Consider the following 111,994-nt stretch of genomic DNA (forward strand, 5'->3'; position numbering starts at 1 on the left):
GAGCAGGTGGATTTCATGGTCATCGCCGGGGATCTTTACGACGGCACCTGGCGCGATCACAACACCGGCATCTTCTTCTGCAAGGAGATGGGCAAGCTGCGCCGCGCGAACATTCCCGTCTACGTGCTCTACGGCAACCACGACGCCGAAAGCGAGATGACGAGCCAGCTTCAATTACCCGACAACGTCCACACGTTTTCGACGAGAAAGCCGCAGACCTATCGCATCGACGCGCTCAAGGTCGCGCTGCACGGTCACAGCTTCAAGGACAAGGCGGTGACGGCAAATCTGGCGAGCGCGTATCCGTCGCCGGTGGACGGGTACTTCAACATCGGCGTGCTGCATACGGCGCTCGAAGGATCGGCGGCGCATGCGAACTACGCGCCGTGTACCGTCGCCGAACTGCATGCGCGCGAGTATCAGTACTGGGCGCTCGGTCACGTGCACGAATTCGCGATGTGGGACGAGTCGTCGACAATCGTATTTCCCGGCAATCTGCAAGGGCGCAACATTCGCGAGACGGGCAGGCGCGGCGCGGTCATCGTAAACGTGTCCGAATCGGAGGAAGTGAGCGTCGAGCGGCTTTTCATCGACGTATTGCGCTGGGAATCCGTCACGATCGATGCATCCGACCTGGCCACGCTCGATGAAGTCGCGCGCGCGGCGGGGCGTGCCCTCGAAGCGCTGATCGAACAGGCCGAGCGGCCGGTGCCGCACGCGGTGCGCGTGACGATCACCGGCGCGACGAAGGCGCACGGCGAACTCTTCGCCAACGCGACGCAACTGCGCGCCGAAGTGCTCGCGCAGATCGCGGCGATCAGCCACGACAGCCTGTGGCTCGAGAAAGTGAAAGTGGCGACGCAGCCGATCGCGCGCGATCTCGGAGCATCGAACGCAGACGGCGCCGCCGATGCGCTCGCCGACCTTCACGGCCTTTTGATCGAAGCCGAATCCGATCCCGAATTCCTCGCGATGCTGAAAGAGCGGCTGATCACGCTGGCGTCGCAGGCGCCGGCCGAATTGCAGAAGTCCGTGCCCGAACTCGAATACGTGCGCGACGGCGATCTCGCAAAGCTCGTGAGCGAAGTGCGCTCCGGTCTCATCGCGCAACTCGCGGACGCGGAGTAACGCATGCGCATCAGTCAGCTCGATCTCATCCGCTACGGCAAGTTCACGGACCATGCCGTCGAGTTTCCATCGGCGGAGCAGGACTTTCATTTCGTCGTCGGCCCGAATGAAGCCGGTAAATCGACAATCAAAACGGCCATTTCCGAACTGCTCTTCGGCATGCCGCATAGCTCGTCGCTTGCGTTTCAGCATCCGCAGAGCGATCTGCGGCTCGGCGCAAAGCTCCAGAAGGACGGAGCGGGCATTGCGTTTCATCGCACGAAGAGCCGCAAGTCGCCGCTCGTCACGCCCAATGGCGACGCGCTCACCGCCGACGCGCTCGCGCCTTTTCTCGGCACCGCCGACAAGAGCTTCTTCGAGCAGATGTATTGCCTCGATCACACCGCGCTGATCCGTGGCGGCCAGAGCATCCTCGATGCGTCGAGCGATGTCGGCCAGGTGCTGTTCCAGTCGGCGGCGGGCATCGCGAGCCTCGGCGAAGTGCGCCAGCGCCTTGCGGACGAAGCCGACAGCCTCTGGGCGAAGCGCAAGTCCGGCGAGCGCGCGTATTACATCGGCCTCAAGCAATACGAAGAAGCGAGCGCCGAATTGAAGACCGCGAGCGTGCGTACCGCGCAGTGGCGTCGCGCGCACGGCGCGGTCGAAGACGTGCAGGAGCGCAGCCGCGAGCAGGAAATGCGTCGCGCCGAACTCGAAGCGAAGCGGGCGCGGCTCGAACGCATCCGTCGCGTTGCGCCGTATCTGAACGTGTGGCGCGAGAAGTCGGCGGAACTCAACGAACTGGGCGATACGGCCGATCTTCCCGCCAACGCCGAAGCCACGTTGCAGAACGCGCTGACACGCCTCGCCTCCGCGCAGACCGCGTTCGATCTGCACGCGAACGACGTCGGGCAATTAAAGAAGGAGTTGGGCGAGATTCGCATCGATGAGACGCTGCTCGCAGTCGAAGCGGACATTCGCGCGCTCGAAGCGACGCGGCATCAGTGCGTGAATCACGCCGACGAGATCGCGCGGCTCGAACAGGAAGTCGCCGCGCGTCTGCGGCAGATCGCGCAAGACTGCGCGCAGCTCGGCTGGCCGCAGGACGAAGCCGGCGCGCGCCGCTCGCTGCCGGGGCCGCTCGCGTTGCAGGCGGTGTCGAGCCTCATGCTCGAACGGGGCGAGCTCGAGCTTGCCGCGCGTCATGCGATGCAGGCGGTGGAAGAAGGGATCGCCGAAATCGCTGCGCTCGAAGCGCGCCTCGCGGCAAGCACAAACACGGACGTGGCGCCCGGCTTGCGCGCGGCCGTGCGTGCCGCCCAGAAATATCGCGATACCGACGTAACGCAGCGCCGCCTCGGCGATGCCCGCCGCGAGGCCGAACACGCGCTGCAAGCGGGGCTGGCATCGCTCGGCAAGTGGACGCGCCCGCTCGCCGAATTGCAGGCGATGACCTTGCCCGCGGCCGAACGCATCGCGGCGATGCGCGATGAGCGGCAATCGCTCGCGTCGCGGGTCGCAGTGGCCGTCGATCGCCTGAAGGAAGCGCAAGACACGCTCGACGACACGCGAACGGAACTCGGCGACTTCGTGGAGACGCATCGCGTCGTGACCGGCGACGAAGTGCGCGATGCACGCGGCGCGCGCGACGCGGCATGGCTCGCGATCCGGTCGGGCGAAGTGACGCTTGCGAGCGGCGCGCCGACGTTCGAAACCGCAATGCGCACGGCGGACGAGTTCGCCGATCGCCAGCTCGGTTCGGTCGGCCAGTCGACGCAATTGGCCGCGCTCAAGCGCCGCGTATCCGCCGACGAACAGGCCGTCGAGCGCCGTCGGCAGTCCCAACGCGACGCGACGGCCGCGCTCGAAGCGTTCGACGCATTGTGGCGCACGCTCGCCGTGCAATCGCAGATCGCGGACATGGCGCTCGACGACGTTCCTTCGTGGCTCGCGCGCCGCGAACAGGCGCTGGCCGCGTCGCAAACACTGGACAGGCACACGGCCGAGCTCGCCCGCGAATCCGCCGATGCCGCCGCGCGTCGCGACGACCTCGCGCGCCACCTTGCGGATGCGAACGTCGCCATCGATACGTCCGCGCGACTCGACACGCTATGCGACATCGCGGAAACGCACATCAGCGCAATCGATGCGGCGGCGCTCACGCGTCGGCATGTCAGCGGGCAACTGGACACGGCGCGCGCCGAGAGCGTCGCCCGCCAGTCCACGGCGAAGGCCGCGCATGAAGCGTTCGCGCGCTGGCAAGGCGAATGGTCGGCGGCGGTCGGGAAGGCGGGCGTCGCCGTTGCGGCGGATTCCCAGTCGGCGGCGGAAACGGCCATCGGCATCGTGAAGAGAATCGGCGAGCAGCTCGCGCAAGTGGATGCGATACGCGCCGGTCAGATCGACGTAATGCGTGCGTCCCTGGCGGCGTTGGCGTCGAACGCGGTGCGACTGGCGGGACAGGTCGACAGCGAGCTCGCCACGCTCGAAGCGCACGGAATCTCGCTCGAATTGTCGACGCGCCTCGACAGCGCCTGCGCCGCGCGCGCGGAAGCCGAGCGCATCGCGAAGGAACTCGCGGCGGCGAACGGGCAGATGAGCGCGGCGAAAGCCGGTGTGGAGGAAGCGCGCGCGAGCCTGCGGCCGCTTTACGCACTCGCGGGCGTCGATACGCCGGATCAACTCGCGGCGCGCATCGCGAGGTCCACGCGCAAGCGCGAACTGACCGCGGCTGTCAACGATGCGCGCGATGCGTTCATCAAGGGCGGCGACGGGCTGACGCTCGACGTGCTCATCGCGGAGGTGGAGGGCGCGGACATCGCGAGCGTCGAGGCGGAGCTTTCGTTGATCGGCGGGGCGCTGAACGAGTCGGTGAACGCATCGACCAAACTCGCCGCCGAGCTGGCCGCCGCGAAGCGCGAACTCGATGCCATTTCCGGCGAAGCGAACGCCGCGCGCGCCGAGGCCAAACGCCAGGAAGCGCTGTCCGCGATGGCCGACGCAGCCGAGCGCTTCGTCAAGGTCGAGACGGCGTCGACGCTGCTGAAATGGGCGATCGACCGATACCGCGAACGCCGGCAAGGCCCGATGCTCTCGCGTGCGAGCGCCATCTTTTCCGAGCTGACGCTGGGCGCGTTCGCGCGGCTCGTCGTCGATTACGATCGCCAGCCGATGGCGCTGGCCGCCGTGAGAGCGGCGAGCGGCGAGCATGTCGAAATCGGCGGCATGAGCGAGGGCACGCGGGATCAGTTGTATCTCGCGCTGCGGCTCGCGGCGCTCGAGGAGCACGGCGAGAAGGCATCGGCGTTGCCGTTCGTCGCGGACGATCTCTTCATCAATTTCGACGATGCCCGCGCCCGCGCCGGTCTGCGCGTGCTCGCGCATCTGGCGAAGCGCACGCAGGTGATCTTCCTGAGCCACCACGATCATCTCGTCGGCATGGTGCGCGACGTGTTCGGGCCGCAGGTCAACGTGCGCTACATGAGCTGATCGAGGCGCAGCAGCGTTTCCTTTGCGCCGCCCGCAATGCCGACGCCCACGCCCGGCGCAATGCCGTGCTCGCGCGGATTGATGCGGATCACGAGCGGGCCGTGGCGCTCGCTGAAGCGTCGGACGGTCGGCAATGCGCGGCCCGCGCCCATCTCGACGACCACGAGCCGCGTCACGCCCTGAAGCCATGCGGCTAGCCTCTGCTCCTGACGGGCGGCGTGCGTGTCGATCCAGTTCCAGTCGCCGAACATCAGGATATTCGGACGCGCGATACGCCCGCAATGCGGACACATCGGCGGCGAGTTGACGAGCTCGCAGCGCGTCTCATCGACGACAGGATGGAAAGCGTCGGCGGGCCAGATATCGCCGGTGCAGGCATCGATGCATTGCATCGCGTGAATCGAGCCGTGGCATTCCGCGACGCGTTCCGGTGCGAAGCCCGCGCGCTGGAACTGGCCGTCCACATTGCTCGTGAACACGAACGCGCCGCGAGGCATTTGCGCGGCCCATCGCCGGAGCACGTGAAAGCCGTCGTGCGGCTGCGTCGCGCGATAGAGCGCGAGCCGATGCCCGTAAAAGCCCCACGTCAGCCGCGGATGCCGCGTGAAACCCGTAGGATTGGCCATTTGTTCGAACGAGAACCCGTGATGCCGCAATGCCGGATAAGCGCGCCAGAAGCCTTCGGGTCCGCGAAAATCCGGCAGGCCGGAATCGACGCCCATGCCCGCGCCTGCGGTGATGAGCAGGCCATCGGCATCGCGCAGCCAGCCTGCGGCTTGCTGGAGCTCGGGTTCGTCGCTCATGCGTAACGCTTCGCGAGCTTCAGATAATCGTCGGCGAACTCGTCGCGCAATGAACGCGGCGCGAGAATCTCGACGCCCGCGCCGAGCGCGCGCAGCCACCATCGCAGCTTGAGACTGGGCGTGACCGTGCCGGTTACTTTCATGCGGCCATCGGGCAGCGTGTCGATATGCTGATCCTTCGACATCGGCGATTCGCGCAACTGATTGCCCGCGCTTCCTTCGAAGGCAAGTTCCAGCCGTACGGGCGGCTCGGGCAGGAAGTCGAATGCCTGTTGCGTCTCGATGTACTTGCGCAGCTTGAAGTCTTCGGGATAGGTGAACGGCTCGCCGGACTCCGTCACCGAACGAATGCGGTCCAGCCGATACAGCGCGCGCGCCGCTTCCGTTTCGCCCTGCTCGATGCGCGGTGCGCGGCCCGGGTCCTGCGCAACCATGTACATGACGCCCGCCGACTCGACGAGCGCGAGCGGCCAAAGACGCCTCGTCTTCTGATCGGCGCTTCCTTCGCCCTTGTAGGCAGGGCGATACTGCACGAGCAGTTCGCGTTCGAAGAACGTCGCGGTGGCGACCGTGTTGAAGATGTCCGGACGCAGCTTCGGGCGGATCAGCGTGAAAGCGCCATCGACGGAATCGATCTTGTCCGCCCACGCGCGATAGATCCGGCTATCCGCTTTCTCCTGCGACAGCCGCGCTTGGGCAGCCTGGAACAGCGGGTCGATGTCTTTGGTCACGGCGTTCGGCAGCTTGTTGCCGGCGAAGCGCTGAAGGATGTGGAACGCGACGGCCTCCGACGCGCTCATCAACCCGACGCCTTCCTGCAGCCCGTGCAGCCACGGCTTGCGCTGCCACAGCAGTTCGCGGCCGTTGATCGTCGAGATGACGCGCGACTCTGCTTCCAGTGCGGTGAGATGGCGCTGCACCTTCTTCGTGTATCCGACGCGATGCCCGCGCTCCTCGAGCCGCCGGCGCACTTCGGGCGTCGACAGCCACGCGACGGCGTCACGTTCCGTCGGCAGCACGCGGAGAATGGCTTCGTCGAGGCTGGAGGTCATGATGATCGAGCGGGAAAGTTATGGCTCGATTATAGGGAGGATCGGGACAGAGAGTGTCCCGAAGCGGCGGCGGGAAATTAATGCGGAGGACTATGCGAATGCGGCAGGAAAGCGGCGCACCAAAAGAAAAAGGGCTGCGCGATTGCGCAGCCCTTTTTGATTCTTTGGTAGGCCGTACTGGATTCGAACCAGTGACCAACGGATTAAAAGTCCGCTGCTCTACCAGCTGAGCTAACGACCCGAAAGAGGCGAAATTATAATCGGCGATTTCCGATGCTGTCAACCGATCTTGCCTATTATCGATAAGAGAAACGCCCGAGGCATGCACGCCTGCGGGCGCCCTCATCGAGAGGCGCGAGAGCCGAAGCTCCGCTTACTTCACTTGCGACATCTTGGTTTGCGCGGACTGCGCGACTTCGGTGCCCGAATACTGCGAGATGATCTGTTGAAGCGTCTGCTTTGCAGCCGCTTTCTGACCCTGCTCGATCTGGTTATTCGCGATTGCAAGCAACGCTTCGGGTGCTCGCGGATGCGTCGGATACGTCTTCACCAGGTTCTGCCAGATCGCGGTCGATCCCTTGTAGTCGCGCTGCGCATACAACGCATTGCCGAGCCAGTACTGCGCGGTCGGCTGATACGGGCTCTGCGGATACTTCGTCACGAACGCCTTGAACGACGCCGCGGCGCTCTTGTAGTCACCGTTACGGAACTGAGTCGACGCGGCGTTGAACGCTTCCGTCTCGCCGGGCTCGACCGAACCGGTCACGCCGTCGATCGTCTGCTGCTGCGGCTCGAACTTCTTCATGCGCGTGTCGAGATCGGCGTAATAGTCCTTCTGCTGCTTTTGCAGCGTCGCGACCTGATTCGCCAGATTCTCGTTCTGGCCGCGAAGCGTGGCGACCTGCTGATTCAACTGGTCGATACGGTTGGACTGATCGAGGATCGTGCGCTGCGCAGCCGACAACTGATTGGCGAGGCCATCGGTCTTCGTGCGCAGATCGAGCACGGCCTTGCGCGCTTCGTTGTCGTCGAAGACGCCGGCGTGCGCGGGCACGCCCGACATCACCGAACCGACGACGCACGCGGCTGCGGCGACCCGCAGCAAGGGAAAGCGATACAACATAGGGCGACTCACCCGTGACTGGTTACGTTACTGAAAGTACTGCGATTACTGCTGGTACACGAGATCCGCGCGGCGGTTCTGCGCGTACGACGACTCGTCGTGGCCCGTCGCCATCGGCTTTTCCTTGCCGAGGCTCACGGCTTCCATCTGCGAATCGGCCACGCCCATCAGCGACATTGCACGACGCACGGCTTCCGCACGCTTCTGGCCCAGCGCGAGGTTGTACTCGCTCGTGCCGCGTTCGTCGGTGTTGCCCTGAATCAGGACGTGACGCTCCGGATGGCTTTTCAGGTACGACGAGTGTTGCTGCAGCAGCGGCTGATAGTCGTCCTTCACGGCGTAGCTGTCGAAGTCGAAATAGATGCTGCGCTTGGCGAGCGGGCTGTTCGGATCGTTCAGCGGGTCGACATTGACCGTCTGGACGTCACGCGGATTTGGCTGCGCCGTGCCCGCACCCTTGTTTGCGCCTTCATCGAGCTTCACCCCCGAGTGACACGCCGCCAATGCGCCGACCATCGCAACTGCCAGGCCGATACGAAGTTTCGACATCATGGTACCTCTCCTTGTGTTGTAGCTGAACGTTGTAGGTGAAACGTTGTTGCTGGACTTATTGCATGAACGGACCCCAGGACGGCTCGCGCACCGCACCGCCCTGTACGGACAAGACTTGCCGCGTACGACCATCGGTCGACACGGCTGCCAACACGCCACGTCCGTTCACTTGGGTGGCGTAGAGGATGTACTGACCATTCGCCGCGAAGCTCGGCGACTCGTCATGCGTCGTGTCGGTGAGGCCCGTCGCCGTGCCGGACGCGAGGTCCTGCAGATACAGCTTGAAGCCGCCGCCAGTGCGCGAAATGTACGCGAGTTGCTTGCCGTCCGGGCTCACGCGCGGGCTCGTGTTGTAGCTCCCCGCAAACGTGACCCGCTGGGCCGCGCCGGCGCTTTCCCCCGCCGCCGGCATCTTGTAGACCTGCGGTTGGCCGCCGCGGTCGCTCGTGAAGTAGATGGAGCTGCCATCGGGCGAGTAGGCCGGCTCGGTATCGATGGAACTGCCTTGTGTGAGACGGCGCAGGCTCGAGCCGTCCGCGTTGACTTCGAAAATCTGCGTATTGCCGGTGCGCGACAGCGCGACCGCGAGCTTGCGGCCGTCCGGCGACCACGCCGGCGCACTGTTGTTGCCCTTTTGATTCGATACGACCACGCGACGTCCCGTCGGCAGATCGTGGATGTAGACCACCGGCTTCTTGCGCTCGAACGACACGTACGCCACCTTCGTGCCGTCAGGCGACCACGCCGGCGAGATGATCGGTTCCGGGCTGGAGAGGGCGATCTTCGCGTCCTGGCCGTCCGAGTCCGAAATCTGCAATTGATAACGTCCGCCCGTCTGGATGACGTACGACAGACGCGTCGCAAACACGCCGCGGCCGCCGAGCAGCTTGGCGTAGATGTAATCCGCGATCTTGTGCGCGCTCATGCGCAGGCCGCTTTCGGCGCTGACGAGCGACAGCCCGCCGAGATTCTGCTGCTTGACCGTGTCGTAGAGACGGAAGCGCACTTCGTATTGTCCGTTCGACAGCCGCGTGACGCTGCCGGACACGAACGCATCCGCGCCCTTGGCTTTCCACGCGCCGAGATCGACGGAATCGGTCTCCGAAACCGGCGTGCCGCCCGCGTCGATGTTCGTGAACTTGCCGCTTCTCTGCAGGTCCTGACGAATGATCGCGCTGACTTGCTGCGGCGAGTTCGCCTCGTTGGCGAAATTGGCCGTCGCGATCGGGAACTGGGTCGAACCGACGCCGGTGACGAGCACGTTCAACTGGGCGTGTGCGGCAGTGCCGGCTGCGATCAGGCAGGATGCGACCAGCGTTCTCAGGCCAAGCTTCGTCATCAAACTCATGCTGTTTAGGTTCCGAAAAAAGCGTTTTCAAGTGTCTGGGGAATGCAGAAACAGACCCCCGGTTGCACGATTCGTTCCCACGCGGCCACGAGCCTCGCGGCCGCCCGATCAGCCTCCGGCCGGACGCAGCGTGATCGTGAAACGGTCGGGCGCCTTGCCGTCGATGTCGACCGGCATCGGGTCCGAACTCTGCACTGCACGCAGCGCCGCGTTGTCCCACTGCTCGTTGCCGCTCGAACGCGTGATCGATGCGGACAGCAAGGTGCCGGAAGGGGAGCAGCGCACGGCCACCACGGTCTCGAGGCCAGCCGTTTCTCCGCCCCAGCGGATGTTCGGCCGCACGCGCCGCTGCACCTTCTCCGCATAGCCCGGCGACGTGGCGTTGCCGCCCGCGCCTCGGCCGGTGCCGCTTTTCGCGAGCCCTTCGCCGCTCGTTCCCGTGCCGCCGCCCAACTGTCCCTGCAACTGCGCGAGGCGAGCCTTGCGTTCCTGATCGACCTTCGCCTTCGCTTCGGCATCGGCCTTTGCCTTCGCGGCGGCCTTCGCCTTTGCTTCGGCATCGGCTTTCGCCTTGGCCTGCGCGTCGGCTTTGGCTTTTGCTTCCTTTGCTTCCTTTTGTTCCTTCAACTGCTCGGCCTTCTGTGCTTCGGCCTGTTGCTCCTGGCGTTCCTTGTCTTGCTGCGCCTTCTGCTGTTGCTTTTGCAGATCGGCCTGACGCTGTTTCTCGATCTGCTTCTGCTTGTCCTGCATCGCCTTTTGCGCGGCCGCAGCGGCAGCGGCCTGAGCGGCCAGTTGCTGCTGACGCTTCGCCTCGGCTTCCTCGCGCGCCTCTTGCTGACGGCGCTGCTCGGCGAGTTGCGCCTCACGCGCGGCGGCTTCCTGCTGCTTGCGCTTCTTTTCCTGCAACGCGATGTCCGCTTCCTCGTCCTTCGCGGGCGGTGGCGCGGGCTGCACCTTGACCGGCGCAGGCGGCGGGGGAGCGGGACGCGGCGTCGGCGCGGCCATGTCCGGGATATCGGTCCAGATTTCCGCTTCTGCACCCGCCGGTGTGTTGTTCTGCCAGTTGATGCCGTGATAAAGCAGCCAGCCGAGCAGCAGATGCATCACCGCGGCGAGCGCGAACGCCTTGCCCGTGCCGCGCTCGCGCGGCGGGCGAACGGGCCTCGCGGAACGGGGACGCGCCGGTTGAGGCTGACTGGTGCGACGATCGATCATTGCGATTTGACGAGCAATCCGACGCGCTTCACGCCGCGCGCCTTCATATCGGACATGACGTTCATGACGGCCTCGTATCTGACCGTCTTATCGGCCGCGATCACGACGGGCTGATCCGGATGCAGCTCCTGCCGGTTGAGCACGAAGCTGTTCAGATCGGCCATCGTCATCTTCTGCTCTTGCGTCGCGCCGCCTTCTTCCTTGTAGCGCACGTTCATGCTGCCGTCGGCCTTGATGTTGATGACGAGCGGCGGCTGCTGTTCTTGCGGCTGCGCGTTGCCGACCGTCGGCAGATTGATGATCGACGGCGACACGAGCGGCGCGGTCACCATGAAGATGACGAGCAGCACGAGCATCACGTCGATGTACGGCACGACGTTGATGTCGGCCATCGCGCGACGTGAGCCGCCGCGCATGCTGGAACGAATCGGGCCTGCCATCGCGGACTCCTGTTAGTGCGCCTGGCGCTGCAAGATGTTCGAGAACTCTTCGATGAAGGTCTCGAAGCGGATCGCCAGGCGATCGATGTCATGCGAATAGCGGTTGTACGCGACGACCGCCGGAATTGCGGCGAAGAGGCCGATCGCGGTGGCGACGAGCGCCTCAGCGATGCCCGGCGCGACGTTCGCGAGCGTCGCCTGCTGCACGTTGGCGAGACCGCGGAACGAATTCATGATGCCCCACACCGTGCCGAACAGACCGATATACGGGCTGACCGAGCCGACCGACGCGAGAAACGCGAGATTGGCTTCGAGCACGTCCATTTCGCGCTGAAACGCGGCGCGCATCGCGCGGCGCGAACCGTCGAGGATCGCGCCCGGATCGGTGATGCGGCGCTCTTTGCCCTTCAGGAATTCGCGCATGCCGGATTCGAAGATACGCTCCAGCGCACCGATGGTGTGGCGATTGTTCGCCGCGCTCTGATACAGCGCCTGCAGATCCCCGCCCGACCAGAAATCGCGTTCGAAACGCTCGGTTTGCGCGCGCGCACGGCGAATGGCGAACCACTTGCGGAAGATGAAGGTCCACGAAAGAAGCGATAAAAGCAGCAACAACGCCATCACGGCCTGAGCGAGGACGCTCGCGTGGACGACGAGTGAAACGATCGACAAGTCTTGTGTATTGTTCATAGAGGTCTGCTGTTGCGTCCCGGAAAAGGCGCCGGGTCAGAAGCGCATCACGCTTTCGTAAATCAGGGGTGAGTAAAACGAAAGCCGCGTGGCGGCCGGCTCGTTTTCGATTGTCTTTACCTGGCTAAGCACGGCTCGATCCGCTTTCGGGCGGCAAGGGGTGTCCGGCGATCGCGATATTCGCATGCGAACCGCGTTTCAATCCGTCGAGCACCGGTTCGGGAATGCCGGCGGGCCGCATCGACGCGCGATTCACCGAAGCCACGCGGATATCACCGGTTGCGAGCAGAACGCCGTCGCGCCACGCTTCCTGATGAAAATCCACCGATGCACGCCCGAGCCGCTCGATGCGGCTGACCACGCGAATCACATCGTCGAGCCGCGCGGGCGCCGAATAATCGACGGACGTCCGCTTCACGACGAACACGACGCCGTCGGAATCCGCGAGACGCTGCTGGTCGATGCCGCACGCGCGCAGCCATTCGGTGCGCGCACGCTCGAAGAACTTCAGGTAGTTCGCATAGAAAACGATGCCGCCGGCGTCGGTGTCCTCGTAATACACGCGAATCGGCCATTCGAAAATCAACGGATTGCTCACAACGGATCGCTCACCTTTGCGCCATCCTGCTCGCGCCGGGGCCGACCGGCCCACTATGGCTTGCTTTTTGACAAATATTCATCGGCGGCATTTTACCGGAACCCGCTGCGCGCCCGCCAAATCCTCAGGCACTTTGCAGCGTCAGCCGCGGTGAATTTGCAACGGTCCGAACGTTTGCGCGACGGGCATCAGTTCGATCGCGTTGATATTCACGTGAGCGGGGCGCGTGGCGATCCAGTAAATGGAATCGGCGATATCTTCGGCTGTGAGCGGCTGCACGTCCTTATAGACGGCTGCTGCTTTTTCGTCGTTGCCCTTGAAGCGCACATTGGAGAACTCCGTGCCGCCGCAGAGGCCGGGCTCGATGTCGGTGACGCGCAGCGCGGTGCCCGCGAGGTCGGCGCGCAGATTCAGGCTGAACTGGCGCACGAACGCCTTGGTCGCGCCGTAGACGTTGCCGCCGGGGTAGGGGTATGTCGCCGCGACCGATCCGATGTTGAAGACGTGTCCGCGACTGCGTTCGACCATGCCCGGCAGGACGGCGTGCGTAACCGCGACGAGACCCGCGCAGTTCGTGTCGATCATGTTCTGCCAGTCTTCGAGGTTCGCGCGCTGCGCAGGTTCGAGACCGAGCGCGAGACCCGCGTTATTCACGAGTACGTCGATCTGTGCGAACGCCTCCGGCAGCGAGGCCACCGCCTTCCTGACGGCATTGCCGTCGCGCACATCGAGTTCGATGGGCAGCAGGGCATCGCCGAGTTCCTGCGATAGCGCGACGAGCCGCTCTTTGCGCCGCGCCGCCGCGATCACGCGATGGCCGCCTTTGACGAAAGTGCGCGCGATAGCAGCGCCGAAGCCGGCGGATGCGCCGGTGACGAAGACGATCATGGTCGAACTCCGGTTCGATAGGAGCGATAGACGGAACCGGGCCGCGTGGGGACACGCGTCCGGCAACGGCGCAAAGGGTACTTCCATTGATGCGCCGCGGCAAGTAACTGCGGGTGCGAACGATCGTGCTCCGGACGGCAGCACGAGAGCTTGGAAGCCGCATGCCCATTGGCCGGGCGGCCGGTTGCCTAAAGCCCGGACGCCCATTAAACTACAACGCTCAAACCCCGCGTGACTGGCGATAGAATCTTCGGATTCAAGGTGGAACGACCCACTAGGAAGCGCGGAGCGTCGTTTTGCCGTTCGCCTGGGCAGCTGAGATCCGCGCGCCGTCGCTGCGTTGCCGGTGGCTGTCCGTTCCGCGAAACCGGAGTCTTCCCCAATCCGTCGCGTCATGGCACAACCGGTGTCCAGCGTCTTCCGCGTTTGCGTGAAGGGCGCTCCTTCATGCGCGGTCCAGTCAACCTGTTCTGATTTCACGGAAAACGTATGTTCGACAGAGCCGAAAGTACCCTTGCCAAGGTCGATCCCGAATTGCTCAAGGCGATCGAGCAGGAAAACCGCCGCCAGGAAGATCACATCGAACTGATCGCGTCGGAAAACTACACCTCGCCCGCCGTGATGGCAGCGCAGGGCTCGCAACTCACGAACAAGTACGCCGAAGGCTATCCGGGCAAGCGCTATTACGGCGGTTGCGAGTACGTGGATATCGTCGAGCAACTGGCGATCGACCGCGTGAAGCAACTGTTCGGCGCGCAAGCCGCGAACGTGCAGCCGAACTCCGGCTCGCAGGCGAACCAGGGCGTGTTCTTCGCGATGCTCAAGCCCGGCGACACCATCATGGGCATGAGCCTCGCCGAAGGCGGTCACCTGACGCACGGATCGCCCGTCAACATGTCGGGCAAGTGGTTCAACGTGGTGAGCTACGGTCTGAATGAAGCCGAAGACATCGACTATGAAAAGACCGAAGCGCTCGCCAGGGAACACAAGCCGAAGCTGATCGTGGCGGGCGCGTCGGCGTTTGCGCTGCGCATCGACTTCGAGCGGCTGTCGCAGATCGCGAAGAGCGTCGGCGCGTACTTCATGGTCGATATGGCGCACTACGCGGGTCTGGTTGCCGCGGGGCTCTATCCGAACCCGGTGCCGCACGCGGACTTCGTCACGACGACCACGCACAAGAGCCTGCGCGGCCCGCGCGGCGGCGTCATCCTGATGAAGGCCGAGTTCGAGAAGCAGATCAATTCGGCGATTTTCCCCGGCATTCAGGGCGGTCCGCTGATGCACGTCATCGCGGCGAAGGCCGTCGCGTTCAAGGAAGCGCTCGCGCCCGAGTTCAAGACGTATCAGCAAGCCGTGATCGACAATGCGCGCGTGCTGGCCGAAACGCTGGTCAAGCGTGGCCTGCGCATCGTGTCGGGCCGCACCGAAAGCCACGTGATGCTCGTCGATCTGCGCGCGAAGAAAATCACCGGCAAGGCAGCGGAAGCGGCGCTCGGCAATGCGCACATCACGGTCAACAAGAACGCGATCCCGAACGACCCGGAAAAGCCCTTCGTCACGAGCGGCGTGCGTCTGGGCTCGCCCGCGATGACCACGCGCGGCTTCGGCACGAAAGAGGCGGAGATCGTCGGCAATCTGATTGCGGATGTGCTCGACAATCCGGAAGACCAGGCAACGCTCGATCGCGTGCGCGCGCAAGTGGGCGAGCTGACCAAGCGCTTCCCGGTCTACCGTTAACTCGCGAGACGTACGCCAATGCGCTGCCCGTTCTGCCGACACGAAGACACTCAGGTCGTGGACTCTCGCGTGTCGGAGGACGGCGCGGCCATTCGGCGGCGGCGGCGCTGTCCCGCGTGCGACAAGCGTTTCACCACGTACGAGCGCGTCGAACTGGCGCTGCCGTCGGTCGTCAAGAAGGACGGCAGCCGCACGGAGTTCGACCGTCGCAAGATCGTCGCGAGCATGAAGCTCGCATTGCGCAAGCGTCCGGTTGCGGCCGACGCCATCGATGCCGCCGTCGCGCGCATCGAATATCAATTGCTGGGTAGCGGCGAGCGCGAAGTGCAGAGCGAGCGGCTCGGCGAACTCGTGATGAACGAGCTTCGCCAACTCGATACCATCGCGTACGTGCGCTTCGCATCCGTGTATAAGCGCTTCGAAGACGTCTCCGAATTCGAAGACGTGCTCGACGAATTCCGCCGCTCCGCGCCCAAGAAGTCTGCTTCGCGCAAGCGCTGATCCTCGTTTCATCCTTCCCCCCGAGCCGTTCCCTGTTTCCCGAATCCCTCGCGTAGTCTGCCGGGGGCAAAGCCGCGCGAACACTAGGCCGTTCGGCTAATGGCGGCGCGTCTTGCTTCCCGATAGATTCGACCTTCGTTCAACTCGATCGATAAGGGATGCAGATGAACCGCAAATCCATCGCGGGGTTCACGCTCGTCGAACTTTGCGTCGTGCTCGCCGTCATGGCGATTCTCGCGACCTTCGCGACGCCCTCGTTTTTCGCCTGGCAAACGCGCGACCAGGTCGATGCCCGCGCGCGCTCGCTGTTCTCGACGCTCTCGCTTGCCCGCGCCGAATCGTTGCGCCGGGGCGCGCGCATCACGCTATGCCGCATCGACGCCGCGCGGCACTGCCTCGCGTCGGGAAAAAGCTGCGATAACGGCGTCACGGACTGGTCGTGCGGCTGGGCGCTCTTGTCGATCGCGACGGCGTGCCCGCGCTGTTGCGCGCCGAACCTGCCGTATCGTCGATTTCGATTGCCGGCGCGGCGACCGATCTCTCGTTCACGCCGCCTGCCGGGCAGGTCATCGGTGGCTTTCGCAGCTTCGATTTCGCTCCGCGCGGCGCGGATGCCGCGTCGAATACGGCGGCTCGGCGCTGCATCCGGCTCGCAGCAGGCGGACGTCCGCGCATGACGGCGGGGAGCTGCGTGGCACCGGCATGAAGACGCATCAAGCTGGCGATTCGTTGCTCGAAGTCATGATTGCGCTGTCGATTACCGCGATTACTGCGCTCGGCTTCATCGCGCTGCAAAGCGCGCTTGCACGCGGCGCGCGGTCGGCGCTGATGCGCGAGCGTGCCGCGCTCATCGCGGATTCAGTTGTCGAAGGCATTCGGAGCGACGCGGATCGCGCGTCGGTCGTGTCGCAGTGGCAGGCGAGGGCGGCGGCGATGCTTCCGGACGCCGATGTCGCCGTGCAAGACCGCGCCGATGGCGTGCGCGTCGCGACCGTGAGCTGGCGCGCGGACGATCGCACCGATCCTTGTCCCGAGCCGCAGGCGAAGCCGCGCGCGTCGTGCATCGTCGTGGCGTTTGCGCGATGAGTAAGCGTCCCTTCACCACGGGCGGCCATACGCTGCTCGAACTCACGATTTCGCTCGCGCTCGGGCTGCTGATCGTGGTGGCGGCGCTATCGTTATATCGCGGGCAGCGGGCTGCTTTCGAGCGTGCCGCCGATACCGCCCGCATCCACGACGGCGCCGTCGCCGCACTCGAACTCATCGCGCAGCATGTGCAGATGTCGGGCTTCGCATCCACCCGCGCCGATGCGCCGCTGTTCGGCTGCGTGCAAGGCCGCGTAGTCGGCGCGGACACGGCGGCGTCGTGCGAATCGCTGGCGAGCCGCTCGGATGGCCTGCAAGTGCGATACGCGGCGGACGCCGTATCCACGTGGCCCGCATCGACGGGCGCGCCGACCGATTGCCTGGGCCAGGCCGTCGCCGACGACTACGTCACCAATCGCTTCTACGCTAAAGGGGGCACGTCGGCCGGCGAGCCGGAACTGTACTGCGAGGGCGGCGGCAAGCAGGCGCAGCCGCTGGTCGAGGGCATCGAACGCATTCGAATCCAGTACTGGCTGACGGACGCGCCCAGCGCCGTCGATGCCTCGGCGATTCCGCGCGACCGATGGCCCGAAGTCCATGCAATCGACCTGTGCGTGCTCGTGCGTGGCTTCGTCACGCTGAGCAGTCCGAGGACGAGCTACGTCGATTGCAGCGGCGCGAGCGTCATTGCCGATGACGGCCGCACGCGACAGGCCTTCTGGCGGCACGTCGCGATACGCAACGCGGCGGCGAGCAGTCGAGGTCCGGCATGAAGCAGCGATCCAAGTCTCGCGGGGCGGTCCTGCCGATCGTGTTGCTGCTGGCCGCGACGATGCTGGTTACGGCAAGCGCATGGCTGCAGACATCGCTCGTCGCGGCGCGCACGACGATGGCCGCCCGCGAACGCATCCAGGCGTTTGATGCGGCGGACAGCGCGCTTTTGCGTTGCAGCCGCATGCTTTCGGCGGCGTTGCCCGGGACGGGATCGCCGAATCAGGAGCCGGCTCGCTGGCGGCTCAGCGCGTCGTTCGAAGGTGCGTCTGCGGTGGCGATTGCGCCGTTCATCGCGTGGCCTTACGCGATGCGCGCGCCGCAATGTCTGATCGAAGCGTGGACGCGCTCGGGTCAATCCTCGTCGGCGTCGTATCTCGTTAGAGCGCGCGGTTTCGGCGCGCAGCCGCAGTCGGAAGCCTGGCTTCAGATGCGAATCGATTCAGCGGACGGCATCGTCACGCAACACTGGCGGCGCGTCGTCGCCAAGCCATTCTGGGGAGCTTTGCAATGAAGAACCGGCATCGGATACACGCGGGTTTCAGCCTTCTCGAACTGATGATCGCGCTCGGCGTGGCGGCGATTATCGCGACGTTCGGGTTTCCGGCATATCGGACGCATGTCGCGAAGACGCACCGGCTCGATGCGGCGGCGGCGCTTCAGCGCGCGGTGCAGTTCATCGAAACGGCGCGGCTTGCGCAAACCGGGACGGACTCGATTGCGCTGAGCGCCGGTCTGGATCAGGCGCCGTCGACCGGAACGCCGGTGTATCGGCTCGCGCTGCTGCCGGAATCGGCGACGAACGGCGGCTACGCAATCGAAGCCGCGCCCGTCGCATCCGGCGTCATGCAGAACGACGCATGCGGCGTCTTCGTCATCGACGCCACCGGGCTTAGGTCTAACCGCCTAGCCGACGCCGCCGCCCCGCTCGATGCGGCGAAGTCGTCGGCGTGCTGGACGGGGAAGGGATGATGCGCCTAGAAAACGGTCGGATCGACAGCGTTCGTCGACGTTTCCGTGTTCGTCGCCTTCATCTGCTGATAGATGCGCCATGCTTCCCACGCGGCGAGCCCGAGACCGCCCCACTTGAGCAACGGCTTCGCGCCGCGCAGCACCGTGTTACGTACCGGGCGCGTCAGCAAGAGCGAAGCGAGCGAGCCGACCACCGGATACTGTTTGAACAGGAACCCGAACTTTCCGCCGGCCGGGCCGCGGCCGCTCATCATCGCATTGAGCGAAGCGAGCAAACTGCCCATGCCGCCTCCCGCTGCGCCGCGCCTCACCGAGCGGCGCCCGGATCGTCTGCCCGACACCATCAGCCCGATGAGAGGCAGATGCGCGACGGACTCGCGCAGATCGTTCGTCGCCTGGCGCAGCTCCATGCGCTCGACATCGGCGCGAGCAAGCAGCAGTTCCTTGCGCAGCGTGCGCATGTGCGGCGTGCGAAGCTGTTGCTGCACTTCGCGCTTCCCTGCCTTGTTGGTGTCGTCGTGTTGGCTCATGGTCGAACGGGCATGTGTGATTCAGCGTGGACGGGAATTCGTGCGCGTTGCGGATCAGTCGAAGATGTCGCGATCCTTGCGGAATTGATCGAGCGTGTCGTCGAACAGATGCGGCGCACTGCGCAGCTTGCCGCGCGCGCTCAGGCCGCAAATGATCGCGATGACCGCATACAGCAAGGTAATGCCGCCGAGCGCCTGCCAGCGATAGGTGTCCCAAAAGAAAATGGCGATGAGCACCGTCAGGGAAATCAGCGCCATCATGGCGAGCAGCATCGCGGCAAGCCCGAGAAAAAGCACGCCGATCAGCCGTTCTTTCTCTTCTTGCAGTTCGATGCCGATCAGCTCGAGTCGCGTTTCGAAGATCGCGAAAACCGAACTCACGATGCGGCGCAAGGGTCCTTGGGAGGAGTCGCGCGGAAGCCGTTCTGTCGTCATGGTTTGGGTGCGGGGGCGCGTTGGTTGCGGCTTTCATGGTCCCGGCCGGTGCACGAGGCAGCCGGCCGGCGCGAGTGTCGAGCCGCGTACCCGGGCAGGGCGTTCGCGGTTCGGCCTGAGGCGATCCGTCCTGGCCAGTCCGGATCGCGTCGGTTACCCCGTTAGCAAGCGACGGGCCATTGGTTCGGAAACACGGCGCCTGCCGAACGGGGTCCGCCTGAAACGCTTAACGGCGATTGATAAGGAGACCGATGACCATGCCGACGCCGGCCGCGATTCCGATGGACGCCCACGGATGCTCGTGCACGTAATCATCGGTGGCGCGCGCAGCCTTCTTGCCGCGTTCGATCACGACGACTTGCGCATCGGCGGCTTTCTCTCTGGCTTGCTTTAGGCGCGACATCGCGGTTTCACGCAACTCGGAGGCGCGTTCACCCGTTGCGGCAGCGGCTTGCTTGAGAAGGTCTTCGGCGTCAGCGAGTACGCTTTTGATGTCCGACATGAATTGCTCCTTATTGATTTCTGACATTAAAGGCTCCAATCGGTAAGGCTACGGGAATCGTAACCAAAGATGCCATCGCTGACGAGGAGGCTTGGTTGCAGCGCCGAACGTCTGCAGGTTTCGTTCCTGCCCCGTTTAACGGAAAGAGGCGATGAACGGCGCCCACGTGGCTCGACCGTCCGACACTGTTGCAACATGGAGACGATCTGACCCGTAAAAGTTTCAGCGGCCTATCGAAAGTTACAAAAGGCTCACCGGGGGAACGTCAGAAAAACGCCTGAATGCCCGTCTGCGCGCGTCCGAGAATGAGCGCGTGGATATCGTGCGTGCCCTCGTAAGTATTCACGACTTCGAGATTGACGAGATGCCGCGCGACGCCGAACTCATCCGAGATGCCGTTGCCGCCGAGCATGTCGCGCGCGAGGCGTGCGATTTCAAGCGCCTTCCCGCATGAGTTGCGCTTCATGATCGATGTGATCTCGACTGCCGCCGTGCCTTCGTCCTTCATCCGGCCGAGCCGCAGCACGCCTTGCAGCCCGAGCGTGATTTCGGTCTGCATATCCGCGAGCTTCTTCTGGATTAACTGGTTCGCGGCGAGCGGACGCCCGAACTGCTTGCGGTCGAGCGTGTATTGCCGCGCGGTGTGCCAGCAGGCCTCCGCTGCGCCGAGCGCGCCCCACGAGATGCCGTAGCGCGCGGAGTTGAGACACGTGAACGGCCCTTTCAACCCGCGCACGTTCGGCAGCAGGTTGTCTTCCGGGACGAAAACATCGTCCATCACGATTTCGCCCGTAATCGACGCTCGCAAGCCGACCTTGCCGTGTATCGCGGGCGCCGATAGCCCCTTCCAGCCCTTCTCCAGGATGAAGCCGCGAATGTCGTCACGGCCGTCTTCCTCCAGCTTTGCCCAGACGACGAACACATCCGCGATCGGCGAATTCGAGATCCACATTTTCGCGCCCGAGAGCGAATAGCCGTCCTGCACCTTCTTCGCGCGCGTGGTCATGCTCGCCGGGTCGGAACCGGCGTTCGGCTCTGTCAGGCCGAAGCAGCCGATCCACTCGCCGCGCGCCAGCTTCGGCAGGTACTTTTCCTTCTGCGAGTCGCTGCCGAACGCATGGATCGGCACCATGACGAGCGACGATTGCACCGACATCATCGACCGGTAGCCAGAATCGACGCGCTCCACTTCCCGCGCGATCAGCCCGTAGCTGACGTAGTTGAGCCCCGGTCCGCCATATCGCTCGGGAATGGTCGGCCCGAGCAGGCCGAGTTCGCCCATCTCGCGGAAGATCGCCGGATCGGTCTTCTCGTCGCGAAACGCCTGCGTCACGCGCGGCTGCAGCTTGTCCTGCGCGTAGGCGCGCGCGGCGTCGCGCACCATGCGCTCGTCTTCGCTCAATTGCTGATCCAGCAGCAGCGGGTCTTCCCAGTTGAATCGGGCGGCGTCGGCCATGCGGGTTCTCCTGTCATGTCATGTCGATGCATCGCAGATCGGCACGCGACGACGCTTGACGCGCGTTCCGCTGTGCGAAACAATGTTCTGCATTCCATTCCGAGTTTAGCATTCGATGAAACCCGCCAACAGTCGCGAGTCGCCCGCGAGTGCGTCGCGCGGGCCCAGGCACGCTGGCATCGACGAGCGCAAGTTCGTCGTCGCGCTCGCACGCGGTCTCGACATATTGCGCGCATTCCGGCCCGGCGAAACGCTGCTCGGCAATCGCGATTTCGTGCAACGCACCGGCTTGCCCAAGGCCACCGTGAACCGCCTCGCCTATACGCTCGCGACGCTCGGCTACTTGCGCTTCGACGAAGCCGCCGGCAAGTACGCGCTCGACACCGGCGTGCTGTCGCTGGGCTTCGCGCTGCTCGCCGGCGCGGACACGCTCGAACTCGCGCGCCCGCACATGCGCGCCCTGGCGCGCGAGATCGGCGCGGCGGTATCGCTCGGATGCCGCGACGGACTCGACATGATCTATCTGGAAACCATCCGCAGCGAGACGGCGCTGACGCTCGGCCTCGCGCCCGGCTCGCGCCTGTCGATGTTGACGAGTTCGATGGGCCGCGCCTATCTCGCCGCGCAGGAACCAGTGGCGCGCAAGGCGTTACTCGAAGAGCTGGGAAAGGAGGAGGGCGCGGAACGGGCCGAGGCGGCGGCGCGCGCCATCGGCGACTACGCGCGGGATGGCTGCTGCTATTCGTTCCGCGAGTGGCACGACGACGTGAACGCCATCGCCGCGCCGTTCCGCGATGTGCGCAATGGCCGATGGCTCGTGTTGAGCAGCAGCGGACCGGCATCGTCGATGGACGAAGCGTATTTCCGCGACATCATCGGCCCGAAGCTGAAGGCGCTGGCCGCGCGCCTGGCATAGGGCAAAGCGACGATCAGAGCACGGTCCGGACGTGCCAAAGCTCCGGAAACAGCACGACATCGAGCATCTTGCGCAGATAGGACGCGCCCGCCGTGCCGCCCGTGCCCTGCTTGAAACCGATGATCCGCTCGACCGTCGTCACATGGCGGAAGCGCCATTGCCGGAACGCGTCTTCGAGATCGACGAGTTCCTCGGCCATCTCGTACAGCTCCCAGTGTTGGGAAGGATTGCGATACACCGCGAGCCACGCCGCTTCGACGGAGGCATCGTGCGTCGTCGGCTGCGTCCAGTCGCGGTCGAGCCGCTCCGGCGCAATGTCGAAACCGCGTCGCGCGAGCAGGCGGATGACTTCGTCGTAAAACGAAGGCGACTCCAGCGTCTCGCGCACCTGTTCGAGAATCTCGGGCCGATGCGCGTGCGGCTTCAGCATCTGCACGTTCTTGTTGCCGAGCAGAAACTCGATCTGCCGATACTGATGCGACTGGAACCCCGACGACGCGCCGAGATAAGGCCGCATCGCGGTGTATTCGGAAGGCGTCATCGTCGCGAGGACGTTCCACGCTTGCACGAGTTGCTCGAAGATTCGCGATACGCGCGCGAGCATCTTGAACGCGGGCGGCAATTCATCGCGATGAACGGAAGCCAGCGCCGCGCGCAATTCGTATAGCGCGAGCTTCATCCAGAGCTCGCTCGTCTGATGTTGCACGATGAACAGCATCTCGTTGTGATCCGGCGAGAGGGGATGCTGTGCCGTGAGGATCGAATCGAGGCCGAGATAATCGCCGTAGCTCATCGTGTCGGAGAAATCGAGCCTGGCGTCGTGCCAGCCTTCCTTCTCTTTTTGGGCCGCTTCCGCTGCTTCCGTCGATACTGCCGCGCCATGCCCGAACGGACAACCTTTGACTTCGCTCATGTTCTCGATCCTCACGTCACCGATGCCCGCTCGGCGAATTCCGGCGCGCGCCAGCTTTCGGTCGCGAGCACATCGCGCAGCACTTCGACGGCGTCCCACACATCGACGAAGCGCGTGTACAGCGGGGTGAAGCCGAAGCGCAGAATGCGCGGCTCCCGATAATCGCCGATCACGCCCCGCGCGATCAGCGCCTGCATCACTTCATAGCCGTGCGGATGCTCGAAGCTCACCTGCGAGCCGCGCTGCGCGTGATCGCGAGGCGTGGCGAGCGTCAGCGGAAAGCCGGCGCAGCGCGATTCGACGAGCGCGATGAACGCATCCGCGAGCGCGAGCGACTTGCGCCGCAGCGTCTGCATGTCGGTCTGAAGGAAGACATCGAGGCCGCATTCGACGAGCGACATCGAGACGATCGGCTGCGTGCCGCAGAGAAAGCGCGCGATGCCGTCGTCCGGGCGATACACCGGGTCCATTTCGAACGGCTTCTTGTGCCCCCACCATCCGGACAGTGGTTGTGAGAACGCGTTCTGATGCCGCTTCGGCACCCACACGAAACCGGGCGAACCGGGGCCGCCGTTCAGATACTTGTACGTGCAGCCGACCGCATAGTCCGCGCCGACGCCATTCAGATCGACCGGCACCGCGCCTGCCGAATGCGCGAGATCCCAGACCGCGAGCGCGCCCGCGCGATGAATCGTCTCGGTGAGCGCGGCCATATCGTGCATGGCGCCGGTGCGGTAATTGACGTGCGTGATCATCGCGATGGCGGTGTGCTCGTCGATGGCGGCGGGCAAGCTGGCGGCGTCATCGACGAGACGCAGTTCATAGCCGCGATCCAGTTGCTCGATCAACCCCTGCGCAATGTAGAGATCGCTCGGAAAGTTCGAACGTTCGGAGACGATCACCCGGCGCTTCGGATCGCGCTCGTTGGCGAGCTTCAGCGCGGCCGACAGCACCTTGAACAGGTTCGATGAAATCGTGTCCGTGACGACCACTTCGTCTTCGCCTGCACCGATCAGCGGCGCGAGCTTGTTGCCGAGGCGCTTGGGCAGCGCGAACCAGCCTGCGGCGTTCCAGCTTCGGATCAGCCCGTCGCCCCATTCCGCGCCGATCACACTGGCGGCGCGCGCGGCCGCTGCCCTCGGCGGCACGCCGAGCGAATTGCCGTCGAGATAAATCATGCCGTCGGCGAGCGCGAACTGCTTGCGCAGCGGGGCGAGGGGCTCGTCGCGGTCGAGCGTGGCGGCATCGTCACGATGTTTCATCGAAAAGTCCATGTGTTGGCGGATCATCAGGAAAGAGTGCGGAGCACGGCGCGCACGGGGCTTGCATCGAGCGTCGTGAACTTGAGCGGCAGCGCGATGAGTTCGTAATCGCCGGGCGCGACGGCATCGAGCACGAGGCCTTCGAGGATCGCCATGCGATTGGCGCGGATGCGGCGATGCGCGTCCATTGTTTTCGACTCCTGCGGATCGAGCGAAGGCGTGTCGATGCCGACGAGGTGCACGCCTTTCGCCGCCAGCAAGCCGATGGTTTCGGGCGCGACCGCGCAGAACGCGTTGTCCCACGCGTCGAGCGGCGCACGGTCATAGGTGCGCAGCAGAACGCGCGGCGGGGTGTCGTCCAGATAAGCGGCGATCATGTCCGGCGTCACGAGCGGCGTCGCGCCGATGCAGTGCACGACGCGGCACGCGCCGATATACGTATCGAGCGCGACCTCGCCGATCGGCGCGCCGTCGGCGGCGTAGTGGAGCGGTGCGTCGGCGTGGGTGCCGGTGTGCGGTGAAAGCGTGAGACGCGCGACGTTGACGGGCGACCCCGCTTCCATCCGCCAGACGCGCTCGATGCCGACCGGCGTATCGCCCGGCCAGACCGGGGCGCCCTTGGCGACCGGCGCGGAGATGTCGAAAAGCGTCATGGGACGGCCTAGCAGAAAGTGTGGATATGCGTCAAATCATAGCCGTCCGAAACGGAATAGTGATTGCGAAATTACCACCCGAAAACGCTCTGACTAGAACATAATTCGATGAAACGGGCTAGGAGACTCAAAAGTGACCGGATTCACGCTCGATGCAACGGATTGCCGAATTCTGGCGGTACTGCAGGAAGATGGACGGATCAGCAACCTGGACCTGGCGGAGCGCATCTCGCTCTCACCGTCGGCCTGCCTGCGCCGGATGCGGCTGCTCGAAGAGGAAGGGGTCATCGCGAGTTATCGGGCGTGCCTCGACCGCGAGCGGCTGGGCATCGAACTGGAGGCGTTCGTCCACGTTTCAATGCGCAACGACCAGGAGAACTGGCACGAGAAGTTCGCGGCGGCCGTGCGCGAATGGCCGGAGGTCGTCGGCGCGTTCGTCGTCACCGGCGACACGCATTACGTGCTGCGCGTGCTCGCGCACAACCTCAAGCACTACTCCGATTTCATCCTGACGAAGCTGTACAAGGCGCCGGGCGTGATCGACATTCGTTCGAACATCGTGCTGCAGACAATGAAGGACGACGCGGGCGTGCCGGTCGCGTTGATCGACCAGCCGGCGCGCAGTACGCCGCACGCCTGAGCTTCGCCGCTGCCGCTTATTCGAGCGGTCCGACCGTGTGGAATCCCCCCGCCTGAAAGACGAGCGGCGCGATCTCCGGCGCGTTCTCGTGCACGCCGCAGCGTTCCACTTCGCCGACGAAAATGACGTGGTCGCCTTCGTCGTAGCGGCTGCGGTTGTGGCATTCGAACCAGGCGAGCGCGCCGTCGAGCACGGGCATGCCGGTGTCGCCCGCGGCGTGCGAGACGCCGGCGAAACGGTCGCCCTTGACCGTCGCGAAGCGCCGGCAAAGGTCGATCTGCGAGGCGGCCAGCACGTTCACCACGTAATGGCTATTCGCGCGGAACACCGGCATCGACGCCGAGCGCGTCGCGAGACTCCACAGCACGAGCGGCGGATCGAGCGAAACCGAATTGAACGAACTCGCGGTGATGCCGATCAGCTGGCCGGAATCCGTGCGCGTCGTGATGACGGTCACGCCGGTCGCGAACTGGCCGAGCGCGGCGCGAAAGGCTGTCGGGTCGAAATTCGGGGCTTTGGCGCGTGTCATTTGGCAACTGGGCGGGCGAATGTACGGTCGAGTATGTCGTGTGCAACCGAGCCGGCCGCGCGTCGCGCATGAGTCGGAACGACTTTTTCTGAAGGCATAAAAAAGCTGTAGATTTGTGTCGATTCTAGCGGAATCGGACGCAGCAAGCCGCCATAAGCCAGTACGGACAGTGTGGGCGACGCCGCTTTGCAATCGCGGTTAAGCTCGTCGTCATTGAATAGCGGCCGCGCGCAACCATATGAGTGGTCCGCGGCCCGGCCGCATGCATTGAGAGGAGCCAAGCATGACTCAGCAAAACGCGCAGGGGAGACTCGAAACCGCGACGCTCGGCGGCGGTTGTTTCTGGTGCACCGAAGCCGTGTTTCTCGCGGTCGAAGGCGTGCATTCCGTGGAATCCGGCTATGCGGGCGGGCAGGTGGTGAATCCGTCGTACGAGCAGGTCTGCGAAGGCGATACGGGCCACGCGGAAGTGGTCAGGGTCGTATTCGATCCGGATGTCATTGGCTATCGCGAGATTCTGGAGATTTTCTTTGCGACGCACGATCCGACGCAGCTCAATCGCCAGGGCAACGATGTCGGCGCGCAGTATCGCTCGGCCGTGTTCACGCATTCGGACGAACAGCGCAAGATTGCGCTCGACGTGATAGACGAGTTGCAGCGCGAGGACGTGTACGGTGGCAAGATCGTCACTGAAGTCACGCCGCTCGCGGACGACTATTATCCCGCCGAGGCGTATCACCAGAACTTCTTCGCGCAGCATCCGAATCAGGGTTATTGCGCGGCGGTCGTCGGGCCAAAGGTGGCGAAGTTCCGCAAGAAGTTCGCGCATCGGCTGAAGGCGTGACAGGCCTGACGCCGCGTTAGTTCGACCGCGCGCGCTCGCATTCTTCGGCGATGCCGCGCGCAAGCTCGAAACACGTGAGCGGCGCGGAGCCTTCCGCCTTGTTGTTCGCGGCGATCACGACCGGCTGGCCCGCGATGGCATATTGCGCGGCCAGTTCAGCGAGCGCCTGCCGCGTGTCGAGGTCTTCGTCGACGATTCTGTCGAACGGCTCGTACTTCGCCTTCGCCTGTTCGTACTTGAAGCCGCTGTGCAGGCTCCAGCGCACCACGAGCGGTCCCGTCTTTTCTTCATCCAGCAGCGCGAGCGCCTTCGCTTGCCGGCGTACATCCGGCATCCGCGCATGCACGCCGATGCAGTACCGCACGTTCGATTCGCGCAACGTGCGAATGAAGCGGGGCGTGAGCATGACCGCGTCGCGAAGTTCGACGGCATGGCAGGCATCGCCTGCGAGCGGAGGCAGCGCGGCGAGGAAGGTCGCGAGCCGATCGGTGAAACGCGACGGCTCGACGATCATCGCGTCCGGCAGCGGCGGAATCTGAAACACGAGCGCGCCGGCCTTCGCACCCAGTCCGCCGATGCACGGCGTCGCGAACTCGTCGATAGCGATGCGCGCGTCGAGAAAGGCGGGATTGTCGGCGCCGGGCGCGCCCCGTTCGCCGCGCACGAAGGCGTCGGTGACGGAGGCGGGCGCCTTCACGATGAAGCGAAAATGCTCCGGCACCTGCGATGCATAGCGCGCATATTCGGCGAGCGACAGCGGCGCGTAGAAGGAGCGGTCGATCGACACGGTCTTCAGCAGCGGATGCGCGGCGTAGGCGGCGAGGCCGTCGCGGGACAGTCTGGTGTTCGAATAGTCATCGCCATAGACGATGCCGCGCCAGCCCGGAAACGACCAAGTCGATGTGCCCAGATGCACGGCTGATGGCAGCCGCCGCGCGAGCGCTTCCAGTTCCGGCCGGGGAGCCGCGGCCTGCACGCCACGCTTCTTCGCGGCGACAACAGGCGCGGGCGCGTCACAACCGAACAGATCGAACTGTTCGTCGTCGTCCGCGCCTGCGTCGATCAGCGTTTCTTCGTGGTTCAGAGCGGCTTCTCGTAGATGTACCGCCGTGACCACGGCAGCGTCTTCGCGCTACGTCCGGCCTTGCGGCAGACGACCTGATAGATCGAGACGTCGTCGTTCTCGAACGCATACGCGCAACCCGCCAGATAGACGCGCCAGATACGGAACTTCTCGTCATCGACGAGCTTTCTCGCTTCTTCCGCATGCGCCTCGAAGTTGTCGGCCCACAGGTCGAGCGTATGGGCGTAATGACGCCGCAGGCTCTCGACATCCACGGCCTCCAGCCCGCCGCGCTGCATGCTTTCGAGTGCGAGGCTGATATGCGGCAGCTCGCCGTCCGGAAACACGTACTTGTCGATGAACTCGCCGCCGCCTAGCGATGTCTCGCCGCTATCGGCATCGGACGAGGTGATGCCGTGATTCATCGCCACGCCGTCATCGACGAGCAGCTCACGAATGCGCGCGAAGTAGTCCGGAAGATTCTTGCGCCCGACATGCTCGAACATGCCGACGCTCGTGATGCGGTCGAACTGTCCCGGCACATCGCGATAATCCTGTATCCGGATCTCGATCTGGTCTTCGAGACCGGCATCCTTCACGCGCTGGGTCGCGAGCTTGTACTGGTTTTCCGACAACGTGACGCCCACGCATTTCGCGCCGAACTTCTGCGCCGCGCGAATGACGAGCGCGCCCCAGCCGCAGCCGATATCGAGCAGGCGGTGGCCCGGCTGCACCTGAATCTTGGTGAGAATGTGGTCGATTTTCTTGAGTTGCGCCGTGGCGAGGTCTTCGTCGCCATTCTCAAAATATGCGCAGGAGTACACCATGTTCTTGTCGAGCCAGAGCTGGTAGAACTCGTTCGACACGTCGTAGTGGTACTGAATGGCTTTCTTGTCGGACGCCTTCGAGTGATTGAAGTAGCGTCGCACGCGGGCGAGCTTCCCGGCGCTGGTGACGGTGCTCTTCGCGAGCGAATAGCCGATGTCGATGATGTCCGAGAGCTTGCCCTCGATATCGATCTTGCCCTTCACGTACGCCTCACCGAGATTGTCGAGGCTCGGCTCCAGCAGGTAGGGCAGTGCGGTCGCGCTTTTCACGTGCAGCGTCACCTGAGGGGCGGCGAAGCTGCCGAAGTCGTGCTGCTGTCCGTCCCACAGCACGAGGCGCGCGGGCAAGTTGGCCCTTTCGCGCACCTCGTCAACCCATTGCGTCAGCTTCTTCTCCCAGAACATGCTTGTTTCTCCGCGCTAAGAAAATCCAAGGTGAAGGCTCGCGCCTCCATGTTCGTTGCCGCGTGTTGCGCCGGCCGGGCCTGCTGCGCAGCCTGCCGGCGTGCTTGTCTTATGGTGCGAGCCGCGTGATGCGCCACGGGCCGCCGGCGCTGTCGCGCGTATAGACGATGCGGTCATGCAGCCGCGACGGCCGGCCCTGCCAGAACTCGATCGTCTCGGGCACGAGCCGGTAGCCGCCCCAGTGCGGCGGTCTCGGCGGCGCGTCGCCGTATCGCGCGGTCATCTCGCGCTCGCGCGCTTCGAGCGTTTCACGGCTGTCGAGCGGCTGGCTCTGGTCCGATGCCCACGCTCCGATGCGCGAGCCGAGCGGACGCGATGCGTAATACGCGTCGCTTTCTTCGTCGCTCGTTTTCACGACCGTGCCCTCGATGCGCACCTGGCGCTCGAGTTCGATCCAGTGAAACAGCAGACTTGCCGCAGGATTTCCGGCGAGCTCGCGGCCCTTGCGGCTATCGTAATTGGTGAAAAAAACGAAGCCGCGCTCGTCGACGCCCTTGATCAGCACGATGCGCGCGGACGGGCGGCCTCGTGCGTCGACGGTGGCGAGCGTCATCGCGTTGGGTTCGGGCAGTCTGGCGTCGAGCGCCTGGGCGAACCAGGTCTCGAACTGGCGCACCGGGTTGGGATCGACGTCGGCGGCGTCCAGCGCGCCGCGCGAATAGTTCTTACGAAGGTCTGCTAAGGTCGTCATTTTTATGCAAACGCTACAGTCGCGTCAGTATAGCCAAGGTGATACGTTCTTGCCCCGATTACGCCGGGCTTGCAATGACCGGCGTCAAGGCATCGAATTCTGAAGACACATTCCTTCGATGACATCGGGCGCGGCTATCACGGCTTCGGTATCGATAAGGCAGAATACGCAATTCGGCCGTACTTTGCATGAACGGACTGCGAACTTTTGTGCATCGACAGCCGCCTGTAAGCCTTGACGGGCGGGCGTTTGCGTCCGTCACCCATTTTCCGCGAACGCCATGACCTCACCTGATCCCGCCGCCATGTTGTCCGTCGAAGACTCCGCCGACCGCGAGCGGCGTTTCGGCGGCATCGCGCGTTTGTATGGCGGCGGTGCGCTCGCCGCATTCGAACGCGCACATGTCGCGGTCATCGGCATCGGCGGCGTCGGGTCGTGGGTGGCCGAGGCGCTGGCCCGCAGCGCGGTCGGCACGCTGACGCTGATCGACCTCGACAACGTCGCCGAAAGCAACACGAATCGGCAGATTCACGCGCTCGACGGCAACTACGGCAAGGCGAAGGTCGGCGCGATGGCCGAGCGCATCGCGCTGATCGATCCCGCGTGCGATGTGCGGCAGGTCGAGGATTTCGTCGAGCCCGGCAACTTCGATGCAACGCTCGGCGGCGGCTTCGACTTCATCGTCGATGCGATCGACAGCGTGCGCACCAAGACCGCGCTGATTGCGTGGTGCGTGGCGCGCAAGCAGCCGCTCATCACGGTCGGCGGCGCGGGCGGACAACTCGATCCGACGCGCATTCGCATCGACGATCTCGCGCTCACCATTCAGGACCCGTTGCTGTCCAAGGTGCGCGGCCAGTTGCGCAAGCAGCACGGCTTCCCGCGAGGGCCGAAGTCGCGCTTCAAGGTGAGCGCGGTGTATTCGGACGAGCCGCTCATTTACCCCGACGCTCCCGCTTGCGATATCAGCGAGGGCGCGGAGCATCTGGAGACGGGCGCGAACTACGCGGGGCCGGTCGGGCTCAACTGCGCGGGGTTCGGATCGAGTGTTTGCGTGACCGCGAGTTTCGGCTTTGCGGCGGCGGCGTTCGTGCTCAGGGAACTGGCGAAGCGCGCGGCGTGATCGCGAACTCGAATGCAAAAACGGCCAGCTTTTTTAGCTGGCCGTTTGCGTTTCACTCGCGCGTCAGTTGATCGCGGCACTCAACCTGCGCCGCCAGTGCGACACGAGATCGGGCTGATTCGACGCCAGTTCGAACACGGACAGCATTGTCTTGCGGCCGACATCGTCCATGAAGGCGCGGTCGCGCTCGACGATCGCCAGCAGATGCTCGAGCGCGCCTGAATAGTCGCGGCCCGCGATCAGCCGGTTCGCGAGCGCAAAGCGTGCGTCGAGATCGTCGGGATTGGCGTTCACCGCGTCGATCAGCGCGTCGGCGGGCGGGAGTTCCGCTGCCGCTTCGGCGGCGTCGATTTCCGTTTTCAGCGCGTTGTAGCGTGCGTCGATGCCTTGCGTCGTCTTCGGCGAAAGCAGCTTGTCCTCGTCCTTCGCTTCGTCGATACGCCGCTCCGCGAGCAGCCATTCGATCAGGTCGAGGCGCGCGTCGTCGTAACCGGGATCGAGCGCGAGCGCCGCCTTGATGCGGTCGATCGCTTCCTTGCGCTGGCCTGTCGCCCACGCATTGTGCGCGGCGCGGCGTTCGGCGTCCGCACCGTCCGGCACGAGCTTGTCGAGGAACGCGCGCAACTGGCCTTCAGGCAGCACGCCGATGAACTGATCGACCGGCCGTCCGTCCGCGAACGCGATCACGTGCGGAATGCTGCGCACCTGGAAGTGCCCGGCAAGCTCCTGATTCTCGTCGACGTTCACCTTGACGAGCTTCCATTTACCGCCGGCTTCCGCCTCGAGCTTTTCCAGCATCGGGCCGAGCGTCTTGCAGGGACCGCACCAGGGGGCCCAGAAATCGACGAGGACCGGCGCGAGCATCGACGCGTTGATGACATCGTTCTCGAATGTGGCAAGGGTTGTGTCCATGCGTTTTCTCCTCATGCTTGCGATTGGTCTCGACATCCTAGTTGGGGACGCGCGGCGGATGTCTCAATGGGGCAAGTCTCAATGGTTCATGCTTCCGGCGCGCGCGCTTCGCGGCGCGGCGGCGGCAACGGGATGAACTCGGTCTCTCCCGGAACCTCGCCCATGCGCTGCTCGCTCCAGGCGAGCTTGGCGGCTTCTATCTTGTCCCGCGAACTGGACACGAAGTTCCATTCGATGAAGCGCGTGCCGTCGAGCGGCGCGCCGCCGAGCAGCATCACGACTGCGCCGCTCGTGCTCGTGAGCTGCACGGCCGCGCCGGACGTCAGCACGGACATCTGCTGCGGCGCAACGGCGACGCCGTCGACCGACAGATCCCCATCGACGAGATAGACGCCGCGTTCCTCGTGCTCCGCGTCGAGCGTGAGCTCGCTGCCCGGCGCAAAGTGCGCGGCGACATAGAGCGTCGGCGAGAAGGTGCGCGTCGGGGCTGTCGCGCCGAACGCGGTGCCCGCGATCACGCGCAAGGTGACGCCGCCGCGCTCGATCTGGGGCAGCGTGGCGGCCGCGTGGTGCTCGAACGACGGCTCGACTTCCTCGCTCGCGACCGGCAGCGCGACCCACGTCTGGATGCCGTGCATCGTCTGGCCGCTCGCGCGCTCTTCGTCGGGCGTGCGTTCCGAATGGACGATGCCGCGCCCCGCGGTCATCCAGTTGACGTCGCCGGGAACGATCTTCTGCACGGAACCGACGCTGTCGCGATGCATGATCGCGCCGTCGAACAGATACGTGACGGTGGCCAGTCCGATATGCGGATGCGGCCGCACGTCGAGGCCCTTGCCGGGCACGAGGGTTGCGGGTCCGATGTGGTCGAAAAAGATGAAAGGTCCGACGGTGCGCGCAGCGAGCGCGGGAAGCACGCGTCTCACCATGAGACCGCCGACGTCGTGTTGATGAGGTTTCAACTGCGCGCGAATCGTCGAGGACATGGCGGTTCACCGAAGAATGGCGGCGCCGGAATGGCGCACCTGAATCGCCGATTCTACCGGTGGCCGGGAAGCCGCGCATTGCCCGGCGTTTCGGGCGCGCGCCACACCTTTCGAAGTTCCGTGCGGTCCTGACCGGCCGCGCTTTTTGAAGCTGCGTGCAGGTCGCGCAATCTTGATAGGAGAGGGAAACAATGAGCAAGAACAAGCTGTTGATCGCCATCACCGCGGGCCTTTTCACTGCAACGGCCGCCACGGGCGCGTTCGCACAGACCTCGTCGGGCAACTCGTCGGCTGCAATGGGCGGCGACACTTCGACGGCCACCCAGGGCGACGCATCGGCGGGAACGGGTTCGACCGGCACCACGACCAAGAAGCACCACAAGGCGCGCAAGCACGGCACGCAGTCGTCGGCGGCGACCAAGAAGACGCCGGAAGCCGAAACGGGCAACAACTCGGCAACCGAGTCCGGCCAGAGCAAGTAAGGGTTTTTCGTCTGAGAAGGCTGCGAGCGCCCGCGCCGTCAGGCGGTGCGGGCGCTTTTCGCATAGGTCTCGCCAATTCCGCACCGACCGCAGGTTTTCACAATCCGTTGCGCGCGCCCTTCGCTACACTCGTCCGATTGCGCATGAGGCGCACCGAACGAGGGGAACGGCGATGTCGCCCAGAGATTTGCTGATTGCAACGGTGGTCATTTTTGCGTGGGGCGTGAACTTCGTCGTCATCAAGCTGGGGCTGCATGGCGTCCCGCCGATGCTGCTCGGCGCGCTTCGTTTTGCGCTCGCGGCATTGCCCGCATTCTTCGTGAAGCGCCCGCAGATTCCGCTGCGATGGCTATTCGCCTACGGTCTCACCATCTCGCTCGGGCAGTTCGCGCTGCTTTTCTATGGCATGTCCGTCGGGATGCCGGCGGGCCTCGCGTCGCTCGTGCTTCAGGCGCAGGCGTTCTTCACGCTGATCTTGGCCGCGATGTTTCTCGGCGAGCGCATCCGCGCGGCGAACGTGATCGGCCTCTTGATCGCGGCGGCGGGGCTCGCGCTGATCGGCATGCACGGCGGCCAGGCGATGACGCTCACCGGCTTTCTCTTCACCCTCGGCGCAGCATCGATGTGGGCGCTCGGCAACGTCGCGACGAAGCGCATGGGCAAGGTGGACTTGCTGTCGCTCGTGGTGTGGGCGAGCCTGATTCCGCCGTTGCCCTTCCTCGTGCTGTCGCTGATCTTCGAAGGCCCGGCGCGCATCGAATCGAGTCTCGCGTCGATTCCGCTCGTGTCGGTGCTGGCGGTCTGTTATCTCGCGTTCATCGCGACGCTCGTCGGCTACAGCCTGTGGGGCAAGCTGCTCGCGCGCTATCCGGCGGGGCACGTCGCGCCGTTCTCACTGCTCGTGCCGGTCATCGGGCTCGCGTCGGCGGCGCTGTTTCTCGACGAAGGAATGACTGCGATGGAAATCGCCGGCGCGGCGCTCGTGATGGCGGGGCTGGCGGTCAACGTGTTCGGCGGGCGGATCGTGCAGCGGTTCGCGTCGGCGGCGCGGTAGTCGTCAGGCGGGCGCACGGATGCGCCCGTCATCGACCGCAACGCACCGCGCGTCAGGTCATGCGGCTCTTTGCGAGCGGCGGATTCGCGGCGAAATACCGCTTGATGCCCTTCATGATCGCGTTGGCCATCTTGTCGCGATAGGCGTCGTCGTTCAGGCGTGCTTCCTCGTCCGGATTGCTGATGAACGCGGTTTCGACGAGGATCGACGGAATATCCGGCGCCTTCAGCACAGCGAATCCTGCCTGCTCGACCGATCCCTTGTGCAGCTTGTTGATGCCGCCGATCTCGTTCAGCACGAAGCTGCCGTAACGCATGGAGTCGCGGATTTGCGCGGTCGTCGACATGTCGAAGAGGGCGCGGCTCACGCTCGCGTCCTGCGTCTTCACGTTGATGCCGCCAACCTGGTCCGACGCGTTCTCCTTGGTCGCCATCCAGCGCGCCGCCGCGCTCGATGCGCCATGCTCCGACAGCGCGAACACCGACGAGCCGCGCGCCGACGGCGTGGTGAACGCGTCCGCGTGAATCGAGACGAACAGGTCCGCGCCTACACGCTGCGCCTTCTGCACGCGCACGTTCAGCGGCACGAAAAAGTCGGCATCGCGGGTCATCATCGCGCGCATGTTCGGCTGGGCGTCGATCTTCGCGCGCAGTTTCTTCGCGATATCGAGCGCGATATGCTTCTCGTACGTGCCGTTGCCGCCGATCGCGCCGGGGTCCTCGCCGCCGTGTCCCGGATCGATGGCCACGGTCAGAAGGCGCGTGGTGCCGGAGCGGTCCTGCTTCGGTGCGGAGAACGCGTACTGGTCGTTGTCGTCGTCGTCCTTCTTCGCGATGACCGGCGGCGCGACGCGCGGCTTCGGCATCGAGGGCGCGGGTTTAGGCGCCGCCGGCGCTTGCGTGTCGTTCGACATATCGCCCTTCGCGTACTTCTGGAAGAACTCGTCGGTCGAATCCTCCGCGAGCGGTTTCTGCGTGGTCGCGGGACCGGAGAGCGTGGCGGGCGGCGGCGTGGACGGATTCGGATTGGCGCGGTCGAACGCTTCCTGCTTGCGCTCGGTCTGGGCGAGCAACTCCATCAGCGGATCGGGCGCGACGGCCGGGTACAGGTCGAACACGAGCCGATACTTGTAACTGCCGATCGGCCCGAGCGTGAACACCTGCGGCTTCACGGAGCCCTTCAGATCGAACACCATCCGCACGACATGCGGCTGATACTGACCGACGCGGACCGCCTGAATCTGCGGATCGTTCGGCGTGATCTTCGAGACGAGCTCGCGCAACGCCTGGTCGAGATCGATGCCGTTCAGATCGACGACGAGCCTGTCCGGACCCTGAAGCAACTGGTTGCTGTTCGTAAGCGGCTGATCCGATTCGATGGTCACGCGCGTGTAATCGCGCGCCGGCCACACCCGCACGCCGAGCACGGAGCTCGCGTGCGCGAGCTTCGGCCCGACCAGCGCGAGCACGAGCGTCGATGCGCCCGCGCGCAGCACCTGGCGCCGGCGCCAGTTGTGCGGCGCGCCTGCGCTCGATTCGATCGATTGGAACGGCTTGATCAGCATCTTTCGAGACATGTCTTTCCTGTTTCGCTAAACGCCCGCGCGGTCAGCACGCGGCCTTCTTCGTTCGCCTGCGTCGTTTCTGCTCGCGCGATGCCGTTGTCCGGCAGCGTCAGCGAGAAAACGAGGTCCGGCACGCCGAGCAAGCCGCCCGCTTGCTGCGGCCATTCGACGAGGCACAACGCGCCCCGGTCGAAGTACTCGCGAAATCCGGCGTCGGCCCATTCGGCCGGATCGGCGAAGCGATAGAGATCGAAGTGATACACGTCGAGCGGGCCGCCTGGCGCATCGAGCGAATACGGCTCGACGAGTGTGTACGTGGGACTCTTCACACGGCCCGCATGACCGAGTGCGCGCAGCGTCGCGCGCACGAGCGTGGTCTTGCCCGCGCCGAGGTCGCCGATCAACTGGACTTGCAAGCCGTGGAATGGTTCAGACGAGGCCGAAGCCCGCGTCTCGCCGATGGCGCGTGCGAAGCGCTCGCCGAACGCGAGCGTCGCGGCTTCGTCGCGCAATTCGAAGCGGCGTTCCATGAGCGCGGCGGGTGAATCGGATGTCGATGGTGCGGGGCTTTCGGGCATTGCTCGTAAAATGTCGTGATGAACCGATTGCCGGAACACTCCGATGAAGTCACGACCGCGGCGAGCGACGCCGCCGTCGTGCCGCGCGCCTTGCATCGCCTGGAAAGCGACGAGGCAGCGCTGGCTGAACTCGCGCAGCGCATCAAGGCGTGGGGGCGCGAGTTGGGATTCGGTGCGGTCGGCATCAGTGATACCGACCTGACGGACGCCGAGGAGGGCCTCGCCAGTTGGCTCGAAGCAGGCTATCACGGCGAGATGGATTATATGGCCAAACATGGGATGAAACGCGCGAGGCCGGCCGACCTTGTGGCCGGCACGCGACGAGTCATCACCGCGCGCATGGCCTATCTGCCCGCCGCGACGCTTGCTTCGACAGGCGATGAAAGTGTCGCGACAGCGGACGGTCAGAAGAACGACTGGCGCGCGATCGAATGGAAACGGCTCGCGCAGCCCGCGCAGGCCAACGTATCCCTCTACGCGCGCGGCCGCGATTATCACAAGGTCATGCGCAACCGGCTGCAGCAGTTGGCCGAGCGCATCGAAGCGGAAATCGGCGCGTTCGGACATCGCGCGTTCACGGATTCGGCGCCGGTGCTCGAAGTCGCGCTTGCGCAGAAGGCGGGCAACGGCTGGCGCGGCAAGCACACGCTGCTGCTCGATCGCGATGCCGGTTCGCTGTTCTTTCTCGGCGAGATTTACGTCGATCTGCCGCTGCCAGTCGATCCCGAACCCGAGCACGACGGCGCGCATTGCGGGCAATGCACGCGCTGCATCGGCGCGTGTCCGACCGGGGCGATCATCGGGCCGTATCGCGTGGATGCGCGGCGCTGCATTTCGTATCTGACGATCGAGCTGCACGGCAGCATCCCGGAAGACATGCGGCCGCTGATCGGCAATCGCGTGTACGGCTGCGACGATTGCCAGCTCGTCTGTCCGTGGAACAAGTTCGCGCAGGCCGCGCCGGTCGCGGACTTCGACGTGCGGCATGGGCTCGATCGCGCGACGCTCGTCGAACTGTTCGCGTGGAGCGCCGATGACTTCGACACGCGCATGCAGGGCAGCGCGATCCGGCGCATCGGTCACGAGCGATGGCTGCGCAATATCGCCGTGGCGATGGGCAACGCGTTGCGCGATGCATCGATCGATGCGCGGGACCGCCAGGCGATCGTCGGGGCGTTGCTTGCACGCGCGGACGATGACTCCGAACTCGTGCGCGAACACGTGCGCTGGGCGCTCGCGCAAGGAGACAAGCATGAATGAAGCGCCATTCGACGCGGTCATCGGCGCGCCGTTCGGCAAGGTCGGCATCCGCGCCGACGATGCCTTCGTGCGCGAGATCGTCTATCTGCCGCACGACATGCCGAACGTCGATCCGGTGAACGCGCTCGCACAGGAAGCCGCGACGCAGAGTCGCCGTTACTTCGATGCATCTGCGATGCGTTTCGATCTTCCGCTCGCCATCGGCGGCACCGCGTTTCAACAGCGCGTGTGGCGCGGCATCGGCGCAATCGCGGCGGGACAGGTCTGGACCTACGGACAGCTCGCTCGCGAAATCGGCAGCGTGCCGCGCGCGGTCGGGCAAGCGTGCGGCTCCAATCCGCTGCCGATCGTGATACCGTGCCACCGGGTCGTGGGCTCGGGCGGAATCGGCGGATTCGCGCATCATCCCGGCGACGGCTTTTATCGCGACGTGAAGCGCTGGCTGCTGGCGCATGAAGGTGTATCGATCGGATGACGAGCGCAATCACTGAAGAACTGCAAACGCCTGAACTGATCGCGAGCAGCGATGCGATCGATCTCTTCTGCGATGCCTTGTGGCTCGAGCACGGGCTCGCGAAAAACTCACTCGATGCCTATCGGCGCGACTTGCGGCTCTTCGCCGAATGGCTCGCGAAGACGCGCGGCGCATCCATCGACGCCGCCAGCGAAGCCGACATGAACGGCTACATGGCCGCGCGCCGCGGCGACAAGGCGACCTCCGCGAACCGGCGGCTTTCGGTGTTCCGCCGCTACTACGCGTGGGCGATGCGTGAACATCGCGCGAGCGCCGACCCCACGCTCAAGCTGCGGTCGGCCAAGCAGCCGCCGCGCTTTCCGTCGACGCTCAACGAAGCGCAAGTGGAAGCGCTGCTTGGCGCGCCCGATATCGACACGCCGCTCGGCCTGCGCGATCGCACGATGCTCGAACTGATGTACGCGAGCGGCCTGCGCGTGACCGAACTCGTCACGCTGAAGACCGTCGAGCTGGGTCTCAACGAGGGTGTCGTCCGCGTGATGGGCAAGGGCTCGAAGGAGCGCCTCGTGCCGTTCGGCGAAGAGGCGCACGGCTGGATCGCGCGATATCTGCGCGAATCGCGTCCGGCGCTGCTCGGCGCGCGCGCCGCCGATGCGCTCTTCGTCACCGCGCGCGGCGAAGGCATGACGCGCCAGCAGTTCTGGAACATCATCAAGCGCCATGCGCTGAACGGCGGCGTGCACGCGCCGCTGTCGCCGCACACGCTGCGTCACGCGTTCGCGACGCATCTGCTCAATCACGGCGCGGATTTGCGCGTGGTCCAACTGCTGCTCGGCCACTCCGATATTTCGACGACGCAGATCTACACGCACGTGGCGCGCGAGCGGCTGCAGAAGCTGCATCGCGAGCATCATCCGCGCGGCTAGGCTCAGATTTCCGCGCCGCGCATGAGCCCCCGCGCGATGATCACCTGCTGAATCTGCGACGTGCCTTCGTAAAGCCGGAAGAGCCGCACGTCGCGATAAAACCGCTCGATGCCGTACTCCGCGATGTACCCCGCGCCGCCATGCACCTGCACCGCGCGGTCCGCGACGCGCCCGCACATTTCCGTGGCGAAGTACTTCGCGCACGACGCCTCGATGGAGACATCGCGGCCCTCGTCGCGGCGGCGCGCGGCATCGAGCACCATGCATTCGGCGGCGTAGAGCTCGGCCTTGCTGTCGGCGAGCATGCCCTGGACGAGCTGGAATTCCGCAATGGGCTGGCCGAACTGGCGGCGCTCCATCGCGTAGGCGAGGGCGTCGCGCAACATGCGCTTCGCTGCGCCCACGGCGATTGCCGCGATGTGGATGCGTCCCTTGTCGAGCGTCTTCATCGCCGTCCTGAAGCCGACGCCTTCCACGCCGCCGATCAGTTGCTTCGCCGGCACGCGGCAGTTCTCGAAGACGACATCGCTCGTGTGCGCGCCGCGCTGGCCCATCTTGCGATCGGGCTTGCCGAGCGCGAGCCCCGGCGTGTCGCGCTCGACGATGAACGCAGAAATGCCGCTCGCGCCCTTCGCATCGCTCGTGCGGGCCATCACCGTGTAGATGCCGGCTTCCGGCGCGTTCGTGATGTAGCGCTTCGTGCCGTTGAGCACGTAGGCGTCGCCGTCCATTCTCGCGGTCGTCCTGAGCGACGCGGCATCCGAGCCAGAATCCGGCTCCGTCAGGCAGAACGAGCCGATCAGTTCTCCGGCCGCGAGCTTCGGCAGATAGTGCGCCTTCTGTTCGTCGGTGCCGTCGAGCAGAATGCCGATCGAGCCGATGCCGTTGTTGGTCCCGATCACCGAGCGAAACGCCGGCGATGTCTGGCCCAGTTCGAACGCAATGCGTACTTCCTCTTCCATCGTGAGACCGAGCCCGCCGTACTCCTCGGGTATCGTGAGCCCGAACATGCCGATGTCCCGCATTGCGTCGATGACATCGGCGGGGATGGCGTCGGTTTCATCGACTTCGCTTTCGCGCGGCACGAGCTTTTCGCGAACGAATCGGCGGATGGAGTCTTCAAGCAGCGTTTGCGTTTCGGTGTCGCGGATCATGGCGATGTCCTCCTGGCGAACGATCGTACGACACCCGCGCGCATTCGACCACCTGGCCGAAAGGCCGATGGTGAGCCGCCGGGCGCGCCGCTACAATGCGTCCATGTCGAAATGCAAACACGTCTCCGAAACGCCCGCGACGCAATTCCTGCGCCGTCACAAGGTGGCGTTCGGCGAGCACCCTTACGATTACGTCGAACACGGCGGCACCGAAGAGTCCGCGCGGCAACTCGGCGTGGACGAGCATTGCGTCGTCAAGACGCTCGTGATGGAAGACGAGCACGCGAAGCCGCTCATCGTGCTGATGCACGGCGACCGCACCGTTTCCACCAAGAACCTGGCGCGCCAGACGGGCGCGAAGCGCATCGAGCCGTGCAAGCCCGACGTGGCGAACCGGCATTCGGGCTATCTCGTCGGCGGGACGTCGCCGTTCGGCACGAAGAAAGCGATGCCCGTGTACGTCGAATCGAGCATCCTCGAACTCGGCACCATCTATCTGAACGGCGGGCGGCGCGGGTATCTCGTGAGCCTCGATCCGGCGGTGCTCACCGCACTGCTCGATGCAAAGCCCGTGCAGTGCGCGAGCGTCGATTAGAATGCTGACCGCGCTTTTCAAGACACAAGAGACAACATGATTTATCTGATCGTCGCCGTCGCGTCCTATCTGATCGGCTCGGTTTCGTTCGCCGTCGTCGTGAGTCGTGCGATGGGCCTCGCCGATCCGCGTTCCTACGGCTCGGGCAATCCCGGCGCGACCAATGTGCTGCGCACCGGCAACAAGCGCGCGGCGATCCTGACGCTTCTCGGCGATGCGTTCAAGGGCTGGCTGCCCGTGTGGCTCGTCGGGCATTTCGGCGCGGGTTACGGCCTCGATGCGACCGGGCTTGCCACGGTCGTCGCGCTCTCGGCGATCGCCGTGTTCCTCGGGCATCTGTACCCGGTGTTCTTCCGGTTCCAGGGCGGCAAGGGCGTCGCGACGGCGGCGGGCGTGCTGCTCGCGGTTCATCCGGTGCTCGGGCTCGCGACGCTGCTGACCTGGTTGATCATCGCGTTCTTCTTCCGCTATTCGTCGCTCGCGGCGCTCGTCGCGGCCGTGTTCGCGCCGCTGTTTCAGGCGTTCCTGTTCGGGCCGAGCCGCGTCTCGCTCGCCGTGCTGGCGATGAGCGTGCTGCTCGTCTGGCGGCATCGCGCGAACATTTCGAAGCTGATCGCGGGCAAGGAAAGCCGGATCGGCGACAAGAAAAAGGCGGCGGCCGCCGAATAAAAAAGCCGTTCCGCATTGCGCGGAACGGCTTTCTTCCTTGATGCGCAGCGAACCCGCTTAGTCGCGGAAGTTGTTGAAGTCGAGCGGCGTGTCCGTCACGTCCTTCTTCAAAAGCGCGATGGTGCTTTGCAAGTCGTCGCGCTTCGCGCCGGTCACGCGCACGGCGTCGCCCTGAATGCTCGCCTGCACCTTGATCTTGCTGTCCTTCACCATCTTGACGATCTTCTTCGCGAGATCGCCCGAGACGCCTTTCTTGATCGTGACGACCTGCTTGAGCTTGTCGCCGCCAATCTTCTCCTGCTTGCCGTAGTCGAGGAACCGCACGTCGACGCCGCGCTTCGCCAGCTTCGACAGCAGCACGTCCTTGACCTGGCCGAGCTTGAAGTCGTCATCGGCGTAGAGCGTCAGTTCGCGCTCCTTCTGCTCGACGCGTGAATCGGAACCCTTGAAGTCGAAGCGCGTCGAGATTTCCTTGTTGGACTGCTCGATGGCGTTCTTCACTTCGATCATGTTTGCTTCGCTGACGACGTCAAACGATGGCATCTGTTTTTCCCCTTGCTTGAGGCGAGCGCCCAGTAGCGGCTCGCGCAATCGCTATAATCACGGACCTGACGTCATTCTACCGACGCGCCTTGGATTTCCCCAAGACTGCGCGCGTTTCCCGGCTTCTCCACGCGGTATCCCATGCCCCACGCTCAACTACTCGCGGATTACTCCCTGCGGCCGCACAACACATTCGGCTTCGACGTGCGTGCGCGTCACGCGATGCGAATCGACAGGGTCGATGCCGCCGCCGCACTGGCGCACGATGCGCGCATCGCCGGCCTGCCGAAGCTCGTGCTGGGCGGCGGCAGCAATATCGTGCTGACGTGCGATTTCGACGGCGTCGCGCTGATCGTCGGCATCATGGGAAAACGCGTGATCGGCGAGGACGGCGACGCGTGGCTCGTCGAAGCGGGCGCAGGTGAGAACTGGCACGAGTTCGTCGCGTGGACGCTCGCACACGGCATGCCGGGCCTCGAAAACCTCGCGCTCATTCCGGGCACGGTCGGCGCGGCGCCCATTCAGAACATCGGCGCGTATGGCCTCGAAATGGGCGAGCGCTTCGAACGCCTTCACGCGATTGAACTGGCGACCGGCGCGCACGCCGATTTCGACCGCGACGCGTGCGCGTTCGGCTATCGCGACAGCTTCTTCAAGCGGGCGGGGCGCGGGCAATTCGTGATTACGTCGGTCGTCTTCCGGCTGCCGAAAGCGTGGACGCCGCGCGCCGATTACGCCGATGTCGCTCGCGCGCTGGAAGGCGCATCGACTTGCGACGCGCAGGCAATCTTCGATGCGGTCATCGCCGTGCGTCGCGCGAAGCTGCCCGACTGGACCGTGCTGGGTAACGCGGGGAGCTTCTTCAAGAACCCGGTCGTCAGCGCGGATGCGTTCGAATCGCTGCAATCGCGCGAGCCGGGCATCGTGTCGTACCGTCAGGCCGATGGTCAGGTGAAGCTCGCCGCCGGATGGCTGATCGACCGTTGCGGGTGGAAAGGGCGCGGCATCGGCGGGGCGGCGGTGCACGAGCGGCAGGCGCTCGTGCTCGTGAATCGCGGCAATGCAACCGGTGCGCAAGTGATCGAACTCGCCGAAGCGATCAAGCGCGATGTGCTCGCGCGCTTCGGCGTGGAACTGGAAATGGAGCCAGTCTGCCTCTGAGCCCGGGGTTCTCGCCGGAGCCTGCGGCTCAGTGGTTCAGCTTGCCGAGCAGCAAATATTCCATGAGCGCCTTCTGCACGTGCAGGCGATTTTCCGCCTCGTCCCAGACCACGCTCTGTGTGCCGTCGATGACGTCCGCGCTCACTTCCTCTCCGCGATGCGCGGGCAGGCAATGCATGAAAAGCGCATCGGGATGGGCGCGCGCCATCATCTCTGCATCGACACAATAGTCGGCGAACGCCTTCATGCGCGCCTCGTTTTCCGCTTCGAAGCCCATGCTGGTCCAGACGTCCGTCGTGACGAGGTCCGCGCCCTGACAGGCTTCGTTCGGGTCGTCGAATTCCTCGTAGAACGGGGCGCTATCCTCCGATACCAGCGCGCGATCCAGCTTGTAGCCTTGCGGCGTCGACAGGCGCAGTTTGAAGCCGAGAATCTGCGCAGCTTCGATCCACGTGTACAGCATGTTGTTGGCGTCGCCGACCCACGCGACGGTCTTGCCGTGAATCGGCCCGCGATGTTCGTAGTACGTGAAGATATCGGCGAGCACCTGGCACGGATGGTACTCGTTGGTCAGCCCATTGATGACCGGCACGCGCGAACTCTCGGCAAAACGCCGGATGATGTCCTGCCCGAACGTGCGGATCATGATGATGTCCACCATGCGCGAGATGACCTGCGCCGAATCCTCGATCGGCTCGCCCCGGCCGAGTTGCGTGTCGCGCGTGTTCATGAACACCGCGTGGCCGCCGAGCTGGAAGATGCCGGCTTCAAACGACAGGCGCGTGCGCGTCGAACTTTTCTCGAAGATCATCGCGAGCGTGCGATCGTGCAGCGGATGGTACGTCTCGTAGTTCTTGAACTTGCGCTTCAGGATGCGGGCGCGTTCGAGCACGTACTCGTAGTCGTCGAGCGAAAAGTCCTTGAACTGAAGATAGTGGCGAATTTTCTTGGCGGTCATGAAAACGCAAGCGGCGGCTTCGAACCGGCTGCGCACCGTGGATAACGAGCGTCGCCAGACCGGGCGGCGCCGCCGTCGGAGTGGGTATCGCGTTTGAGCATAAAGGATTTTGCGAACTTTTACGAGGCTCGCCGAAAGGCGGATGTTCGTGCGACACGTCCGGCGCACGGGGCTTTCCGCCGGGTTTGTGCTGGTTCCCGCACGCGTGTGCGCTGCGGAAAAGAGGGGGCTGCGGTATAATCGCTGCCGCTTGTTTCATCAACTCTGCAACACTCAGTAACGGCTCAGCACCGGCTCAGCACCGGCTCAACACCGTTTCTCGCGCTCAGCCGGCGACACTCGCAAGAGGTCCGCTGCATTCCCTCGGCACATGCGAATCCGCCGTGCTGCCGAGTCCGCCATCGTGCCGCGGGCGTGAACGGTCTTCTTCGGGCTGTATCGCAAAGCATCGCCCGGCGTCATTGCGTGCGGGCCGCGCGGGTCCCGCGTCGAGCGTGTGCATTCGCCGGTGCCGCCACCGGCCGACAAAAGGTATTGCTACATGGCTGAATCATCCCCGACCCAGTACTTCATTCAAGGCATTACCAAGAACGGGCGAAAGTTTCGCCCGAGCGACTGGTCGGAGCGCCTGTGCGGTGTCATGTCGGCGTATGGTCCGAAAGCGAAGGGGCCGAATGCGCGCCTGCAGTATTCCATCTACGTGCGCCCGACGATGATCGGCGACATCAAGGTCGTCATTCTCGATTCGCGCCTGCGCGAGATCGAGCCGATGGCTTTCGACTTCGTGCTGAACTTCGCGAAGGACAACGACCTGCAGGTGACGGAAGCGTGCGAATTGCCGCCGCATCACGGCACGCAGACCGCGACGCCGCCGAAAGGCTGACCGAAAAGGTCGGACGGACGCAAAAAAGCCCGCGAAAGCGGGCTTTTTCGTTACTGCGCAGCGGAAACAGGAAGCCGTTCCGGCGAACGCCCCCCAATGGAGGCATACGCCGGACGCGAGCCGGAATTACTGGGCTGCGGGAGCCTGCAGACCCTTGATGGCTGCAGCCAGGCGGCTCTTGTGACGAGCGGCCTTGTTCTTGTGGACGATCTTCTTGTCCGCGATGATGTCGATCGTCTTGACCGACGACTTGAACACTTCGGCAGCCTTGGCTTGGTCGCCGGCATCGATTGCCTTGCGAACTGCCTTGATGGCCGTGCGGAACTTCGAGCGCAGCGCCGAGTTGTGCGAGTTGGCTTTGGCGGCCTGACGGGCGCGCTTGCGAGCTTGTGCGGTATTTGCCATGACGGTTCCTTGTCCTGTTTCTGCTGTTACTTGCCGGAGCGGCTTCACCGGTTGCCCGGCGGTGGCCGGAAGCGGTGAACGATGCGCGCTGCCTTGATCTGAAATCCGGGGAACGATTGCCCCGAAACGTTAAAGCGGTACTGAAACGATACCCGTACGGCCCTTGCGAGACCGTGAAGGCACCTCGCGTTCGACACAAAATGGCGAAACGGAGCTTCGAAACCCGCGATTATAGCAAGCCGATACGAGATGTGACAAGCGCGGACTATCTTCGCGGCAGTGTCCCCGCCCGGCGACGGATTTGGTGCAATCCGTCAAACTCGCGGACTCGCACGCCAGCGTTGCGGGGGAGGGTCATGCGTGGCCCGTATAATAAGCGCCCCATGAATCTATTCCGAGCCCTCCTGACGGTCAGCGGCTTCACGCTGCTGTCGCGCGTGACCGGCCTGATCCGCGAAACGCTGATCGCCCGTGCCTTCGGCGCCAGTCTCTACACCGACGCGTTCTACGTCGCGTTCCGCATTCCGAACCTGCTGCGGCGCCTCTCCGCGGAAGGCGCGTTCGCGCAGGCGTTCGTGCCGATCCTCGCCGAGTTCAAGAACAGCAAGGGTCACGACCCGACCAAGGCGCTCGTCGACGCGATGTCGACCGTGCTGACATGGGGCCTGGTCGTGCTGTCGCTCGCGGGCATGGCGGGCGCGAGCTGGGTCGTGTTCGCGGTCGCGTCGGGGCTGAAGCACGATGGCGGCGCTTATCCGCTCGCCGTCGAGATGACGCGCATCATGTTCCCGTACATCGTCTTCATCTCGATGACGACGCTCGCCTCGGGCGTGCTCAACACGTACAAGCAGTTCTCGCTGCCGGCTTTCGCGCCGGTGCTGCTCAACGTGGCGTTCATCGTCGCGGCCGTGTTCGTCGCGCCGCACCTGAAGATGCCGGTCTACGCGCTCGCCTATGCGGTGATCGCGGGCGGCGTGCTGCAATTGCTCGTGCAACTGCCGGGGCTCAGGAAGATCGACATGATGCCGCACGTCGGGCTCAACTTCCGCCGCGCGCTGGCGCATCCCGGCGTGAAGCGCGTGCTCGCGAAGATGGTGCCCGCGACGTTCGCGGTGTCCGTCGGGCAGCTGAGTCTCATCATCAACACGAACATCGCGTCGAATATCGGGCAGGGCGCGGTGTCGTGGATCAACTATGCCGACCGGCTGATGGAATTCCCGACTGCGCTGCTCGGCGCGGCGCTCGGCACCATCCTCCTGCCGAGTCTGTCGAAGGCGCACGTCGATGCCGACGCCGTCGAATATTCCGCGCTCCTCGACTGGGGCCTGCGCATCACCTTTCTGCTCGCCGCGCCGAGCGCGGTCGCGCTGTTTTTCTTCGCGCAGCCGCTCACCGCGACGCTCTTCCACTACGGCAAGTTCGACGGTCATTCGGTCGTGATGGTCGGACGCGCGCTGTCGGCGTACGGCATCGGGCTGATCGGCCTGATTCTGATCAAGATCCTCGCGCCCGGTTTCTACGCGAAGCAGGACATCAAGACGCCGGTGAAGATCGCCATCGGCGTGCTGATCATGACGCAGGTCAGCAATTACATCTTCGTGCCGATCTTCTCGCACGCGGGGCTCACGCTGTCGATCGGCCTCGGCGCGCTCGCCAACGCGTTCCTGCTGTTCGTGGGCCTGCGCCGTCGCGAGATTTACCGGCCGTCGCCGGGCTGGATGCGCTTTTTCGTGCAGTTGACCGGCGCGTGTCTCGTGCTCGCGGGCGCAATGCATTGGGTGTCGCTGAACTTCGACTGGATCGGCATGCGCGCGACGCCGTTTGCACGAATCGTGCTGCTCGGAGCAAGCCTGGTTCTGTTCGCGGCGCTATATTTCGGTATTCTGTGCGCGATGGGCTTCAAGTACGCCTATTTCAAGAGACGCACGCTTTGATGACAACGACGCGCATCCTCGACTACTTCTCCTCGCTGATGGCGGACGACGAAAGTCTGCCGCTCACGGAGGCCGCTTTGTCGCTGGCGCAGGATGCGTATCCCGACCTCGACATGCAGGCGGTGCTCGCGGAGATGGATGAACTGGTCGTCCGGGCCCGCCGCCGCATGCCTGACGACGCCGATATCCGTCAGAAAGTCGACGCGCTCAATCGTTATTTCTTCCGCGAGCTGGGCTTCTCCAGCAATCTGAATGATTACTACGACCCGGACAACAGCCATCTGAACGCGGTGTTGCGCCGTCGCCGCGGCATTCCTATTTCGCTTGCGGTGATTTATCTGGAAATGGCCGAGCAGCTTGGCCTGCCGGTGCGCGGCGTGTCGTTTCCGGGTCATTTCCTGTTACGCGTCACGACGCCCGACAGCGATCTGATGCTCGACCCGACGACGGGTCAGACGCTTTCCGAAGCGCAGATGGTGGAAATGCTCGAGCCGTATGTGCAGCGCGCGGGCGAATCCATCGGCAGCGCGTTGCGCGGGCTGCTGCAGCCGGCGACGCGCCGCGAGATTGTCGCGCGGATGCTGCGCAATCTGAAGAGCATCTACTTGCAGACGGAGCGCTGGCAGCGCCTGCTCGCCGTGCAGCAGCGGCTCGTGATCGTGCTGCCCGGCAGCATCGAGGAAGTGCGCGACCGCGGGTTCGCGTATGCCCGGCTCGATTATCTGCGGCCGGCGCTCGAAGACCTCGCGCGATATCTCGAAGACCGCCCCGACGCGGAAGACGCGACCATCGTCGAATCGGAGCTGCACGAGCTTCGCCAGCGCGCGCAGCACGACGACGACTGACGCGCCTTCGGCTTACTTCGGCTGCATGCGGATCGCGCCGTCCAGGCGGATCACTTCACCGTTGAGCATCGGATTGTCGAAGATCTGCTTCACGAGCATCGCGTATTCGTCCGGCTTGCCGAGCCGCGGCGGGAACGGGACCATCGCGCCGAGCGCATCCTGCACGTCCTGCGGCATGCCGAGCAGCATTGGCGTCTCGAAGATGCCCGGCGCAATCGTCATCACGCGTATGCCGCTCCTCGACAGATCGCGCGCGATGGGCAGCGTCATGCCGACGACCCCGCTTTTCGACGCCGCATAGGCCGCCTGGCCGATCTGCCCGTCATACGCCGCCACCGATGCCGTGTTCACGATCACGCCGCGCTCGCCCGCGCCGTTCGGCTCGTTCTTCGACATCACGTTGGCCGCGAGCCGGATCATGTTAAAGGTGCCGATCAGATTCACCGCGACGACCTTGCTGAACAGGTCGAGCGGATGAGGCCCGTCGCGTCCGACCGTCTTTGATGCCGGCGCGATGCCCGCGCAGTTCACGAGTCCGCGCAGCGTGCCGAGTTTCGTCGCGGCATCGACGGCTTGCTGCGCGTCGTTTTCCTGGCTCACGTCGCACTTCACGAATTCGCCGGCCAGTTCGCGCGCGAGGGCGACGCCCGCTTCCTCGTTCATGTCGGCAAGCACGACTTTGCCGCCGTTCGCCGCGACGAGACGCGCCGTGGCCGCGCCCAGGCCCGACGCGCCGCCGGTAATCAGAACGACGTTGTCTTTCATCTCCATGCTTCGTCTCCTTAGTAGCTATCGTGTCGAGTGTAGCGAATCGAGGCGTAAAAAAACCCGCTCGTTCTGAGCGGGTTTTCGATGGCTTGCGTGCGGCGTTTTACTTCAACGCATCGAACACGCGCGCGCGGATTTCATCGACGGAACCGAGGCCCGAAATCCTGCGATATTCCGGCGCCTTCAGCCCGTTCGACGGACCGGTCCTGGCCCAGTCGTTGTAATAGGCGATCAGCGGCTTGGTTTGCGCGTCGTACACGTCGAGACGCTTCTTCACGGTCTCTTCCTTGTCGTCCTCGCGCTGAATCAGCGGCTCGCCGGTGATGTCGTCGAGCATGTCGTTCTTCGGCGGATTGAACTTGACGTGATACGTACGGCCCGACGCCGAATGCACGCGGCGTCCGCTCATGCGGGCGATGATTTCATCGAATGGGACATCGATCTCGAGCACGAAGTCGATCACGACGCCGGCGTTTTTCATCGCTTCCGCTTGCGGAATGGTGCGCGGGAAACCGTCGAACAGATAGCCGTTCGCGCAGTCGCTTTCGAGCAGACGTTCCTTCACGAGATTGATGATGAGTTCGTCCGGCACCAGTTCACCCGCGTCCATGAAGCGCTTCGCCTCGACGCCGAGCGGCGAGCCCGCCTTGACGGCCGCGCGCAGCATGTCGCCGGTGGAAATCTGCGGGATGCCGAATTTTTCCTTGATGAAGTTTGCCTGGGTGCCCTTGCCCGCGCCGGGCGCGCCCAACAGGATCAAACGCATGGTGATATCTCCGAATCGTCTAGAAACCGCTCGACGCGAGCCCATGACATTCGCAGCCGACGCCCGTGCGGCGTCGACGACAGGGCGGCGCGGCCGATTCGAAAGGCGGCGCGGCACCCGCGGACAGCGGCGCAACGTTGAGCGTGGCGCTGACCGGGAGGCTCGCGCAATCGCTTGATTATGCCACGGCTCATTACGATCGCGGCCTTAATAGCGACTATGGAAACCGCTATGACGCCCGCCGCGCGGGCGTTTGGCGGGGTTTACACCGGTTGTGCGGCGCTTTCAGTTCGCGCCGGAGAAGAGCGCCTGAACGCGCGCAAGATCGGCGGGCGTATCGACGCCGGGCGGCGGCGCGTCATGCGTGACGCGGACCGCGATGCGTTCGCCGTGCCACATCGCACGCAGTTGTTCGAGCGCTTCGGCGGCTTCGATGGGCGCTTGCGCGAGCTTCGGGAAGCCGCGCAGGAACTTCGCGCGATAAGCGTATAGGCCAATATGTCGCAGCACGTTTTCGGAAACGGCTGGTTGCGCCGATAGCGCGGCGACGTCGGGCCATTGCGGCTGCCACGCGTCGCGGGCCCAGGGAATCGGTGCGCGCGAGAAGTAGAGCGCGACGCTCTTCGCATCGAGCACGACTTTCACGACGTTCGGGTTGAACACGTCGGCGGGATCGTGGATCGGATGCGCGGCGGTCGCGATCGCGCATTCGCCGTGCGCCGCGAGATGCGCGGCCATATCTCGCACGAGTTGCGGATCGACGAGCGGTTCGTCGCCCTGCACGTTGACGATGATCGCGTTATCGTCCCAGTTCAGGCGGGTGGCGACTTCGGCGAGGCGGTCGGTGCCGGTCGGATGATCTGCGCGCGTGAGCATCACTTCGATGCCGTGATCGCGCGCCGCTTCGACGACGCGGTCGGAATCCGTCGCGATGAGCACCTGGCTCGCGCCCGATTCGCGCGCACGCTCGGCGACGCGCACGACCATCGGCTTGCCGCCGAGATCGGCGAGCGGCTTGTTCGGCAACCGCGTGGACGCGAGGCGCGCGGGAATGACGGCGATGAACGGCACGGACATGGCGATGACCCGATGACTATTACGCGTCGCCGGCCGGCTTCAGCGGCTCGACGGGCGTGCCTTCGACGGTCTGGCGGGCTTCGTCGACGAGCATCACCGGAATACCGTCGCGGATCGGATAGGCGAGCTTGTCCGCGTTGCAGACGAGTTCCTGCGCCGCGCGGTCGTAGTTGAGCGGACCCTTGCAGATCGGGCAGACGAGGATTTCAAGCAGACGTGCGTCCACGGAGTTTCTCCACAACGAGAGCGATGAGGCGAGGCCTGAGCACGGCCTGCACGGGAACGACCCAGATGCGCGCATCGCGCCAGGCCCCGAATTTTACTGCATCCTTCTCGGTGATCAGGATCGCGTCGGCCTCGACGGCGGCGAACGGATTCTCGCGATACGAGTAGTGGTCCGGAAACGCGCGCGTCGCGGGCGCGATGCCCGCCGCGCGCAGCGTCGCGAAGAATCGCTCGGGCGAGCCGATGCCCGCTGCCGCGACCACTTTCTCGCCCGCAAAGGCGGCGAGCGGACGGCGCATCGCGGGGTCGTCGAGCAGCCACGCGTCACCCGATTCGAGTTCGAGCGCGAAGGTGTTCGGCCACGGCGGAAGCGTGCGTTCGTAGGGGCTGTTGATGAGCGTCGCATCGCGATGGCGCGACATCGGCTCGCGCAACGGCCCGGCCGGCAGCAGGAAGCCGTTGCCGCCCAGTCGGTCGTCGAATACGACGAGTTCGCACGCGCGCGCGAGGCGATAGTGCTGCAGGCCGTCGTCGCTGACGAGCACATCGACGTTGGGATTCGCTTGCAAAAGCGCTCGCGCCGCCGCGACGCGGTCCGGGCAGACGAACACCGGCGCATGCGTGCGCCTCGCGATCAGAAGCGGCTCGTCGCCGACCTCGGCAGCGGCGCTCGTCGGCGTCACGCTCGTCGCTTGCCGGACCTTCGCGCCGTATCCGCGCGAAACGACGCCCGGCTGGAAGCCCGCCGCCCGCAGCGCTTCGACGAGCGCGATCACCGTCGGCGTCTTGCCGGTCCCGCCGACGGTCACGTTACCGACGACGACCACCGGCACGCCGACATCGACACGCTTCATCCAGCCGAGCTCGTAGAACGCGCGGCGCGTCGCGGCGATTGCGCCGAAGATGCACGCGAAGGGCGTCAGCGCCCACGCGACCGGGCCGCGCCGGCGCCACTCGCGGGCCAGAAAGTTTTCGATCGGCGGCTTGAAGTCAGACATGGACCGCCCTTGCATCGGAATGCGGCAAAGACGTCGGATACGGCAGGGCGCGCAACGGCAACTCCTTCGATGTCGGTCTCTCGTTGAACGGTTGGACCGGCGCGGCTCGTCCAAAGGTCCAGCCAGAGGAGGGCGCGCCGGTGCACGAACCCGGCACTCTATCGCGCGAGCGGGCCGTGCGCCAGTCGCCGCTGCGCGCCAGCCGCCTGTGGATAACTCTGTGAAGAACTTGCGCCGGAAGACGCGCGAATCCGCTTCGGGCAAGAGTTGCTTCGGCGAAATTCTCCGGCCGTGAGATTTAATCCATTTGTATCAATCACTTGCGACGAACTCATCGGTCTCTCGCGGCGGTTGTGGGCGTAGTCCGGTAAGTCTTCCTGTGTGGACACTTGTTACACTCGCACGCATCTGTCCGGACGCCAGCCTCGGCCCGGCGCGTTTTTATCGACTTGCAGCCATGACTCCCGACTCTTTGCCGACGCAAGGCGGCGACGCTGTCATTCCCGTTTCCGTCCTCAATCGCGCAATCGGCACGATGCTCGAACGGTCTTTTCCGCTCGTATGGGTGTCGGGCGAAGTGTCGAACTTCACGCGGGCGGCAAGCGGCCACTGGTACTTCTCGATCAAGGATGCCAATGCGCAGATGCGCTGCGTGATGTTTCGCAGCCGCGCGCAGTACGCCGAATTCACCCCGCGCGAAGGCGACAAGATCGAAGTCCGCGCCCTCGTGACGATGTACGAACCGCGCGGCGAATTGCAGTTGAGCGTCGAAGCCGTGCGGCGAACCGGACAGGGCCGTCTCTACGAAGCGTTTCTGCGGCTCAAGGCGCAGCTCGAAAGCGAAGGACTCTTCGCCGCCGAGCGCAAGCGCAAGCTGCCGACGCATCCGCGCGGCATCGGCATCGTCACGTCGCTGCAGGCGGCCGCTTTGCGCGATGTGCTCACCACGCTCGCACGCCGCGCGCCGCATGTGCCGGTGATCGTGTATCCGGCGCCGGTGCAGGGCGCGGGCGTCGGCGCGAAGCTCGCGGCGATGGTCGAAGCCGCGAACGCTCGCCGTGAAGCCGATGCCATCGACGTGCTGATCGTGTGCCGTGGCGGCGGCTCCATCGAAGATCTGTGGGCGTTCAATGAAGAGGTGCTCGCGCGCGCGATTGCCGCAAGCAAGGTGCCGGTGGTGAGCGGCGTCGGTCACGAGACGGATTTCACGATCGCCGATTTCGCCGCCGATGTCCGCGCGCCCACGCCGACCGGCGCGGCGGAGCTCGTCAGCCCGCAGCGCGTGCTGCTGCTGCAGGAGCTGGATCATCGGCATGCGGCGCTCGCGCGCGGCTTCGGCCGGTCGATGGAACGCCGCGAGCAGCAGCTCGACTGGCTCGCGCGCCGGCTCGTGAGTCCGGCGGAGCGGCTTGCGCGGCAGCGCGTGCATCTGCGGCAGCTGGCGAGCCGGCTCGCTGCGGCGGGCGGACGCCCCGTGCGCGATGCCCGCGCGCATTTTGCGCTCATGCAGTATCGATGGGCGCGCCGTCGCCCGGATGTCGCTGCGCAAAGCGAGCATGTCTTGCGGCTGGCGGGGCGTCTCAAGAGCGCGAACGAGCGCCGTCGCGAGCGCGAGAAAGCGTGTTTGTCGGAACTGTCGGCGCGGCTGCAAGTGCTTAGTCCGCAGCGCACGCTCGAGCGCGGCTATGCCGCGTTGATCGATGCGCAAACCGGCCGCGCGCTGCGTGCGCCGAATGCGCTGAAGCCGAAGCGGCCGCTGACGGTGCACCTCGCGGAAGGATCGGCCGATGTCTTGCTCGCTGATGTCCAGCCGCGTCTGTCCGACGAATTCTGAAGCGGGCGCGGCGCATTTTTGACGTGCCGATGCCGATGTCGGCACATTGTCGCGAGCACTTCTTACGCTGCTTTTAGCGGTATGAAAGCGATCTTCCTCATAAAGGCGGGCGGTTTGCGGGGTTATCCCAACTCGCCTACAATCCATTGCTCCACTGCTTCACTCCTCACAGTCCCACAATTCACATAGAAAGGAAGCTCGCAATCATGGAACATACGCTCCCGCCGCTGCCGTTCGACAAGAACGCGCTCGCTCCGCACATGTCGGAAGAAACGCTCGAGTATCACTATGGCAAGCACCACCAGACCTATGTGACGAAGCTCAACGAGCTGATCAAGGGCACTGAATTCGAGAACCTGTCGCTCGAAGAGATCGTGAAGAAGTCGTCGGGCGGCGTGTTCAACAACTCGGCTCAGACGTGGAACCACACGTTCTTCTGGAACAGCCTGTCGCCGAACGGCGGCGGTGCTCCGACCGGCGCGCTGGCTGACGCGATCAACGCGAAGTACGGCTCGTTCGACAAGTTCAAGGAAGAGTTCGCGAAGGTCGCCGTGGGCACGTTCGGCTCGGGCTGGACCTGGCTCGTGAAGAAGACCGACGGCACGCTCGACATCGTTTCGACGAGCAACGCCGCCACGCCGCTGACCACCGACAGCAAGCCGCTCGTCACGCTGGACGTGTGGGAGCATGCGTACTACATCGACTATCGCAATGCGCGTCCGAAGTTCATCGAAGCATTCTGGAACATCGTGAACTGGGACTTCGCCGCGAAGAATTTCGGCGCCTGAGTTCGCTGCATCGTCGATGCACAACCGGCTTCGCGACGATGCCGGTCGATGCGAAAAAGCCCTCCGCGCGAGGGCTTTTTTGCGTCCGTTCGACGCGCGGCACGCTCCGGCCGAGCGATTAAAATAGCGTTCTCACGGGAACGCAATCGCATCATGAAACGCTTCGCAGCCTTATGCCTGACAGCCTGGCCGGCCGCGGCGCTGCTCTATTTCGGCCGGCATTCGGCCGCCTTTATCGTGCTGTCGGGCGTGCTCGTGCTGGCCGGGTTCGACCTGCTGCGGCCGGAGTCAAACGAGAGCGCGTAAGTCATCGCTTCTTCGCACCGCATGCGCCCGACATTGCTTCGGACAGCTTGCGTTGAGATCAACCCCGCCTCGGCGCGGCTTCCCAGTTGATATCGACGCACAGCACCTGCAAGCCAAACGGCGTCTGCGCTGCGATCGACGCCGTCACGCACAAGTGCGCCTCATTGATCGACAGGTACGGCGCCGTGAGATGCACACGCCCCGGCGCGCGCAGCGCCTCGATGAAGTACGGCCGGCGTTCCCAGCTCGCGCCTTCGGAATGCAGCAGCGGACTGAAGCGCTTCGCGCGTTGCGATGTCCGCACGACCGGCACGACGTTATCGCCGATCTGCCGCCCGGCGTGATCGAGCAGGAAGCAGCGCGCCGTATCGGCGAGTTGCAGCAATTCGCTCGTCGCGGCAATCAGCGTTTCGCCTTCCATCAGCTTGACGGCCGCACGCTCGAGCCCGCTTACGTACGGCTCGAGACGCGTCGCCTGTGCGCGCTCGCGAGCGACGACGCGTTCCCGCGATGCGGCCGACAGCGCGTCCATCGCGCTTGCCGCGACTTGCGGATGCACCGCCTCGACGCTCGGCTGCGCGAAGTACGCGCCCTGCACGAAATCGACGTTGCATTCGAGCGCGATCAACGCGTCGCGTTCGGTGGTGAGGCCGCCCATCAGCACCAGTTGCCCCGATTCATGCAGCAGCGACACGAGCCGCGGCAGCACGCGTTCGATATGCGAATGCTCGGTCGCCTGCTGAAGGATGCAGCGGTCGAGCGTCACGATATCGGGCCGCAGATGCCACACGCGATCGATATTCGAATGCTTCACGCCGAAGCCATCGAGCGCGATCAGGAAGCCGGACTTGCGCAGCGAATCGACGATGTCCGTGAAGCGCGTCGTCTCGCCGCCCGCCTGCTCGGGCACTTCGAGCACGACACGCTGCGGCGGCAAGCCGATGTCCTTGAGCGCGGCGAGGAGCGCGTCGCCATAGCTCGTGTCCATCAGCGCGGCGGGATGCAGGCTCAGGAAGAGCCATTCGTCGTGGCTATCGAACGCGTTGAAGTTGCCCAGATGGAGCGATTCCGCGAGCCGCCCGAGTTCGAGCAGATCGCCGCGCCGCGCCGCCTGCGTGAACACTTCATGCGACGGCACATGGCGATGCGCTTCATCGCGCGCGCGCAGCGACGCGTGATAACCGATCGCCCGCCTGTGCGACACGGAGAACACCGGCTGAAACACGCTGAAGACCGTGTATTCGCCGTACAGCACCGTGCGACGCGAACCGTCGTCGCCTGCAACCGGGCGCGGCGGCTGGAAGCGGGGAGGGTCGATATCAACCATGCTCATGGTCTGGGCGTGCGCGAAAATCGGCTTATTGAGATAACGGCAGTCTACAAGATCGGGCGTTCGACCGTTCGAGCAAAAAACATGCAAATCGCTCGAACCGCCTGTTTGATGCGCAGGCGATGAACGGGGTGTCAAGCGAGCGTCGCGTCGCGGTGCGGCCGGCACCGGCGCGGTGCGCGGCGCACCTTCAGTTCGATTCCGACGGGTCCGGCTTCCTCGCCGTGCCACGCACTTCCGGCGCGAGCTGCCCGAAGATCCACGCGGTCGCCGCCGTGATCACGCCGACGCAGAGAAACGTCGCGTGGAAGGCGGGCAGGGAGTTCGTCTCGGTGACGCGCGGCAGAAGCCCCGTGAACGTCGACAGTATCGCGCCGGCGACGGTCACGCCGAGACTCATCGACAACATCTGCACGAGCGAGAACAGGCTGTTGCCGCTGCTCGCGCCGCCGGTGCCGAGGTCTTTCAGCGTGAGCGTGTTCATCGCGGTGAACTGCATCGAATTGACGGCGCCGAAGACGGCCAGTTGCGCGACGCGCAGCCAGAGCGGCTGATGTGTGCTCGTCAGCGCGAAACTCGCCATCATCAGGCCGACGAGCACCGTGTTCACCACCAGCACCGGCCGATAACCGAAGCGCTCGATCAGCCGCGTCACGAGCCGCTTGCTCAGCATGCCGGCGGCGGCGACGGGCAGCATCATCAGACCGGCCTGGAACGCGGTATAGCCGAGGCTCACTTGGAGCAGCAGCGGAATCAGATAAGGCATCGCGCCGCTGCCGATGCGCGCGAACAGGTTGCCCAGCAAGCCGACGCTGAACGTGTGGATCTTGAAGAGATCGAGCGAGAAGATCGGCTGCGGGACGCGCGTCGCGTGCAGGCCATAAGCGATGAAGCAGCCGAAGCTCAATATCAGCAGCACGAGCACGATGGCGTGTTGCAGGCCGAGATCGGCGAGGCCATCGAGCGAGATGGTCAGCGCGACCATGCCGACCGCGAGCAGCAGATAGCCCGCGAGATCGAAGCGCGGCGTCGCGGGATTGCGGCTGTCGGGCATATACATGTTCGTCGCGATGCAGCCGACGATGCCCACCGGCACGTTGATCAGAAAGATCCAGTGCCATGACGCGATCTGCACGAGCCAGCCGCCGAGCGTCGGTCCGATGAGCGGCCCGATCAGCCCGGGAATCGCGACGAACGCGAGTGCGGACAGATAGCGTTCGGCCGGGAACACGCGCAGCACGGCGAGCCGTCCGACGGGCAGCAGCATGGCGCCGCCCACGCCCTGCACGACGCGATAGGCGACGAGCGCCTGCAGCGATTGCGCATTCGCGCACAGCAGCGAGCCGATGGTGAACACGAGGATCGCGCTGAAGAACACGCGCTTGGTGCCGAGCTTGTCCGCGAGCCAGCCGGATACGGGAATCATCATCGCCATCGTGAGCGAGTACGCGATCACGACGCCCTGCATGCGCAGCGGCGCTTCGCCGAGACTTCTGGCCATCGCGGGCAGCGCGGTGTTGACGATGGTCGAATCGAGCGTCTGCATGAAGAAGCCCGTCGCCACGAGCCACAGCATGATGGAGAGCGATCGATCGTCTGGCTGCGCTGTGGCGGTATCGGTCATGGGCGGGCGGCGTTATTTGCGCAGTTCGGCGACGAAGTCGTAATAGTCGTTGCGACAGTACGTATCGGTGAGCTCGATGGCGCGCTGATCCGCGGTATAGCCGACGCGCGTGATCAGCAAGAGCGCGTCGTGTGGCGCGATGCTCATCTGTTCAGCAATCTCCGGACTCGCGTTGACCGCGCGAAAGTGCTGAAGCGCGCGAACGATCGACAGGCCGCGCGTATCGAGATAACTGTAGAGCGAATCGCCGATGGAAAGCGGATCGGGGACGAGCGAGGCGGGGAAGGTGGAGTTCTCGACGGCCATGACGGTGTCGTCGGCGAGACGCAGGCGCTTGAGGCGCGTGACGGCGGCGGAGGGCGACAGCCCGAGCTGAATGACTTCTTCGCGGTTGGCCGGCTCGATGGTGCGCGATAGCCACTTGGAACTCGGTTGAAATCCGCGTCGCCGAAGCATTTCGGAAAAGCTCGACAGACGCGAGAGCGGGTCTTCATAACGCGGCTTGATGAAGCTGCCCGCGCCTTGTTCGCGGCGAATCAGCCCTTGTTCGACGAGCAGCGCGATGGCTTTTCTCGACGTGATCCGCGACACCCCGAGCGCCTCGGACAGCACGCGCTCCGAGGGCAACGCTTCGCCGGCGTTCCAGCGGTTCTCGTGAATGGCGTTGGCGAGCTTGCGGGCGAGTTGGAGGTAAAGCGGCGTGTCGCTGTCCGGGTCCGGGCGCAAGTCGCGCCAGCGGTCTTCTGCGGTCGAGTTCATAAATCGGACGCTGAGGGCTAAGCGGGGATTTTAAGACAAACGGTGGAGACGAAGGGGCGGGCACTTTCGCGGTCTGTCGACGGATGCGTGCGACACGCGCATCGGCGAGAAGAGTGGCGCCAGCAACATGCAGGCGCGTTTGCGATGCTGTCAGGAGTGAGCGCGCAGCACAGCTGGCCGAATGAATACCAGTCGACCGAGGAGGACATCGCCGGTTATCGCGATGCCCGGTGCAGAAAGCCGGTGATGATCCCATTTGCACAGAGCACGTGATCGGGGTGATTCACGGGTGCGCGGCAGTCACATCGACGGTAGCGCGTCGCCAATGAAAATCAAGCCCTGGCCGCCCCGCCGACACCTCGCCCCGCCCGCATATACAGCGCGGCCGACAACGCCACCGCCATCGCCGCCGCGACGGCCGCGAACAGGAACACCGACCCATACCCGAACTCGCCCGCCACATATCCGGCGAGCGGCCCGGTCAATCCGAGCGACAAGTCAAGGAACACGGAGTAAGCCGACAGCGCCGCGCCCCGGCTCGCGGGCGGCACGAGGCTGACCGCTTCGACGCCCAGCGCCGGGAACACGAGCGCGAAGCCGCATCCCGTCAACGCCGCGCCCGCCAGCGCGAACGTCGGGTCCGCCGACAGCCACAGCATCAAGAGCCCCGCGCATTCGAGCGCGAACGATACGATCGCCACCCGGAACCCGCCGTACGATTTGATCGTGTTCGCGAACAGCAGCCGGGCGCCGACGAACGTCGTGCCGAACACCGTCAGCGACAGCGCCGCATTCGGCCAGTGATGCGCCGCGTAGAACAGCGTGATGAACGTCGCGATCGACCCGAATCCCGCCGATCCCAGCGCGAGCCCGAACCCGTACGGCAGCACGCGGAAGAAGACGCTGCGATACGACATCCGCTCGCCATGCACGACCGGCACGCTCGCCATGCGCGTCGCGAGCCAGTAGCCGAGAGCGCCGAGCGCAATCACGATCAGCGCAAGCGCGCCGAAGCCCAGCGAATGATCGATGGCGACGCCGAGCGGCGCACCGATCGCCAGCGCACCATAAGTGGCGATGCCGTTCCACGAAATCACCTTCGCGTTGTTCGCGACCCCCACGCGCCCGATGCCCCACGTGATCGATCCCGTCCCGACCCAGCTTTCGCCGAAGCCCAGCACGAGCCGCGCGATCACCAGCAGCACGAGACTCACCGCATGCCATTGCGCCGCGAGCGCCGAGCCGAGCAACAGGACGCCGCTTGCCGCGCATGCCGCCAGCCCGTAGAGGACCGTCTTCTTCGGCCCGAGCGTGTCGGCGGTGCGGCCCGCGAGCGGCCGGGACACGAGAGTCGCGAAGTACTGCACGCTGATCGCCGCGCCCGCCATCACCGAGCCATAGCCGAGGTCCGTATGCACGAAGCCGGGCAGCACCGCGAGCGGAATGCCGATCGTCAGATAGCAAAGAAACGTGTACAGCACGACCGAAACGATTCGGAGGGTGACCGCCAGATCGCTTTGCGGGGCGGCAGCAGTGCAGGAGTCGGAGGACATAGGGAAAACGCGGGGTTGAACTCGGCGGGAAGGCGTGATTCTCCCATATGTTGCGGCGCAACGTCGCGCCGCTTTTGTAACCGTCCAGTCCAAATCTTCATCGCGGACGCTCGTGCGGATTTCGCTCGCGCCTTGCTGCGTAAGGCTTTGGCAACTCATCGCGACATCAATATGTCGTTCATGCAATGCCGGCTATGGGTCGCGCATTTTGGCGGTGATAGGTTTCGAAGCATCGAGGCGATCGGACCAATCTGAAAATGAGTCCGCCGACCTCATCGCCACCGGCTGCGCACCCCGCGCAACCAGCAAGAAGCATCGAAGCCCCGCGAGACACGATTCCATGAGCGAGCCCATCCGTTTCTATCATCGCAACGCCATCCGCGAAGTCAGCGGCGCGTCGACGACGCGCACCGTCCTGCAATACCTGCGCGAAGACGCGCGCTGCACCGGCACGAAGGAAGGCTGTGCAGAGGGCGATTGCGGCGCGTGCACGGTCGTCGTCGGCGAGCCGGACGGCGCGGGCGGCGTCGCGTTGAAGGCGGTCAATGCGTGCGTGCAGTTCTTGCCGACGCTCGATGGCCGCGCGCTGTTCACCGTCGAAGACCTGCGCCAGCCGGATGGCTCGCTGCATCCGGTGCAGCAGGCGCTTGTCGATTGCCACGGATCGCAATGTGGCTTCTGCACGCCGGGCTTCGCGATGTCGATGTTCGCGCTCTACGAAAAGCACGGCCATGCAAGCGCGAATTGCGCGCACAAGTCGATGCCGTCGCGACAGGAAATCAGCGACGCGCTGACGGGCAATCTGTGCCGCTGCACGGGGTATCGGCCGATCATCGACGCCGCCGAGCGCATGTTCGATCACGCGCCGCTCGCGCCGCTCGATGTTGAATCGCTGGCAAGGACGCTCGCGACGCTTCAGCGCGACGACACCTTCCACTACGAGCACGCGGGCCGGCAGTTCGACGCCCCGCGCACCATCGAAGCCCTCGCGAAGCTGAGAGCCGACAGGCCGAACGCGCGCCTGCTCGCGGGCAGCACGGACGTCGGTTTGTGGGTCACGAAGCAGTTGCGCGATCTCGGCGACGTCATCTACATCGGCCAGATCGAGGCGATGAAGCGCGTTGAGACGACGGAAGCGTGGATCGAGATCGGCGCGGGCGTGACGGTCGAGCGCGCGTATGCGGAACTCGTGAAGACGTATCCCGAACTCGAGGAAATGTGGCTGCGCTTCGCGTCGTTGCCGATTCGCAATGCCGGCACGCTCGGCGGCAACGTGGCGAACGGCTCGCCCATCGGCGATTCGATGCCCGGACTCATCGCACTGAACGCGCGCGTCGTGCTGGCGAGCATCGACGGGACGCGCGAGATGCCGCTCGAAGACCTGTACGTCGCGTATCAGAAGAAGGACATGGCCGAGCACGAATTCGTCGCCGCCATCAAGGTGCCGACGCGCACGGGCAAGCGGGCGAATCTGCGCTTTCGGACTTACAAGCTCTCGAAGCGCTTTGATTCCGATATCTCCGCCGTCTGCGCCGCGTTCGCCTATATCGCCGATGGCGACGTGATTCGCGAGCCGCGCATCGCGTTCGGCGGCATGGCCGCGACGCCGAAGCGCGCCGCGCGCGCCGAAGCCGCGCTCGCCGATGTGCAATGGCATGAAGCCACCGCTCAAGCCGCGATGCGCGCGCTCGCCGACGACTACGCGCCGCTCACCGACATGCGGGCGTCGAGCGGCTATCGGATGAATACGGCGAAGAGCCTGTTGTATCGCTTCTGGCTGGAGACGCGCCCGCACGATCCGCTTGCGAAATCGAAGCTGGATGTGCGCGCGATCGAACTCGTCGAAGTGAAGTGAGGATATCGAAATGAATCAGCAAGCCGAAGCCTTTCTCGCCGAAGCGCAATCCGCAGCCGACGCCGCCGACGATTTCAAGCAGGTGCATGTATCGCGTCCGCATGAATCGGCTCATCTGCATGTAAGCGGACGCGCGAGCTATACCGACGATATCCCGCTTGTCGCGGGCACGCTGCACGCCGCGCTGGGTCTCAGTCCGAAGGCGCACGCGAAGATCGTCTCGATGAACTTCGACGCGGTGCGCGCGACCCCGGGCGTCGTCGCCGTCTTCACCGCCGACGATATTCCGGGCGTCAACGATTGCGGTCCGATCATCCATGATGATCCGATTCTCGCGCCGGGCGTCGTGCAATACGTCGGCCAGCCGATGTTCATCGTCGTCGCGACGTCGCACGATACGGCGCGGCTCGCGGCGCGCCGCGCGGAGATCGCGTTCGAAGACTTGCCCGCGGTGCTGACCGCTGAAGATGCGCGGCGCGCGCAGTCGTATGTGCTCAATCCGCTGAAGCTCTCGCGCGGCGACGCGGCGAGTCACATGTCGAAGGCCGCGCATTACGAACGCGGCGCGATGAAGCTGGGCGGCCAGGAGCAGTTCTACCTCGAAGGACAGATTGCCTACGCCGTGCCGAAGGAGGACGACGGCATGCACGTCTACTGCTCGACGCAGCATCCGACGGAGATGCAGCATCTCGTCGCGCATGTGCTCGGCGTGCAGTCGCATCACGTGCTCGTCGAGTGCCGGCGCATGGGCGGCGGCTTCGGCGGCAAGGAATCGCAATCGGGCCTGTTCGCGTGCTGCGCGTCGCTCGCGGCGTGGAAGCTGCTGTGTCCGGTCAAGCTGCGCCCCGACCGCGACGACGACATGATGATCACCGGCAAGCGCCACGACTTCGTGTACGACTTCGAAGTCGGCTATGACGATGACGGCGTGATCGAAGGCGTCGCCGTCGACATGACATCGCGCTGCGGCTTTTCCGCCGATTTGTCGGGGCCGGTGATGACGCGCGCCGTCTGCCACTTCGACAACGCGTACTGGCTGCCGCACGTGGCGATCGAAGGCTATTGCGGCAAGACGAACACGCAGTCGAACACCGCATTTCGCGGCTTCGGCGGGCCACAGGGCGCGTTCGGGATCGAGTACATCATCGACAATATCGCGCGTTCGGTCGGCCGCGACGCGCTCGATGTGCGCCTCGCGAATCTCTACGGCAAGACCGAGAACAACCGCACACCGTATGGGCAGACGGTCGAGGACAACGTGCTGCCCGAGCTGATCGGCGAGCTCGCGGCGACGAGCGAGTATCGACGCCGGCGCGAAGCGGTGCGCGAATTCAATTCGAACAACGACGTACTCAAGAAAGGTCTCGCGCTCACGCCGGTGAAGTTCGGCATCGCGTTCAATGTGACGCACTTCAATCAGGCTGGCGCGCTGGTTCATATCTATACGGATGGCTCCATTCTCGTGAATCACGGCGGCACGGAGATGGGCCAGGGCCTCAACACGAAGGTCGCGCAAGTGGTGGCGCACGAGCTTGGGATCGACTTCGGCCGCGTGCGCGTGACCGCGACGGATACGAGCAAGGTGGCGAATACATCGGCGACGGCGGCATCGACGGGAACGGATCTCAACGGCAAGGCCGCGCAGGATGCGGCGCGTCAGTTGCGCGAGCGGCTTGCGTCGTTTGCGGCGGAGAAGTTCGGTGCGGGTACGGTATCGGCGGCGGACGTGCGGTTCGCGAACGATCGCGTGATCGTCGGCGATGACGCGATTCCGTTCGGCGAAGTCGTCGCGAAGGCGTATCTCGCGCGCGTGCAGTTGTGGTCCGATGGCTTCTACGCGACGCCCAAGCTGCATTGGGATCAGGCGACGATGCAGGGCCGTCCGTTCTTCTACTACTCGTATGGCGCGGCGGTGTCGGAAGTGGTGATCGATACGCTTACTGGCGAGATGCGCGTGCTGCGCGCGGATGCGTTGCATGACGTAGGGGCATCGCTGAATCCGGCGCTGGACATCGGGCAAGTGGAAGGCGCGTTCGTGCAGGGCATGGGCTGGCTCACGACCGAGGAACTCTGGTGGAACGATAACGGCAAGCTGATGACGCACGCGCCGTCCACATACAAGATTCCGACCGTCAACGACATGCCCGCCGACTTCCGCGTGTCGCTCTTCAGGAACCGGAACGCGGAGGACAGCATTCATCGCTCGAAGGCGGTCGGCGAGCCGCCGCTGTTGCTGCCGTTCTCGGTGTTCTTCGCGATTCGCGATGCGGTGTCGGCTGTCGGCGATCACAAGGTGAACCCGCCGTTGCACGCCCCGGCCACGGCCGAGAAGATCCTGCGCGCGGTGAATGCGGTGAGGAGCGCGCGGTCATGATGCATGTCGTTCTCTTCGGGGCGGGGCACGTGGGTCACGCGCTTGCCAACGTGCTCGGCATGCTGCCGTGCGTCGTGCAATGGGTCGATGCGCGCGACGAACTGTTCCCCGATGAAGTGCCCGCCAACGTGCAGATCGAAGCGACGGACGCGCCTGAAGCCATCGTCGATGAAGCGCCGGCGGGGTCGTATTTCATCGTGATGACGCACGATCATTCGCTCGACTTCACGCTGACGCAGCGGATCATGCGGCGGCGCGACTTCGCTTACTTCGGGCTCATCGGTTCGAAGACGAAGCGGGTGAAGTTCGAGCGAAGGTTGATCGAGCGTGGGTTGGCTCCCGAGCGCTTGCAGGAGATGACGTGTCCGATCGGCGTCGAAGGAATCGCCGACAAAGCGCCGCCGGCGATCGCCCTGGCGGTGGCGGCGCAAGTGTTGAGGGTGCGGGAGGCTGTGCGCGCATCGGCGACGGCGGGCGCGGCGGCGTAGGGAATCGGCAACGCGTCGCTGGGTTTGCGCTCATCCTGCCGCGCCTTCGACCCGATACCTCCCCGGCGCCACCCCATAAACCTCCTTGAACCGCTTGGAGAAAGCCGCCTCCGACTGATACCCCACGTCAGCCGCGACATCCGCGATGCTCTTCGTCGTGCGCGCGAGCATCGAGCTTGCGAGTTGCATCCGCACATGACTCAACAGCGCGAGCGGCGGCGTCTCCGAGTGCGCCGAAAACGCGCGCATGAACGTCGCGCGCGACATCGCCGCTTCCTTCGCCAGCATCTCGACGGTCCACGGCTCGGCGGGGCGCTCGAGCATCGCGATCACCGATGCGCCCAATCGCCGGTTCGCAAGCAGCCCGAGCACGCCCGCGAGCGTCGGCTGCCCGGCGAGCCATGCACGCAGCAGCATCGTGAATAGCGCCGTGGAAAGCGCCGCCACGATCGACGGCGCGCCGAGCTGCGCTTCCTCCGCTTCGCGTCGCATGCCGCCGACGAGCGGCGCAAGATACGGCGCCGACGCGCTCGTGAACGACACGTGCACGACATCCGGCAACACATCGATCAGCAGCGCGCGCGGCGCATACAGAAAGCGTCCACACAGCAGATCGAGCGCGGGCGCCTGTTCGCCGCAATTGCTCCGCACGATGACTGCGCCGTTGTCGCGCGCCTGCATCGCGTCGAGCCGGGAATCAGCGTCGCCATCGATGGAGAGCACGTGTGCATCGCCGCGAGGCAGGAACAGAATATCGCCTGCCTTCAGCACAATCGGCGCGTGACCCTCGCGCAACACGCGGCACGCGCCGCTCAACACGACGTGATACACCGCTTCGCCAGCGGGCGCGGGCGCATGATCGACTTCGAGCGGGCCGCTCAGCAGACAGCGCAAATCGAGCGCGCCTGAAAGATGCGCCAGTTGGATCAAACGGTCGAGAGCGTCCATATCGTGACAGCGATGTCATTTGGAAACCGCGATTGCGAACTCCTCACCGACGACGGCCTTCCGGTTCGTCAGCGAATCCGACACGCGCGACATCAGCGTGCGCAGCCACGCGATATCGGTCGATTCATCCGGCTGCGGCTGTGAAAGCTGATAACACTTGATGCGCGGAAACGGCACCGGCGAATCGAGCACGGCGAGCGGGAGCATCGCCGCGTAATGCTGCGCGAAGCGGCGCGGCGCAGTGAAGATCAGGTCCGACTGCAACAGCACCTGCGGCACCAGCCCGAAGTACGGAATCGTCGTGACGATACGGCGCCGGATGCCCGCCCGCGCGAGACCGATATCGATCGGATGACGCTTCGCGCCGCTATACGGCGTCGGCGCGAGATGGGCGGCGAGCGCGTAGCGTTCGGCGGTCAGCGGCTCGCGCGCGAGCGGATGATTCGCGCGCATCAGGCACACGAAGACATCGGTGAAAAGATCGTGGCGTTCGAAGCGCGGTTCGGGCTTCGTCCAGTTCGCGACCATCAGATCGATCTCGCCTTCGTCGAGCGCGCGTTCGTGATCGCGCATTGGATTCAGCGATTCAATCTCAAGCCGCGCATTCGGCGCGGCATCGCGGAAAGCGGCGACGAGCGTCGGCATGAAGAAATCGTTCAGGTAATCCGGCGCGGCGATGCGAAAGGTGCGGCGTGAACTGGCGGCATCGAAATCGCCGTGCGGCGTCGCGACGAATTCGACTTCGCGCAACGCACGCTGCGCCGGCGCGAGCAGCGTCTCGCCGTATTCGGTCGGCACCATGCCCTGCTTGCCGCGCACGAGGATCGGATCGCCGAGAATCTCGCGCAGGCGGCGCAGCGCGGTGCTGATCGCCGGCTGCGTCTGATTGAGCCGCTGCGCGGTCTGCGTGACGCTGCGCTCCAGAAGCAGCGTGCGCAACACGCGAATGAGCCAGATGTCGAGGGAATCGGCGGGATCGTTCATGGCTTGGGGCAAGAGAGCGGATGACGCGGCGCGCGCGTCGTCATCACGCGCGCCACGCCGCAACCGAAGTTAACCGCGTTCCGATTTTCGACGCCATAGCGCACGCCCTATGCGCGGCATCGGCTCACTGCGTACTGCCGCGCTATGCGCCCATTTCCGCCGCGTTGCCGAAGTCCGCTTCCTTCGGCGCCATCGGCAGATTGCTGATGCGCTTCACTTCGGCGGCGTCGAGCCAGTTCGGGGAGCGCGCGACGTACAGCACCATCGGCAGCGTGTCTTCGCCCCAGAAGATCTGGTCGTTGACGATGAACGTCGGCACGCCGAACACGCCCATCTCCACGGCGCGGTCGTTGTTGTCGCGCAGTTTCGCCTTGAGGTCTTCATCGTCGATGCGCGATTCCGCCTCCGGCATGCCGACGTGCTCGCACAGCGCGCGAAAGCCTTCCGGCGTCGACGGATCGCGTCCTTCGCGCCAGATGAAGCGGAAGATGTCGCGCACGACGGCGATATCGCCGTTCGCGAGCACCGCGAGCCGCAGTGCCTTCACCGGATCGAACGGATGCGCGGGCGGCATCCGGAACGGAATGCCGAGCTGTTCGGCGCGGAAAAGCGCGTGCCGGTACGTGAAGACGCGCTTGGACGGAATCGTCGCGGCGTGCGGCTGCTTCCAGCGGTCGAGCAGCTTGAGCAACTGCACGGGGACGAGCTCGAACGGAATGTCGGGCCACTTCTCGTGTTGCTCGAGGAGCAGGTACGAGAACGGCGAGATGAAATCGAAGAAAAAATACGGCCGGCCGTCAGCGGCCGAATGCGGGGCACTCATGTCGTTTCTCCTTGCTTTTGGCGCGCCTGGCGCTGGCCTCGTGGTCATCGCTGATTGCATCGCGCGCGTATCGCCAGCATGGCCAGTTGTCGTCAGGCGCGGGCGTCGTGTCCTGCATTCTTCGTGGCCAAAAAAGCGCCGCGTGTCCTTCCGGCCGCATCCACGTTCCACGACCGAATGATTCGATATTACGTGCTGCCTTGCTCCGTGTCTGCACGCGGCGCAGTCCTCGATGCCGCGAAGCGCTCGCGCGGCCGGTCCGCGTCCGCACCGTTCGCGGCGATGGGAGCGACGGCCGCTTGCGCGAGCCGCTGCCGCACGAAGCCGATGTGTTCGCGCAGCACATAGAACTGATCGGCGAACGCGAGCGGCATCTTCATGCGGTTGACCGCCGATTCGATCGCGTCGATGCGGTCGAGCAGAGCGTCGCGCTGCGCCGTGTCGGGGCCGCTGATCGCTTCGCGTTCGATTGCAATCAACGCGCCATACCAGCGATAGATGCGCGATTTGACGCGCCACCGGTACAGGCCGGGCACGAGGCGCAGCGCCGGAATCAGCACGACGATCAGCGGCACCAGCACGACCAGCACGCGATCCGCGAGGCTCGCCACCCAGAAGGGCAACGTGCGGTACAGAAAACTCTTGCCCGACTTGTAATACCGCTCGGCGTTGTCGCTGATGCGGAATTCGTGGACCAGCGGCGCGGGAAACTCGTTCGCCCGCTGCAAAAGGCCGGCGCGGCTGTGGACTTCGCGCGCGGCCTCGATCAGCAGGTCCGACAGCGCCGGATGCAGGCTGTCGCGCGCGACGAGTTCGGCGGTCGGCGCGACCATGTGGACGGGATGCGGCGGCAGGTTCGACGCGAGATCGAACGCGCCCATCGGCAGCTCGATTTCCGTCAGATACGGGAAGCGGCGCGCGTAGGCGTCGGCCTGGGCGAAATCCATGAAGCGGATGCCGGGCGTGCGCAGGAGCTTCGCCATCGTCGGCGGCTGCGCGGAATCGCCGGTGAGGAAGACTGCGTCGATCTGACCGTCTTCGAGCGCACGAGCGGCCGCATCGCCGGCGAGCGGCAGCAGCGGGGTATCGCCGCCGGGCTCGATGCCGTTCGCCTTCAGCAGCGTGAGCGCGAGCAGGCGCGTGCCGCTGCCTTCCGCGCCGATCGCGAGGCGCTTGCCCTTCAGCTCGGACAATCGCGACACCGGCGCGCCGCGATAAAACACCGCAAGCGGCACATAGGACACGCTGCCGAGCGATTCGAGATCGTCATGCGTCGCGCCCGGCCTCGTCATGCCGCCTTGCACGAAGCCTACGTCGACGCCCGAATCCGGATCGGAGAGCCGCGTGAGGTTGTCGAACGAGCCTTGCGTTTCGAGCACGTCGAGGGTCACACGATTGCGCGCGAGGATCGCCTTGTACTTTTGCGCGCTGTTCCAGAACGAACTGCCCTTGGGACCGGCGGCGATGGTCAGGGTGCTCGGCGGCGCGGGCTGGATCAGGCGCACGGCGAAGTACAGCGCGACGATGGCCACGAGCACGATCGGGCCGAATGTCATCGCCAGATCGCGCCAGGAAATGGCGACGAAGCGCGCGACGATCTTCGGTGGCGGCCGGCGTCGCGGGCTGGTAGCGGTGTCGGAGGCTGCGGGTTCCTTGTCCGCGTCGGGCTGAGTCATATCGATGCTTCGAGTCAATTTCGTGCCGAGAGCTTACCCGAACGGGCGGCGCGGGAGTCTCACGCATTCGGTCATCCGAATGTGACATGCGTATGGACGCGCCCGGCGCTTTGTCCACCCTCGTTGCGTGCGCCCGATAGAACCGCGCGACGCGTCGTTAAATGCTTTGCGCTAATGGCCGCGCTGGGCTAAATTGACGTTCGCCGCCGTACGATAAGAATTATCTGTCCGAAACCCGATAGTTGGGCATTCCGGGCATGCGCCGCACCGACTGGCGCAGACCGCGCATCGAGCGTGCGCCGTGCGGCAGGACATCCATAGACGAGCCGAGGGCCATCAAGCCCGAATCGATCGGCCGGGTTTTCGTTTCTTCGCCAGCCTCTCGCAGCACCGCATCACAGCATCGCGGCCTCTTCGCCGTGCAATCGTCAGCGCGTTCGCGTCGACGATTCGCGCGGCCACGATCGCCCGATGCCGTCGCCCCTTGCCGGGCGATGCGATCCGGTTTGATGTGCAAACGAGCGAAGTAGCATAGTGCGAAGTCAACAAGCGAAACAAAAGGAGAAACCATGAAAGTTGTCGATCTATTGAAGGCTCTGGGCGTCGTGGTCTGCGTGGCGGTGGCGTCGAGCGCCTATGCCCAGTCGAGCGATGCGGCGGCCACCACGAGCACCGAAGCCAGCGCGCCGACCAAGGCGCAGAAATCCGCGACCAAGAAGACCGATCGCTCGCTCGGTTATTCCGTCCGCCGCGCGTTGTCGAAGGCGCAAGGCTTCGACGTGTCGAACGTGTTCGTGCGTGCGCGCAGCGGTGCGGTCACGCTGACGGGCACGGTGCCGGAAGGCGCGCAGATCGCGCAGGCGGAAGAAGTGACGAAGGGCGTCTCGGGCGTGAAGTCCGTCTCGAACAAACTCACGCTGAGCCCGCAGAACGGCGGGAAATAAGCGGCGCATTCCGGCGGGCAGCCGCCGGGAGAAGTGCAACGGGCTCCGGTTTGTCGCCGGAGCCCGTTTTCGTTCGTGCTTTGTGTTCGATCGATGCCGACGCTCAGTGCGCCACCGCCGATGCGGCATCGGCCGCCGACGCCGCCATGGGATTGGCGGTTGCCGTCGCCGCTGCCTGCGCCTGGCGTTTCGTCTCGGCGGCGGCATCGGACGCCTGAATCGCCGTAGCGGCTGCGGCGGGCGCCTGCACGACGATCGGCGTCGGCGTGAGTTCCGGCGAAGTCAGTATCAACGACGGCGCGAGCGGCTTGCTCTCGACTTCGTCGGCCGCGACGGGCGAACTGCGCGGCACCGTCCTCAGATAGTGGCCCATCAGATTGAAGAAGCGGTCGTAGAACTTGCCCGCCGGCACGGTTTCGCTCGAAATCTTGACCATTGCGTCGCTGTTCGAGCGGATCGGCAACGAAAGCGAGCCGAGCACGCTCAGGCCGACGCTCGCGGACGTATCGCTCTTCTTGAGCGCATAGCCGTCCTGCACGGCGTTCACATAGGCGATGCTCTGATTGGCTGTGTTCTCGCCCGGCGTGCAGACGACGTGAAACGAGACGACGACGTGCGTCTCGGCGTTCGGCTGGAAATTCTTGGTGGCGTCGACGGTATCAGGCTGAGCCATCGTCGTGAGGAAGCCTTGCGACAGCAGCGCGCGGCGGGCCGCTTCGCAAGTTTCCTTCACGGTGGCGTCGAAGTTATGCGCGTAGGGACTCGCGCCGGAACTGAACAGCTCCTGCTGATAGCTGGGGGTGGTGGCGGCACGACCGCCGCAGGCGGCGAGGGCGAGAAGGCCGAGGGAAACGAAGGCGAGGCGCAACGACGAGATAGGCATGGGCGGCGGCGAAAACGAAATGTGTGACAACGGCAGACACAAATTGTAGTGCCGTCGGACTGGCCGATGGAAAAGCAAAATCCGAAATCGTTGTGAAATCCGTGGCTTACAGTTAGCGGACCAGCGCAAAGCCTCCACGGGCGGGGCTTTCGGGAAGTTCCGGAAAGCGAAAAAGCCCGGCTATGAGCCGGGCTTCGCTGGCGGCAAACCGCCTGTCCACTTACGGGCGATCGTAGCCGACTGCGTCGACAGCGCTCACCGCGCGTCCCGATGCGAACGCGCCATCCGTTGCACCGCCGAACGACGACTCCGCGACGCCTTGCTGCGCGTTGACGCGAGCCTGCGCGGCTTGAATGTTGACGGGGTAGGTAGCGTGGTCGCTCGCCGGGTTGTAGCCGGCGCGCTCCAGTTGGACGAGTTGCGCTCTAACTTCGGCGCGAGTGAGGGCGCCGTTATTCTGCGCTTGAGCAAGAGCAGGAACCGCCAAAGCAGACGCAATAACGATGGCAGGAACGATCGACTTGAACATGATGAACTCTCCGCGATTTGATTCAGGGAACGTTGCTGGCGGGAAGGTGTTTGCCCGCTGCTTCGTCGTTGAGAGGCAGTGTAGGCGTGTCGTCTCTGAGTAGAAACCCTGATGCGGCAAAATCAGTTTTGTCGAAACTGCATTAATTTGATCAATCGGGTCGCGGCTGTGGATTGATTTTCATCTCATCGATTCCCGCTCACGAACTTCCGGCGAGGCCCTTCGCTCGCCGTTCGTCACGAGACGCGCGTTGATCCTGATGGCCCTAGACAGATGCCCGTCCATGCGGGCAAGCGGACCCGCTGTCTAAAGCAAAGTAACGTGCAAACGGCCGAAATGCGGATGACAGCTACCTGAGAACCCCAGACGCACGAACGTCCGCAAAGGCCGACCCGCCGGCGCAGGGTGTCGGACAGGTCCCGGCCAATTGCGGTCGGTCAGTCTCGCCTCACCGACGCCGTTCGAATGACTGGTTCTCTCTCGGACCTGCCAAATCACAGCACTCAACGATAGAGGCGACGCGGGAATGCAGGACGGCAGATCAGCGCGGTTCGAGAAGCCCTCTCCGAAGAGCGAATCGGTTTAGTCCGCGCCGACACGCCAACACCGATCGTGATCGGTTCGTTCATGCTGTCACGCCAGCGCTCCAGCGTCTCTTTTGCCATCCGCCATATAGCTTCCATCTTCATCCATATGGCCCTCGGGCAAGTGCGATCAAGACGGCAAGCATAAGATCCTCTGCGGAGCGACATAAAGCGTGCTCAAACCTGGCACGATCGATTCCGCGGTGACGGTGATCCTACTTGCGCCCCGACGGTAAAACGCAAGGATCGATCCAAAACTTAATAAAGCCAGCGTATCGATCCGTCGTGCGATGGCGTGCTTCACCGTCAATTGGGGACACAGTGCCCATTGGGTTCGACTGGGCTCCTGCAGTTTTACGGCGCAACGGTTTGAAACTGGTTGGTCAATAGTGCACCGTTAAGGTTCGTGCGGTGACTCCGCTTCATTGGTGAGCTTGCCTAGGGCCGGGCCCGTCAGAACAGCTGCATTCATACTCGCGCCTGGGCTCCGCAATTCGAGACGGAACATGTCGGGCACTGATTTAGCGAGCACACCTTTCCAGGACGTTGTCTCGCGAACGGCGAAATGTTCCTGCGCGTGCGGTGTTGCATTCGTGTCTCGTGTCATTCATGTCTCGACCGGCACGACGTCAGGTTGACGATGCGCGAGGCGCCTTCTGACCCGCCGTGACAGGCGCCGTCTCGGACATTGCAGCAATAATCACGCGCCCCTTGTACCGGGGGCGCATAATGAGCTTGCGCATGCTCAAGGAAGTCTGATGAACGCAAATGAAGAAGGTGCCGTGCACCGTGGGCTTCGAGGCTTTACGCACTTGATCGAAGAAATGGGCGCGCATCGCTCGAAGGAAAAAGCGCGCGAAACGGTGCGGACGCTACGATCCGTCGCCGGTGTCAAAGGTTGTCGTACGGGCAATGAAATAAGTACGCTACCGCCGAGTGCCTAGGCGATGACCACGACCGACCTGAATTGCGTGTCGCAGTCGCAGTCCTAGCGCTCATCGTCCCAATGCCAGCTCATCTGCTTGGCTTTGCGGAATGCCACCGAAACAAGCGAGACGAAAGCTGCGCAGGGCTTTGGTAGGTGCCTCGCATCATGTTTGACTTGGCGTTGCTAAGAGGCCTGCTGGTCCCATGGCTCTCAGCGTGGGAAGTGTGACGCCGGCACGGCAACTACTGAAAGGTGCATCAATGATAGCGATGACGGTCATTATGTTGGTCCTTGGTGCATGGCTCATCTTGTATCTCGCTAACGAGAACAACAACGACAGCATTCCGCGGGAAACACGGGAACGCGAACCTAGAGATTCGTACGAAGACCTCTAGGAGACGCCTAAACGGCTTAACGAGCTGAGTGGTCAACTGGTCAACCGTCCGAGCTACAACCATCATGCTTTTCGGCGGGACGATTGCCGCAACGGCACGTGCGTCGGCGTTACGGCTTGGGGCTGCAACGGCTCACGGCCGGCTTCCGCATGTCAAGAGGCGATTGATAATCGCTTCGTCATGAGGGCGCAATTACCGCCACAGTTCCACTGAGAATCGACCAGAAAAGCATTGACAAGGCCACGCCAGCCCTATATTGTGAAAAATGAAATATTCAAGAAGCTCGATTGCTGATCACCATTATCCGCGTCCTCGGCGCGGTACTCGTTGTCCTCTCTTCTTCCTTGAAGTTTTTGTCGCTCCGCACGCGAGCTCTCATTTTTTCAAGGAATTCTAATGGATACCGGTACAGTTAAGTGGTTCAACGATAGCAAGGGCTTCGGTTTCATCACCCCTGATGCTGGTGGGGACGATCTTTTTGCTCACTTCTCGGAAGTTAAAGGCGACGGCTTCAAGACGCTCGCGGAAAATCAGAAAGTAAGCTACGAGACAAAGCGCGGCCCGAAAGGCATGCAAGCCGCGAATATCTCGCCGCGGTAACGCAGTTTCAAGGGCCGGTCTACCGGCCCTTTTTCTGTCGGTACAGTCGACACCGGCGCGGCGCGACTTGCCGCGATCGCTTCGGCGCGCTTTAACGGAACCTCTCGGTCCGATGCGTCAGACCATATAGTGAGCTCGTCCTGCCAGTCATCTCTTTCCCGGGAATCGGGGGTCGACTACCGGTGATGGGATCGTCGGGTCATAGCTGTTTGCCGGCAAGGTAACGCGCCGTACTACGGCGGTCTGCTATAAGTCGATATACGCGACCGTTTCGGCGGCTGAACAGAGCCAGCGCCAGCCCACATGTCATCGCTAGCGATCAAGGGAGCGTGGCTATGAGCGGGTCTGCCGCAGTCTGCGACCTCATCAACGATTGCCCTTTCGGCCTTCAAGGATTAAAGCAGAGCGACTCCTGCAAAGCGGGCGATAGCGTTGGGTCGACAACGTCTGTACTCCTAGCGACTGCATGATCGGTGTCCCCACCGTTGCAACGCGCTGAATGATCCCACCAACCTATCGCAGGCACAGGCCCCGGAGGGCAAATGTATCCTTTACTAGAGTTTCTTTCGACACTTCCGCAGTTCCACGCAGATCGTGCTCGGAGCGAAGTGGTCCACATTGGCACCGGGTGCACTTTATCGCGTAGGGACAGCTACGGGCCCGAGGTGGATCCAGTACTTCTCGCTCGGTGGCCGGGGCAACCGCTAGGCGACGCCTGCACCATTGACGGACTCGATGCTGTGAACTTCTATATGCGTGAAGCGCGTAGCATGGGCGCCGAGATCGGCCTGCTGAACCGAGCGATCGGTGTACTCGATCGATCGATGGGCGGTGAGACGCTTTTTTCGAAATCGATCTACGTTTCGCCGGCGCGTACGACCGACGACAGTTGAAGGCCGGCGCTATCGACATCATATGCATCGCTCGAGCTCGCGCCCGGTGGCAGTCACCACACCACACTGGACTACATCCGTGATAGGCCCGTGCAGTAAAGCCTGTACGGAGGCGCGCGCGAAGTGCGCGCGGATAGTCCAGTATATTTCAAGCAACTCGCGGCTATGCTCGTCGAGTGGGGACACACCCTGAGGATTGACATGGCGACAGAAGAAAACGTACTCGCTACCTTTGAGCAGTTCAACGTTGAGGGAAGAGACTACGTCACGTTGAATGACGCGTGCAACGGACTCGCGCAGTGGCTGGCGTCGGCGTGGGATCGTCTAGAGGAAGGAGACGCCCAAGTTCTGGTGGCCGTCGGTGCCACGTTGTGGCGAGAGGGCTATTCCCAGAGGTAGTCTCCGTAGTTGTTCGGCAGTTGCCGACGTCAGCTGGCGGCACCGTTTCACGACAATGCAGGCTGCTCGGGCTGCGGCATGCCATCTCGACGGGGCGCACGTCCGTTGCATCCGGAGTTTGCGTTCAGACAGGGTGAGTTCCGTGAACGCGCAGAAACCGTAGCGGAACATTCACTGTCTCGGAAGCTCATAAGGAACGGTCGATCGAGGTTGGCGGATAGCGGGGTGGTTCGGGATCCGTCAGACGAGCGTGGCAGTCGATTAGCGATAGCCTTTTGCCAAGCGGAGTCACGTAGATCGTATCCTTCCCGGGCGCAACCGATTCGGTGACGTGCCCAACTGGTAAGCAGGTAATCTGCAGAGTACGTCGGGCGCCTGGCTATGGTTTGATCCGGTGGCAGCTGAATTAACGGGCTTACTTAAGCATTCTTCGTAAGTCCGAAGAGGCGCCTGTCTCTCCCAATGGAGCGCCTATGTACCGGATCATTCCATTCCGCGGCTTCGCCACGTCAGCCTGGCGGTGTCAGCCGAAAACATGTATGACGTGACGTTTCAAATCAAAGGCGGCTTACTGGTATGGCGCGCTTCCTTTCAACATCAGCCCAAGTTGTGCGCTCAAAGTTAGCTATACAAAGTCTCTGAAGCGGGTAGGATGGGACGTGCAGGCTGGACCGAATGCCGCTTTGGGTTCCAGCAGTCCTTCGACGATACTACCGAAGTCCGTCGTGCATCGGAGGCCGTGCAACCCGATCAATCTCTGAGTACTACCGAAGCTGCTTTGCACACAGTCTACTTTGGCGCCTGAACGGCGCGAGGGCTCACTCATGACAGTCAATTTCCGCTTATATCGTGGGCTGGAAATCTATCCGCTCGTCTTTCCACGCCAACCGACCTTGTCCGGTCACGGTCACAACTATGAGGACGGATTCGATGCCGCCGTGCGTATTAAAGAGCCGGAAGCGGAAGACGGTCAGTCGCGCAGTTGCGTGTTCAGGCTCCCCGCCCAAAGCGGGTACCAGAGCGCGGGCGATGCACGGCGCGCCTGCACGGCGTATGCAGAGCAAGTGATCGACACTTGCCCAACGAGCCGCGCGTTTTTCGGCGCGCAAACAAACCATCGCGTGCGGGAAGCAGCGACCCAGCAGGATGCAACGACCCAAGCGCCCCAGCCTTTCAAACAGGTCGATAGAACAGTTGAAGATCATGCAAACGAGTCCGACGAGCTTTCGCATTGACCCGACGCCTCGAAGGGCAGACGGAGAGTACATGGCGCACGCACGCATCAGCGGTAACGCCGCGGATGGCAGCCTGACCGACGTGTTTATTAGCGGTGACCTCGGGGGCTTCGACCTTCGCGCAGATGCCGTCGAATTTGCGACCAAGTGGGCGCAAGAGTGGCTTGCGACACGCTTCGGTTGATGCGAGCGGCCCGCGCGCCCCTTACGGCGGCACACTGCGCCGTGCCGTCGGTCTGCGCTGGTTGCCGGCCATTCCTCGACGGCTTCGAGGTCGTTCAACAAATGCGCTAACGCACCGGTACAGACTTTCCGGTTATCGTTGTGACCACCCCAACAGCCGATGAAGAAGTTGCCCGCGCGCGAGATTCGTCGAAGTGGTCAAGAAGCATTCATGGAATCGGTAGTGCGGTCCTGAAGGTTCCTGTATGTAGATATTTGAGTACGCGTGGTGGCGCATGCATGACTACTATCCCAAAGGTTGCGTAGACCATCTGATGCTGACTCATGTTAGTGTCCGAAGACGAAAGGGAGGCTTTCATGCACCGAACGATCGCATACCGCGGCTTCGAAATTCAGATCGAACTGACTTCGGCTGCTGACGAAAACACCTTTGACGTGACCTTTCAGATAAGAGGCACCACGAACCTAGAAGTGCTCGGTGCGCGGGGAGGCCGCATCCCGTTGCGCAACGGACCTTTCACTGAGCGTTGGGCCTATCTGGTGGCCGAAATTGCCGGCCAAGCTGCAATCGACGTGTTACTCGGTCCCGTCGATTGACTGCATGTTTGTTTCCCGACCCACTACACGCAGTAATTTGTTGGTGGACCGCGCCTAAACCGGCAAGAAAGCGCCGTTCCAGGATTCCGCTCAGCAACGACAGTAGGCAACTGTCTTTTGCCGAGAGCATGAGCCCGGTAGTGGGAAGCACCCTTATTGCCTTGTGCCGTAATGCTTCTCTGAATACCCGCCCCAACGGCACCTGCAATCAGCGAATCACGGAGGATCCTGGATCTATGAAACTTCGCGTCGGATACGAACTGTCGTACGAGTGCCTGCAGCCCACGCCGATGATGCTGATGCTGAACACGCATTTTTCGCATGCCGAAGATGTCGTTGTGGCGGATCTCCTCGTCGCCGATCCGCCGGTGCCGATAAGGCAATATCGCGATTTGTTCGGCAACCTATGCAGTCGAATCGTGGCACCTGTCGGACGTGTGGCATTGAGCACCACAGCGCTGCTGAATGTGTCAGATTCCATGGAGACGCGGCCCACCGAGGGGTGGGCCCATCCGGTCGAGCAGTTGCCCGACAATACGCTGACTTTTCTATTGGGCAGCCGCTATTGCGAAACCGATCTACTCGTCGAGATCGCGTGGCAGATTTTCGGCCAGTGCGCGCCGGGTCGCGAGACTGTTCTTGCAATCTGCGACTTTGTGCACCAACACATCGAATTTGATTACGGGCACGCGCGGCCGACTAAAACTGCGTGGGACGTGTACCGCGAACGAAAAGGCGTCTGCCGTGATTTCGCGCACCTAGGCGTCACCCTATGCCGGGCCATGAATATTCCGGCGCGCTATTGTACGGGCTATATCAGCGATGTCGGCTTGCCGCCCGTTACGGCACCGATGGATTTTGCGGGATGGTTTGAAGCGTACGTAGGCGGTAGCTGGCAGACGTTCGATCCGCGAAACAACGCGCCGCGTATTGGACGTGTTTTGATGGCATACGGGCGCGATGCCGCCGATGTAGCAATCAGCAATGCATTCGGGGCCGCCGTGCTAACGCACTTCAAGGTGCACTGCGACCAGGAATGACCGAGCCACGCCCCTCGGAGACTGAGCCGGCGCGGTAATGTACGGATAAGATGCATCGCGGCAATGTCGCGGTTCGGAGCGAAGGGTCTATTGAGTGGAGCTGAGCGTTGCGGCCCGACGCGTGAGACTGTTCAAAGCATTGAGGTATCTCCAGCGGCCGCTTTGGAGAAGGGTGAGTGCCCTGGTGGGTCGGAAATCCGACTCACTGACCGCAATTTGCTGACCGGTCGATCGGGGCCGAACATTGACCACATCTCAAGCGCAAAATCGATCTCCCTTCGTTGAAGAGGAGATTGTTATGGAACCGCTTAATTCTTCCGGCGCTCGTCGGGTGCCGTGGAACAAGGGGAGGCTGACCGGCCAGAAGCCTCCGCCGAAGCTTCGAGAGATCTGGGCAATTCGAACGAAGCTGCAGATGTCATCCAACGCTCGCGAGTTGGCGATGTTCAATCTCGCGATCGACAGTAAGCTTCGAGCGTGCGATCTGACGCGCTTGCAGGTGCAGGACGTCTGCATCGGAGGTCACGTTGTAGGGCGCGCGACTTTCATGCAGCAGAAAACGCATCGACCAGTGCAGTTCGAAATCACAGAGCAGACTCGTCAGAGTGTCTCCGCTTGGATTTCGGCGCGGCGATTGAAGCCTGCCGACTATTTGTTTCCAAGTCGACTGCATGCCTCAGCGCACGTGTCGACGCGCCAGTATGCGCGCATCGTTCATCGGTGGGTCGCGTCGATCGGTCTCGATGACACCGCTTACGGTACGCACACCCTGCGTCGAACGAAAGCGTCGTTGATGTATCGACGCACCAAGAACTTGCGCGCGGTGCAGTTGCTTTTGGGCCATGCAAGAATTGAAAGCACCGTGCGGTACCTCGGGATCCAGGTAGACGATGCACTGGAAATGGCTGAACAAACCGAAGTGTGATCGCCGGTGGCCGGCGAGCGTGCGCTTGTCGGCCACGAAGAGACGTTCGCTCGCGGCCTCGACCGTAAGCGCCTCATCTCGACCGTTCTCTTGCCGGCGGTGAGTAGAGGTAATGTGGTTCTCACCAAATTTTTTAGCGGGAACCGAAGTGGGAATTGCGGTTAAGATGACAATCGGCTCGCTCGCTCAGTCTCAAGATCGCCATACATTGGACAGACTTGGATGGTCATCGGCACGATCCCCAGTGATCTACAGAGTTCCCCCACGCAATCACCCTCATGCCCCACGCGCGTAGGAATGAGGAACTGGCCTCGCCAAGTCGCTTACGAAAAGCCTTTCGGACAAGCGTCTTATTCATACCCATATCGTTGTACCGTTGTACCGAAAAAAACCGCCCCGTCAGTTCGGCTGCGAGTTTGTTTTTGGCCCGCATGTTTGCAGCAAGAGGAGTAGGGCGTTGATGTCGACCGGCTTGACGAAGTGATGATCGAATCCTGCTGTCTGCGCTTTCAAACGGTCTTCGGCCTGGCCGTAGCCGGTGATCGCAATCAAAACGGGTGTCTTCTGCCCTTTGCTGCGAAGACGCCCCGCCAACTCATAACCGTCCATCTCGGGCAGACCAATATCAAGCAAAGCTACGTCGGCGTTAAAGCTCGACGACCGCTCCAACGCTTCGTTGGATGCATAGCATACGCAGCTCAAGTGGCCCTCCGCCTCGCAAACCAGCGAGAGCGAATCCGCCGCGTCCCGGTTGTCGTCCACAATCAAAATACGAAGGGAGACCGGTCGGTGCGCAGATGCGTCTCGTGTTTCAGTGGCGTGTGACGGCTGCACCTGCGGGCTCATTCGTGGGAAACGTAGCGTGACGGTAGTGCCCCTTCCTGGTCCGGCGCTTTCGATATGAATGGAGCCCTCGTGCATTTTGACTAGCTTGCGCACCAAGGATAGGCCGATGCCCAGGCCGCCCTTTGCTCGATCAAGGGTGCGCTCGCCCTGCGAAAACAGGTCGAAGATCCTGGGAAGCAGGTCGGGCGAGATGCCCGCGCCAGTGTCTGCGATTACGACGCTGACGAATTCCTGGTCCGCCGATGCGTGGATCCCAATGCGTCCTCCTTCCGGCGTGTATTTGCAAGCATTGTTTAAGATGTTGACGAGGATTTGCGCCATACGGGTCGCATCTCCGCAGACCCAGACGGTGTCTCTAGGAACATCGACGGTCAAAGTCTGCTTTTGCTCTTGCACTTGGGGCGCGACCGATTCCACAGCGCCATAGACGACTGTGCCGATCAAGATTGGCTCGCGTTTCAAAACAATACGACCTTGGGTGATGCGCGAAACCTCAAGGAGGTCGTCGACGAGCCTGGTCAAGTGGCTGATCTGCCGATCCATGGTCGCTATCAGTTCTTGAGGATCGCCTGCGGATGAACCGCGGCGAAGTAGCGTTACTACGGTCCTAAGTGGAGCGAGAGGGTTCCGCAGTTCATGGGCAAGCATGGCCAGAAATTCGTCTTTACGCCGATCTGCGTCAAGCAGGGCGAGCTCCATGCGTTTTCGCGCACTTGTGTCGGACACGCTGGCAACGATGACATCAGCGCTACCGTCCTGTCCCCGTTGAAGCGCGGCGCTCCCGTTCATCCAGTGCTCCTCTCCGGAAACAAGCACGCGCACTTCGAAGCTGACGGAATCCTCCTGGTTCGCCGTCAGCCGCGTAATCGCTTGTTCGAGCACCGGTCGATCTTCCGCGCGAACGTGGGCCATCGCGTCGGCGTAGGACATTTCCGTGTTCGACGTCGGACTTGCCACGGACCCACCTCGGCTTGGCGCTTCGATGGAAAGGACATAACTTCCGAGATCGAGCGTGACGATCGTTATGCTTGCAGCCTTGGTCGCCACCGCCAGCCGAATGTTGCGCGCGTCGCTGATCGCTTGAGCTCGGCGCCGCTCGGTAACATCAATGGTCGTGCCGAACCATTCGTGCAGCCCGCCGCGTTCATCGCATAACGGCACAGCCCTCGCGTACATCGTCCGATATGCGCCATCCTGCCTGCGCATCCGGAAAGTGGTGTCGCGCGGTCCGAGCTCACGCAGCGCCTGTCGCCATGTCTTGCTGAGACTATCGCGGTCCGCAGGATGCACAAGGTCCATCCATCCGTGCCCAACAAGGCGGTCGGTCGGTAAGCCAGTGAAAGATTCCCACTCGCCCTCGATGGGCTGCATTTCTCCGTTGGCGTCGGCGGACCAAACCAGCGCACCGGCCGCTCGCGCCAACTCACGGTAGCGCCGCTCGCTTTGACGAACGCTTGCCTCCGCCGCGCGGACGGTCGAAATGTCGAAGGTCACCCCAAAGACCAGCGAACCAGCGGACTCCGATTGCGCTTGAGCGTGAGCACGCATCCGTAACCACTTCGTCGCGCCACTATCGGTGGAAATCGGGAAGTCCACTTCGAAGGGGGCGCCTCGTGCGATCCCGGCAGTGACCTCGTCCGAGAATCGTTCACGGTCATCCGAACGCACCTTTTGCCAAAGCAGACTGAGCGGCACTGTCCGCTCCGCCTCCTCAATGTTGTACAGGCGGCAGACGACAGGCGTTACGCGGGCTGTGCCCGTTCCAAGGTCCCATTCCCATGCGCCGATCTGGGCCGCCTCAAAAGCCGACAGCAACCGCGCTTCGCTTTGTTCGTAGAGTTGCCACGCCAGTTTGCACTCGTGGACGTCAACAGCAACGACTGAAACCGTTGCATTCGTCCCTTCGGCACCATCGGCCAACTGCAAGTGCAGGCAATGCCACCGTAATTCGCCATCGTGCCGGCGCAAACGCGCGTGGACGTCTAGTCCAAGCCGGTCGCGGCTGAGTGTGAACAAAGCGGACTCGACCGCCGCCACGTCGTCCAACGCCAACAACTGGTACCACGAGCCCGCCTCGGTAAGCCCTAGGCCACTATAGAGCCGTGCCCATCGATTTATGTCAGTGAGTTCACCGGTGCTGTCAACGGTCCACACCAGCAGCGAAATAGAATCGATGACTCGGGGGATCGGCATATACATGCGCTCCAAAATACCTGCAGCGGCCGTCGACTCGCTGCAACCGAGGCAACGAACGACGTTTGCAGAGACTTGCTGCGTTGCCGGCAACCTGCATCTAGGTAGTGCCCGCTGACGAAATCCGAACCAGGTCTGAGTTCATGAGGTTAGGACATCAATTTAATGTCAAGCCAAACCCCGGTGACGGCGGTTGGGAGTGCACGAGAGTCGCTAGGTACGCACGAACGTTGTGACCTTTCCGGTGGCGAAGCGAAACTCTTCCGGCATGCTTTCTTGCCGGTACGGAAGGCGCTGGTTCAGTAGAGCCTGCCGCACTGGCTTCCGTTCAGGCAAGTGTGAAGCTGAGGGGTTGCTGGATGGAGCCGACACCATGCCAATGAGGACCGTGCGCCGCAATAATGTTCTCCTCGACGAAGGATGCCGCAGCGACCGAGGCCTTTATCGGACCACGATGCTGTGTTTGGATACTTCTCGAATCATCGGGGACACGTCGAGCCCTTTTTAGCAATCCCCAACCTCGCGAGCAGCAGCAAGGGCAAAGAACGCCGAGCGCGTCAAACTGCGCCTTTTCGCGCACGCATCGACTTGGCGCAAGAGTGTGTCAGGCAGGCTGAACTGCACGCTTACAGCCTTAGATGTGACCTTGACTAGGTTGATCTCGACATACATCCAAATGCCGTTTCCATCGTCCATTGCTAATGATTGGAGTTCCGACACGCTGCCGGTCGGACCAGGTATGAGCTGCTCGCTGCGGTCGTACGCCAGTTCCACCGCGCTTTGGGCGTTTGACCGGAGTTCTTCGAGCGTAGCGCCACGAGCGAAGGCTAACGGTAGATCAGCGAAGCTAGCGCGGAAACCGTTACTGCCGTCACGGTGCACATATAGCGGATATTGCATGTCCTGCTCCATCGGGACCGCCGCAATCGACCGGTGTCATAGTTCGGTCGGCCGCAGCGACTTTCCCACTAAAGAGGTCGTCGCCTTATCACACTGGGCGGGTCGATGGCGGCCACCTTGGTGGCGGAAATGCCGCATCGAGAACCGTTGCTCAAGGCCACGCCGTCACTGCGTTGGAATGGATGCCCGTCAATCAACCCAATGCGGACCCGTTGATGAGACGCTCGAGAATGCTTATCTTGGCCTCTCACGATGCGCTCAATGCCTGCTGAAAGCAAATTAAATCGTGATGCAAAACAACGTTCACCGGCGTGGTGCTGCTCGGTGAGATACTGGTACCGACTGACACTGTACTGGCAAGGTGTCTGGGTATGCGCTTTGGTGAGAGGTGTGTCCGGGCGCCGGGCGCCGGGCGTCGGCAGACGAGACAGCGTAAAGATCGCTGTCGCTAGGACTTCCGCTCCCGGCGATAGTCCAATCCCCGGACGCCGGTCACGCGATCAGGCTAACCGTGATGTTCGTCGAAAAACCGCCATGACTAACGGGACGAGCCATCGTCGATTGCAGATCGGCATACTGGTAACAGTCCCACGGTGAGTTGGAAGAGTGGTAGCGCGAGATCTGCCATCCGGACCGGAACATTTGCATAAGGCAATCAGTTAGGTGTATTACCCACCGATTGCGGAGTGTCATCTGCGTCATATGAGACGTACCGCAGAGCTGGTTAAAGGACACGCGGTTCGTGCCTGGAGCATGCGACCAACGAGACGCTAGCCGCCGACATACTCGTGAATACGGCCGTCGCCCCTGGGAGCTTTCCTCGTCGTCGATACTTAGCGGCGGTTTCAGCAAGAAGTGAAACCTCATGGGCACCGCCGCGTTCACGGTCGCATAGAGCTAGTTTGAGTGGCTAACCATTGCCGTATATGTCCAAGCCATTTCCTGAAAGGACCACCTTGCTTTGTCGCGGCCAGCCGCTTGTCGCCATCATCGGACAACGCCATGCCATCATCGTTCGCATTCGCTGCCGCCTGCCTGTTCCTCCTGCTTTCCACCAGCTCTTCGGCATTTACCTGTTCATCGATCATGATGTTCACCCATAAAACTTCGTACTTTGCCTGGAAACTGGTTCACGGCGGCTCAGAAGATAGACGGACAGCTCAATCTAGCTCGACGTCTGTCGTCATCCGTGAAGAGCTCTTCAGCCTGACGTACCAGACACCGCTCATCGTCTCGCCCTGCAATGTCAGACCAGGTGTATGCGCAATGCCCGGCGTCGGAGACGCAGAAGTGATCGATTCTCGTCTCCGGCGACGGACACAACGGGCGCCTTGAAAGTCGCCGTATTTGAGATGGCCTATGCGCTCAGATAATTCGCCGCGGACTCGCCCGCCTCCGCTAAACGCTAACCGGCGCCGCCTTCATTAGGAAGCGCATCGACAGGAGCCTTCTGTGTTCCTCGCAGGCGATCGGACTGCGTTCCCCTCCGTCCGGGAAGTCTATCCACAATACCTAACCAAGTCGGCACCGAGGCGCTATACGTATTGCACGGCGCGGCCAGCCAGGATTCAAAGGTCGCTAACGTCCGCGCCGTCGATTTTGCCGTCGATGATGTTTTCGCCTCGCGTCCACGCCGCCCGCCGGGCTGCACCGAAGTCCGAAAAGGGGACCGTCAGCGCGAGTTGGAACACTCGGCTCGCGCCGGCTGCGCCGTCCGGTTCCCGACGGCACAAGCGCACGGCGACGTCATAGCCTTCGGCATAGCGAGAATGTCGATCAAACGTTGCAAAGGTGCGTTCAAACACTAGAGGATGCAGTTCGAAGCCCTTATAGATGCGAGGGGTGAGGGGCACGATTTTCTCCAAAGGGCGTTCATCACCACACACTTGAGTCGACGGGAGGCTCTATGCGGTGAATGATCCAGTGCCGTGGTTTCGCAATTCACGGGAAAAATTGCAGTCACGATGTCTTAATGTGACTTCGCGTCAAAGGCGGCAACAACGTTTATGCTTAGAGCAAGGGGACGGCACATAGAGGCGCGAGGGCCGGGTCGCCGGGAATACTTAGTAGCTCAAGTTGCCGGTCAGGCCGCGATCGGCGTATTGCTGGCCCCGGCAAACTAATTCCGTCTCGCAGGCCGGAGAGAACAAAGCACGCTGAACAAAGCCGCTGGGTCGTTAAATCTCGGTGGTGTTCATTAAACGCTCCGACCTTGACGCACGCCCAAGTTTTTCCAAGCGTTTGTCTCGACGGGTCTCCAGGCTGGTTGCCACCGCTAACGCCGCGTCGCAACAGAACCCACTGTACACCTTCTGCAACCGATGTACAGGAATTTCGGAGGACGAAGGGAGGCGCAGTCGCACTGGCTTAATGTGAAGTCTGCGGGACCTTTCGATGGCAATGTAAGAGCAACTCTGTGCGCCCGTTGGACTGCCAGTTGCGGCCATTGCGGAACGGGCCGCGCGGAAGATGGCTATGGGTTCGGCTCCAGTCGGCCAACGTAGGGCGGGAGCCGGCCACAAGCAGACATCTAGCCTCGACAAAGTGCGGTCATTCAAACGTCAGCAACTGCTTCGAAGCCGACGGATGGGATTGCCAATCGTACAAGCGAACGACACAGCGCAGGAAGCGAAGAGGCGTGGCCGTCGTTAGACGCCGCGCCTGGGCCACGGTGGCGAAGGAGTTCGGAGCGGAGGTTGCGAAGCGCGTCGCTTCCGGCCAGCGAGACTTAATTAATTTGAAAGCGCGGTATCGGGGCCGGTACCGCGCGACCTACATGGGCTGCGGCGTTGTTGGCAATAGACGGCATATGCACTCGGATCATCGCCGACAGCCGTGCGGTGCACAATTCAGAGGTCTGTATGTGCAGATCTTTTTGAGGGGGCGAGGCCCAGCCTCGACCCTCGGTATGGCTGGAACTGAGCGCAAGTTAAGCCACGTCGGACGCCGCAGTGTCCGCCACGAGAAGCGCCGTCATGTTGACGATGCGCCGCACGGTCGCCGACGCTGTTAGCACGTGAACCGGCTTTGCCGCGCCGAGCAGGATCGGCCCGATCGCGATGCCGCTTCCCGCCGCCGTCTTCAGCAGGTTGTACGAGATGTTCGCCGCGTCGACATTCGGCAGGATCAGCAGGTTCGCGTCGCCTTCGAGCGTCGATTCCGGCAGCACTTCCTTGCGCAGACGCCCGTCCAGCGCCACGTCGCCGTGCATTTCGCCATCCACGTCGAGATCGGGCGCGCGTTCCTTGAGGATCGCGAGCACGTCGCGCATCTTCTGCGCGGTCGGCGCGTTGCTCGTGCCGAAGTTCGAATGCGACAAGAGCGCGATCTTCGGCACGATGCCGAAACGCTTCACTTCCTCCGCCGCGAGAATCGTGATTTCGGCGAGTTGCTCCGGAGTCGGATCGACGTTGACGTGGGTATCGACGATGAAAGTCTGGCGGCCGGGCAGCACGAGCGCGTTCATCGCCGCGTACACGTTGCAGCCTTCCTTCTTGCCGATGACCTGATCGATGAAGTGCAGGTGACGATGCGTCGTGCTCACCGTGCCGCAGATCATGCCGTCCGCTTCGCCCTTCTTGACGAGCATCGAGCCGATCAGCGTCGTGCGGCGGCGCATTTCGAGCTTCGCCATCTGCTGGCTGATGCCCTTGCGCGCCATCATCGAGTAATAGGTCTGCCAGAAATCGCGATAGCGTTCGTCATGGTCCGTATCGACGACGGAGAAATCGACGCCCGGCGCGAGACGCAGGCCGAATTTCTGAATGCGCTGCTGGATGACCGCCGGACGCCCGATGAGAATCGGCTTCGCGATCTTTTCATCGACGGCGATCTGCACCGCGCGCAGCACGCGCTCTTCCTCGCCCTCCGCGAACACGATGCGCTTCTTCTCGGGCTCGACGCTGCGCGCGAGTTGAAACGCGGGCTTCATCGTAGTGCCGCTGTGGTAGACGAACTGCTGCAAGTGCTGCTCGTACGCTTTCATGTCTTCGATGGGACGCATAGCTACGCCGCTGTCCATCGCCGCCTTTGCAACGGCCGGCGCGATCTTCACGATGAGACGCGGATCGAAAGGCTTCGGAATCAGATATCCCGGGCCGAACGACAGATCCTGAATGCCATAGGCCGTGGCAACAATGTCGCTTTGCTCCTGACGGGCGAGTTCGGCGATCGCGTTCACCGCTGCTGTTTCCATCTCCTTCGTGATCGTCGTCGCGCCCGCGTCGAGCGCACCGCGGAAGATGAAAGGAAAGCAGAGAACGTTATTTACTTGGTTCGGATAATCTGCGCGGCCCGTGGCAAACACGGCGTCCGGGCGCACTTCGAGGGCGAGTTCCGGCAGGATTTCCGGCGTCGGATTGGCGAGCGCGAGAATCAGCGGCTTCGCGGCCATCTGCTTGACCATGTCCTGCTTGAGCACGCCGCCGGCCGAAAGCCCGAGGAACACATCCGCCCCCTCCATCACTTCGGCGAGCGTGCGCGCATTGGTTTCGCGCGCGAACAGTTCTTTGTCCAGATCCATCAGTTCCGTGCGGCCCTTGTAGACCACGCCGGCCAGATCCGTCACGAAGATGTTCTCGCGCTTCATGCCGAGATCGACGAGCAGGTTCAGGCAGGCCAGCGCCGCCGCGCCCGCGCCCGACGCGACGAGCTTCACTTCGCCGATGTTCTTGCCGACTACCTTCAGACCGTTCGTGATCGCCGCCGCCACGACGATAGCCGTGCCGTGCTGATCGTCGTGGAAGACGGGAATCTTCATGCGCTTGCGGCATTCGCGTTCGACGATGAAGCAGTCCGGCGCCTTGATGTCTTCCAGATTGATGCCGCCGAAAGTCGGCTCGAGCGCGGCGATCACGTCGACCAGCTTGTGCGGATCGCTTTCGTTTAGCTCGATGTCGAAGACGTCGATACCGGCGAACTTCTTGAAGAGCACGGCCTTGCCTTCCATCACTGGCTTGGAGGCTAACGGCCCGATATTGCCGAGTCCGAGCACGGCTGTGCCGTTCGACACGACGCCCACCAGGTTGCTGCGCGCAGTGAAGCGCGCGGCGTTCAGCGGATTCTCGACAATCGCCTCGCACGCGAACGCGACGCCCGGCGAGTACGCGAGCGAGAGGTCGCGCTGATTGATCATTTGCTTGGTCGGCACGACAGCGAGCTTTCCCGGCGTCGGAAACTCATGATAATTGAGCGCGGCTTCGCGAAAACCTTCTTTGTCCGTTTGCGTGGTCATTTCGGCAATGCTCTAAAAAAGAAGTTGGCAGTCGCCTAAGGGCCACTGCCACTCTGCACAAGGATGTTGTGGAGGCTCAATGAGCGTTCGACCGCACGGATGCATCACCGGTCGATGCGGATGCAATGGCGGGAGGGTCGATCGGCTGCAGATCTTCGAATTCGTCTACGTTCGTACGATTAAGCACTGCACGCGCGGTATTCATATCGAGCTGTCCTTCCCAGCGCGCGACCACCACAGTTGCAACACCGTTGCCGATCAGGTTGGTCACCGCCCGAGCTTCGTTGAGAAAGCGATCAACCCCGAGAAGCAAGACCAAACCTTCGACCGGTATTTTGTGCATCGACGCGAGCGTGGCAGCCAGTGCAACGAATCCAGCACCCGCGACCCCCGCCGAGCCTTTCGAGGTGAGCAGCAGCACACCAAGAACAAGCAACTGATCCCAGATCGTCAGATGCACATTCATCGCCTGCGCGATGAACAGGGCCGCCATCGTGAGATAAATTGCCGTTCCGTCAGCATTGAAGGTGTAGCCGGTCGGCAGCACCATTCCAACAACCGGTCGGGAGCACCCCATCCGTTCCATCTTGATCAGCATCTGCGGAAGTACCGCTTCCGTGGAGGCCGTGCCGAGCGTGATCAGGATCTCGTCCTTGATATAGCGAAGGAATTTAAAGAGCGACAGTCCGCACATCCTCATGACAAGCCCGAGGATCACAACCACGAAGAAGATCGACGTCAGATAGAGGCACAACATCAATTGGCCAAAGGAAGCCAATGTGCCAATGCCGTACTTTGCTATGGTGAAGGCCATGCCGCCGAACGCCCCGATAGGTGCGACGTACATAACAATCCGCACCACACCGAACATGCCCTGAAGGAACATGTCGAGCATGTCGACGAACGGTGCAGTCCGAGGCCCCAACTTGGCAAGAGAAATGGCAAGCAGCAGCGAGAAGAAAATGATGGGCAGTATCTCGCCGTTGGCGAACGCGCCAACGATGCTGTTTGGCACAATGCTCATGAAAAAGTCGAGCATGCCATGTTGCTTCGCTGCAGTGGTGTAGGTTGAGATCGCAGACCCGTCGATGTGCGACGGATCGACGTTCATGCCGACACCAGGTTTGAAGACATTCACGACAACCATGCCGACGAGGAGTGCGATCGTCGATGCGACTTCGAAGTAAAGCACGGCCTTAACCCCAACGCGGCCCGCCTCATGAAGATCGTTCATGCGGGCAATGCCAACCACCACCGACGCGAAGATGATCGGTGCGAGCAGCATTCGGATCAACTTGATGAATAAGTCTCCAAGAGGCTTGAGTTGAGAGCTAATGTCCGGATAAAAGTGGCCCAGCAGAATACCGGCGATGATCCCGATAAGAACCTGCACATAGAGCTTCGAGAGCGTCTTCCTAACTTTCGATACCAGCATGTCTGTCTCCTATGACTGGCGTCTTTTTTGTGGAGTGCGAACGAACAGCCGCAGCGGGGTAGTCCGCTGTGGTGAGCACGGCCGCGTGTCGCCTGTGTTTGTGTTTTTATAGGCGAGGCATCGACGAAACCGTCGATGCCTCGATACCGCTGAGTGTTTAATCCGAGAGTTTGCGCATCTCGGCGATGAGATCCGACTTCCCCTCGAAGCCGATACCCGGCAGGTCCGGCATCGTAATGTATCCGTTCTCGACCTTGACTCCGTCGGGGAAGCCGCCGTACGGTTGGAACAGGTCCGGATACGACTCATTTCCGCCCAAGCCGAGGCCAGCGGCGATGTTCAGCGACATCTGGTGACCGCCGTGGGGGATGCAGCGGCTCGGCGACCAGCCGTGCTGACGCAGCATGTCCAATGTGCGCAAATACTCCACCAGGCCGTAGCTCAGCGCGCAGTCGAATTGCAACCAGTCGCGGTCGGGGCGCATGCCGCCATAGCGGATCAAGTTACGCGCGTCCTGCATCGAGAACAGGTCTTCGCCCGTCGCCATCGGCTTGTCGTAGTAGTTGCGCAGCGTGGCTTGCAGCTCAAAGTCGAGCGGATCGCCCGGTTCCTCGTACCAGAACAGGTCGTATTGCGAGAGCGCCTTCGCGTACTGGATTGCTGTGTCCAGATCAAAGCGACCGTTGGCATCGACGGCAAGCTTCTGGCCGTCTTGCAGCACGCTGAGAATCGAGTCGATGCGGCGAAGATCTTCATCGAGCGATGCGCCGCCAATCTTTTTCTTCACCACGGTGTAGCCGCGGTCGATGTAGCTGCGCATCTCGTCTTTCAGCCTCTCGTGGTCCTGGCCCGGATAGTAATAGCCGCCCGCCGCGTACACGAAAATCTTGCGATCCGGTTGGCCATTGCCGTAGCGATCCGCCAGCAACTGGAAGAGCGGCTTGCCTTCGATCTTTGCGACTGCATCCCAGATTGCCATGTCGATGGTGCCAATGGCAACCGAACGCTCGCCGTGACCACCGGGCTTTTCGTTCGTGAACATTGTCGCCCAGATCTTGTGGGGATCGAGGTTGTCACCAGCGTCATTGACCAGCGAGGCGGGATCGGCTTCGAGGATGCGAGGGATGAACCGCTCACGCATGAGCTTGCCCTGCCCGTACCGGCCGTTGGAGTTGAAGCCGTAGCCGACCACCGGCTTGCCGTCCCGAATCACGTCGGTGATGACGGCAACCAGACTCAGCGTCATCTTGCTGAAGTCAATATAGGCATTACGGATCGGGGAACTGATCGGAACGGTCTTTTCGCGAATTTCAACGATTCTCACGGCTTCGTCTCCAGAGTTTTACGAGGTTGTTGCGACTCATTGGCTGCATCATGGGACGTAGCTTAACCGCGAAAAAGGCTGCTAGACTGCACTTCTGTTCATATCACTTTTCAATTCCAGTGAATACTGAAACGCAGACAGCGACAGATTTCGAGTTTTTTATTCTTCTGGCGAAACTCAGGAGCATGTCCGGTGCCGCCCGAGCGCTCGATCTGTCGCCGCCAGCTGCGACGAAGAGGCTCGGCGTCATTGAACAGCGACTCGGTGTACGACTGGTAAATCGAACTACGCGGAGCGTGAGTCTCACGCCTGAAGGCGAAACTTACCTTCGCTATGCAACGCAGATAGTTGGGCAGGTCCGGGAGATGGAGGAAGCAATCTCAGGAACGAAAGGCGATCCTCAAGGGCTTTTGCGCATCAATGCGACGCTAGGCTTTGGCCGGACAACAATCGCGCCGTTGGTCTCGGAATTCGCAAAACGCTTTCCCAGCGTCGAAATTCAGTTTGAGGTTACGGACCGTCCAGTCGATCTTGTTGAGGGTGCGTTCGATATGGCGATACGATTCGGCGAACTTCCAGACACTCGCTTGAGCGCGCGAAGAATTATGAGCAATCGTCGCTTTCTTTGTGCCTCGCCAAAATACCTTGAGAAGTACGGCACACCCGAGCGCGTCGAAGACCTAGCCCAGCATCGTTGCATCATCCACCGCCAGAATGACGACGCGTATGGCGTCTGGCGCTATATCGTGAATGACCACACCGAGGCCATCAAGGTTAAAGGGGCCTTGTCGAGTAACGACGGCGACATCGTACTTCGATGGGCGCTTGAAGGACACGGGATATTGATACGCTCTGAATGGGACCTAGCCAAGTATGTGCAGAGCGGGCGTCTCCAGCTTGTGCTGCCTAACTCCGTTCTACCGTCGGCCGACTTATTCGTCTATTACCCGAGGCAGAAGAATCAAACAGCGCGCGCGCGCGCCTTCATTGATTTCCTCGTGAGTCGATTTCAGGCACCGTTCACTCCGGTGGACACCGGCGCGGAGCCGCGGGAGCGAAAGAAGCGGAGCCGCGCTTGATGAGTTGGAAGCAAGGTCGCCTGGAACGCTCGCAAGCGTCTTACTTAAAACGTTGCTTTCGGTCAGCCCTGACACCAGCGAAGAGTCGACGCCCGAATGACCTAAGTTCGCCGCTACGAGACGCCGGCGATAGAAAGTAACGAGTGGCGGAGTTGGGTCGCGTAGCGACGTTCGATCCATCGAATCCGCACATCATGACGCTCCCAATTCTCGAATGAGGCCGACTGCGTTGGAATTACCTTCATATCTTTGATGGCAAACGTCAACGGATGAGACGGCTCGAGGAAGGGTAAACACCTAACTTTGAAGGAACAACTTTTCGCGTGGGCGAGTCGGTTCATTTTGGTTCTTCAGCGGGTCCGGACGCAGTGACGGCCTAGGCTGGGAGTCGCGTCCCACCATCTTAAGCCGCTGATCTTGCGAAAGATCTTGCGCCGTAAGTAACGGGTGCTCGCGGTTTAGCGGTTCAACGCTCGACGAACGTCGTTCAATGTAGGGTGAACTTCGACATCCGGGATTCCCGTCCCTCGCCTCCTTGAAATTGTCAAATGCGGTCCATATAATTGGCACTCACTGCACGAGAGTGCTAACAAGATTTCCGTCCGAAGGGTTCTGCCCCGAAAGACGGGCTTTCCCGCGTTTTCAGTCTCAATCTAGAGAGGAGTGTGTATGAACCTTCGTCCTTTGCACGATCGCGTCATCGTCAAACGTCTGGACCAGGAAACCAAGACCGCATCGGGCATCGTGATCCCGGAAGCAGCGGCAGAGAAGCCGGATCAAGGCGAAGTCCTGGCCGTCGGCCCGGGCAAGCGCGATGACAAGGGCACGCAAAACGCCCTCGACGTGAAGGTGGGCGACCGCGTGCTTTTCGGCAAGTACGCCGGCCAGACCGTCAAGGTCGACGGGCAGGAACTGCTCGTCATGCGCGAAGAGGACATCATGGCCGTCCTGGTCAACAAGTAAGCATCCTTCCTGTTAGCCGGGCATCGCGCCGACTGGGCGGCGAGGCCGGCACACTGAACCGAATCAAGGAGTCTGGATATGGCAGCTAAAGAAGTTACTTTTGGCGATTCCGCACGCGCCAAGATGGTCGAAGGCGTGAACATCCTGGCCAACGCGGTCAAGGTCACGCTGGGCCCGAAGGGCCGCAATGTCGTGCTTGAGCGTTCGTTCGGCGGCCCGACGGTCACCAAGGACGGTGTCTCGGTCGCGAAGGAAATCGAGCTGAAGGACAAGCTCCAGAACATGGGCGCGCAGATGGTCAAGGAAGTGGCTTCCAAGACCAGCGACAACGCCGGCGACGGAACCACGACCGCTACGGTCCTGGCGCAATCCATCGTTCGCGAAGGCATGAAGTACGTCGCATCGGGCATGAACCCGATGGACCTGAAGCGCGGTATCGACAAGGCGGTTGCCGCGGCAATCGAAGAACTGCGCAAGATCAGCAAGCCCTGCACGACGAACAAGGAAATCGCGCAAGTCGGCTCGATCTCTGCAAACAGCGACACGTCGATCGGCGAGCGCATCGCTGAAGCGATGGACAAGGTCGGCAAGGAAGGCGTCATCACCGTCGAAGACGGCAAGTCGCTGCAAGACGAGCTGGACGTCGTCGAAGGCATGCAGTTCGACCGCGGCTACCTGTCGCCGTACTTCATCAACAACCCGGACAAGCAAGTCGCCGTTCTGGAAAACCCGTTCGTGCTGCTGCACGACAAGAAGGTCTCCAACATCCGCGATCTGCTGCCGGTGCTGGAACAAGTCGCGAAGGCTGGCCGTCCGCTGCTGATCATCGCTGAAGACGTCGAAGGCGAAGCGCTGGCTACGCTGGTCGTCAACAACATCCGCGGCATTTTGAAGACCGTCGCCGTCAAGGCTCCGGGCTTCGGCGACCGTCGCAAGGCCATGCTGGAAGACATCGCGATCCTGACCGGCGGTCAGGTCATCGCTGAAGAAACCGGCCTGACGCTCGAGAAGGCGACGCTGGCTGAACTGGGCCAGGCGAAGCGCATCGAAGTGGGCAAGGAAAACACGACGATCATCGACGGCGCTGGCGAAGCAGTGAACATCGAAGCTCGCGTGAAGCAAGTGCGCAAGCAGATCGAAGAAGCGACCTCGGACTACGACCGTGAAAAGCTGCAAGAGCGCGTGGCCAAGCTGGCCGGCGGCGTTGCGGTGATCAAGGTCGGTGCTGCGACCGAAGTCGAAATGAAGGAAAAGAAGGCACGTGTCGAAGACGCACTGCACGCAACGCGTGCAGCCGTGGAAGAAGGCATCGTGGCGGGCGGCGGTGTCGCGCTGATCCGTGCTCGCCGTGCGATCGACGGCCTGAAGGGCGCGAACGCCGATCAGGACGCAGGTATCAAGATCGTCCTGCGTGCAATGGAAGAGCCGCTGCGCCAGATCGTCACGAACGGCGGCGAAGAGGCATCTGTCGTGGTGGCGGCTGTTGCTCAGGGTTCGGGCAACTACGGCTACAACGCGGCAACCGGCGAGTACGGTGACCTGGTGGAAGCCGGTGTCGTCGACCCGACCAAGGTAACGCGCACGGCGCTGCAAAACGCGGCATCGGTGGCAGGCCTGCTGCTGACGACCGACGCAGCCGTCGCCGAACTGCCGAAGGAAGATGCTCCGATGCCTGGCGGCATGCCCGGCGGCATGGGCGGCATGGGCATGGATATGTAACTCGGCGTCAAAGCCAGGTTACATCGACGCGAGCTTCGAAAGAGGCTCGCGTCATGCCAAAAGAAAACCCGCAGCAATGCGGGTTTTTTTCGTCTATCGAGAACGCGGTCTTACTTGTTCATCTGCTCACGCAAGTTCTGCGCGGCCGCTTTGTAGTCGTAGGTCGGATAGAACTCGGTGGTGTATCCACCCCACGCAGTCGTTTCGATGGCGCGATTCACTTCGCGCAGCCGCTCGGCGGGCACGCGCAGCGTGACCACCTGACCGATGCCCATCATCACGTACCACGACACCACTTCGATTCCCGGCGGCGGGAACGTCTTGAAGAAGCCTTGCTCCTTCAACTGTTCGTTGATTTTCGGCAGCGGCTTCGACTGATCGTGCTTCAGGAAGATGGTCAGCAGGAAAGTGCCGTCGCCTGCCGGAGTCGCGGGTGGAGGCGGCGGCGCGGCGGTCTGCGCCTGAACCGGCAACGCGATATGAAGCAGCGAAGCGAACATCGTGGCCTCAACGAGGCGTGCGATCCGTCGTGCCGGTTTGTGCATCGGGCATGCTCCTGTCGATGAGTTCAGCGATGATGAATCCGCAACCGTTCCATCAGATGCAGCGCATTGGGCTGCGCGTTGCCTAGCGTGGTGTTGTCGAAGATGCACCAGACTTCGGCGCTTTTCTTTGCGCGGGCATGCAGGGTATGCGCGAGATGGTCGAGGTACGTGTAGTCGTAGGAAGACTTGTAGAGCTCGGGCGACCCGTGCAGCCGAACATAGACGAGCGATGCGTCCGCGCGATGCTTGATCTCGCAGTCATCGGGAATCGGATCGGCGTCGACATAAGCGATGTGATGCGCTTTCAGAAGCGCCGCCGCGTCCGCGGTGAACCACGTCGGATGCCGCGCCTCGCACGCCACCGGCAATTTCGTGCGCTCGCGCAGCGCGCCGAAGAACGCGTCGGCCAGATCGTGCTCGAACGGCAGGCTCGGCGGCAGTTGCGTGAGCCAGCAGCCGAGCTTGTCGCCGAGCCGGCCGGCGGCGAGCAGGAAATCATCGATGAGGGCCTGCGTTTCGACGAGCCGAGCGTCGTGGGTAATCGCCTTTGGCAGCTTCACCGAGAAGCGAAACGATTCCGGCACGCTTTGCGCCCACTTCTCGTACGTTTGCTCACGATGCGGCTTGTAGAAGCTGGAATTGATTTCGACGCAGGTAAGCACGCGCCCGTAGCGTTCGAGGTGCGAGCCTTCGCCGGGGAAACTCGCGGAGACCGCGCTCGTCAGTGACCAGCCCGCGCAGCCAATGCGAATCGCGCCTTGCGGCCCGGGCTTGTGCAAATGGGGCAATCGATACGGCATGCGTTCGCGAAGCCTCCCTGATGTGGTCTCCGGCTACCTCGATTCACCGCTTCTTTTCAGTGCCGCGCTTCTCCCGGCAGCCCGGCCGATTCGTCGGGCAGCGCGGATGTGTCGCTTTCGTCTTCCGCGTCGTTGGAGCGCGCCCAGAAGAACCGGTCCGGCAAATACGCGCCCATCCCCGGTCGAAACGCCGCGCGCGCCGCCTGAAACACGTATTCCTGCGCCTCGCGGGCGGCTTCTGCCGGCTCCTGGCCGTTCGCCAGCAGCGCCGCGACAGCTGCGCCCAACGTATCCGTCAGCCCCATCACGCGATTCAGCCCGCGATCCCACAGGTCCTGCCGCACCTGGCCTTCCTCGCTATAGAGCGTGTTCACGTGCCGATGCGTGCCCGTTTCCATCGCCAGAACATATTCGCAGCCTTGCGACAGAATATGAGAGATGGCGGAATCGAGCGTCGGCGCTTCCGCGTCGCTGTCGGGCTGGGCGAGCTGCAAGAGCGTGGCGTGATCGGCGATCAGCATGGTCGTTTGCGGCACGAGCAGATCGGCGAGCGATTCGCGCAACTCGTCGGCGGACAGCACGTGTTCGTCGTCGAGCGTGAAATCGGGCGCGAGGATCAGCGGGACGTCGTCGTAGTCGGATACCACTTCCGCGATAGCCGAAACGACTTCCGCCCGCGTCGCCGCGCCGATCTTGAACGCGGCGACCGGCATATCCTCGAGCAACATGCGCGCCTGCGTGGCGACGGTGTCGGGATCGAGACCGGTCACTTCATCGCAGGTGGCGGAGTCCCGCACCGCATAGCCCGTCAGAACGGTGGCGCCGTGGCAGCCCATGCTCGCGAGCGTCAGCATGTCGGCCTGAATGCCGGAGCCGCCCGTCGGGTCCGAAAGGCCGAAAGTCAGAACGATCGGTGGTGAATCGCCGGTCATGGCAAAAGCGGACATGTTGAATTGATTAGCACGATTGGCATGATTGGGACGGATCGGGTCGTGGAATGCGTTGTTATGGTGCGCGCCACCCCGTGAGATTCGATTATGCGGCCTATTGTCGCCCGCCTGTCGCCCGGAGCGATGCATTTTCTGCCGGACGGCGCGCGGCGGTCCCGCTATTCGGGTGAACGGCGGCGGGCGGGCGCCTTGCTAGGCATCCACCCGGCAACACGGTACCATCATGTCCTAATTTCAATCGATCAATCGACGCGGCATAAGTATGGAATACAGAAGCTGGATGTGCCTGATCTGCGGCTGGATCTACGACGAAGAGGCGGGATTGCCCGAAGAGGGCATCGCGCCGGGCACGCGCTGGGAAGACGTTCCGATCAACTGGACCTGTCCCGAATGCGGAGCCCGCAAGGAAGATTTCGAGATGGTCCAGATCTGATCCGCATGCTTTCCCGCGCCGCATGGCTCACGTCATGCGGCGCGTGTTTTTTGCGGCCTGCGTTTCAGTGCGGAAACCGTCTGCCTCGGCCCGCTCTTTGGCTCGGCTGGACAGCCGTTTCCGCGGCTGCTCGCGCAGTCGCGTGTAAAGGCATACGCTTCCAGAAGGCGGGATGCGACGACTCCCGTCGCAGGCCCTTCGATGATGTAGTTTCACCGCGCGCCGGCGCATCGCCGCGCACGCGGTCCGGCTTGTGAGCGCCCGTTATGACCTCTCGTCCCGATCTACCCGTTCTGATGGAAGCCCTGCCCAATCCGCGCGGCGGCTCTGTGCGACTCGCCGAAATGGCGATCGCGGATGCGCTGCACGCTTTCCAGCGGCAGGGCGAGACGGCGGCCGCGCTGAAGCGCGCGATTGCCGCGCTCAATTCCGCCGGATGGCTGCCGGCGCAGCGCTTCGCCGAAGCGCTCGCGCTCGTGGCGCCCATCGGCGACGAATCCGAACCGACGCGCCAGCGCATCGCGGACGCGCTGCTCGCGTTCGGCATGGCGGTCGATCGTCACAACCTGCGCGAACTGGCGTGTTCGACGGAACTCTTCCATCACTATCGCGGGTTGCACGCGCTGCTTGCGGCCCACACGCGCATCGCACCGGTTTCCTACGACGACCTCGCGCTCGCGGGCCGCGCGATCGCTCCCGCGACGCTACGGGGTGTCGCCTCGGAGAGGCTGGCGCGCGTGCGTGCGCACTACGAGCAAACGCTGCTTACGCTGTTGCGCGCGCCCGCCGACCAGCCTCAGGCCGGCGCCGACGAAGCCTTCGCGCGCCTCGACGCCTGCCTCGCGGACCTCGCCGGCCCCGATCCGTACGATTTCTGGCGCCTCGCGTCATCGACGGTGCGCGCGTTGCGCTCGCGCGGCGGCGCGTCCGGCTACGCCGACGCCAAACGTCTCTACGCGCGATTCAATCTCGTGCTGGCCGATCAGGCGCACGCGTCGTCGTATGCGCCGCGTTCGCTCGTGCGCGCGACGCTCGCGCTGCTGTGGCGCGATTTCGCGCTCTACGGCGCGACGCCCGAGCACGCCGAGCACGTCGACGTGCTGCGCGACTACGGTCTGACGGTGGCGTGGCACGTCGCGGCGACGCCCGCATCGGAGGCGGCGTGGGAGCAGGGCGCGGCACAGGCGAGCGAAGACAACACCCGCGATGCGCCGACCCGCGACCTCGGCGTGCTGCGCATCAACGCGGCGGCTTACGAAGACTTCCTGCAAAGCGCGGAGGCGGCGATAGAAGGGCTCGTCGAGCGCGGATCGCAGGCGAGCGAAACCGGCGCGGTCGACGCGTCTTCCGCGCTGCACGCGGCGGATGCCGCCCATCGTCTCGGCGCGGCGGCGTGCGCGCTCGGGCTGGGCCACGTCGCGTTGCTGGCCGATACGCTCGGGCTCGCCTGGCGGCGCATCGCGCATCAGGGCGACGGCGCTGCCGCCCAGGGCGATGCCAGCGCACTCGACGCCGCTATTCCCGAACGCGCTGCACAAACGCTGCGCTCGATGCTGCATCAGGCCGCGGCGGGCATCGCGCCGTCGGAAGGCCGTCCGTCGATCGTTGCGCTCACCGCGATGATCGAGCGGCCCGCGACGGTCGTCCGCTAGGCGTCGTCGTCTTCGATGCCGGGCGGCGCCGCGCGTTTGCCTGCCCCGCGCACCAGGTCATAGCGCAAGAGCGTGCGTTTGCGGGCGGCATCGTGATCGACGACAGGCGGCGGATAGTCCGCCCCGAGCGCGATCTTCGCCGCCTTCAGCGCGTCGGGCTTCGCGAGCCACGGCGCATGGATGTCGCGGTCGGATAGCGCCGCCAGTTCCGGCACGTAATGGCGGATGAACTTGCCCGGCGCGTCGAATTTCCGCGACTGCGTGATCGGATTGAAGATGCGGAAGTACGGCTGCGCGTCGCATCCGCTGGAGGCGGCCCACTGCCATCCGCCATTGTTCGACGACAACTCGAAATCGTTGAGTTGCGCCTCGAAGTACGCCTCGCCGCGCCGCCAGTCGATCCCGAGATCCTTCGACAGAAAGCTCGCCGTCACCATGCGCAGTCGGTTGTGCATGTAGCCCGACGTGTTGAGCTGGCGCATCGCGGCATCCACGAGCGGATAACCCGTCTGCCCCGCGCACCACGCGGCGAAATGCGCGTCGGCGGCATCGCCCGTTTCCCATTCGATGCGATCGTATTCCGGCTTGAACGCGCGATGATCGCCCGGCACGCCGACGCGCGGAAAGTGATGCAGCACGCCGAAGTAGAAGTCCCGCCAGATGAGCTCGGACAGCCACGTCGCCGCGCCCCGGTCGCCGTGGCGCTGGGCATCGTGCGCGACACGGGCGAGCGCGCGAATCGACACCGTGCCGTGACGCAGATGCACGCCGAGATAGCTCGGGCCTTTCTGTGCGGGGAAATCGCGGGCGTGATCGTAGTCGGTCATGCGGTCGCGGAAGTCGTCGAAGAGTGCGAACGCGCCGCTCGTGCCGGGCGGGAACACCGGCGGGTGTGCGTCCGGGAAGCCGAGTTCGGCGAGCGATGGAATGCCGCGGTCCGTGTCGAGCTTTGCGAGCGCATGCCAATGATCTTCGGATGCATACGGCGCGAGCGCATCGGGCGTAAGCGTTTCGAGCCACTTGCGCTTGTACGGCGTGAACACCGTGTAGGGCTTGCCCGCGCCGGTCAGGACGTCGTCGTGATCGAAGATCGCCTGATCCTTGAACGTGAAGAACGGGACGCCCGCGCTCGCGAGCGTCTGGGCGATGGCGTCGTCGCGCGCTTTCGCGGACGGCTCGTAGTCGCGGTTCGCGAAAGCTGCGCTCGCCCCGCACTCGCGCGCGAGCGCGGGGATGTCGTGGACCGGCACGCCGTGACGCACGATGAGCGCGCCGCCCGCATCGCGCAACGTGCGATCGAGCTCGACGATGCTCGCATGAATGAACGCCACGCGACGGTCGTTTCGAGCGAGCGGATCGAGTATTTCCCGGTCGAAAACGAACGCGCACAGCACGCGGCGGCAGCGTGTAAGCGCGTGATAGAGTGCAACATTGTCCGTCGCGCGCAGGTCCCGCCTGAACCACATCAGACCCAGATCAAAGTCGGCCATCCGGCAGCGCCTTTGTTAAAATCCTGAATTATGTCCAAGACTTCCGATCGCATCAATTTGACGAACCAGTTCCTGATCGCCATGCCCTCCATGGCCGATCCGACGTTTTCGGGAACGGTGGTCTACCTTTGCGATCACACCGATCGCGGTGCGCTGGGTCTCGTCATCAACAGGCCGACCGACATCGACCTTCAATCGCTTTTCAATCGCATCGACCTCAAGCTGGAAATCGAACCGCTCGTTCACTTGCCCGTCTATTTCGGCGGCCCGGTGCAGACCGAGCGAGGCTTCGTGCTGCACGAAGCGGGCGAGGGCGAGCCGTATAGCTCGTCGATGAGCGTCCCTGGCGGCCTCGCGATGACCACGTCGAAAGACGTGCTCGAAGCGGTCGCGAGCGGCAAGGGCCCCGAGCGCTTTCTGCTGACGCTCGGCCATGCCGGCTGGGGCGCGGGCCAACTCGAAGAGGAAATCTCGAAGAACGGCTGGCTGACCGTGGAAGCCGATCCGCGCATCATCTTCGAAGTGCCCGCAGAAGACCGGCTGGAGGCGGCGCTGTCGCTGCTGGGCGTGTCGCGCTCGATGCTGTCGGGCGAAGCAGGGCACGCATGAGCCGCGAAGCCACGCTGCTGGCGTTCGATTACGGCGAGAAACGCATTGGTGTCGCTGTCGGCAATACGCTGACGCGCAACGCACGCGCGCTGGTCGTGGTGGAGAACCGCGACCGCGAGTATCGCTTTCAGGAAGTGGGCAAGCTGCTCGGCGAATGGAAGCCGGATGCGGTCGTCGTCGGCATGCCGATGCACCCCGATGGCACGCCGCACGAAATGAGCGCGCTGGCGAAGCGCTTCGGCAATCAGGTGAACGGCCGGTTCAACGTGCCGGTGCAATGGGTCGATGAACGCTATTCGTCCGTCGACGCCAAAGCCGATCTTCGCGAGCGCGGCGTGCGCCCGAATGCGCGCGGCCGCTTCGACGCCATCGACGCGGAAGCCGCCCGCGTCATCCTTCAACAATATCTCGACGGACTTCCCGACGATTATGAGTTCCATTGACGCCGAGGCGCTTTATCGCACGCTCGTCGAACAGATTCGCGCGGCTTATGGCCCGTCGCTCGCGGCCGAAGACGGCGCGGTGCTCGCGGGCGTCTATAGCGGCGGCGCGTGGCTGGCCGAGCGGCTCGCGAAAGACCTGAACGCGCCGCACTTCGGCGTGGTGAACGTGGCGCTGCATCGCGACGACTACGCGAAGAAGGGCCTGCACAGCCAGGCGAGCCCGACCTCGCTGCCATTCGATGTGAACGGCCGGCGCATCGTGCTGGTCGACGACGTGCTGTCCACGGGCCGCACCGTGCGCGCGGCCATCAACGAGCTTTACGATTACGGCCGCCCGGCGTCGATCGATCTGGCCGTGCTCGCCGACCGCGGCGGGCGCGAGATGCCGATCGCGCCGCGCTTCACCGGCGGCAGCGTCGACGTGCCTGCGGGCGAGGACCTCGTGCTCGCGCGCCAGAACGACGACACCTTCGCCTTCACGACGGAACCGGGCGCGCAGTGACGCGCGGCGGGGCGCGGGTTGCACGCCGGCCCGCGTTCACAAGCCTCCATCTTCTAAAGAAACACCTGGGATCACCATGAACACCGCCACCCAGAGCGCAGCCGAGACGGGCGCGCAGGAATCTGACAAATTCCGCTACGGCTTCCTGAAGGGCAATCCTCAACTCACGAAGAACGGCGAGTTGAAGCACCTTCTGACCATCGAAGGCTTGCCGCGCTCGATCGTCACCCACATTCTCGATACCGCCGAGCAGTTCGTCAGCGTGACCGATCGCGAAGTGAAGAAGGTGCCGCTTCTGCGCGGCAAATCGGTGTTCAACCTGTTCTTCGAGAACTCGACGCGCACGCGCACCACGTTCGAAATCGCCGCGAAACGGCTGTCGGCGGACGTGCTGAATCTGAACATCAACGCGTCGTCGACGAGCAAGGGTGAATCGCTGCTCGATACGATCAACAACCTCTCCGCGATGCACGCCGACATGTTCGTCGTGCGTCATGCGTCGAGCGGTGCGCCATATCTGATCGCCGAGCATTGCGCGCCGCACGTGCACGTGATCAATGCGGGCGATGGCCGTCACGCGCATCCGACGCAGGGTCTGCTCGACATGTACACGATCCGCCATTACAAACGCGACTTCACGAAGCTGCGCGTGGCGATCGTCGGCGACATCCTGCATTCGCGCGTCGCGCGCTCGGACATCCACGCGCTGACCACGCTCGGCGTGCCGGAAGTGCGCGCGATCGGTCCGCGCACGCTGCTGCCTGGCAATCTCGACCAGATGGGCGTGCACGTCTATCACAACCTCGACGAAGGGCTGAAGGGCGTCGACGTGATCATCATGCTGCGCCTGCAGAACGAGCGCATGAGCGGCGCGCTCTTGCCGTCCGCGCAGGAGTATTTCAAGAGCTGGGGCCTGACGCCCGAGCGGCTCGCGCTCGCCGCGCCCGATGCGATCGTCATGCATCCGGGGCCGATGAATCGCGGCGTGGAAATCGATTCGCAAGTGGCCGACGGCCCGCAGTCGGTGATTCTGAATCAGGTGACGTTTGGCATCGCCGTGCGCATGGCGGTGATGGGCATCGTGGCCGGCAACAGCGATTAACGAAAACGACATGAAGATCCAGATTCAAGGCGGCATGATCATCGATCCGGCTGCGGGCACCGAAGCGCGCAAGGACGTATTCATCGCAGCGGGGAGGATCGTCGCGATCGGCGACGCGCCCGCCGATTTCAACGCGGCAAAAGTCATCGATGCGACGGGCCTGTATGTGGCGCCCGGTTTTGTCGATTTGTCGGCGCGGCTGCGCGAGCCTGGCTTCGAGCACAAGGCGACGCTCGAATCCGAAATGGCTGCGGCGATGGCCGGTGGCGTGACGAGCCTCGTTTGCCCGCCCGACACCGATCCGACGCTCGACGAGCCGGGCCTCGTCGAAATGCTCAAATTCCGCGCGCAGAAGCTGCATCAGGCGCATGTGTATCCGCTGGGCGCGCTGACGGTCGGGCTGAAGGGCGAGACCATCACCGAGATGGTGGAGCTGACGGAAGCGGGCTGCATCGGCTTTTCGCAGGCGGATAACCCGATTGTCGATACCCGCACGCTGCTGCGCGCGTTGCAATACGCGACGACGTACGGCTATACCGTGTGGCTGCGCCCGCAGGATGCCTACATGGCGCGCGGCGGCGTGGCGGCGAGCGGCGCGCTGGCGTCGCGGCTCGGGTTGTCGGGCGTGCCGGTGTCGGCGGAAACCATCGCGCTGCATACGATTTTCGAACTGATGCGCGTGACGGGCGCGCGGGTGCATCTGTCGCATCTGTCGTCGGCGGCGGGCGTGGCGCTCGTGCGTGCGGCGAAGGCCGAAGGGCTTGCCGTGTCCTGCGATGTCACGATCAATCACGTGCATCTGACAGACCTCGACATCGGCTATTTCGATTCGCAATTCCGCCTCGATCCGCCGCTGCGTCAGCAACGCGACCGCGAAGCGATCCGCGCGGCGCTGGAGGACGGCACGATCGACGCGATCTGCTCCGATCACACGCCGCTCGACGACGACGAGAAGCTGTTGCCGTTCGCCGAAGCGACGCCGGGCGCGACGGGCCTCGAACTGCTGCTCTCGCTGACGGTGAAGTGGGCGCGTGAGGCGAACGTGCCGCTCGCCAAGGCGCTTGCGCGCATCACGGCCGCGCCCGCGGATGTCCTCAAGCTGCCGGCGGGCCGCCTCGCGACGGGCGCGCTCGCGGATGTCTGCGTATTCGATGCCGATGCGTCCTGGCGCGTCGATCCGGCGAAGCTCAAGAGCCAGGGCCGCAACTCGCCGTTCCTCGGTTACGAACTGCCGGCTCGCGTGCGCGCGACGATCGTCGGCGGACATCTGGCCTTCGAGACGCGCTGATTCATGGCGTTCGTGTTGCGCAAGCTGCGCCTCGCGGTGCATTTGCTGTATGGCGTTTGGATCGTGGCGCGGCGTTTTCCGCGCGCCTCCGCGAGCGAGCGCATGGCGATGAATCGCGCCTGGTCGCTGGAGATGCTGCGGCTCGCGGGCATGAAGCTCGTCGTTCATAACGACGACGCGCGGCTCGATGCGGGCGTGCTCGTCGTCGGCAATCACGTTTCGTGGATCGATATCTACGTGATCAATGCGTGGCGGCCGACGCCGTTCGTGTCCAAGGCCGAGATTCGCAAGTGGCCGGTGGTGGGCTGGCTCGCGCATCAGCTTGGCACCGTGTTCGTTCAGCGTGAGAAGCGCAGCGACGCGAAGCGCATCATGCATGAGCTGGCGGACCGGCTGCTCGCTGGCGAAACGATGTTCGTATTCCCCGAAGGCACCACGAGCGATGGCACTTCACTGTTGCCGTTCCACGCGAACATGTTTCAGGCGGCGGTGTCGGCGTCGTGTCCGGTGCAGCCTGTCTGCCTGATGTACGAAGATGCGCGCGGCATTCAGACGACCGCGCCCGCGTATATCGGCGAAATGTCGCTGAACGATTCCCTCGATGCGCTGCTGCGCGGTGGACCGGTTACCGCGCATCTCTACGTCTGCGATCCGCTCGCGCCAGGCACCGACAGGCGGCTGCTCGCGAGCGAGGCGCAGGCGGCGGTTCAGACGGCGCTCGATCGCATGCGCGGGGCCCCGGCCGTCGTCATGGAAACGCCGGTCGTTCGACCCGTTATTTCTTCATCGCACAACTCACCTGCGTAAGCACGCGCTCGGCGGGATGTTTCGTCAGCAGCACCGCCGACAGCTTGTTGCCCCAGACACACCCGGAATCGAGACACAGCACGTCGTCGCGGACCATGAGGCCGAGCGCGGCCCAGTGTCCGAAGACGATGGTCGCGTCCCGCGTGCGGCGGTCGGGCACGTCGAACCACGGCATATAACCGGGCGGGGCGGCATCGGGGCCGCCGTTGTTGGCGAACTCCATCGCGCCTTCAGCCGTGCAAAAACGGATACGCGTCAGCGCGTTGTACGTCACGCGCAAGCGATCCATGCCCTTAAGCGAATCTTCCCAGCGATGCGGCTCGTTGCCGTATAGCTCGGCCAGCGTCGATTTCCAGTTCGGCGCGCGCAATGCGGTTTCCAGTTCGTGTGCGAGTTCGAGCGTCATCGTCACGTCCCATTGCGGCACGACGCCCGCGTGAACCATCAGCGCGCCGTTCTCGTAATGCGCGACGGGCTTGTGGCGCACCCATTCGATCAGGTCATCGACGTCGGGCGCGGCGAGGATATCGTCGAGCGTGTCGCCTTTCTTCGGCTTGCGCAGGCCGGCCGCGACGGACAGCAAATTCAGGTCGTGGTTGCCGAGCACGACGGTCGCGCGCGGGCCGAGCGCGATCACCTCGCGCAGCGTTTCCAGCGATTTCGGCCCCCGATTGATGAGATCGCCCGCGAACCAGAGCGGCGTTTCGGGTGACGGCGCGGCTTTCTTCAGCAGGCGATGAAACGGATCGCAGCAGCCTTGAAGGTCGCCGAAAACCAGCGGGGCGGGGACGGCGGGCGTTGCGGGGGCGAGAGAGTGAGGTGCGTCGGTCATTGATTGTTTTCTGCGTTGTGCACGTGGGGCGTATCGGCGGTGTCGGGCTTATCGGGCAAAAGCGTGAATCACGTCGCACGAATTTATTGCAAGTTGTTATCGAACAAGCGATGCATCGGGCGTCCCCGCAAATGTCGACCGCATAGGCCGTCCTGTCCGAATCCTAGCTGTATCAAGTTGTTAGCCGTGTAGTTTTTGCACTTCGTGGCTTTATAATCGACGTTTAATCGGACGGCGGTCGCGGTGATTCGAATCAGTCACACGTTCCGTATCCAACGCGGCATTCACGTTCCGTACGCAATTTTTTCCACACATGCGAGTGTGTTCGGTTTCATTCTGACTGAACGCAGCCAAAAGGGTATTCATGATTCTCGTGACGGGCGGCGCCGGTTTTATCGGCGCCAATTTTGTTCTTGACTGGCTCGAAGGCTCCGATGAACCCGTGCTCAACGTCGACAAGCTGACGTACGCGGGCAATCTCGGCACCCTGCAATCGCTGAAAGACGATGCCCGTCACGTGTTCGCGCGCGCGGACATCTGCGACCGCGCGGCGATGGACGAACTGTTCGCCAGGCACAAGCCGCGCGCGGTCGTCCACTTCGCGGCGGAAAGCCACGTCGACCGCTCGATTCACGGTCCCGCCGATTTCGTGCAAACGAACGTCGTCGGCACCTTCACGTTGCTCGAAGCTGCGCGCACGTACTGGAACGCGCTCCCCGACGCCGAGAAGCAAGCCTTCCGCTTTCTGCACGTTTCGACGGACGAGGTGTTCGGCTCCCTCTCCGCTACCGATCCGCAATTCTCCGAAACGACGGCATACGCGCCGAACAGCCCGTACTCTGCAACGAAGGCGGGCTCGGATCATCTGGTGCGCGCCTATCACCACACTTACGGCCTGCCGGTTCTCACGACGAACTGCTCGAACAACTACGGCCCGTACCAGTTCCCGGAGAAGCTGATCCCGCTGATGATCGCGAACGCGCTTGCGGGCAAGCCGCTGCCGGTGTACGGCGACGGCCAGAACGTGCGCGACTGGCTGTATGTCGGCGACCATTGCGCGGCCATCCGCGAAGTGCTCGTCAAGGGCAAGCTCGGCGAGACGTACAACGTCGGCGGCTGGAACGAGAAGAAGAACCTCGAAGTCGTTCATACGCTGTGCGATCTGCTCGACGAGAAGAAGCCGAAGGCCAGCGGTTCGTATCGCGATCAGATTACCTATGTGACCGACCGCCCTGGCCATGACCGCCGTTACGCCATCGACGCGCGCAAGCTCGAGCGCGAACTCGGCTGGAAGCCGGCGGAAACGTTCGAAACCGGCTTGGCGAAGACCGTTCAGTGGTACCTCGACAATCAGGCGTGGGCCGACGAAGTCGCTTCCGGTGAATACCGCAAGTGGGTCGAAACAAACTACGCGCAGCGGGCATAAGGAGCGGGGCATGGCGCGCAAAGGCATTATTCTCGCCGGCGGTTCCGGCACGCGGCTCTATCCGATCACGCACGCGGTATCGAAGCAATTGCTGCCGGTGTACGACAAGCCGATGATCTACTATCCGCTGTCGACGCTGATGATCGCAGGCATTCGTGACGTGCTGGTGATTTCGACGCCGCAGGACACGCCGCGCTTCGAGTCGATGCTCGGCGACGGCAGCCAGTGGGGCATGAACATCCGGTACGCGGTGCAGCCGTCGCCGGATGGGCTCGCGCAGGCGTTCATCATCGGCAAGGAGTTCGTGGGCAACGATCCCTCTGCGCTGATTCTCGGCGACAACATCTTCTACGGCCACGATCTCGCGAAGCAGCTCGAAAGCGCCGATGCACGTTCCGACTGCGCGACGGTTTTTGCCTATCACGTGCATGATCCGGAGCGTTACGGCGTCGTGGAGTTCGACGGGAGTTTCCGCGCGCTGTCCATCGAAGAGAAGCCGGCGAAGCCGCGCTCGAACTACGCGGTGACGGGGCTGTACTTTTACGACAACCAGGTGTGCGACATCGCGGCGGACATCAAGCCGTCGTCGCGCGGTGAACTCGAAATCACGGATGTCAACTCGCGCTATCTCCAGCAAAAGAAGCTGAACGTGGAGATCATGGGCCGCGGCTATGCATGGCTCGACACGGGCACGCACGATTCGCTGATCGAAGCGGCAACCTTCATTGCCACCCTGCAGAAGCGGCAGGGCCTCGTGGTGGCGTGCCCCGAAGAGATCGCGTACCGCAAGCACTGGATCGATGAAGAGCAACTGCTTGCGCTCGCGAAGCCGCTCGCGAAGAACGGATACGGTCAATATTTGCTCAATCTTCCGAAGGACCAAGTCGCATGGCCATCCAGGTAACGGCAACGGCGTTGCCAGAAGTGAAGATCATCGAACCAAAAGTGTTCGGTGATGCGCGCGGCTTCTTCTACGAGAGCTTCAATGCGCGTGAGTTCGCCGAGCATGTGGAAGCAGGTATCGAATTCGTGCAGGACAACCATTCGCGTTCCGCGAAGGGCGTGCTGCGCGGGCTGCATTATCAGATTCAGCATGCGCAGGGGAAGCTCGTGCGCGTGGTCGAGGGCGAAGTGTTCGATGTCGCCGTGGACATTCGCAAGAGCTCGCCGAACTTCGGAAAGTGGGTCGGCGTGCATCTGTCGGAGGAGAATCATCGGCAGTTGTGGGTGCCGCCGGGGTTTGCGCACGGGTTCGTCGTGTTGTCCGAGTCGGCGCAGTTTCTTTATAAGACGACGGATTGCTGGTATCCGGAGTTCGAGCGCAGCCTGCTCTGGAGCGATGCCGGCATCGGCATCGAGTGGCCGATCGACTTCGAACCGATGCTGGCGGCGAAAGATGCGGCGGGCAAGCGGCTGGCGGAAGCCGAGGTGTTCGCATGAGCGAGCGCACGATTCTGCTGACTGGCGTGAATGGTCAGGTGGGGTTCGAACTGGCGCGAACGCTGCAAGGGCTGGGTCGCGTGGTGGCCGTCGATCGCAGCCGTCTCGACCTCGGTGATCTGGATCAGGTTCGGCAAGTCGTGCACGAGGTAAAGCCGTCGCTGATCGTCAATCCCGCTGCATACACGGCGGTCGACAAAGCCGAAAGCGACGCCGATGCGGCAATGCGCATCAACGGCGAAGCGCCCGGCGTGCTGGCGGAAGAAGCGAAGCGCCTGAACGCCGCGCTTATTCACTACTCGACGGACTATGTCTTCGATGGCACGAAGGAAGGCGCTTACGTCGAAGACGACGCGGTGAATCCGCAGAACGTGTACGGCAAAAGCAAGCTGGCCGGCGAGCAGGCAATCGCGGAGTCGGGTTGCGACCACCTGATCTTTCGCACGAGCTGGGTGTACGGCGGGCACGGCAAGAACTTTCTTCTCACGATGCTGCGGCTCGGCGCCGAACGCGACGAACTCGGCGTGGTCGCCGACCAGACCGGCGCGCCGACCTGGGCGAACACCATCGCGACGCTGACCGCGCATGTCGTGTCGCAGAGCATGAGCGCCGATCATGACTGGTGGAAGAAGAAGTCCGGTGTCTATCACCTGACCGCGTCCGGTTCGACGTCCTGGCACGGCTTCGCCCAAGCGATCTTCGAAAAGTCTTCGCTGGCGAAGAAGCCGGTCGTGAAGCCGATTCCGGCATCGGCCTATCCGACGCCGGCGAAGCGTCCCGCAAACTCGCGCATGTCGCAACGCAAGCTCTTCGACACATTCGGCATCGAGGCGCCCGATTGGGCCGACGCGCTCGATCTCTGCATGAGGGGACTGTGAGCACCGGGAGTAGCGTGCAACGCCCCGGCTCCGTGGTGGTTTTTTATAATCCGGACGCGGCGTGCATCGAGCGTGCGAACCGTCTGGCGAAGCACACCCGTTGCGTGGTCGTCGACAACACGCCGGGCGTCGATCGCGTCGACGGACTCGATGCCGACGTGCGCTATCTGCCCAACCGCGACAATCTCGGTATCGCGACGGCGCTGAATCAGGGCATCGAACTGCTCTTGCGCGAAGGCTGCCGCGTCGCGCTCCTTTTCGACCAGGACAGCGAACCCACGCTCGAGCATCTGCAGGCCTTGCCGGCATTGCTCACCGAATGGGTCGCGGCAGGAGAGAAAATCGCGATCGTCGGTCCGGCCTACGACGATCCGCGCCTCGGCGGAGTCGCGCCCTTCGTGCGCTTCAGACCATTCAAGCTCGCGCGCGTGCCCGCCGAAGGCGCGCGTCCCGTGGACGCGGACTTTCTCATCACGTCCGGCTCGTGCCTGAATCTGGCTTGCTGGAACGTCGTGGGTCCAATGGAAGACGACCTGTTCATCGACTTCGTCGATCTTGAATGGTGCGTGCGGGCCAAGCGCGCGGGATATCGTCTGGTCGGCGTTCCGTGGATCACAATGGCCCACGAACTGGGCGGCGAGCCCGTGCGGGTGTTGGGGCGCACGTATCCCATGCACAGTCCCGTTCGTCATTACTATTTGTTCCGCAACGCCATTGCGTTGATCGGCCGGGGATACGTGCCGTGGTCCTGGAAATCGACGGAACTGCTCAAGTTGCCGTTCCGCCTGCTCATCTATTCGATGATGCCCACGGCGCGCCGTCTGCATGTCTCAATGGCGCTGCGCGGTCTTCTGGACGGACTGCGTGGCCGCCTCGGAAGGCTATAGCGCGGTGACATCGCCCCCGAAACGCCGGCCCTCCAAACTGCCAGAGGCAAGTACCAAGATGCAACACGATTTCAAGACGACAGTTCGACACGACACGGAGCGCGAGCCGGTCCGCGCGGGCGGCGAACCGTCTTCGTTCGACTGGCAAGAGCGTTGTGCCGTGCTCGAGAAGGAACTGAAGAATACGCGGGCGGACGCAAGGGAACTGTCGTCGCTGCGGAATCGCGTATTGCAGCTCGAAACGGAACTCGCGGCATTGCGCGGTTCCACCTCATGGAGAATGACCGCGCCATTGCGCTCGA

112 protein-coding genes, 1 tRNA gene and 1 riboswitch (2 of these 114 running past the window's edge) are annotated in these 111,994 nt (G+C 63.3%); of the genes, 55 read left to right on the plus strand and 58 right to left on the minus strand.

Annotated elements, in window-relative coordinates; translation table 11 throughout:
• Both P9220_RS06580 and P9220_RS06585 read left to right on the plus strand, forming a co-directional pair.
• Positions 1-1,128, plus strand: the 3' portion of a protein-coding gene (locus tag P9220_RS06580; protein WP_309765407.1) for a DNA repair exonuclease. 138 nt of this gene lie to the left of the window's left edge; 1,128 of the gene's 1,266 nt are visible here — the last part of the coding sequence; its start codon lies beyond the left edge, outside the window; it ends in the stop codon at positions 1,126-1,128.
• A gap of 3 nt (positions 1,129-1,131) precedes the next feature.
• Positions 1,132-4,596, plus strand: coding sequence for an AAA family ATPase (locus tag P9220_RS06585; protein WP_309764106.1), 3,465 nt, complete (start codon positions 1,132-1,134; stop codon positions 4,594-4,596).
• Here the strand turns inward: P9220_RS06585 and P9220_RS06590 are convergent.
• The 11 genes from P9220_RS06590 to P9220_RS06640 all read right to left on the minus strand — a co-directional run bounded on the left by P9220_RS06590 (position 4,584) and on the right by P9220_RS06640 (position 13,305).
• The gene (locus tag P9220_RS06590; RefSeq protein WP_309764107.1) at positions 4,584-5,399 is read right to left on the minus strand and encodes a Sir2 family NAD-dependent protein deacetylase; all 816 of its coding nucleotides are present in this window, start codon (positions 5,397-5,399) and stop codon (positions 4,584-4,586) included. The two genes, P9220_RS06585 and P9220_RS06590, sit on opposite strands and share 13 nt — an antisense overlap.
• Positions 5,396-6,451: a WYL domain-containing protein gene (locus tag P9220_RS06595; RefSeq protein ID WP_309764108.1), complete on the minus strand. Its 1,056-nt coding sequence runs from the start codon at positions 6,449-6,451 to the stop codon at positions 5,396-5,398. The genes P9220_RS06590 and P9220_RS06595 overlap by 4 nt, the downstream gene beginning before the upstream one ends.
• Positions 6,452-6,616: 165 nt before the next feature.
• Positions 6,617-6,692 (minus strand) — tRNA-Lys (locus tag P9220_RS06600).
• 132 nt (positions 6,693-6,824) lie between these two features.
• Positions 6,825-7,574 (minus strand): tol-pal system protein YbgF, encoded by a 750-nt coding sequence (ybgF, locus tag P9220_RS06605; protein ID WP_309764109.1) that lies wholly within the window; start codon positions 7,572-7,574, stop codon positions 6,825-6,827.
• Positions 7,575-7,619: 45 nt separating this feature from the next.
• Positions 7,620-8,126, minus strand: a complete 507-nt coding sequence (gene pal / locus P9220_RS06610; RefSeq protein WP_309764110.1) for a peptidoglycan-associated lipoprotein Pal — start codon at positions 8,124-8,126, stop codon at positions 7,620-7,622.
• Between the two features lie 55 nt (positions 8,127-8,181).
• A complete protein-coding gene (tolB, locus tag P9220_RS06615; protein WP_309764111.1) occupies positions 8,182-9,474 on the minus strand; it encodes a Tol-Pal system beta propeller repeat protein TolB in 1,293 nt (430 codons plus the stop codon).
• A gap of 108 nt (positions 9,475-9,582) precedes the next feature.
• Positions 9,583-10,689, minus strand: coding sequence for a cell envelope integrity protein TolA (tolA, locus tag P9220_RS06620; protein ID WP_309764112.1), 1,107 nt, complete (start codon positions 10,687-10,689; stop codon positions 9,583-9,585).
• Positions 10,686-11,129 carry a protein TolR gene (tolR, locus tag P9220_RS06625; protein ID WP_309764113.1) on the minus strand — a complete coding sequence of 148 codons (444 nt, stop codon included), beginning with the start codon at positions 11,127-11,129 and terminating at the stop codon, positions 10,686-10,688. Before tolR ends, tolA begins: the two co-directional genes overlap by 4 nt.
• A 12-nt stretch (positions 11,130-11,141) precedes the next feature.
• Positions 11,142-11,819, minus strand: a complete 678-nt coding sequence (gene tolQ / locus P9220_RS06630) for a protein TolQ (RefSeq protein ID WP_309764114.1) — start codon at positions 11,817-11,819, stop codon at positions 11,142-11,144.
• Between the two features lie 124 nt (positions 11,820-11,943).
• Positions 11,944-12,417: a tol-pal system-associated acyl-CoA thioesterase gene (gene ybgC / locus P9220_RS06635; protein WP_309764115.1), complete on the minus strand. Its 474-nt coding sequence runs from the start codon at positions 12,415-12,417 to the stop codon at positions 11,944-11,946.
• A gap of 141 nt (positions 12,418-12,558) precedes the next feature.
• The gene (locus P9220_RS06640) at positions 12,559-13,305 is read right to left on the minus strand and encodes an SDR family NAD(P)-dependent oxidoreductase (RefSeq protein ID WP_309764116.1); all 747 of its coding nucleotides are present in this window, start codon (positions 13,303-13,305) and stop codon (positions 12,559-12,561) included.
• A gap of 221 nt (positions 13,306-13,526) precedes the next feature.
• A riboswitch (ZMP/ZTP riboswitch) is annotated at positions 13,527-13,625 on the plus strand.
• Between the two features lie 169 nt (positions 13,626-13,794).
• Between P9220_RS06640 and glyA the strand changes: the two genes are divergently transcribed.
• From glyA to P9220_RS06675, 7 genes are all read left to right on the plus strand, one after another.
• The gene (glyA, locus tag P9220_RS06645) at positions 13,795-15,042 is read left to right on the plus strand and encodes a serine hydroxymethyltransferase (RefSeq protein ID WP_309764117.1); all 1,248 of its coding nucleotides are present in this window, start codon (positions 13,795-13,797) and stop codon (positions 15,040-15,042) included.
• A gap of 18 nt (positions 15,043-15,060) precedes the next feature.
• Positions 15,061-15,543 (plus strand): transcriptional regulator NrdR, encoded by a 483-nt coding sequence (gene nrdR / locus P9220_RS06650; protein ID WP_309764118.1) that lies wholly within the window; start codon positions 15,061-15,063, stop codon positions 15,541-15,543.
• A 164-nt stretch (positions 15,544-15,707) separates the two neighbouring features.
• Positions 15,708-16,220, plus strand: coding sequence for a GspH/FimT family pseudopilin (locus P9220_RS06655; RefSeq protein ID WP_404989528.1), 513 nt, complete (start codon positions 15,708-15,710; stop codon positions 16,218-16,220).
• A gap of 25 nt (positions 16,221-16,245) precedes the next feature.
• Positions 16,246-16,629, plus strand: a complete 384-nt coding sequence (locus P9220_RS06660) for a prepilin-type cleavage/methylation domain-containing protein (protein WP_309764119.1) — start codon at positions 16,246-16,248, stop codon at positions 16,627-16,629.
• Positions 16,626-17,402, plus strand: a complete 777-nt coding sequence (locus tag P9220_RS06665; protein WP_309764120.1) for a PilW family protein — start codon at positions 16,626-16,628, stop codon at positions 17,400-17,402. The genes P9220_RS06660 and P9220_RS06665 overlap by 4 nt, the downstream gene beginning before the upstream one ends.
• Complete coding sequence (locus P9220_RS06670) at positions 17,399-17,914, plus strand: hypothetical protein (protein WP_309764121.1); 516 nt, start codon at positions 17,399-17,401, stop codon at positions 17,912-17,914. The genes P9220_RS06665 and P9220_RS06670 overlap by 4 nt, the downstream gene beginning before the upstream one ends.
• Positions 17,911-18,372 (plus strand): type IV pilin protein, encoded by a 462-nt coding sequence (locus P9220_RS06675; protein WP_309764122.1) that lies wholly within the window; start codon positions 17,911-17,913, stop codon positions 18,370-18,372. Before P9220_RS06670 ends, P9220_RS06675 begins: the two co-directional genes overlap by 4 nt.
• Positions 18,373-18,377: 5 nt before the next feature.
• On the opposite strand, the gene P9220_RS06680 is transcribed toward P9220_RS06675, so the two are convergent.
• The 4 genes from P9220_RS06680 to P9220_RS06695 form a co-directional block, all read right to left on the minus strand.
• Entirely contained in the window at positions 18,378-18,902 is a 525-nt protein-coding gene (locus P9220_RS06680; RefSeq protein WP_309764123.1) for a DUF3318 domain-containing protein, read from the minus strand.
• A gap of 54 nt (positions 18,903-18,956) precedes the next feature.
• Positions 18,957-19,337 carry a phage holin family protein gene (locus P9220_RS06685; RefSeq protein ID WP_035967860.1) on the minus strand — a complete coding sequence of 127 codons (381 nt, stop codon included), beginning with the start codon at positions 19,335-19,337 and terminating at the stop codon, positions 18,957-18,959.
• A 226-nt stretch (positions 19,338-19,563) separates the two neighbouring features.
• The gene (locus P9220_RS06690) at positions 19,564-19,866 is read right to left on the minus strand and encodes a YqjD family protein (protein ID WP_309764124.1); all 303 of its coding nucleotides are present in this window, start codon (positions 19,864-19,866) and stop codon (positions 19,564-19,566) included.
• 238 nt (positions 19,867-20,104) lie between these two features.
• Positions 20,105-21,295, minus strand: coding sequence for an acyl-CoA dehydrogenase (locus P9220_RS06695; RefSeq protein ID WP_309764125.1), 1,191 nt, complete (start codon positions 21,293-21,295; stop codon positions 20,105-20,107).
• A gap of 115 nt (positions 21,296-21,410) precedes the next feature.
• On the opposite strand from P9220_RS06695, the gene P9220_RS06700 reads away from it, so the two are divergent.
• Positions 21,411-22,211 carry an IclR family transcriptional regulator gene (locus tag P9220_RS06700; RefSeq protein WP_309764126.1) on the plus strand — a complete coding sequence of 267 codons (801 nt, stop codon included), beginning with the start codon at positions 21,411-21,413 and terminating at the stop codon, positions 22,209-22,211.
• A 13-nt stretch (positions 22,212-22,224) separates the two neighbouring features.
• On the opposite strand, the gene kynA is transcribed toward P9220_RS06700, so the two are convergent.
• The 3 genes from kynA to kynB are packed head-to-tail and all read right to left on the minus strand — an operon-like array spanning position 22,225 to position 25,039.
• On the minus strand, positions 22,225-23,124 hold the full coding sequence (gene kynA / locus P9220_RS06705; RefSeq protein ID WP_309764127.1) for a tryptophan 2,3-dioxygenase: 900 nt from the start codon (positions 23,122-23,124) through the stop codon (positions 22,225-22,227).
• A gap of 11 nt (positions 23,125-23,135) precedes the next feature.
• Positions 23,136-24,386 (minus strand): kynureninase, encoded by a 1,251-nt coding sequence (gene kynU / locus P9220_RS06710; RefSeq protein ID WP_309764128.1) that lies wholly within the window; start codon positions 24,384-24,386, stop codon positions 23,136-23,138.
• 26 nt (positions 24,387-24,412) lie between these two features.
• Positions 24,413-25,039 (minus strand): arylformamidase, encoded by a 627-nt coding sequence (kynB, locus tag P9220_RS06715; RefSeq protein ID WP_309764129.1) that lies wholly within the window; start codon positions 25,037-25,039, stop codon positions 24,413-24,415.
• A gap of 133 nt (positions 25,040-25,172) precedes the next feature.
• On the opposite strand from kynB, the gene P9220_RS06720 reads away from it, so the two are divergent.
• Complete coding sequence (locus P9220_RS06720) at positions 25,173-25,679, plus strand: Lrp/AsnC family transcriptional regulator (RefSeq protein WP_309764131.1); 507 nt, start codon at positions 25,173-25,175, stop codon at positions 25,677-25,679.
• A gap of 16 nt (positions 25,680-25,695) precedes the next feature.
• On the opposite strand, the gene P9220_RS06725 is transcribed toward P9220_RS06720, so the two are convergent.
• Positions 25,696-26,208: a flavin reductase family protein gene (locus tag P9220_RS06725; protein WP_309764132.1), complete on the minus strand. Its 513-nt coding sequence runs from the start codon at positions 26,206-26,208 to the stop codon at positions 25,696-25,698.
• Positions 26,209-26,491: 283 nt separating this feature from the next.
• On the opposite strand from P9220_RS06725, the gene msrA reads away from it, so the two are divergent.
• On the plus strand, positions 26,492-27,052 hold the full coding sequence (gene msrA, locus P9220_RS06730) for a peptide-methionine (S)-S-oxide reductase MsrA (RefSeq protein WP_309764133.1): 561 nt from the start codon (positions 26,492-26,494) through the stop codon (positions 27,050-27,052).
• 16 nt (positions 27,053-27,068) lie between these two features.
• On the opposite strand, the gene P9220_RS06735 is transcribed toward msrA, so the two are convergent.
• The 3 genes from P9220_RS06735 to pdxH all read right to left on the minus strand — a co-directional run bounded on the left by P9220_RS06735 (position 27,069) and on the right by pdxH (position 30,098).
• Positions 27,069-28,079 (minus strand): DUF72 domain-containing protein, encoded by a 1,011-nt coding sequence (locus tag P9220_RS06735; protein ID WP_309765408.1) that lies wholly within the window; start codon positions 28,077-28,079, stop codon positions 27,069-27,071.
• Between the two features lie 53 nt (positions 28,080-28,132).
• Positions 28,133-29,347: a cyclopropane-fatty-acyl-phospholipid synthase family protein gene (locus P9220_RS06740; protein ID WP_309764134.1), complete on the minus strand. Its 1,215-nt coding sequence runs from the start codon at positions 29,345-29,347 to the stop codon at positions 28,133-28,135.
• Between the two features lie 109 nt (positions 29,348-29,456).
• On the minus strand, positions 29,457-30,098 hold the full coding sequence (pdxH, locus tag P9220_RS06745) for a pyridoxamine 5'-phosphate oxidase (protein ID WP_309764135.1): 642 nt from the start codon (positions 30,096-30,098) through the stop codon (positions 29,457-29,459).
• Between the two features lie 280 nt (positions 30,099-30,378).
• Between pdxH and P9220_RS06750 the strand changes: the two genes are divergently transcribed.
• The gene (locus tag P9220_RS06750) at positions 30,379-31,221 is read left to right on the plus strand and encodes a tRNA threonylcarbamoyladenosine dehydratase (RefSeq protein WP_309764136.1); all 843 of its coding nucleotides are present in this window, start codon (positions 30,379-30,381) and stop codon (positions 31,219-31,221) included.
• A gap of 63 nt (positions 31,222-31,284) precedes the next feature.
• On the opposite strand, the gene trxA is transcribed toward P9220_RS06750, so the two are convergent.
• Positions 31,285-32,133: a thioredoxin gene (gene trxA, locus P9220_RS06755; RefSeq protein WP_309764137.1), complete on the minus strand. Its 849-nt coding sequence runs from the start codon at positions 32,131-32,133 to the stop codon at positions 31,285-31,287.
• A gap of 86 nt (positions 32,134-32,219) precedes the next feature.
• On the minus strand, positions 32,220-33,119 hold the full coding sequence (locus P9220_RS06760; RefSeq protein ID WP_309764138.1) for a pirin family protein: 900 nt from the start codon (positions 33,117-33,119) through the stop codon (positions 32,220-32,222).
• Between the two features lie 191 nt (positions 33,120-33,310).
• On the opposite strand from P9220_RS06760, the gene P9220_RS06765 reads away from it, so the two are divergent.
• Positions 33,311-33,601, plus strand: a complete 291-nt coding sequence (locus P9220_RS06765) for a hypothetical protein (protein WP_309764140.1) — start codon at positions 33,311-33,313, stop codon at positions 33,599-33,601.
• A gap of 172 nt (positions 33,602-33,773) precedes the next feature.
• Complete coding sequence (locus tag P9220_RS06770; protein WP_309764141.1) at positions 33,774-34,655, plus strand: EamA family transporter; 882 nt, start codon at positions 33,774-33,776, stop codon at positions 34,653-34,655.
• A gap of 52 nt (positions 34,656-34,707) precedes the next feature.
• Here P9220_RS06770 and P9220_RS06775 read toward each other — a convergent pair whose 3' ends face one another.
• Entirely contained in the window at positions 34,708-36,231 is a 1,524-nt protein-coding gene (locus tag P9220_RS06775; RefSeq protein WP_309764142.1) for an N-acetylmuramoyl-L-alanine amidase, read from the minus strand.
• A complete protein-coding gene (gene tsaE / locus P9220_RS06780; protein WP_309764143.1) occupies positions 36,213-36,797 on the minus strand; it encodes a tRNA (adenosine(37)-N6)-threonylcarbamoyltransferase complex ATPase subunit type 1 TsaE in 585 nt (194 codons plus the stop codon). Before tsaE ends, P9220_RS06775 begins: the two co-directional genes overlap by 19 nt.
• Positions 36,798-36,815: 18 nt before the next feature.
• Between tsaE and queG the strand changes: the two genes are divergently transcribed.
• Genes queG through xerD form a run of 3 tightly spaced genes read left to right on the plus strand, consistent with a single transcriptional unit; the run spans position 36,816 to position 39,458 of the window.
• On the plus strand, positions 36,816-38,057 hold the full coding sequence (gene queG / locus P9220_RS06785; protein WP_309764144.1) for a tRNA epoxyqueuosine(34) reductase QueG: 1,242 nt from the start codon (positions 36,816-36,818) through the stop codon (positions 38,055-38,057).
• On the plus strand, positions 38,050-38,532 hold the full coding sequence (locus P9220_RS06790; RefSeq protein ID WP_309764145.1) for a methylated-DNA--[protein]-cysteine S-methyltransferase: 483 nt from the start codon (positions 38,050-38,052) through the stop codon (positions 38,530-38,532). Before queG ends, P9220_RS06790 begins: the two co-directional genes overlap by 8 nt.
• Positions 38,529-39,458, plus strand: a complete 930-nt coding sequence (gene xerD, locus P9220_RS06795; RefSeq protein ID WP_309764146.1) for a site-specific tyrosine recombinase XerD — start codon at positions 38,529-38,531, stop codon at positions 39,456-39,458. Before P9220_RS06790 ends, xerD begins: the two co-directional genes overlap by 4 nt.
• Before the next feature lie 2 nt (positions 39,459-39,460).
• On the opposite strand, the gene P9220_RS06800 is transcribed toward xerD, so the two are convergent.
• A complete protein-coding gene (locus tag P9220_RS06800) occupies positions 39,461-40,612 on the minus strand; it encodes an acyl-CoA dehydrogenase family protein (protein ID WP_309764147.1) in 1,152 nt (383 codons plus the stop codon).
• A gap of 103 nt (positions 40,613-40,715) precedes the next feature.
• Between P9220_RS06800 and ybaK the strand changes: the two genes are divergently transcribed.
• Positions 40,716-41,207: a Cys-tRNA(Pro) deacylase gene (gene ybaK / locus P9220_RS06805; RefSeq protein WP_309764148.1), complete on the plus strand. Its 492-nt coding sequence runs from the start codon at positions 40,716-40,718 to the stop codon at positions 41,205-41,207.
• Positions 41,208-41,243: 36 nt separating this feature from the next.
• Positions 41,244-41,876, plus strand: coding sequence for a glycerol-3-phosphate 1-O-acyltransferase PlsY (plsY, locus tag P9220_RS06810; RefSeq protein WP_309764149.1), 633 nt, complete (start codon positions 41,244-41,246; stop codon positions 41,874-41,876).
• 57 nt (positions 41,877-41,933) lie between these two features.
• Here plsY and P9220_RS06815 read toward each other — a convergent pair whose 3' ends face one another.
• Positions 41,934-42,419, minus strand: a complete 486-nt coding sequence (locus tag P9220_RS06815) for a YajQ family cyclic di-GMP-binding protein (protein WP_309764150.1) — start codon at positions 42,417-42,419, stop codon at positions 41,934-41,936.
• 141 nt (positions 42,420-42,560) lie between these two features.
• Between P9220_RS06815 and murB the strand changes: the two genes are divergently transcribed.
• A complete protein-coding gene (gene murB, locus P9220_RS06820) occupies positions 42,561-43,580 on the plus strand; it encodes a UDP-N-acetylmuramate dehydrogenase (RefSeq protein WP_309764151.1) in 1,020 nt (339 codons plus the stop codon).
• A 28-nt stretch (positions 43,581-43,608) separates the two neighbouring features.
• Here the strand turns inward: murB and argF are convergent, their stop codons facing one another.
• The gene (gene argF / locus P9220_RS06825) at positions 43,609-44,538 is read right to left on the minus strand and encodes an ornithine carbamoyltransferase (protein WP_309764152.1); all 930 of its coding nucleotides are present in this window, start codon (positions 44,536-44,538) and stop codon (positions 43,609-43,611) included.
• Between the two features lie 541 nt (positions 44,539-45,079).
• On the opposite strand from argF, the gene P9220_RS06830 reads away from it, so the two are divergent.
• Positions 45,080-45,421 (plus strand): DUF3579 domain-containing protein, encoded by a 342-nt coding sequence (locus P9220_RS06830; RefSeq protein ID WP_309764153.1) that lies wholly within the window; start codon positions 45,080-45,082, stop codon positions 45,419-45,421.
• A gap of 126 nt (positions 45,422-45,547) precedes the next feature.
• Here the strand turns inward: P9220_RS06830 and rpsT are convergent, their stop codons facing one another.
• Entirely contained in the window at positions 45,548-45,826 is a 279-nt protein-coding gene (rpsT, locus tag P9220_RS06835) for a 30S ribosomal protein S20 (RefSeq protein ID WP_309764154.1), read from the minus strand.
• A 383-nt stretch (positions 45,827-46,209) separates the two neighbouring features.
• On the opposite strand from rpsT, the gene murJ reads away from it, so the two are divergent.
• Together murJ and P9220_RS06845 are read left to right on the plus strand one after the other, a co-directional pair.
• The gene (murJ, locus tag P9220_RS06840; protein WP_309764155.1) at positions 46,210-47,760 is read left to right on the plus strand and encodes a murein biosynthesis integral membrane protein MurJ; all 1,551 of its coding nucleotides are present in this window, start codon (positions 46,210-46,212) and stop codon (positions 47,758-47,760) included.
• Positions 47,760-48,605, plus strand: a complete 846-nt coding sequence (locus P9220_RS06845; protein WP_309764156.1) for a SirB1 family protein — start codon at positions 47,760-47,762, stop codon at positions 48,603-48,605. Before murJ ends, P9220_RS06845 begins: the two co-directional genes overlap by 1 nt.
• A 12-nt stretch (positions 48,606-48,617) precedes the next feature.
• On the opposite strand, the gene P9220_RS06850 is transcribed toward P9220_RS06845, so the two are convergent.
• From P9220_RS06850 to lpxK, 5 genes are all read right to left on the minus strand, one after another.
• On the minus strand, positions 48,618-49,376 hold the full coding sequence (locus P9220_RS06850) for a 3-hydroxyacyl-CoA dehydrogenase (protein WP_309764157.1): 759 nt from the start codon (positions 49,374-49,376) through the stop codon (positions 48,618-48,620).
• 100 nt (positions 49,377-49,476) lie between these two features.
• Complete coding sequence (gene adk / locus P9220_RS06855) at positions 49,477-50,139, minus strand: adenylate kinase (protein WP_309764158.1); 663 nt, start codon at positions 50,137-50,139, stop codon at positions 49,477-49,479.
• A 285-nt stretch (positions 50,140-50,424) separates the two neighbouring features.
• The gene (gene kdsB, locus P9220_RS06860; protein WP_309764159.1) at positions 50,425-51,216 is read right to left on the minus strand and encodes a 3-deoxy-manno-octulosonate cytidylyltransferase; all 792 of its coding nucleotides are present in this window, start codon (positions 51,214-51,216) and stop codon (positions 50,425-50,427) included.
• A 19-nt stretch (positions 51,217-51,235) separates the two neighbouring features.
• Positions 51,236-51,442, minus strand: coding sequence for a Trm112 family protein (locus tag P9220_RS06865; protein WP_309764160.1), 207 nt, complete (start codon positions 51,440-51,442; stop codon positions 51,236-51,238).
• Complete coding sequence (lpxK, locus tag P9220_RS06870) at positions 51,423-52,439, minus strand: tetraacyldisaccharide 4'-kinase (protein WP_309764161.1); 1,017 nt, start codon at positions 52,437-52,439, stop codon at positions 51,423-51,425. Before lpxK ends, P9220_RS06865 begins: the two co-directional genes overlap by 20 nt.
• Positions 52,440-52,896: 457 nt before the next feature.
• On the opposite strand from lpxK, the gene xseA reads away from it, so the two are divergent.
• The 3 genes from xseA (at position 52,897) to P9220_RS06885 (ending at position 55,367) form a co-directional block, all read left to right on the plus strand.
• Complete coding sequence (gene xseA / locus P9220_RS06875) at positions 52,897-54,273, plus strand: exodeoxyribonuclease VII large subunit (protein ID WP_309764162.1); 1,377 nt, start codon at positions 52,897-52,899, stop codon at positions 54,271-54,273.
• 206 nt (positions 54,274-54,479) lie between these two features.
• The gene (locus tag P9220_RS06880; protein ID WP_309764163.1) at positions 54,480-55,061 is read left to right on the plus strand and encodes a Fe-Mn family superoxide dismutase; all 582 of its coding nucleotides are present in this window, start codon (positions 54,480-54,482) and stop codon (positions 55,059-55,061) included.
• A gap of 153 nt (positions 55,062-55,214) precedes the next feature.
• Entirely contained in the window at positions 55,215-55,367 is a 153-nt protein-coding gene (locus tag P9220_RS06885) for a hypothetical protein (protein ID WP_309764164.1), read from the plus strand.
• Positions 55,368-55,425: 58 nt separating this feature from the next.
• Here P9220_RS06885 and P9220_RS06890 read toward each other — a convergent pair whose 3' ends face one another.
• The 4 genes from P9220_RS06890 to P9220_RS06905 all read right to left on the minus strand — a co-directional run bounded on the left by P9220_RS06890 (position 55,426) and on the right by P9220_RS06905 (position 60,633).
• A complete protein-coding gene (locus P9220_RS06890; protein ID WP_309764165.1) occupies positions 55,426-56,700 on the minus strand; it encodes an EAL domain-containing protein in 1,275 nt (424 codons plus the stop codon).
• 187 nt (positions 56,701-56,887) lie between these two features.
• Positions 56,888-58,321 (minus strand): multidrug transporter subunit MdtD, encoded by a 1,434-nt coding sequence (gene mdtD / locus P9220_RS06895; protein WP_309764166.1) that lies wholly within the window; start codon positions 58,319-58,321, stop codon positions 56,888-56,890.
• Positions 58,322-58,333: 12 nt separating this feature from the next.
• Positions 58,334-59,080, minus strand: a complete 747-nt coding sequence (locus P9220_RS06900; RefSeq protein ID WP_309764167.1) for a GntR family transcriptional regulator — start codon at positions 59,078-59,080, stop codon at positions 58,334-58,336.
• 332 nt (positions 59,081-59,412) lie between these two features.
• Entirely contained in the window at positions 59,413-60,633 is a 1,221-nt protein-coding gene (locus P9220_RS06905) for an MFS transporter (RefSeq protein ID WP_309764169.1), read from the minus strand.
• 340 nt (positions 60,634-60,973) lie between these two features.
• Here P9220_RS06905 and xdhA point away from each other — a divergent pair, with 340 nt between their 5' ends.
• The 3 genes from xdhA to xdhC are packed head-to-tail and all read left to right on the plus strand — an operon-like array spanning position 60,974 to position 65,350.
• Positions 60,974-62,488, plus strand: a complete 1,515-nt coding sequence (gene xdhA / locus P9220_RS06910; protein ID WP_309764170.1) for a xanthine dehydrogenase small subunit — start codon at positions 60,974-60,976, stop codon at positions 62,486-62,488.
• 10 nt (positions 62,489-62,498) lie between these two features.
• On the plus strand, positions 62,499-64,862 hold the full coding sequence (gene xdhB / locus P9220_RS06915; RefSeq protein WP_309764171.1) for a xanthine dehydrogenase molybdopterin binding subunit: 2,364 nt from the start codon (positions 62,499-62,501) through the stop codon (positions 64,860-64,862).
• Positions 64,859-65,350 (plus strand): xanthine dehydrogenase accessory protein XdhC, encoded by a 492-nt coding sequence (gene xdhC / locus P9220_RS06920; protein WP_309764172.1) that lies wholly within the window; start codon positions 64,859-64,861, stop codon positions 65,348-65,350. Before xdhB ends, xdhC begins: the two co-directional genes overlap by 4 nt.
• Positions 65,351-65,380: 30 nt before the next feature.
• Here xdhC and P9220_RS06925 read toward each other — a convergent pair whose 3' ends face one another.
• The 5 genes from P9220_RS06925 to P9220_RS06945 all read right to left on the minus strand — a co-directional run bounded on the left by P9220_RS06925 (position 65,381) and on the right by P9220_RS06945 (position 70,352).
• Positions 65,381-66,298 (minus strand): AraC family transcriptional regulator, encoded by a 918-nt coding sequence (locus P9220_RS06925; RefSeq protein ID WP_309764173.1) that lies wholly within the window; start codon positions 66,296-66,298, stop codon positions 65,381-65,383.
• Positions 66,299-66,313: 15 nt separating this feature from the next.
• On the minus strand, positions 66,314-67,282 hold the full coding sequence (locus P9220_RS06930; protein WP_309764174.1) for a LysR family transcriptional regulator: 969 nt from the start codon (positions 67,280-67,282) through the stop codon (positions 66,314-66,316).
• 142 nt (positions 67,283-67,424) lie between these two features.
• Positions 67,425-68,105 carry a 2-hydroxychromene-2-carboxylate isomerase gene (locus P9220_RS06935; protein WP_309764175.1) on the minus strand — a complete coding sequence of 227 codons (681 nt, stop codon included), beginning with the start codon at positions 68,103-68,105 and terminating at the stop codon, positions 67,425-67,427.
• Between the two features lie 188 nt (positions 68,106-68,293).
• Positions 68,294-69,781: a TAXI family TRAP transporter solute-binding subunit gene (locus P9220_RS06940; RefSeq protein WP_309764176.1), complete on the minus strand. Its 1,488-nt coding sequence runs from the start codon at positions 69,779-69,781 to the stop codon at positions 68,294-68,296.
• Between the two features lie 220 nt (positions 69,782-70,001).
• Positions 70,002-70,352 (minus strand): hypothetical protein, encoded by a 351-nt coding sequence (locus P9220_RS06945; protein ID WP_309764177.1) that lies wholly within the window; start codon positions 70,350-70,352, stop codon positions 70,002-70,004.
• On the opposite strand from P9220_RS06945, the gene P9220_RS06950 reads away from it, so the two are divergent.
• Complete coding sequence (locus P9220_RS06950) at positions 70,351-70,725, plus strand: BON domain-containing protein (RefSeq protein WP_309764178.1); 375 nt, start codon at positions 70,351-70,353, stop codon at positions 70,723-70,725. The genes P9220_RS06945 and P9220_RS06950 overlap by 2 nt on opposite strands.
• 103 nt (positions 70,726-70,828) lie before the next feature.
• On the opposite strand, the gene P9220_RS06955 is transcribed toward P9220_RS06950, so the two are convergent.
• The gene (locus P9220_RS06955; protein WP_309764179.1) at positions 70,829-71,608 is read right to left on the minus strand and encodes a DUF2242 domain-containing protein; all 780 of its coding nucleotides are present in this window, start codon (positions 71,606-71,608) and stop codon (positions 70,829-70,831) included.
• A 220-nt stretch (positions 71,609-71,828) separates the two neighbouring features.
• A complete protein-coding gene (locus P9220_RS06960; RefSeq protein ID WP_309764180.1) occupies positions 71,829-72,137 on the minus strand; it encodes a DUF4148 domain-containing protein in 309 nt (102 codons plus the stop codon).
• Between the two features lie 2,303 nt (positions 72,138-74,440).
• On the opposite strand from P9220_RS06960, the gene P9220_RS06965 reads away from it, so the two are divergent.
• From P9220_RS06965 to P9220_RS06995, 7 genes are all read left to right on the plus strand, one after another.
• Positions 74,441-74,644: a cold-shock protein gene (locus P9220_RS06965; protein WP_309764181.1), complete on the plus strand. Its 204-nt coding sequence runs from the start codon at positions 74,441-74,443 to the stop codon at positions 74,642-74,644.
• Between the two features lie 770 nt (positions 74,645-75,414).
• Positions 75,415-75,537 (plus strand): hypothetical protein, encoded by a 123-nt coding sequence (locus tag P9220_RS06970; protein ID WP_309764182.1) that lies wholly within the window; start codon positions 75,415-75,417, stop codon positions 75,535-75,537.
• 1,223 nt (positions 75,538-76,760) lie between these two features.
• Positions 76,761-77,171 (plus strand): hypothetical protein, encoded by a 411-nt coding sequence (locus P9220_RS06975; RefSeq protein WP_309764183.1) that lies wholly within the window; start codon positions 76,761-76,763, stop codon positions 77,169-77,171.
• Complete coding sequence (locus tag P9220_RS06980; protein ID WP_244818733.1) at positions 77,140-77,355, plus strand: hypothetical protein; 216 nt, start codon at positions 77,140-77,142, stop codon at positions 77,353-77,355. The genes P9220_RS06975 and P9220_RS06980 overlap by 32 nt, the downstream gene beginning before the upstream one ends.
• A gap of 356 nt (positions 77,356-77,711) precedes the next feature.
• Complete coding sequence (locus tag P9220_RS06985) at positions 77,712-77,951, plus strand: hypothetical protein (protein ID WP_244818713.1); 240 nt, start codon at positions 77,712-77,714, stop codon at positions 77,949-77,951.
• A 236-nt stretch (positions 77,952-78,187) separates the two neighbouring features.
• Complete coding sequence (locus P9220_RS06990; RefSeq protein WP_309764184.1) at positions 78,188-78,991, plus strand: transglutaminase family protein; 804 nt, start codon at positions 78,188-78,190, stop codon at positions 78,989-78,991.
• A 298-nt stretch (positions 78,992-79,289) separates the two neighbouring features.
• Complete coding sequence (locus P9220_RS06995; protein WP_309764185.1) at positions 79,290-79,916, plus strand: tyrosine-type recombinase/integrase; 627 nt, start codon at positions 79,290-79,292, stop codon at positions 79,914-79,916.
• A gap of 399 nt (positions 79,917-80,315) precedes the next feature.
• On the opposite strand, the gene P9220_RS07000 is transcribed toward P9220_RS06995, so the two are convergent.
• The 7 genes from P9220_RS07000 to P9220_RS07030 form a co-directional block, all read right to left on the minus strand.
• Positions 80,316-82,961: a PAS domain S-box protein gene (locus tag P9220_RS07000; protein WP_309764186.1), complete on the minus strand. Its 2,646-nt coding sequence runs from the start codon at positions 82,959-82,961 to the stop codon at positions 80,316-80,318.
• A gap of 498 nt (positions 82,962-83,459) precedes the next feature.
• Positions 83,460-83,855 (minus strand): type II toxin-antitoxin system HicB family antitoxin, encoded by a 396-nt coding sequence (locus P9220_RS07005; RefSeq protein ID WP_309764187.1) that lies wholly within the window; start codon positions 83,853-83,855, stop codon positions 83,460-83,462.
• 881 nt (positions 83,856-84,736) lie between these two features.
• Positions 84,737-84,943: a hypothetical protein gene (locus P9220_RS07010; RefSeq protein ID WP_309765409.1), complete on the minus strand. Its 207-nt coding sequence runs from the start codon at positions 84,941-84,943 to the stop codon at positions 84,737-84,739.
• Positions 84,944-85,423: 480 nt separating this feature from the next.
• Positions 85,424-85,711 (minus strand): hypothetical protein, encoded by a 288-nt coding sequence (locus P9220_RS07015; RefSeq protein ID WP_309765410.1) that lies wholly within the window; start codon positions 85,709-85,711, stop codon positions 85,424-85,426.
• A gap of 1,073 nt (positions 85,712-86,784) precedes the next feature.
• Positions 86,785-89,088, minus strand: coding sequence for an NADP-dependent malic enzyme (locus tag P9220_RS07020; RefSeq protein ID WP_309764188.1), 2,304 nt, complete (start codon positions 89,086-89,088; stop codon positions 86,785-86,787).
• Between the two features lie 76 nt (positions 89,089-89,164).
• A complete protein-coding gene (dctA, locus tag P9220_RS07025; protein ID WP_309764189.1) occupies positions 89,165-90,523 on the minus strand; it encodes a C4-dicarboxylate transporter DctA in 1,359 nt (452 codons plus the stop codon).
• 157 nt (positions 90,524-90,680) lie between these two features.
• Positions 90,681-91,847, minus strand: a complete 1,167-nt coding sequence (locus tag P9220_RS07030) for a mandelate racemase/muconate lactonizing enzyme family protein (RefSeq protein WP_309764190.1) — start codon at positions 91,845-91,847, stop codon at positions 90,681-90,683.
• Between the two features lie 119 nt (positions 91,848-91,966).
• Between P9220_RS07030 and P9220_RS07035 the strand changes: the two genes are divergently transcribed.
• The 3 genes from P9220_RS07035 to groL all read left to right on the plus strand — a co-directional run bounded on the left by P9220_RS07035 (position 91,967) and on the right by groL (position 95,608).
• Positions 91,967-92,926, plus strand: coding sequence for a LysR family transcriptional regulator (locus P9220_RS07035; RefSeq protein WP_309764191.1), 960 nt, complete (start codon positions 91,967-91,969; stop codon positions 92,924-92,926).
• Positions 92,927-93,595: 669 nt separating this feature from the next.
• Positions 93,596-93,889, plus strand: a complete 294-nt coding sequence (gene groES / locus P9220_RS07040; protein ID WP_159836846.1) for a co-chaperone GroES — start codon at positions 93,596-93,598, stop codon at positions 93,887-93,889.
• Positions 93,890-93,967: 78 nt separating this feature from the next.
• Complete coding sequence (gene groL / locus P9220_RS07045) at positions 93,968-95,608, plus strand: chaperonin GroEL (protein WP_309764192.1); 1,641 nt, start codon at positions 93,968-93,970, stop codon at positions 95,606-95,608.
• A gap of 110 nt (positions 95,609-95,718) precedes the next feature.
• Here groL and P9220_RS07050 read toward each other — a convergent pair whose 3' ends face one another.
• The 3 genes from P9220_RS07050 to P9220_RS07060 are packed head-to-tail and all read right to left on the minus strand — an operon-like array spanning position 95,719 to position 97,885.
• A complete protein-coding gene (locus P9220_RS07050; protein WP_309764193.1) occupies positions 95,719-96,153 on the minus strand; it encodes a hypothetical protein in 435 nt (144 codons plus the stop codon).
• A 23-nt stretch (positions 96,154-96,176) separates the two neighbouring features.
• A complete protein-coding gene (locus P9220_RS07055; protein ID WP_309764194.1) occupies positions 96,177-96,953 on the minus strand; it encodes a DUF72 domain-containing protein in 777 nt (258 codons plus the stop codon).
• Between the two features lie 56 nt (positions 96,954-97,009).
• Positions 97,010-97,885 carry a hydroxymethylpyrimidine/phosphomethylpyrimidine kinase gene (locus tag P9220_RS07060; RefSeq protein WP_309765411.1) on the minus strand — a complete coding sequence of 292 codons (876 nt, stop codon included), beginning with the start codon at positions 97,883-97,885 and terminating at the stop codon, positions 97,010-97,012.
• Between the two features lie 280 nt (positions 97,886-98,165).
• On the opposite strand from P9220_RS07060, the gene P9220_RS07065 reads away from it, so the two are divergent.
• A complete protein-coding gene (locus P9220_RS07065; RefSeq protein WP_025527884.1) occupies positions 98,166-98,336 on the plus strand; it encodes a rubredoxin in 171 nt (56 codons plus the stop codon).
• Between the two features lie 266 nt (positions 98,337-98,602).
• Complete coding sequence (locus tag P9220_RS07070; protein WP_309764195.1) at positions 98,603-99,988, plus strand: hypothetical protein; 1,386 nt, start codon at positions 98,603-98,605, stop codon at positions 99,986-99,988.
• Here the strand turns inward: P9220_RS07070 and P9220_RS07075 are convergent.
• Complete coding sequence (locus P9220_RS07075) at positions 99,985-101,478, minus strand: deoxyribodipyrimidine photo-lyase (RefSeq protein ID WP_309764196.1); 1,494 nt, start codon at positions 101,476-101,478, stop codon at positions 99,985-99,987. The genes P9220_RS07070 and P9220_RS07075 overlap by 4 nt on opposite strands.
• Before the next feature lie 30 nt (positions 101,479-101,508).
• On the opposite strand from P9220_RS07075, the gene P9220_RS07080 reads away from it, so the two are divergent.
• The 6 genes from P9220_RS07080 to P9220_RS07105 all read left to right on the plus strand — a co-directional run bounded on the left by P9220_RS07080 (position 101,509) and on the right by P9220_RS07105 (position 106,229).
• Entirely contained in the window at positions 101,509-102,087 is a 579-nt protein-coding gene (locus P9220_RS07080) for a YqgE/AlgH family protein (protein ID WP_040050817.1), read from the plus strand.
• The gene (ruvX, locus tag P9220_RS07085; protein ID WP_309764197.1) at positions 102,084-102,530 is read left to right on the plus strand and encodes a Holliday junction resolvase RuvX; all 447 of its coding nucleotides are present in this window, start codon (positions 102,084-102,086) and stop codon (positions 102,528-102,530) included. The genes P9220_RS07080 and ruvX overlap by 4 nt, the downstream gene beginning before the upstream one ends.
• Positions 102,517-103,032 (plus strand): bifunctional pyr operon transcriptional regulator/uracil phosphoribosyltransferase PyrR, encoded by a 516-nt coding sequence (pyrR, locus tag P9220_RS07090; RefSeq protein WP_309764198.1) that lies wholly within the window; start codon positions 102,517-102,519, stop codon positions 103,030-103,032. Before ruvX ends, pyrR begins: the two co-directional genes overlap by 14 nt.
• Positions 103,033-103,108: 76 nt before the next feature.
• Entirely contained in the window at positions 103,109-104,134 is a 1,026-nt protein-coding gene (locus P9220_RS07095; RefSeq protein ID WP_309764199.1) for an aspartate carbamoyltransferase catalytic subunit, read from the plus strand.
• A 10-nt stretch (positions 104,135-104,144) separates the two neighbouring features.
• On the plus strand, positions 104,145-105,422 hold the full coding sequence (locus tag P9220_RS07100) for a dihydroorotase (RefSeq protein ID WP_309764200.1): 1,278 nt from the start codon (positions 104,145-104,147) through the stop codon (positions 105,420-105,422).
• A gap of 3 nt (positions 105,423-105,425) precedes the next feature.
• Complete coding sequence (locus tag P9220_RS07105; protein WP_309764201.1) at positions 105,426-106,229, plus strand: lysophospholipid acyltransferase family protein; 804 nt, start codon at positions 105,426-105,428, stop codon at positions 106,227-106,229.
• On the opposite strand, the gene P9220_RS07110 is transcribed toward P9220_RS07105, so the two are convergent.
• Positions 106,198-107,061, minus strand: a complete 864-nt coding sequence (locus tag P9220_RS07110; RefSeq protein ID WP_309764202.1) for a symmetrical bis(5'-nucleosyl)-tetraphosphatase — start codon at positions 107,059-107,061, stop codon at positions 106,198-106,200. The two genes, P9220_RS07105 and P9220_RS07110, sit on opposite strands and share 32 nt — an antisense overlap.
• 364 nt (positions 107,062-107,425) lie before the next feature.
• Here P9220_RS07110 and rfbB point away from each other — a divergent pair, with 364 nt between their 5' ends.
• The 6 genes from rfbB to P9220_RS07140 form a co-directional block, all read left to right on the plus strand.
• Positions 107,426-108,487, plus strand: coding sequence for a dTDP-glucose 4,6-dehydratase (rfbB, locus tag P9220_RS07115; protein ID WP_309764203.1), 1,062 nt, complete (start codon positions 107,426-107,428; stop codon positions 108,485-108,487).
• 10 nt (positions 108,488-108,497) lie between these two features.
• A complete protein-coding gene (gene rfbA, locus P9220_RS07120; RefSeq protein WP_309764204.1) occupies positions 108,498-109,391 on the plus strand; it encodes a glucose-1-phosphate thymidylyltransferase RfbA in 894 nt (297 codons plus the stop codon).
• Complete coding sequence (gene rfbC, locus P9220_RS07125) at positions 109,376-109,927, plus strand: dTDP-4-dehydrorhamnose 3,5-epimerase (RefSeq protein ID WP_309764205.1); 552 nt, start codon at positions 109,376-109,378, stop codon at positions 109,925-109,927. The genes rfbA and rfbC overlap by 16 nt, the downstream gene beginning before the upstream one ends.
• Positions 109,924-110,805 (plus strand): dTDP-4-dehydrorhamnose reductase, encoded by an 882-nt coding sequence (rfbD, locus tag P9220_RS07130; protein WP_309764206.1) that lies wholly within the window; start codon positions 109,924-109,926, stop codon positions 110,803-110,805. The genes rfbC and rfbD overlap by 4 nt, the downstream gene beginning before the upstream one ends.
• On the plus strand, positions 110,802-111,692 hold the full coding sequence (locus P9220_RS07135) for a glycosyltransferase family 2 protein (RefSeq protein ID WP_309764207.1): 891 nt from the start codon (positions 110,802-110,804) through the stop codon (positions 111,690-111,692). The genes rfbD and P9220_RS07135 overlap by 4 nt, the downstream gene beginning before the upstream one ends.
• Before the next feature lie 280 nt (positions 111,693-111,972).
• Positions 111,973-111,994, plus strand: the 5' portion of a protein-coding gene (locus P9220_RS07140) for a glycosyltransferase family 2 protein (protein ID WP_309765412.1). The gene runs 1,913 nt beyond the window's last position; only the first 22 of its 1,935 coding nucleotides appear in the window; the start codon lies at positions 111,973-111,975; the stop codon falls past the right edge of the window.

Source organism: Caballeronia sp. LZ016 (assembly GCF_031450805.1).
Taxonomy (GTDB): Bacteria; Pseudomonadota; Gammaproteobacteria; order Burkholderiales; family Burkholderiaceae; genus Caballeronia.

Excerpts from the sequence above, each read along its gene's own strand:
- P9220_RS06585 (WP_309764106.1), top strand. The coding sequence starts at position 1,132 with ATGCGCATCAGTCAGCTCGATCTCATCCGCTACGGCAAGTTCACGGAC.
- P9220_RS06590 (WP_309764107.1), bottom strand. The coding sequence starts at position 5,399 with ATGAGCGACGAACCCGAGCTCCAGCAAGCCGCAGGCTGGCTGCGCGAT.
- P9220_RS06595 (WP_309764108.1), bottom strand. The coding sequence starts at position 6,451 with ATGACCTCCAGCCTCGACGAAGCCATTCTCCGCGTGCTGCCGACGGAA.
- ybgF (WP_309764109.1), bottom strand. The coding sequence starts at position 7,574 with ATGTTGTATCGCTTTCCCTTGCTGCGGGTCGCCGCAGCCGCGTGCGTC.
- pal (WP_309764110.1), bottom strand. The coding sequence starts at position 8,126 with ATGATGTCGAAACTTCGTATCGGCCTGGCAGTTGCGATGGTCGGCGCA.
- tolB (WP_309764111.1), bottom strand. The coding sequence starts at position 9,474 with ATGAGTTTGATGACGAAGCTTGGCCTGAGAACGCTGGTCGCATCCTGC.
- tolA (WP_309764112.1), bottom strand. The coding sequence starts at position 10,689 with ATGATCGATCGTCGCACCAGTCAGCCTCAACCGGCGCGTCCCCGTTCC.
- tolR (WP_309764113.1), bottom strand. The coding sequence starts at position 11,129 with ATGGCAGGCCCGATTCGTTCCAGCATGCGCGGCGGCTCACGTCGCGCG.
- tolQ (WP_309764114.1), bottom strand. The coding sequence starts at position 11,819 with ATGAACAATACACAAGACTTGTCGATCGTTTCACTCGTCGTCCACGCG.
- P9220_RS06640 (WP_309764116.1), bottom strand. The coding sequence starts at position 13,305 with ATGATCGTCTTCGTCACCGGCGCATCCGCCGGCTTCGGCGCTGCTATC.
- glyA (WP_309764117.1), top strand. The coding sequence starts at position 13,795 with ATGTTCGACAGAGCCGAAAGTACCCTTGCCAAGGTCGATCCCGAATTG.
- nrdR (WP_309764118.1), top strand. The coding sequence starts at position 15,061 with ATGCGCTGCCCGTTCTGCCGACACGAAGACACTCAGGTCGTGGACTCT.
- P9220_RS06655 (WP_404989528.1), top strand. The coding sequence starts at position 15,708 with ATGAACCGCAAATCCATCGCGGGGTTCACGCTCGTCGAACTTTGCGTC.
- P9220_RS06660 (WP_309764119.1), top strand. The coding sequence starts at position 16,246 with ATGAAGACGCATCAAGCTGGCGATTCGTTGCTCGAAGTCATGATTGCG.
- P9220_RS06665 (WP_309764120.1), top strand. The coding sequence starts at position 16,626 with ATGAGTAAGCGTCCCTTCACCACGGGCGGCCATACGCTGCTCGAACTC.
- P9220_RS06670 (WP_309764121.1), top strand. The coding sequence starts at position 17,399 with ATGAAGCAGCGATCCAAGTCTCGCGGGGCGGTCCTGCCGATCGTGTTG.
- P9220_RS06675 (WP_309764122.1), top strand. The coding sequence starts at position 17,911 with ATGAAGAACCGGCATCGGATACACGCGGGTTTCAGCCTTCTCGAACTG.
- P9220_RS06680 (WP_309764123.1), bottom strand. The coding sequence starts at position 18,902 with ATGAGCCAACACGACGACACCAACAAGGCAGGGAAGCGCGAAGTGCAG.
- P9220_RS06685 (WP_035967860.1), bottom strand. The coding sequence starts at position 19,337 with ATGACGACAGAACGGCTTCCGCGCGACTCCTCCCAAGGACCCTTGCGC.
- P9220_RS06690 (WP_309764124.1), bottom strand. The coding sequence starts at position 19,866 with ATGTCAGAAATCAATAAGGAGCAATTCATGTCGGACATCAAAAGCGTA.
- P9220_RS06695 (WP_309764125.1), bottom strand. The coding sequence starts at position 21,295 with ATGGCCGACGCCGCCCGATTCAACTGGGAAGACCCGCTGCTGCTGGAT.
- P9220_RS06700 (WP_309764126.1), top strand. The coding sequence starts at position 21,411 with ATGAAACCCGCCAACAGTCGCGAGTCGCCCGCGAGTGCGTCGCGCGGG.
- kynA (WP_309764127.1), bottom strand. The coding sequence starts at position 23,124 with ATGAGCGAAGTCAAAGGTTGTCCGTTCGGGCATGGCGCGGCAGTATCG.
- kynU (WP_309764128.1), bottom strand. The coding sequence starts at position 24,386 with ATGAAACATCGTGACGATGCCGCCACGCTCGACCGCGACGAGCCCCTC.
- kynB (WP_309764129.1), bottom strand. The coding sequence starts at position 25,039 with ATGACGCTTTTCGACATCTCCGCGCCGGTCGCCAAGGGCGCCCCGGTC.
- P9220_RS06725 (WP_309764132.1), bottom strand. The coding sequence starts at position 26,208 with ATGACACGCGCCAAAGCCCCGAATTTCGACCCGACAGCCTTTCGCGCC.
- msrA (WP_309764133.1), top strand. The coding sequence starts at position 26,492 with ATGACTCAGCAAAACGCGCAGGGGAGACTCGAAACCGCGACGCTCGGC.
- P9220_RS06740 (WP_309764134.1), bottom strand. The coding sequence starts at position 29,347 with ATGTTCTGGGAGAAGAAGCTGACGCAATGGGTTGACGAGGTGCGCGAA.
- pdxH (WP_309764135.1), bottom strand. The coding sequence starts at position 30,098 with ATGACGACCTTAGCAGACCTTCGTAAGAACTATTCGCGCGGCGCGCTG.
- P9220_RS06750 (WP_309764136.1), top strand. The coding sequence starts at position 30,379 with ATGACCTCACCTGATCCCGCCGCCATGTTGTCCGTCGAAGACTCCGCC.
- trxA (WP_309764137.1), bottom strand. The coding sequence starts at position 32,133 with ATGGACACAACCCTTGCCACATTCGAGAACGATGTCATCAACGCGTCG.
- P9220_RS06760 (WP_309764138.1), bottom strand. The coding sequence starts at position 33,119 with ATGTCCTCGACGATTCGCGCGCAGTTGAAACCTCATCAACACGACGTC.
- P9220_RS06765 (WP_309764140.1), top strand. The coding sequence starts at position 33,311 with ATGAGCAAGAACAAGCTGTTGATCGCCATCACCGCGGGCCTTTTCACT.
- P9220_RS06770 (WP_309764141.1), top strand. The coding sequence starts at position 33,774 with ATGTCGCCCAGAGATTTGCTGATTGCAACGGTGGTCATTTTTGCGTGG.
- P9220_RS06775 (WP_309764142.1), bottom strand. The coding sequence starts at position 36,231 with ATGTCTCGAAAGATGCTGATCAAGCCGTTCCAATCGATCGAATCGAGC.
- tsaE (WP_309764143.1), bottom strand. The coding sequence starts at position 36,797 with ATGCCCGAAAGCCCCGCACCATCGACATCCGATTCACCCGCCGCGCTC.
- queG (WP_309764144.1), top strand. The coding sequence starts at position 36,816 with ATGAACCGATTGCCGGAACACTCCGATGAAGTCACGACCGCGGCGAGC.
- P9220_RS06790 (WP_309764145.1), top strand. The coding sequence starts at position 38,050 with ATGAATGAAGCGCCATTCGACGCGGTCATCGGCGCGCCGTTCGGCAAG.
- xerD (WP_309764146.1), top strand. The coding sequence starts at position 38,529 with ATGACGAGCGCAATCACTGAAGAACTGCAAACGCCTGAACTGATCGCG.
- P9220_RS06800 (WP_309764147.1), bottom strand. The coding sequence starts at position 40,612 with ATGATCCGCGACACCGAAACGCAAACGCTGCTTGAAGACTCCATCCGC.
- ybaK (WP_309764148.1), top strand. The coding sequence starts at position 40,716 with ATGTCGAAATGCAAACACGTCTCCGAAACGCCCGCGACGCAATTCCTG.
- plsY (WP_309764149.1), top strand. The coding sequence starts at position 41,244 with ATGATTTATCTGATCGTCGCCGTCGCGTCCTATCTGATCGGCTCGGTT.
- P9220_RS06815 (WP_309764150.1), bottom strand. The coding sequence starts at position 42,419 with ATGCCATCGTTTGACGTCGTCAGCGAAGCAAACATGATCGAAGTGAAG.
- murB (WP_309764151.1), top strand. The coding sequence starts at position 42,561 with ATGCCCCACGCTCAACTACTCGCGGATTACTCCCTGCGGCCGCACAAC.
- argF (WP_309764152.1), bottom strand. The coding sequence starts at position 44,538 with ATGACCGCCAAGAAAATTCGCCACTATCTTCAGTTCAAGGACTTTTCG.
- P9220_RS06830 (WP_309764153.1), top strand. The coding sequence starts at position 45,080 with ATGGCTGAATCATCCCCGACCCAGTACTTCATTCAAGGCATTACCAAG.
- rpsT (WP_309764154.1), bottom strand. The coding sequence starts at position 45,826 with ATGGCAAATACCGCACAAGCTCGCAAGCGCGCCCGTCAGGCCGCCAAA.
- murJ (WP_309764155.1), top strand. The coding sequence starts at position 46,210 with ATGAATCTATTCCGAGCCCTCCTGACGGTCAGCGGCTTCACGCTGCTG.
- P9220_RS06845 (WP_309764156.1), top strand. The coding sequence starts at position 47,760 with ATGACAACGACGCGCATCCTCGACTACTTCTCCTCGCTGATGGCGGAC.
- P9220_RS06850 (WP_309764157.1), bottom strand. The coding sequence starts at position 49,376 with ATGGAGATGAAAGACAACGTCGTTCTGATTACCGGCGGCGCGTCGGGC.
- adk (WP_309764158.1), bottom strand. The coding sequence starts at position 50,139 with ATGCGTTTGATCCTGTTGGGCGCGCCCGGCGCGGGCAAGGGCACCCAG.
- kdsB (WP_309764159.1), bottom strand. The coding sequence starts at position 51,216 with ATGTCCGTGCCGTTCATCGCCGTCATTCCCGCGCGCCTCGCGTCCACG.
- lpxK (WP_309764161.1), bottom strand. The coding sequence starts at position 52,439 with ATGTCTGACTTCAAGCCGCCGATCGAAAACTTTCTGGCCCGCGAGTGG.
- xseA (WP_309764162.1), top strand. The coding sequence starts at position 52,897 with ATGACTCCCGACTCTTTGCCGACGCAAGGCGGCGACGCTGTCATTCCC.
- P9220_RS06880 (WP_309764163.1), top strand. The coding sequence starts at position 54,480 with ATGGAACATACGCTCCCGCCGCTGCCGTTCGACAAGAACGCGCTCGCT.
- P9220_RS06885 (WP_309764164.1), top strand. The coding sequence starts at position 55,215 with ATGAAACGCTTCGCAGCCTTATGCCTGACAGCCTGGCCGGCCGCGGCG.
- P9220_RS06890 (WP_309764165.1), bottom strand. The coding sequence starts at position 56,700 with ATGAGCATGGTTGATATCGACCCTCCCCGCTTCCAGCCGCCGCGCCCG.
- mdtD (WP_309764166.1), bottom strand. The coding sequence starts at position 58,321 with ATGACCGATACCGCCACAGCGCAGCCAGACGATCGATCGCTCTCCATC.
- P9220_RS06900 (WP_309764167.1), bottom strand. The coding sequence starts at position 59,080 with ATGAACTCGACCGCAGAAGACCGCTGGCGCGACTTGCGCCCGGACCCG.
- P9220_RS06905 (WP_309764169.1), bottom strand. The coding sequence starts at position 60,633 with ATGTCCTCCGACTCCTGCACTGCTGCCGCCCCGCAAAGCGATCTGGCG.
- xdhA (WP_309764170.1), top strand. The coding sequence starts at position 60,974 with ATGAGCGAGCCCATCCGTTTCTATCATCGCAACGCCATCCGCGAAGTC.
- xdhB (WP_309764171.1), top strand. The coding sequence starts at position 62,499 with ATGAATCAGCAAGCCGAAGCCTTTCTCGCCGAAGCGCAATCCGCAGCC.
- xdhC (WP_309764172.1), top strand. The coding sequence starts at position 64,859 with ATGATGCATGTCGTTCTCTTCGGGGCGGGGCACGTGGGTCACGCGCTT.
- P9220_RS06925 (WP_309764173.1), bottom strand. The coding sequence starts at position 66,298 with ATGGACGCTCTCGACCGTTTGATCCAACTGGCGCATCTTTCAGGCGCG.
- P9220_RS06930 (WP_309764174.1), bottom strand. The coding sequence starts at position 67,282 with ATGAACGATCCCGCCGATTCCCTCGACATCTGGCTCATTCGCGTGTTG.
- P9220_RS06935 (WP_309764175.1), bottom strand. The coding sequence starts at position 68,105 with ATGAGTGCCCCGCATTCGGCCGCTGACGGCCGGCCGTATTTTTTCTTC.
- P9220_RS06940 (WP_309764176.1), bottom strand. The coding sequence starts at position 69,781 with ATGACTCAGCCCGACGCGGACAAGGAACCCGCAGCCTCCGACACCGCT.
- P9220_RS06950 (WP_309764178.1), top strand. The coding sequence starts at position 70,351 with ATGAAAGTTGTCGATCTATTGAAGGCTCTGGGCGTCGTGGTCTGCGTG.
- P9220_RS06945 (WP_309764177.1), bottom strand. The coding sequence starts at position 70,352 with ATGGTTTCTCCTTTTGTTTCGCTTGTTGACTTCGCACTATGCTACTTC.
- P9220_RS06955 (WP_309764179.1), bottom strand. The coding sequence starts at position 71,608 with ATGCCTATCTCGTCGTTGCGCCTCGCCTTCGTTTCCCTCGGCCTTCTC.
- P9220_RS06960 (WP_309764180.1), bottom strand. The coding sequence starts at position 72,137 with ATGTTCAAGTCGATCGTTCCTGCCATCGTTATTGCGTCTGCTTTGGCG.
- P9220_RS06965 (WP_309764181.1), top strand. The coding sequence starts at position 74,441 with ATGGATACCGGTACAGTTAAGTGGTTCAACGATAGCAAGGGCTTCGGT.
- P9220_RS06970 (WP_309764182.1), top strand. The coding sequence starts at position 75,415 with ATGGGCGCCGAGATCGGCCTGCTGAACCGAGCGATCGGTGTACTCGAT.
- P9220_RS06975 (WP_309764183.1), top strand. The coding sequence starts at position 76,761 with ATGACAGTCAATTTCCGCTTATATCGTGGGCTGGAAATCTATCCGCTC.
- P9220_RS06980 (WP_244818733.1), top strand. The coding sequence starts at position 77,140 with ATGCAAACGAGTCCGACGAGCTTTCGCATTGACCCGACGCCTCGAAGG.
- P9220_RS06985 (WP_244818713.1), top strand. The coding sequence starts at position 77,712 with ATGCACCGAACGATCGCATACCGCGGCTTCGAAATTCAGATCGAACTG.
- P9220_RS06990 (WP_309764184.1), top strand. The coding sequence starts at position 78,188 with ATGAAACTTCGCGTCGGATACGAACTGTCGTACGAGTGCCTGCAGCCC.
- P9220_RS06995 (WP_309764185.1), top strand. The coding sequence starts at position 79,290 with ATGGAACCGCTTAATTCTTCCGGCGCTCGTCGGGTGCCGTGGAACAAG.
- P9220_RS07000 (WP_309764186.1), bottom strand. The coding sequence starts at position 82,961 with ATGTATATGCCGATCCCCCGAGTCATCGATTCTATTTCGCTGCTGGTG.
- P9220_RS07005 (WP_309764187.1), bottom strand. The coding sequence starts at position 83,855 with ATGCAATATCCGCTATATGTGCACCGTGACGGCAGTAACGGTTTCCGC.
- P9220_RS07010 (WP_309765409.1), bottom strand. The coding sequence starts at position 84,943 with ATGATCGATGAACAGGTAAATGCCGAAGAGCTGGTGGAAAGCAGGAGG.
- P9220_RS07020 (WP_309764188.1), bottom strand. The coding sequence starts at position 89,088 with ATGACCACGCAAACGGACAAAGAAGGTTTTCGCGAAGCCGCGCTCAAT.
- dctA (WP_309764189.1), bottom strand. The coding sequence starts at position 90,523 with ATGCTGGTATCGAAAGTTAGGAAGACGCTCTCGAAGCTCTATGTGCAG.
- groES (WP_159836846.1), top strand. The coding sequence starts at position 93,596 with ATGAACCTTCGTCCTTTGCACGATCGCGTCATCGTCAAACGTCTGGAC.
- groL (WP_309764192.1), top strand. The coding sequence starts at position 93,968 with ATGGCAGCTAAAGAAGTTACTTTTGGCGATTCCGCACGCGCCAAGATG.
- P9220_RS07050 (WP_309764193.1), bottom strand. The coding sequence starts at position 96,153 with ATGCACAAACCGGCACGACGGATCGCACGCCTCGTTGAGGCCACGATG.
- P9220_RS07055 (WP_309764194.1), bottom strand. The coding sequence starts at position 96,953 with ATGCCGTATCGATTGCCCCATTTGCACAAGCCCGGGCCGCAAGGCGCG.
- P9220_RS07060 (WP_309765411.1), bottom strand. The coding sequence starts at position 97,885 with ATGACCGGCGATTCACCACCGATCGTTCTGACTTTCGGCCTTTCGGAC.
- P9220_RS07065 (WP_025527884.1), top strand. The coding sequence starts at position 98,166 with ATGGAATACAGAAGCTGGATGTGCCTGATCTGCGGCTGGATCTACGAC.
- P9220_RS07070 (WP_309764195.1), top strand. The coding sequence starts at position 98,603 with ATGACCTCTCGTCCCGATCTACCCGTTCTGATGGAAGCCCTGCCCAAT.
- P9220_RS07075 (WP_309764196.1), bottom strand. The coding sequence starts at position 101,478 with ATGGCCGACTTTGATCTGGGTCTGATGTGGTTCAGGCGGGACCTGCGC.
- P9220_RS07080 (WP_040050817.1), top strand. The coding sequence starts at position 101,509 with ATGTCCAAGACTTCCGATCGCATCAATTTGACGAACCAGTTCCTGATC.
- ruvX (WP_309764197.1), top strand. The coding sequence starts at position 102,084 with ATGAGCCGCGAAGCCACGCTGCTGGCGTTCGATTACGGCGAGAAACGC.
- pyrR (WP_309764198.1), top strand. The coding sequence starts at position 102,517 with ATGAGTTCCATTGACGCCGAGGCGCTTTATCGCACGCTCGTCGAACAG.
- P9220_RS07095 (WP_309764199.1), top strand. The coding sequence starts at position 103,109 with ATGAACACCGCCACCCAGAGCGCAGCCGAGACGGGCGCGCAGGAATCT.
- P9220_RS07100 (WP_309764200.1), top strand. The coding sequence starts at position 104,145 with ATGAAGATCCAGATTCAAGGCGGCATGATCATCGATCCGGCTGCGGGC.
- P9220_RS07105 (WP_309764201.1), top strand. The coding sequence starts at position 105,426 with ATGGCGTTCGTGTTGCGCAAGCTGCGCCTCGCGGTGCATTTGCTGTAT.
- P9220_RS07110 (WP_309764202.1), bottom strand. The coding sequence starts at position 107,061 with ATGACCGACGCACCTCACTCTCTCGCCCCCGCAACGCCCGCCGTCCCC.
- rfbB (WP_309764203.1), top strand. The coding sequence starts at position 107,426 with ATGATTCTCGTGACGGGCGGCGCCGGTTTTATCGGCGCCAATTTTGTT.
- rfbA (WP_309764204.1), top strand. The coding sequence starts at position 108,498 with ATGGCGCGCAAAGGCATTATTCTCGCCGGCGGTTCCGGCACGCGGCTC.
- rfbC (WP_309764205.1), top strand. The coding sequence starts at position 109,376 with ATGGCCATCCAGGTAACGGCAACGGCGTTGCCAGAAGTGAAGATCATC.
- rfbD (WP_309764206.1), top strand. The coding sequence starts at position 109,924 with ATGAGCGAGCGCACGATTCTGCTGACTGGCGTGAATGGTCAGGTGGGG.